The sequence below is a fragment of the Robbsia andropogonis genome, from assembly GCF_000970345.1.
GTDB classification, from domain to species: Bacteria; Pseudomonadota; Gammaproteobacteria; order Burkholderiales; family Burkholderiaceae; genus Robbsia; species Robbsia andropogonis.
This window is the reverse complement of the sequence record NZ_LAQU01000023.1, coordinates 1-85,099: the sequence shown is the minus strand read 5'-3', so window position 1 is coordinate 85,099 and position 85,099 is coordinate 1. Positions and strand designations below refer to the sequence as shown.

Here is an 85,099-nt window from a genome sequence, read left to right as displayed (position 1 = left end):
AGGAGCGTGAAATCGCGCAGGCGCGGCCGGACATTCTGCGCCAGGATATCGCGCGTTTCGCGCGCAGTGCGGAGCAACACGCTCTGCAACACGATGCGCGAGGCAAGGCGCTGCTGAAATTGGAAGTATCGCTGGAGGCTGCGGGTGCACAGGGGCTTGATGAGTTGGCCGCCGATGTTGCACGGGCCTTGGCCGAGGCGGAACGTCGCCGCGACGAGATGCGGCGGCGGGCATCGGCGCTCGATTATTTGCTGATGTTGCTCCGCGACAAACAGAGGGCATTGGTACAGCGGTTGCAGGCGCCATTGCAACGTTATCTTCAGCATTACCTGTCATTGCTGTTCCCAGGCGCGGCATTAATGCTGGATGCGCAAATGCAACCCGTGACATTGGTGCGGGAACGATATCGTCATATCGGTGACGCAGTCGGCGACGCCAGCGGGGTACCACCGGGTGCGGGTGACGAGCAGGCCGATGTCGACGCATTGAGTTTCGGCGCGCGCGAGCAATTAGGTGTTCTCACGCGCCTTGCCTACGCCGACTTGTTGCGGGAGGCCGGGCATCCGACCTTGCTGATGCTGGACGATGCATTGGTACACAGCGACGAGATACGCCTCGCGCAGATGAAGCGAGCGTTGTTCGATGCCGGAACGCGGCACCAGATTCTTCTATTCACCTGCCATCCGGAGCACTGGCGAGACCTGGGTGTTACGGCCCGAACGCTGGGTTGAGGGTGGCCAACACGCGCAGCGTCGCGCAATCGGGCACATGACGAGGTTCAACCTGCCGTCTCGTCATGCGTGCGCGGCGCGTGGGCGAGCACACGATCTTCGTTTGCCAGGCGAACGGTGTTTTTGCCCGACGCTTTCGCCTCGTACATGGCTAGGTCGGCGCAGGTGAGTAAGCCTTTCGCCGTGATCGGGCGCGTAGGTCGCCCGGTGTAATAGGCAATGCCGATGCTTGCACCAATGCGCACTTGGTGCGTGCCGATATCGACCGGCACATTCAGCGCTTCGATCAGACCGCTTGCCACGCGTCGCGCATCGGCGGCGACGAGGTGGTGCGTGTTTAACGCATGTAGCACCAGCACGAATTCATCGCCTGCCAACCTGGAAACCACGTCACTGGCGCGTACCGTCGCGCGCAATCGGTCGGCCACTCTTGTCAACAGCACATCGCCGCTCTCGTGTCCGTAAAGATCGTTGACGCGTTTGAAGCCGTCAAGGTCGAGAAACAGGATGGCCAGTGGTGCACTGTCAGCGATAGCATCGCTGACATGTGCAAGTAAGGCACGACGGTTTGGCAACAGCGTCAATGGGTCTTGCAATGCCTGCTCCGTCAGCGACGACTCGAGGCGTTTGCGTTCGGTTACGTCATAGCTGACGACATAGAAGCCGTTGATCACGTCGTGTTTATAGTGGGGGATGTAGGTCGCGCTCCATACACGGCCGGAGGCCTCGTCATAGACGACGTTCTCGTTAACGACGCGTTCCCCGGCCAGCACGCGCTCTAACATCGGGGCGAGCCGGGCCATCAGGTCCGGCCGGACGACGTCCGCGACACGTCGTCCCGGCAACTGCGAGGCGTCGCAGTGGAAGACCTCGCCATATGTGGCGTTGGTGAATCGATAACGGAGATCCACATCGATATCACCGATCAGAACCGGCAGATTGTCCGTGATCGTCTGCAATGTTTCACGACTGGTGCGCAACGCCTCCTCGATCAGTCGTCGTGCCGCAATCGTCCGATCGCGTTCGGCTACGACATGGGCAAGGTCGGTGTTTACCGCTTTCAATTCGGCCGTACGTTGCTCCACACGCGCTTCCAGTTCCGCGCGTAGTTCCGCCAGGGCATCGTCACTTCGTTTGCGTTCCGAAATGTCTTCGACGACGGAGATATAGTGCAGCGGTTGCGTATCCGACGTGCGGGCCAACGCAACCGTCACATTGACCCAGACATATTCGCCATTGCGCCGGCGATAGCGCCGTTCACGTGAATATGAACTGATGGCGCCGCTCTGCATGCGGGCCGTATCCGCCGCCGCCAATGCAACGTCGTCGGCATCCGTGAATTCACTGAAATGCTTGCCTTGCAACTGCTCTACCGTATAGCCGAGCATCGATGCAAAGCGCTGATTTAATTGCTGCAGACGTCCATCCATTCCTAGCACGACCATCCCGACCGCTGCCTGGTGAAACGTGGCGTGCAGAACTGCGCTCGATTCTTCCAGCGCACGACCCTCGGCGCGTTGCATCGACTGTGACATCACCGTGGCCTCGCGCTGCAGCAATTCCCGCCGGACAATCGCGGCAAGGTCTCGTAACGCTTCTTCCTGTTCGGACGTCAGTTGTCGAGCCTTGGTGTCGATGACGCACAGGGTGCCCAGCGCATGCCCTTGCGATGAACGCAATGGCATGCCGGCGTAGAAGCGAATATGCGGGCTGTCGGTAACGAGCGGATTGTGCTGGAACCGCGGGTCATTTTCGGCATCGGGCACCACGAACAGGTCATCGCTGACCATCGCGTGGGGACAGAACCCGATATCGCGCGGCGTGTGCTTTGATTCTATGCCAACGCTGGACTTGAACCACTGACGTTCGTTGTCGACCAGGGTCACCATTGCCATGGGGGTGCCGGCAATGATCGACGCCAACCGCGTCACGCGATCAAACGTCTCCTCGGGCGGCGTGTCCAGCAGATTCAGGCGTTGTAGCAGCGCGACGCGTGCATCTTCATCAGGAAAGGCTGGTGCGGGTGTGGCGTGGGCAGAGACAGACATCACGGTTCAACGACGGATGGATGTATGGGCAGTTTATCTTGAATTTCAGCCGATTCCCTGGATTTCGGCCGATCAAGCGTCAGGCATCGTTACCCATATCGGCACATCCAAATCCTGTTCGTTCAGGTTCAAGCCATCGCCAACCCGGTCAACGACGATGAAGTCCGTGGTTCCCGGAAGTGCCAGCAGCGGATGGTGCCAGACTCCCTTCGCATAGTTCACTCCTTGCCAGCCACTGCTGGCAAAAGCGCGGATCCGCGACGGATCGAGGGGGCCGGCCGGTGCGACCACGACCAGGTAGCGCGCCTTGGTCAAGGGAATGAATGCCTGACTGCCGAGGGGATGACGCTCCATCATCTTTATCTCGAAGGGCAAGGTCCGGGGCTGGCCACGGAATAGGTTGATGGCGGTACGGCCACCCGCCTCTTCGACATCGACTTTCGCGAGGTCGTGAAAACGGATGGTCGTACCCAGATTAATGGGAATCTGGCGCGCCCCTTCCAATGCGATGACATCGCCGAAGGGTGCGAAGACGTCGCGGGTGAGTGGTTCGACAGCAAGCGTTTTCATGACAAAAGGGAATGTTACGGTAAGAGGACGCTTCACGCGTGCGTAAGGATCGTGCGCCACGGTACGGCGAGGCGTCAAGTTTGGTGCGGACAGCGGCGGTAAAGCGCGCTAAACGAGTCTTTCCAGTCCCCAAATTGGCCTCGTTACGTGGTTTTTACGTCTGATGCGTGCAGCATCGGAAACGGCTGTTCCAAAATAGTGGGGACGAAGCAGTGGCGGGTGACGTTAGCCAGTCGGGCGAAGTGGGCCATTGCGCGGCTCGGGAGTCTTTCAGGCCGCGGTGTATGGCCGCACTTTCCAGCCGGCCTCGATCACCCGCGCCTTGACCGCGCGGGCCATATCCAGTGCGCCCGGGGTATCGCCGTGAATGCAGATCGAATCCGCTGCCACAGGCAAGATCTTGCCGGATTCGGTGATGATGCCACCGGCTTCGAGCATTGCGACCGCGCGACGAGCACTGTCTTCCGCGTCATGGATCACCGCGCCTGCGCGGTTGCGCGGCATCAGCCTGCCATCATCCAGATAGGCTCGATCCGCGTACAACTCCCGCAAAATCGGCAAGCCCGCCGCCACGACTGCGTCTTCTAGCAATGTGCAGGACATCACCGCAATGCGTAATTCGGGATTGATGCGCCGCACCGTCAGCGCGAACGCTTCCGCCATTTCCGGATCATTGGCGATCACATGACCCACCGCGCCGTGCGTTTTCACGTGCGTCATCTGGTACCCCACGGATCGCGCTATCGCGTCGCATGCGCCGATCTGGTAGGCAAGCAATGCCATCGTCTCGTCCTTCGTGAATGGCATATTGCGCCGGCCAAAACCCCATAGGTCGGGATAGCCTGGATGCGCGCCAACTGCCACCCCCTTGATTTTCGCAGTGCGGCAAATAGCCGTCATGATCGACGGATCGCCTGCATGATAGCCGCAAGCCAGGTTGGCCGTGGTGGCAATGTCCAGCATCGCGGCGTCGTCTCCAACACGATAGATGCCAAAACCCTCTCCCATATCCGAGTTGATGTCGATCTGCTTCATTCCGCTACTCACTGGGTTGTCTATTCAAATTGCATACTGTAAGTCTTTTTTTGATCAGACAAATTTTCACGATGATCAAAAAACGCGATTTGGTTGCTGGCGACGGACAGTCACGCGACAGCCGAGATAGCGTGGATGCGGGATGATCGCCCGTGACATTTGGCCGATCAACCTAGATGCAAACCCTGCGAAGGTGGTAGATCGCTACAAAGTTCGGCGCGGTCGATGCGGATGGGCATACGTTAGGCGATGTTCGCCACACGTAAATTTGACAGACATTGTTATAAGAATATTGAAAGCATATTGTCTGATGCGGGCGGCGTGATCGGAGTCATTAACAGCCTTATCGTTTGCTGTCCGGCAGGCCTGAAGATTCAGGCATCTGCTGGACGGCGTGACATTGTTGCGTATAGACAGGCGTCCTTCGCCCTAGCCTTATCACACTTGGTCTGGAGTATTGCATGGAAGCACGGGATGAGATGGAACGGAGTCAGGCGATGAGCGTAATGGCACGCTGCACGAGCATGGGACGGCGCGCGCGTCGGACCGTGTCCGTCGCGCTGTTGGCCTGGGTAGCGGGTACTGCACTGCCGATGACGGCCCATGCGCAAAGTACCGAGACCGTGAAGATCGGATACAACGGGCCGTTGACTGGGCCGTTGGCGAACTACGGCAAGGATCAGGAGCAGGGTGCTCAATTGGCGCTGGATGAAGCAAACGCGCAGCATCTGGTTATCGGCGGCAAGACGATTACGTTCGAACTGATTGCGCAGGATGACCAGGGTGATCCGCGTGTTGCTGTGCAAGGCGCCAATCGTCTTGTCGACCAGAAGGTGGTAGCGGTGGTTGGCCATTATGGCTCCGGTCCAACGATTGCCGCGTCGTCCTACTATGATAAGGCTGGTATCCCTGAAATCGTCCCGTCGGCATCCAATCCCGGCATTTCGAAGCATGGGTATAAGCTACTGTATCGCCCGTACGGTACCGACAACACCGTTGCGACCGCGGCTTCCGATTATGCGGTGAAAGAACTGCATTTAAAGCGCATTGCGGTGGTCGATGACCGTACCGCCTATGGTCAAGGTCTTGCCGAGGAGTTTGAGAAAGCCGTGAAGGCCGATGGCGGCAACATGGTGGCGCATGAGTATATCGGTGACCAGGATGTTGACTTCCGTGCGGTCTTGACGTCGCTGAAAGGTAAACGCGCCGATTTGATCTTCTTTGCAGGCCTTGCGCCACAGGGTTCGATGTTCGTCAAGCAAGCCCGCCAATTGGGCTACAAGGGCGCATTGATGGCAGGTGCGAGCTTTGCGAATGCGAAGTTCCTGACGCTGGCTGGCGACGCGGCGGAAGGGATGTACGCCTTCGAGCAAGGCGCGCAATTGAACAAGACGCCGGAAGGACAGAAATTCCTGACGGCATTCCGTACCAAGTACCAGGGGGATTCGGTCGGCTATGCCGTGTTTGCCTACCAATCAGCATGGGTTGTGATCGAAGGGATGAAGGCTGCGAACTCCACGGATCCGAAGGTGTTTGGACCGGCCATCGCAAAATTGTCCTTCGATAGCGTGCTGGGACATATCACGTTCAACCAGTACGGTGACCTGCGCCACGCGAAGACCACTTTATACAAGGTGACAGGCGGCAAGTGGGACGCCGTCAAGACGGTGACGTCCGAGGAATGATCGCAGGATCGCACTAGCGGCGCATGCAATGTGCGTCGGGGCGGCGGCGCGCATGATAGCCGTCGCAGCTGTTTTTTCACGGCAACAGCGGCGGCGCTCGCGGCGGCCAATACAAAGGCGATTGCCCTTGTCGCCTTGCCAGCAGCCTGATTGATTAGCGACGTAACGGTTGCAGCAACGTGCGCAGATTGTTGTGATCGATTTCGTGCATCAGCGCGAGCAGTCGGCCGATCTGGCCGGGCGGGAAACCCTCACGTCCGAACCACGCCAGATAAGCACCAGGTAGATCCGCTATTACCCGATCCTTGTATTTGCCAAATGGCATGCGTGTCGTCACCAGGCGTTGCAAGTCTTCCGGGTCCATCGGTTTCGTTCCCCGCTATCAAGGCATGCATTATCAGATGCGTCGACGCCCTGCACAACGATTGTCTATGAAGCTACTGTGGAAAAGCGCGTGGCCACGTGTGTCTATAATGCACGAGGTCACGACGTCGGACAGGCGGCATCGGGGCCGGGAGTTCGATTTGTCTTGTGTCGACTAAGTCGATAGACTTGCGGCGCAGGAACCAACATCCGACGCGTCCGGCATATTCGCTCGAACGATCGTCGACTTGAGGGCGCAACGTGTCGAAGAAGACTGCAAAAGTGAGAAAGATTTCAAGGTTGCCCGCCGTAGTGGCGATGTGCGTGCTGGCGTTAGGTAGTGCCTTGCAGCCCGCGCGGTCCGCCAACGGAGGCGGGGCAGCAAACGGCCAGGCTGCTTCGGCGAGATCGGACGAGGTGCGGGTCGAACAAATGACATGGCCCGAGATCCGCGACGCGGTGAGCGCTGGCCGGACCACGGTACTGATTCCAATCGGTGGTACCGAACAGAGTGGTCCGTATATCGCCGTTGGAAAGCACGACGTACGGGTCGGGATACTGTCCGAGCGTATCGCGCGCACGTTGGGTAATGCGCTGGTCGCACCGGTGATTGCCTATGTGCCGGAAGGCGGCTATGCGCCGCCGACGTCGCATATGCGGTTTCCAGGGACTATCACGGTGCCGGATGATGTGTTCGAGAAAACGCTGGTTGCCGCGGCGAACAGCTTCAAGGTGCATGGGTTCACGCGCATTGTGTTCCTCGGCGATCACGGCGGTTACCAAGGCGATGTTCGCAAGGTCGTGGCGCAATTGAATCGCGAGTGGGCGGGCGGTAAGGCGCGTGCTTTGGTGCCGGAGACCTATTATCAAACAAGCTCCGAGGGATTTAATGCCATCCTCCGTGCCAAGGGCTTCCGCGACGACGAGATCGGCACCCATGCTGGGTTGGCCGACGCCGCGTTGCAGATGGCGGTTGCGCCGTCGATGGTGCGCTCCGAGGCAATGCGAACAGCGCCAAAGCCGGGGACGGCAGATGGTGTGTATGGCGGCGATCCGCGTCGTGCTACCGCGGCATTGGGTCAGTTGGGTGTCGATGCAATCGTTTCGAACACCGTCGCGGCCATCCGAGAGGCGCAGTGAGGGCGACGTCGACGCTGTGTTGTGCGGTATCAAAAAATGTGGGGATAGCGCGGCGCCGCACGGCGCGTACGATGCTAGGCTTGAAATGTGATTGCGCGGAGCGGCCCGCATCGCGCGATCCCTGATATTGATCCACCGGAATTCGTTTATGTCTTTGCAAAATTCACGCATCGCCCGAGCGGTCATTACGGCGCTGGCCGCGTCGTTGAGTGTGGCGGTGGTGGCGGCCCACGCCGCTGATTCGGGCAAGGGGCCCGCCGCCGCGACGAATGGCTCGCCCACGCCGATTCAAACCATTTCGGGCATGATGCCGGTCACGGACCCCAACAATCTTTACAGCGACACGACGTCGAGCGACATGAGCCCGACGGTCAAGTCGGCATTGCCGCGCGTCTATGTGCCAAACCTGCGCTCTGACGACGTTTATGTGATCGATCCAGAAACTTTTCGCGTCGTCGACAAGTTCAAGGTTGGGCGCAGCCCACAGCACGTGGTTCCAGCCTACGATTTGAAGACGCTGTGGGTGGCCAACAATGCGGAAGGACACAACGACGGCAGCTTGACGCCGATCGATCCGGTTACCGGCAAGCCGGGTGCGTCCGTGGCGGTGGACGATCCGTACAATATGTATTTCACACCGGATGGCAAGCAAGCCATCGTTGTCGCGGAGGCGCACGCACGACTGGACTTCCGCGATGCACATACCATGGCGTTGCAGTCGAGTCTGGAGGTGCCGGAGTGCAAGGGTATCAACCACGCGGACTTCTCGATCGACGGAAAGTACGCACTGTTCACCTGTGAATTTGGCGGCAAACTAGCGAAAATCGATATGGCGAATCGCAAGGTCGTCGGCTACCTCGAATTGAACAAGGGAGGCATGCCGCAGGATATTCGCGTCTCGCCAGATGGCCGTGTGTTCTATGTGGCCGATATGATGGCCGATGGCGTGTTTGTCGTCGATGGCAATGCGTTCACCAAGGTCGGCTTTATTGCCACCGGTATCGGTACGCACGGCTTGTATCCGAGTCGCGATGGCAAGTATCTCTACGTCGCGAATCGCGGCTCGCATCGCGTTCATGGCGCACGCCGCGGTCCGGGCAGCGTGTCCGTGATTGATTTTGAGACAAAGCAAGTCGTCCATACCTGGCCGATCGCCGGGGGCGGCAGCCCGGATATGGGTAATGTCAGTGCGGATGGCAAGACCCTGTGGTTGTCCGGCCGGTTCGATGATGTGGTGTATGCAATAGACACCGCTACCGGGATGACGCGTTCGATAAAGGTAGGGATGGAGCCTCACGGCCTGACCGTCTGGCCGCAGCCGGGGCGTTATTCACTCGGTCACACCGGCAACATGCGTTAACACCTTGAAGTGCCTGGCGCACAATGGCGCACGTCGTTGCCCACACAACGCGTTCCTAGCGTACGCCTTCGGGCACTGGTACACCTGCGCGGCTGAGCAATCGTGCGCAGCGCGGCGACAAGCGTCGCAATTCCATACGCTTGCCGGCTTGCGCATAGCGCCCTGACAAGCTCTCCAGTGCCGCGATTGCCGAATGATCGGCCACTCGTAGAAAGCGGCAGTCGATGACTACCCGCGCCGGGTCCTTTTTGGCATCGAAAAGAGAGAGGAACCGCGTCGTCGACGCAAAGAAAAGCGTGCCGTGCGGCTGATAGATCTTGTCGCCGGGTTGCGCTGCCATTTTCCGGCCGGGAGTGTCGTTTTCGCGCTCGTCATCGATGACATCGACGCGAATATCATGCGCATGCTGCCAGACAAAGTTCAATGCGGCGATCACGATACCGCAGACCACCGCGATCGCGAGATCCGTAAAAACGGTAATGATCGTGACGGCAATAATCACGATTGCATCGTTGCGCGGCACCTTGTGCAAGACGCGCAGCGACCCCCATGCAAAGGTTTGCTGCGCTACCACGAACATGACGCCGACCAGTGCGGCCATCGGAATACGTTCGATCAGCGGGGACAGGAACAAGATGAACAGCAGGATCATCACCCCACTCACGATGCCTGACAAGCGTGAGCGTCCGCCGGACGACAGGTTGACGACCGTCTGTCCGATCATTGCGCAGCCGCCCATGCCACCAAACAGGCCTGACACAATATTTGCCGCGCCTAATGCCACGCATTCACGATTGGGCTGACCGCTGGTTTGCGTCATCTCGTCGGTCAGGTTGAAGGTCAGCAATGTTTCCAGTAAGCCGACCATCGCCATCAGCACCGCGTACGGCAGGATGATTCGCAACGTCTCGGTATTCCATGGCGCGCTGGGAATATGAAAGACAGGCAGGCCGCCCGCGATGTGCGCCATGTCACCCAGCACGCGGGTAGGCAGATGCAATAACTGCGTCAGTAACCCTACGCCGATAATCGCCACCAGCGCGGCGGGCGCAGCCTTGGTCAAGCGGGGCAGCAGGTAGACGATTGCCATCGTCAAGGTAACCAGCCCCAGCATCATCCACAGCGGACCGCCGTGCAGCCATTGCGTGCCGCCATTGGCGGCCGGTACCTTGAAGTGTTCAAGCTGCGCCATCGCGATGATGATCGCCAGGCCGTTGACGAAACCGAGCATCACCGGGTGCGGCACCATCCGGATCAGCTTGCCGAGGCGCAGCGCGCCAAACAGTACCATGACGACGCCGGACAGGACGACCGTCGCAAGCAGGTAGTCGATGCCATGCTGCACGACCAGCGCCACGATCACGACGGCCATTGATCCGGCGGCACCTGAAATCATCGCCGGACGACCGCCGAATATCGCCGTGATCGTGCAAATGATGAAGGCGCCATATAGCCCCATCAACGGATTCAAATGCGCAACCAACGCAAACGCGATGCACTCCGGCACCAGCGCGAACGAAGAAGTCAAGCCAGCCAGAACATTCTGGCGCAAATGGGTGGCATTCATGCGATTCCTAAATCAGGACCGCCCGTCGCGACGCGGCCTAATGAAGCGCCACGGTAACCACATTACACATCCGGGAAATACAGGCTGCGTCGCCGGCAAGCGGCAACGTTGTGAGCCGACGTTCGGTTCAACCAACGGGCATCACACACCGGGACTTGATGGGCACCGACCGGGGCGAAGGAATTCGCCGCATTTATCGTTGCGCCAGCCTGAAGCGCTCGCGCCGTTGGTGGACGAACTGACTCTGGAATCTCGGTATTATGCCATTTTTGACATGACTTTGCTGACTGGGCCGTAGATTTTCGTGTTTTACCAGGTAAAGGATAAAGAAGCGTGCCGGATCGTTGTCAAAATAACGAGAACTGGCACTTCAGGATTGGCAAAACGCGCCGTTATCCGTACGAGGGTGGGGAGCGCGCAGTGCCTTTGCGCGGCTTGTGTAATTATGCAATCTACCGGGATCAGTGCCTGGCTTTTGTCGTGTTGTCTCTTATCGGAGGCGATAGGGTGCAATGGCAGTCATCGATCGTGCTGCACTTTCGTTTTCTATGCGATCTACAGAATCTCCCGAATTCGGATTGGCGGAATCGACGTCGCTGCGCGACGCGTCGGTTCGCTGCGCGATGTGGACCGAGCGCCGACTCGCCATCGAACGAGACAGGCCAGTACGCGTGCTTGTCGTGGACGACAACGAAACCGCCGCCGAAGCGCTGTCGTTGGCGTTGGCCGAGGACGGTTATGAGACACGCTATGTATTTGGCGGTGTGTCAGCCATTCAGTTGGTATCCCATTGGGTGCCGGACATCATTGCACTTGACATCAACATGCCCGAGTATGACGGGTTCGAGACGGCTCATTTGCTGCGATGCCTCGTCAATACGCGCAACGCCGGCATCATTGCCTTCACGGCGCTGTCTGCCCCCGATGTCGCGCGACAGGGTCTTCCGGCGGGCTTTGATGCTTATTGCCAGAAAGGCTGCTCGTTGGATGCGATTACCGGTCTGATCCAAGCGCTTATCGTGCGGCGTGCTGTGTGACGCGAGGGGGCGGGGACGTACATCCCGCCGCGCCAATATGTAGGTGCGATTCCCTTAGCGGGCGTTGCCGTTCGTCGATACCAATCCCGTGCTTTCGATGCCCAACGCCTGCGCCAGCGCGGTCAGCATGCCGGGGCGCTCGGGGTGTGATGACTGCAACAGCACGATCCGTCGTGCGTAGCGGCCCTCGCCCTCGTCAGTGCCACTGACCGTCAAGGGCTGGCGGGCCTTGCTTTTCGAGGTGGCGTTGCCGAGCCGATTCTCTGTGGCTTGACGGTGTGCCACGGCAAGGCGCGTCCACCGGCATCCTTGCGCCAGCCGCGCGATGCCTTGCCATTGTGGAAGCAGGCTGACCCCCACGCCGTCCGATACCAGCATGACAATGGTTTCCAACGCGTCCAGGTCACAAACCACCGATGGTGCCAGACCGTGATCGTCGAGCCACTGCGCGGCGTGCCTGCCGCCCCAGGCTTGCGGGTCGTACCGGATGTATGGCAGGTCTTGCAGCCGGGCGTGCGCGATCTCACCGTCTCCATCAATGTGATTCGGGCCATGCAATGGGGTGACCAATACCAGCGGTTCTTCGCACAGCGTGATTGCCTGCAATGTTTTCGGCACCGCGAAGGGCGGCGCGACCAATAGGGCCGCATCGAGTGATCCGGTGGCCACCGCTTCATACAACTCGCGCGATGTCCCGGGTGTGATCATTGGTCTGATGCCGGGTGCGTCCGCGGTGAGTGTGCGCAGCATCGACGGCATCCAGCCCGTGAGGGCGGTCGAGATGGCACCCACCCGCAAGGTCCCTCGCACGCCGCCCGGATCGATATCCGCGGCCAGACGGGCGGCTTCGCAGACAATATGCCGCGCACGCGGCACGAGATTCAAACATGCCTCGGTAGGGCGCGCCGTATGGCGGGCTCGCGACATCAGCAGCACGCCAAGCTGTCGTTCCAATGCCTGAATGCGCTGGCCGACAGCGGCCGGCGTCAAGCCTTCCGTCCGCGCTGCTTCCGCGATCGAGCCGGTATCGATGACGGACAAGAGGCTACGAAGATAGCGCGTATCCAAAAGAATACCTTTAGATTGAATAAAAAATTACATGCTATCTCTTTTGAATAGGCGATGCTACGCTGCGATTTTGCGCACAGACCGGCCAGCCGCTTGCCGTCAATTCCATGAAAACTGCCTTTCATCTTGCCTATCACGTCCGCGATCTCGACGCGTCGCGCGCTTTCTACGGCACCTTGCTGGGCTGCACTGAAGGCCGCAGCACGAATACCTGGGTCGATTTTGATTTTTTTGGACACCAGATTTCGCTGCATCTCGGGGAACCGTTCCCGGTGACGAATACCGGCCGTGTCGGCGATCATATGGTGCCCATGCCGCATCTTGGGTTGGTATTGGAGATGGCCGACTGGAAGGCACTGGCCACGCGACTGACCGAGGCGAAGCTGGATTTCGTGTTGGCGCCGCAGATTCGCTTTCCGGGAGAGCCAGGCGAACAGGCAACCATGTTCTTCCTGGATCCGTGCGGCAATCCGATCGAGGTCAAGGGATTCAATAGCATGGACGGCATGTTCGAGCGGTAAGTGCGTCTAGCGAGTTGGGCAGACGTGATGCATGCGGTAAGATGCTGCATTATCGTTTGATGTCTGACGCCTACGCCTCATTTCCATGAAGCTGCCTGCCGTAGACCCGCTTGTCGAGCCGCTCAAGGGTACCGACTCGAATCCCCTCGCCATTCGTGGTAATCACGAAGATAGCGTGCGGGGCGCGAACTCGGGCGACAGTACTGCCACTTCCCCGATCGCGATCAATGAGCCGACCTCGGAAGCAGTGTCCGAGTTGGACATTCCGCCAAGTACGCGCCGCACGGCGGCCAAACCTCGAACGCGATCAGGTGGCAAGTCGCGCGGGCCGACCACCGAGCCGGTGGTGGATGCGGTGACCCGCCCATTGTTTGCCGGGGCCGACCGCAGCATTACCGCGCGTACCCCGGGTATGGGCACTGACACTGCCGGCGAGTCTCCCCAGGCGGCAGTCGTGCCCGACCGGACGTCTTCCGGCGCGGTGGGGTTCCGCTCGATCCTCTGCCTGGATGATTTCGAAGTGGCCGCGCGGCGTCATTTGCCACGCCCGCTTTTTGGTTATATCGATGGTGCCGTTGAGGACAATGTGTCCGTGCGCGCTAATCGCGAATCGTTTCAGCGATATCGCTTCATTCCGAGAGTGTTGGTTGATGTGTCGCGCCGTTCGATGCAGACTACCTTGCTCGGTGCGACATATGAGGCGCCGTTCGGTATTGCGCCGATGGGGATCGCCGCGCTTTCTGCGTATCGTGGTGATGAAGTGCTGGCGTTGGCCGCCGCGGATACCGGCATTCCAATGATCATGAGCGGTTCGTCACTGATTCGTATGGAAGAGGTGGCGGCGGTCAATCCGGATGCGTGGTTTCAGGCATACCTGCCGGGCGAACAGGCAAAGATCGATGCACTGCTCGATCGAATCGCCATGGCGGGTTTTAAACGATTGGTGGTCACAGTGGATACGCCTGTAGCGGCCAATCGCGAAAATAACGTGCGCGCCGGTTTTTCCACGCCGTTGCGGCCGTCGCTCCAACTGGCGTGGGATGGGCTTACGCACCCGCGCTGGTTATTTGGTACGTTCCTGAAAACGGTGGCGCGACATGGGATGCCGCATTTCGAGAATAATTACGCCACGCGGGGTGTACCGATCATGTCGAAGTCTGTCTTGCGTGACTTTGCGGATCGCGGTCATTTGAACTGGACGCACCTCGAACGCATTCGTCAGCGATGGCACGGCCTGCTCGTCGTCAAGGGCATACTCGATGTCGATGATGCGCGTACCGCGCGTGCGATTGGCGCCGATGGCATTATCGTGTCCAATCATGGTGGCCGACAGTTGGATGGGGCCGTTGCGCCGCTGACGGTGCTGCCCGGTATCGTCGAGGCGCTGCCGGATTTTCCGGTGATGCTCGACGGCGGTATTCGGCGCGGCACCGATGTCTTGAAGGCGCTCGCCCTGGGCGCCAGCTTTGTTTTCGTTGGCAGGCCTTTCACGTACGCCGCGGCCGTGGGTGGCCGCGGTGGTGTTCTGCATGCCGTCGACCTGTTGCGTCAAGAAGTGTCCCGTGACATGGGAATGCTTGGTGTAACGTCGATTGCTACGATCTCCCGCGATCGACTGGTCGCTATCTAAGCCGCACCGCGGACTCATCTTCCTAAAAGGCGGCAGTCAGCCAAGCCGAGATTATTGCTACTACATACGTTTCATCTGAACGGCACGCAATGCGTGTCGTAATCGCATTCGTGCAAGATGGCGAAGGCTGTTGCCATGTTTGTAAATGGAACGGCATACCTTGATTTCCTTGTAAATCGCTCACTTCGTTTTCCTCAATAAAGTTCCAATACGGAACCTTAAACCGATCTCCGACACAAGGTAGCTGCGCTTTCGTGAGACGTTACGCATCTGATAAATCTATTTTTGGAACAATATCGTTAATGAGTGGAAAACTGATTTTTGAGCAATGCATATCAAAAAAGATTGGCTTGCTGGCAGGTCTATTTGTGGTACTGGCACTTAATGCTTGCAATAGTGGAAACGCAGATCCTGTCGCCGTTGATGGACACGCTGATAGCAACATCAACCATGACTTGCCATATTCCCAACTGGAGAATTTAACGACACCAGATCCGCTTACAGATAAATCGACACCAGATCCGATCACGAATAAGTCGAAAGCACCCACTTCTTCCCAGGCACCGCCCAAGGTGATCTATATGGGATTTATGGATGCTGGTGATACCATTAGAATTGATATGGACAGCCCCATGAAAGGGCGTCTTGAAATGACATTTGTCAGGTCAACACTTGGTTTGAGCGGGACAGTCTCGGGCTCCTATAAGCAATCCGCGGATGGCGCCTATATCGTCGATAGCCTGTCGCTCGACAATGCTGTACCTGCAATGATGCGGAGCAAGCTTCGCGTTGCGGCTATTACATTCAGCGTCGTGAAAGGGGCGACCGGCTCCATGGTATTCGGCCGGCTCGACTTTCCAAAGATAGGGGAGGTCGACAACTTCGGTTATTCATTCCAGGCGACGATACCTGTCACAACCGACGTATTGAAATTAGCAGGCGAATATGATTATGTGGCCTCTTTTGTAACGGACGCTGGCAATGGTTTTGCGCCGACTTCTCATCCGGTGATGAGTCAGATCATATTAGGGGCAGACGGTTCGCTTCGCGGATGCCTGCACCCGCTTCGTTGCTCCGTTATGAAAACGGATCTCATCCCGTTGCTAGGTGTGCTTGCTCCATCGAGTAATCAGGTGGAGACACCGGGTGAAATGGAATGGCGGGATCCCGACACCGCGGCCAGTGGTCGTCTCTATATGACCTATCTGGATGGTCAATATCGTGCAATGGTCCAATGGACAGACATCGGCTATTCATCGAATATGTATTGGGTGCCAGCAAAGCCACTGAATGCAAAAACGATGCACGGAAATTATCAGTGTGTTGTCAACGTGCTGCACGATGGAAGACGAACGAATATCGCTGGCGGACTTCATCTGGCACCTGAATTAACGGCAGCGAAGTTCGGTTCAAGCGCGCGACGGTATGGACACAAAATCGACTACGGCTTTAGTTTGATTCCAACGATGGAAATTTACGGTCTGCCTGCTATCTATATGGGCATATCTTCGCCTTCCAATACGTTTGCAATGATAGATATCGGCGCTGATATCCGTTTTATATCAATGACCAGCGCAGATTTGGCGCAAGAGGTCGTAGGTGGTTTCGGCTTTTGCGCGCCGTTGAAATAACGTCAATCGCAGTAGGCACCATTTAGGCGGTACTACGTTTTCTGAAACGCATCACATTGCACCTTCATCCTGCAACAAGCCTTTTCGCTCGATGAAGCGGATCACTTCGTCAAGCCCCGCGCCGGCCTTCGTATTACACATGAAGAACGGGCGGGCACCGCGCATCTTCTGTGCATCGCTTGCCATGATATCCAGCGATGCACCGACCATCGGCGCAAGGTCCGTTTTGTTGATCACCAGAAGGTCCGACTTCGTGATACCAGGACCGCCCTTGCGCGGGATCTTTTCACCGCCGGCGACGTCGATGACATAGATTGTCAGGTCAGACAATTCGGGGCTGAATGTGGCTGCAAGATTGTCACCGCCGGATTCTATAAAAACAATGTCAGCATCCGGAAAACGTATCAGCATCCTATCCACCGCTTCCAGGTTGATCGAGGCGTCTTCCCTGATTGCCGTATGCGGACAGCCACCGGTTTCCACACCCATGATGCGTTCTGCTGGCAGGGCGCCAGCAACGGTCAACAGACGTTGGTCTTCCTTCGTGTAAATGTCGTTTGTGATCACCACCAGGTCATAGCGTTCACGCATTGCTTTGCATAGCATCTCGACCAGCGTCGTTTTGCCCGAACCCACCGGGCCGCCAATGCCCACGCGTAGCGGAGGTAGTTTCTTGGTACGAACGCCGGAGACGGCGGAAGTGATGGAAGAGGAAGTAGTCATGGTCAAGAACGAAACAATCGTGAATATTGGGATTCGTGGCGTGCTGACAAAATGGCGAGCAGCGGCGAGAACGTCGACATCGCGTCGGGTGGCGTTTGCACTGCCGCCGCGGCGACTTGCGCGATATCGGCACGCAAGCCCCAAAGCACCCGTTGTCCGGCAAGCTGGCCCAGCGGCACCGCCTTCAACGCGGCCGAGACCTGGTTTTCCACCCAGTTGAACGCGTAAGCGGCACAGGTCGACCGTGCGCTAGCGTCATGCGCGCGTGCGGCAAACGCAAATGCAGTCGGCAGCGAGAGCGGCTTCATGGATCCCAGCACCTCGCGCATCACCGTGTCGCCCCATTCGAGTGACACGCAGAGTTGCGACAGCGACCAACCCATCTGCTCGGTTTCCTGGCGCAATTCGGCCGACTCGCGACTGGCGAGAAACCAGGCATCGGCCTCGCGCAATGCGTGGGTGTCTGCCGCGCCCTGCTGGCGTAACGTATCCCACCGGTGCCATTGTTGTGCAAGAAATGGCAACTCGCAGCGTGCCAACACCGTGGTCAGGCCACTGCGGACCCATTTGCCCGCAGAGTCCCCGTCATGGATCCAACCCGCGTCCACCGCGGCTTCCAGTCCCTGTGAGTAACTGAAACCGCCGATCGGCAGTGCGGGCGACGCGAGATGCAACAAGGCGATCAGTTCGCGATTCGATGCATCGTCGCCGGTAGGCGTAACGTGGTCCGATACGCGCGCGTCGTTTTGCATCGAGGGGGCGGTTCGCGCTGACGTCCCGGTCAATGCGTTGTCAGTGCTTGTGATCATCGTGCTTGCGGCTGTGCGCGTGCCCATTCCCATGCCCATGATCGTGATCGTGCCTGGGTCCGTCGCCTTTTGTACGGTTGGGCGTTTTTCGATGAAACTGCACAGGTGCATTTCCATGGTCGTGACCACAGGACGCATCATGCACATGATCATGCCCGTGCTGGCTGTGATCATGGCCGTGCTGATGGTCAGGTACGTGCCGGTGATCGTGCGCGTGTCCATGGTCGTGTGGATGCCCATGATCACGGGCGTGATCATGTTCGGCATACACGCTTTGCGCAAGCGCATAGTCTTCGGCGAACGTGGCATCATGGCCGTGTTTGTGCCCCCCGCCATAAGCGCCCGGTTCCGGTTGGAACGGCGCATCCACGGCAGTGACGGTCATGCCGATACCTTGCAACATCGCCCGTAGCACGCTGTCTGTTTCCAACTGCAGATAGCCGTCTCCAAATTCGACAGGGGTGTGGCGATTGCCCAGATGATAGGCGGCGCGAATCAGGCGTGCCTCGCTGGTCGCCGTCACGCGCATCAAGGTTTCCGCAGCGGCGACCACACGGATGAACCCACCGTCGTCGGCCACCAGCACATCGCCCTCGGACAGCACCGTGCCACGCGGCAGCACGAGCCCGACTTCCTCACCGTTGTCCAACGTCGCCGCTTGCCGACTCTTACAACGCGCTTCATATGGCAACGTCAGCACACCGGCTCGCGCCACGAGCGGCCTGGCCAGTCGCACGCTGCGGTCGAGACGTCTTTCGATCTTACGCATGATGTTTCTCCTGCATTCCGTCATGTCATTGACTTTCGCTGTTCCGGGCAGGGGCCTAATCAGAACAGGAAGTAGCGTTGGGCCATCGGTAGCACCTTGGCGGGCTCGCACGTCAGTAGTTGCCCATCCGCCACGACCTGGTATGTTTCCGGGTCCACCGTGATCTTCGGTTGCCAGGCGTTATGGATCATCTGCGCTTTAGTAATGTTCCGGCAGGCCTTTACGGCAACAAGCTCTTTGTTCAATCCGTAGCGCCCGCGAATATCGGCATCCAGCGCCATTTGCGAGACAAAGGTCAGGGAACTGCGCGCAAGCGCACCGCCGCGGGTACCGAACATCTCGCGGTAATGCACCGGTTGCGGTGTTGGAATAGAGGCATTCGGATCGCCCATCAGCGAGACGGCGATCATGCCCCCTTTCAAGATCAACGCGGGCTTCACGCCGAAGAATGCCGGGTTCCAGATCACGATGTCGGCCCATTTCCCCACTTCGAGCGATCCCACTTCGTGCGAGATGCCATGGGTGATCGCTGGATTGATCGTGTACTTGGCGATGTAGCGTCTGACGCGGAAGTTGTCATGACGGGTGTTGTCCTGTGGCAGCGTACCCCGCTGTACTTTCATTTTGTGCGCGGTCTGCCAGGTCCGCATGATGACCTCCCCCACGCGCCCCATCGCCTGTGAGTCTGACGACAACATCGACAACGCCCCCAGGTCATGCAGGATATCTTCCGCGGCAATCGTCTCGCGCCGGATACGGGATTCGGCAAAGGCGATATCTTCAGCAATCGACGGGTCCAGATGGTGGCAGACCATCAGCATGTCGAGGTGCTCGTCCAACGTGTTGACGGTGTAGGGTCGCGTGGGGTTCGTCGACGACGGTAGTACGTTCGGCTCACCTGCCACGGCGATGATGTCCGGTGCATGGCCGCCGCCTGCACCTTCCGTGTGATAAGTGTGGATGGTCCGCCCCTTGAAAGCGGCGACCGTGGCTTCCAGATAACCGCCCTCGTTCAAGGTATCGGTGTGAATCGCCACTTGAGTATCGGTGTCCTCGGCCACGCCGAGGCAGGTATCGATCGCGGCTGGCGTGGTGCCCCAGTCCTCGTGCAGTTTCAGGCCAATCGCGCCTGCGGCGATCTGCTCCATCAGTGGTGCGGACTGGCTGGCGTTGCCCTTGCCGAGGAAGCCCAGATTGATGGGCCAGCCGTCGCCGGCTTGCAGCATCCGTTCCATGTGCCACGGGCCGGGTGTACAGGTGGTCGCGAACGTGCCGGTCGCTGGACCGGTGCCGCCGCCCAGCATCGTCGTGACGCCCGAGCACAAGGCTTCGTCAATCTGCTGCGGACTGATGAAATGGATATGTGTATCGATGCCACCGGCCGTGACAATCTTGCCTTCGCCGGCGATCACCTCGGTCGCTGCACCTATCGCGATGGTTACTCCTGGCTGGATATCCGGATTGCCGGCCTTGCCGATGGCGGCAATGCGTCCGGCCTTGATGCCGATGTCTGCCTTGACGATGCCCCAGTGGTCGATGATCACCGCATTCGTGATGACGGTATCGACGACATCGGCGTGGCAGCGTTGCGACTGACCCATGCCGTCGCGGATGACTTTGCCGCCGCCAAATTTCACTTCTTCACCATAGATCGTCGCATCACGCTCGATCTCGATGAACAGTTCCGTATCGGCCAGCCTGATACGATCGCCGGTGGTGGGGCCGAACATTTCCGCATAAGCGCGGCGGTCGATGCGAAGCGTCATGTGCTCGTCCTGGTTGGCGGGTACCTCATTGGAGGTACTGCCGCACGTCTATCTTGAAAAGGGGCTGATCGATGGGCCTGCGGCATTTACAGCGGTCCCATGATCCTGGCGTTGAAACCGTAGACAATCCGGTCACCGTCCAACGCCACCAGTTCGACGGTCCGTTCCTGACCCGGTTCGAAGCGCACGGCAGTGCCGGCGGCGATATTCAGCCGGAAACCACGCGCTTGTTCGCGCGCGAAAGACAGGGCGCTGTTCACTTCATAAAAATGGAAGTGCGAGCCCACCTGGATTGGCCGATCACCCGTATTGGACACCGTAACGTTGACCGTTACACGGCCGGCATTCAATTCGAGTTCGCCTGGTTGGGTCAACAGTTCACCGGGAATCATTGCAAGCCTCGTCGAGATCTGAGAACGTCAAATTGGAATCGCAACCACGCGCCAACGGCGGTGATGCAGAGATTTCCCATGGCGGGATGCGTAAACGTCTGCAAACTTCGTCGTTTCGGCGTTCCGCCGACGGGGCTGGCGGTGCTGCTCACGCGTTTCGTCATGTACGGGATCAAGGAATCGGTTGGTGCACGGTCACCAGTTTCGTGCCGTCCGGGAACGTGGCCTCCACCTGGATGTCAGGAATCATCTCGGGCACGCCATCCATCACGTCGTCACGCGACAGCAACGTGGTGCCGTAATGCATCAAATCGGCAACGGTCTGGCCGTCACGGGCGCCTTCTATCAATGCGGCCGAGATAAACGCCACCGCTTCCGGATAATTCAGCTTCAGCCCACGTGCGCGTCGGCGTTCGGCCAGCAGCGCGGCGGTGAAGATCAGCAGTTTGTCTTTCTCTCGCGGTGTGAGGTTCATTGGATGACGGGTTTTTTGGGGAGTGAGGCAAAAAAGAATGGTAACGATGTGGCCGGGACCAATAACAGCCGCAAGCGGATTAAGTGCGCCAGATCCGCAGTGGCCGTGCTGGCACATTGTGGATCATCGGCCGTAGCGCCGTCCAGCATGTGGTCAGCAACTGCTGCAATGCCTCCATGCGCCGTGCGGTGACGCGGATCAATACTACGCCATTGGGCAGGCACGTGACCCCCGCGCGCAGGTTGTCATCGAATGGCAGCGTTGCGCGCAAATCCTCCAGTGCTGGATGCGTGTGCAATGTCGCGCCGCGTGCGGAAGGCGCCACCGCCCACAAGGTGCCAAAGCTGGACCAGCCGTCGAGGCCTTGTGCGGCCAGTCGTATTGGATCGTCGGAGGACAGCACCGCCTGTTCCGCCCAGAGCAGGGTGCCGTCCGGACGGCGTAGCCGCACGCCTGCACGGATATCCGCATCGCACCACGTTTCCCCTGAGGCTTGACGTCCGAGCAATGTCGCATCCCAGCCGATGACCGAGGCGTCCGCATCCACCTCTACCTCTACCGACATGTCTGCTCGGGCGTTATCGAAAACGATGTTGTTCTGCGGCAGCCAATCGAGGCGTGCGCCGGTTTCCACGCGCAAGGTCACATGCTGGGATGCTCGCCGGCCATTCGCCTTGTACCATTTGGTCGCACCGGGCGTGGACAGGACGGCGTGTGAGTTTGGTGACAATTCGGCGCCGATCCGCAAGGTGTCACCGCCGGCGATGCCTGCCGGTGGATGGACAATCAGCGCGTGGCAAATCCTCGGCCCTTCTGGAAACAAGGTTTTCTGGATGCGCAGCGGACCGGTGTGACGGCAGTACGCCATATAGCTGGCCGGTGCCGAAGGTGCTACGTTCTCTGGTGTTGCGCGCGTTGCACGGGTGGCAAAGCGCATGGTAAGCCGGGCCTGCCAACCGGTGGCGGGTGTCGGTGCGCCATCGGTGCCGGTTGCCAACGGCCTGGCGTGGCATAGGTCGGTCCCGGGGATGCGGGCGTCGGTGTGGTCGCTGAACAAGGCGGTGGATACGGCGTCGAGCATAAATCGAATGGAGGTTGGCAGGCGTGCGGCAGCAAGCCCACCTATCGGGCACACGCGGCAACAGCATGTTCCCGCGGATGGCCCCGTCGCCTGCGTGATCACAGGAGCGTGTCACGATGCAGCAGGCCGTGCCAGGGCGTGGAGCAACCTGGCACGGCGGAAAGATGCGGAGACACGCTAAATGGCTTGGCGTACCGCGAAGCATGACCGAAAATCATTGAGCCGGCAATTTGACAATTTTCGGAGGGCAGAAGTTGGCGACGAAACTCGGCGCGCAACAGGTAGGCGCACATGCGCAATGGGTGTCAACACCAGGCGACCCATTAGCGGTGGACGCACTGCCCGTGGACAGCCCGCTGACGCTGCGCGTTCTGGACGCGGATGGCACGCTGTTGCTCGATATCGGCGCGATACTCGATGAAACGCGGCGGCAGCAATTGTTTCGCTACTTCAAGCCGCACGGTCAGCGTAATCAGGCGGACCCGCCAGGCGATGGCAACGTTTTGTCTGAACCGCCCGGCGCTGGAGCGCCCGCCGGCATGGGATCGGCGGCCGCTCCTCCATCACCGGCCGGCCGTGTGTCGATCGACGACGACCCGGATCGCGCAGGTCTGGCAGCCAGCGAGATGGTCCTGTCCGTTGGCACGCGCCTCGGTATCCGGTTGCCGATGGGAAATGGCCGTGTGGCTTATGCCAGCCGACTTATCGGCGTGGCGCCACACGGTCCATTGCTGGTAATGCCACCAACGCTCGATCAGGCGCGCCTTGAGCTGAAGGCAGGGGAAACGGTGGAAGTGGTGGCCGTCTGCCCGCGATCGGTTTATCTGTTTGTCTGCACCGTCGAATGGGTTGTTGGCAAGCCGTTTCAATATGTGGTGCTGTCACCACCTGTCCGGGTGCGAAAACTGCCGGAACGCCGCGCGATTCGTGCCGCTGCACGGCTAGCGGTAATGTATGATGCAACCGACATGAGCAAAGCGGATCAGGTGGATGCTGTCGCCCCGCCGTCTGCTACGCAGCCTTCGGCAACCGATACCGCTCCAGAAATTCCCGACGCCGTGAAAGACGCTCATGTCACGCCTCGGACGCTTTCCGGTCTCGGTGTCGCGATGGACATCAGTACCGTTGGTATGTCATTGGCAACGGATTGTCCATTAGGCGTAGTGGGCGAACGCGTGAACGTTCTGTTCTACGTGGAAGCGGAAGGCGTGACGGTCGCTGTCGAAGCCGAGTGCGGCATCCGCACAATCAAGCTGCGCAAGGCTCCCGAAGACGAGCGTGGACAGTGGATTCATGGCCTTGCATTCGGGCCATTACCACCCACGGAGCGCCTCGTGCTGAAAAGTTACGTCCTCAATTTGCGCCTGGAAAGCGATCCGAACTGAGCGGAAAGAACAAGACTATCGCGCATGCCCGATGTCACGGCCCTGCGTTGGCGCGCCGGTGTCAGCATCATCGTCATGCATTTGCACCCGAACCGCCAATACGACGGCTTTCTCTGGCAACGATATGGACAGGTTCAGCCGTGCAATACCATTGAGCTTCACGCTGTCACATGCCTCTAGCGGAATCGGCTCGGGATCGTTCAGGTCCACGCCCGTAAGTGCGACACGGCCATGCACGACAAACAATAAAACCAGATCGTCAGGCAAGACGAACTGACCTGGGCCGCGCCAGACGGCGACTTGTCCGGTGGCGAACTCCCGCCGCACCATCAAGTTGAAATCGTGTGTGGGGCCATCAACGAGCTTGGCCTCCGGTGGCGTTTCGCCCTCAAAGCCGAATGTGCTGAGCGGTTCGCGCAGGGCATGCGAGGAACCGGCATTGACATGCCGGGTGAGATCAAGTTCCATTCCCGCGCCCCCCAGCAAAACGAGCGTGCGGTCAATGCCGGGAAATGTCGAAAATGCGCCGTCGACCGATACCTGCGCCATGCTTGCGCGCCAGATGAAATTGTCCATGGAGGCGCTCTCAGGACAGATCGCGACCTCACAACTCGCGCCCCGGCCATTTGACCAAAGCGTTGTCTCCAAGGTGGCCGCGCGCCGGATAGCGAGCGGAAGTTGCGCATCCACAGTCTTCATCATATTGGAAGAAATCCCGAATTACAGACAGTATTGCCAAACACGGAGTCGTTGCGGCAACAGCGATAAATCATACCGCCAACTTCGAGTTTTATATCTTTTCCATATGTCGACGGTTTGCAACACAGGCTTATCGGAAAATCTCTGATAAAACACGGCTCGATTATTGTGAAAACCAATAACAAACAATGCTTTTTATTGACGATCTTAAAAATTGTTGAAAATACCGAACACCCGTTTTGATAGAGTGGATTCCGACGGGTGGTCCGCCTGCATAGCCGGTGGCATGGTGTGCCAGCATCCCGTTTGCTGCGTGCGTAGCGTCACTAACCTGACGTGCACGGTCCCGTACGCGATTCACACATCAATCGGCTTGAAACAGGAGTGCGTGCATGTTTTCTCCCGTGTATTTTCCTCTCGTCGCGGCGCTGGCAGCAAACGAACCCTCTATTATCAGCCGTGTGTCTGACGGCCGATTGGTGGATGCGTTGTCGGCCGCAGCGCGGGTGCTTGACTCTCCCTCGGGAAAATCAAATGCCGATATCGTCCGGCTAGCGGCGGATCTGCGTTTGGTTGCCGATCAAACGGAGGACGCGGAGGACGGATATCGGCGCACGCTGCGGATCATGCGGGCATCGCATGAACTACGGGCCATGTCGTGTCGGGACACCGGTTGGCAGGCGATGTTCCGGCACCGCAGCGGCACGGCCTTGAGCTGTTGGGTCCGCGTTTTGGGTGAACCGAATCTGGAACCTGACCGCCGTCGCGAGGCACGCTTCGCCATTGTTGCTGTGCTCGGCGAGCTGGGGCGTTTGACGGAAATGGATCGGGCAATGGATGCGTTCGAGGAGGACGTGGTCGATGGGCACCCGATGTGGACCGAATTGGCGTCGCTGATGCGATTCGATATGGCTGTGCAAAACGAGATTCGGCAATCCGAAGCGTTACAAGATCATGTTTATTGGCAATCGATCCGGCGTGATACCGCCGGCCCGGAAGCCAAGGCGCCGAAAGCGCCACCGACGTCCGCATTACTGCGTTTGCGCTACCAGGCGTTGTATGACCTTCGAATGTTGGCAAATGGGGCACGTGATGCGTTTGCCAGCCTGGATGCCCACCTGCGCTGGGCGAATCAAGAAAACCAGGTCGAATATCAGCGCGCTTTGCGGGTGGATATCGCAGTAGCGAGCTTGAGTAGCAGCAGCTTCGGAATCGCCGAGCAGGTATTGCAACCGCTGACCGATCACGCGCGGGATACAGGTGGTCGCCTTCAGCTCGAGCATCTCTACTGCACCGCGAAGGTACGGCGCGAGCAAGGTCGCACCGCGGACTGGCACCAGAAATATAGTCGCTATGCGTTATTGTCCCTGCGGGCCAGCCGAGACGATGCTCGGGTCCCTACGCCTTACTCGGTGCGCGAAGCGGCGCGACCGGATGCGCCGCTCGATGATGTTGGTGCGCGTCTGCCCGCAAAATACCGACGGGCGTATCGGTATCTCCTGGCCAACCTGGATCGACGGGACTTGTCGGTCCGTGAAGTTGCTGCGGAGATTAATGTGACAGAACGGGCATTGCAGACAGCGTTTAAGAATTTTGTCGGCTTGACCCCTACCGAGGTGATTCGCCGCCGCCGGATGGAGTCGATCCATGCCGAGTTGTCACATGAGGGCAATGATAAGACGGTGCTCGATGTAGCAAACAGCTGGGGGGTGATGCACCGCTCGACCCTGGTAAACGGCTATCGTAAGTATTTCGATGAGGTGCCATCGGAAACGCTGTCGCGGTAATCGCAGGGAAAGGGGATGGGGTCGTGGCGACGGTCTCTTTCTCGACCGTGTTCTCTCAGAAATGACAACGACGTCGCTCACTGTGCATGGCGCTCAACAGTGTCGGCACTTTTTTTGTCCTATTTATTGTTAATACAACAATTTGGTGTTGGGAAGATGTGATGTGACTATGTCACTTTTCAAAAGATCGACATCGGGTGAGATGGTTCTGGTGGATGTTCTTATATCGCGCCGAGCGGGCTATGCTCGCACGTGTCCAGGGCCAGGGGGCCTTTATCGTCTGTGTCTTCTTGCGCCGAGTAGCAACGCGCTTTATTGCTGGTGGCATCGCTGTTCGGGTCGATGGCGTTACCCGACGTACCAGCATTGCCACTGCTACTCGTTGAGCAATCAGCCGTCGTCGGTGGCGTGGACGACTGGTCCAGTGCACCGAACGTTTCAACACGATAGCCATGAGCATACTGTGTACTAAGACGGACTCCGTGCGCACCGGTCAGCAGCAGCTTCTTGCGCAGTTTGTAGATGTGTTGTTCAAGCGTACGGCCCGCGACCTCTTCTCCGCAGCCCCAAATGGCAATGGAAATCTGTTTGCGGCTGAGATATTGCCCAGGACGCGAAAACAGCATCCATGCGATGGCAAATTCGCGCGGCGTCAGTTGCACCGTTTGCCCATTGAAAACGACAACCCCAATACGCTTTTCCAGTCGATACTCGGAAAGGCGCAGCGTCTCGCCCGTTACCGGATCTTGCTGTGCACGTTGTATGGCGCGAGAGGTCCGAACGAACAGCTCGTCCTGATCGATAGGCAGCCGTACGATATCGTCCGCACCCAGCGAGAACGCCAGATCCAGCGACGCCCGACTGGCGAAGTGACCGACAAGGATCAACGGAACTTGCAGCCGCGACTGGCAATGGCGCGAAACGAACAACGGCCGACTTTCCCGAAGCGCGGCGGTGTCACTCGCCTCCATCAAGATGGCCTCGAACATGTCCCGCGTCAACGCTCGAATCAATGCCTTGTCATCGGCAAAAGGGACAATCGTTGTGTCGTCGGTGAAGCACGTTGTTACAGCGTCTTGGAAGCGCTGGCTGGTGGTCACAATGGCAAGTTTCACGGGGACACCGGTAGTAAATCAAGGCGACGAAGACGTCGAATACAGCACCGGTCTCGCGCAAATGCAACGCGCGTTACTGGCCTGCCTGGCGAATGGGGCCATTCCTTAACTTTATGTAACAAAAAGCGAAACGGCAGTTCCGCAATTCGCGCGGATGACACGTATTTCGTTTCATTCAGGATTGAGATTGCAATCATTGCGTGCATCAGGTTGGACGCCCGAAGCGGTATGGGGCTATGCGAACGGAGTCTCCAAGGTTCAGACGGTTCCTACATGCGACCGCTGTACGGGCGGGCCAGTTGCCTACTACGATGACATCACGATGGTTTGGCCAGATGGCAAGGCGCTTGGCGCGAATGGTGACGGCGATGACGCAAGACAACAACGGTCAGGAGGATCGAGGCGTGGATGCTTCCGATGAAAACGGTGTGCAAGCAGGGAAAACGGCTCGAGCAATGGCATGGCGTTTTGGTGTATCCCAGGCCAACGCGGCGGCACCGGTCGACATGTCTTCCAACATCCGCGGAAGCAATGTTGAAGGCGCTGCCTGGGATGACGTCATCCGATGGGCAACTGATGTCAATCAAGGTGCGGATGAGCAACGGGAAGAGGCGGTACTCCGGATCGCGTCATGCAGGGTATCCGGGGCGCCCACCTTGGATCTGCGCAATTTGCGTCTGTCGACATTGCCGACGGGTTTGTGGTCAATAGATCGGCAGGCACTGGCCGGCGTTGATGCCCTGTACGAAAACGCCGCGTGCGTGGCGTTCGGCTCTGCGGGCAGCAAGCGAGGATCAGAGCACGTCAAGGGCCATCTGCGGCAATTGTTGCTGGACGGTAATCGTTTACGCGTACTTCCGGACGATATCGGTCGTCTTGTCTCGTTGCGGCACCTGAGTTTGGCGCACAATCAGCTCACAACGCTACCCGATGCCCTCGCGCGTTTATCCGCGTTGTCCCATCTCAATGTGGCGGCGAATGATTTGGAATGCCTTCCGGACGCCTTGGGCGAAGCAACTGCCCTGGAGATTCTGCGCGCCGATGGCTGTCTTTTGCGTTGGGTCGCACCGTCGCTCGGAAACTTGCCGCTTTTGCGGGAATTCGACTTGTCAGACAATATGCTGACGTCCTTGCCGGACGCCATGCGCTGGTTGCCGGCCGCGTGCGTGGTCCGCTTGTACGACAATCCCTTGCCTATGCGGGTCAGGCGCACTTTGCGAGACGGCCCGATCGCGCCCATCTGGCTGCTTGATGTATCGCCGCCGAGAATACCGTCGCGGACGCTCGAGGAGGCGGCGTTTGCCTGGCTGATCGCGAGCGCCGACCGTTGCGGCGGATCGCTCGCTTTCTGGCGCCGCTTGGCGGCCGATCATCCGGCCGCGGCACGGGCGCTGACCACGTTGCTTGACGAACTGGGCGCGCTGCCCGAGGCGTCGAACGGCGACACGCGTCTTGCCCTTCGCGCAAGCGTTCGCAACGCACTGAAGAAGATCGAAACGGATGCATCGCCGGTTATCGATTTCCTGACGCAAACCGCCTCCCGCAAAGCGTTACGGCATGGCCCGGACGATTTATCAGCGCAAGATGATAACGATGGCTTATCCGACGATTGCCGATTTGCCGTCTGGACCCGTACGCGCTGGATGGCGCTGTGCGCCACCCAGGCCGCACCGTGCGGCGTTGGCAATGCGGAGGACCGCGGGGCTGACCTTGTTGCGCCGGGCGAGGTGCCGCGTCCGGGGCCAGGAGCCGCCTGCCCGCTGGATAGTGCTGCGGAAACCACCTTACGCGCCTGGATTGACCAGTTTGTTTTGGCACATCCATTGCTGGATTGTGCCGACGTGCTGTATGCGTGCCGAATGATGATGACGAATGGCGCGTGGCGGGACAGGGTGCGTCCGCAGACCGCGTTATCACCGTCGGTAGCGCTGCAGCTCGTCGCGCCGGCGTTGTGGGTCATGACCGAAGATGATTTTGCCGATTGCGCGCGGGCCTTGGGCCAGACGGTTCCTTCTGTGGCCGCGCCTGTGGCAGCGGATCCGCCTGCCGCCGATGCGGTGTGGTAACGTCTGGCGCCATATTGCCTGGCGAATGCGGGTTGCCTGGAAGACGTCGCACTACAGCCGAGTCTGGCGGCCGGAAAATCCAATGTTGAACGATGCGCGATCGTGCCAATGGCGGAAACTGCACCAGATGATGTGATCGAGATTGCCCGAATCTACACGTGGCAGGCACAATAGGGCTGGCCGGTTGCCACACGTGGAAAAAAATGATTCGTAGAATTGGTGTTTACGTCGATGCAAGCAATATTGGGATGAATGGCGGACATGGCATGCGCTATGACGTGTTGCGTGCCCTTGCTTGCCGAGACGACGGGGAAGCGCAGCGTTTGAATGTCTATCTGGCGTTTGATGAACGCCGCGCCGAGACATTTGCCGAATATGGGGCACGGGCGCTGGCATATCAGGCGGCGTTACGTGACCAGGGTTTTCGCGTCACGGTGAAGCCTGTGAAGTACTACCGCGACGAGGAAGGCGTTGAGACGACAAAATCGAATGCTGATCTCGATATGGCCGTTGATGTATTGACGGAGTCCGAACGTCTCGATACGGTGTTGTTGGCCACGGGCGATGGGGACTTCATCCGCGTGGTACGGGCGCTGCAGAGCAAGGGCTGCCGCGTGGAGGTGCTAGGGTTCGATAATGTTTCGCGTGAATTGCGAGATGGCGCGGATCAGTTCATCAATGGCTATCTGGTGCCTAATTTGCTGCCGCTGCGAGACAATCCGACGCCTGGCGCTCGTTGGGGCCAATACGGTGCGAAAGTACGAGGTATCTGTAACCGTTTTTCAATAGAGGACGGATACGGCTTTATTGCGTATTGGTCGGCCTTGCCTGAAACGCCTATCCTTGCCGCTACCGAGACAAAGCCGGCGTATTTCAAGCTTTCCAGCCTGGTTGATGCCCAAGTGGCGGCACGGCTGCCGTCGCGGCAAGTGGTGCTGGAATTCGAACTCCATCCCCCTGCCCGTGCCGATGGTGCTCCAGAGGCGCGCCGCATTCACGTTGTCAACGCCTGATCGCGCCGTGAAAACATCGCACTTTTTCGAGATGTAAACCCTATCAAATGATCGGCGTCGGAGCGACTTTCACGATGCCGCGCTCGATCACCACGCGATTAGACTGCGTGCCGCGTAGGCCTATCGGGCCGCATCCTTTACACTATCTGGGGATACCGGACATACAAAGGATGCATTGCATGAGAGCAGCGAGCCAGACCAAGCAGGATCTGCCATCAACGCGGATTGCGTCGATCGTTCCCGTCAATCACGTGCCGCACCGCTCCCGGCGCGGCGTTGCGGCCTTGACGATGTTTGCCGCACTTGGGGTCTTGACGGCCTGCAGCAGCAAACAGGACGCTTCCTCGAGCAACTTCTCGACTGCGCTGGGACGTTATCTCGAGGTCGACGGGGATCTCTGCCTCAACGTCGGCCGCTTCCCCGTGGATATCAGTGAAGGCGATTTGAAAGCGCAGCCCACGACGCCGGACGGTCCGGCAGCGGAGATGGCCGCATTGCAGCGGACCGGACTTGTCAGTTCCGTTGACGTACTGACAGGCGAATTGGCGTACGTTGATCGACATCTGACCGGCCGGCGTGCAATGGTTCGTCGCTACACGCTGACGACTGCGGGGCGCGATGCGTTACGTAAGATCGTCGGTGACGAAGTCCAGGCAACCGGTAAGCGCGAAACGGAGCGCAGCGACCTATGTTACGGGAAAATCGAAGTAGACAAGGTGATCGACTGGGATGGCCCGACAACGGTGGATGGCCGCAAGGAAGCCGTGGTCCATTACACGTATCAAGTCAATCAGGTTGCCGAATGGGCAAAGACGCCCACATTCGGCGCGGCATTTCCGGAGGTGCAGAACACCTTGAACGGCGCAGGAGAAGCACGTCTCAGCACGACGATGGTGCTGGGCAAGGAGGGCTGGGCCGCGAAAGGCGCGGCGCGCCCTGAAAACCCATGAAGTGGGAGCATGCAGGAAGACCTTATCCAGTGCGAGACACGACATCTTATCAGTCGATAACCGGAGCACGCGGTGGCGGGGCCGGATAGCTATGATCGTCTGATCCAGGCGATCACGGCCCGGCATGACACGCTGGGTCGCCGTGCGCGGGACATCGCGCGCTTCGTCATCCAGTATCCAAACGATATTGCGTTATCGTCGTCGAAGACGTTGGCGGCAGCGATGGGTGTTCAGTCTTCCAATCTGGTGCGTTTCGCGCAAGGGTTTGGCTACGCCGGGTTCTCGGAAATGCAGCGTGTGTTCCAGGCGCGCCTGGTTGCAGAAGCGCCTGGACGGGCCGAACACATGCACGCGTCGCGTCCGGACGTAGACGCAGGACCACATGCGGATGCGGGCGGCGTTGTTGACGATATGGCCTTGGATCGGCTGCGCGATTCATTCGGAAGCCCCGGCAATACCGTGTGGGATGCAAGGGTCGACGCAGGACGGCCCGTTGCAGCGCAAGGCACTTTGCAACGTGCCGTGCAGGATTTGGTCGCGCATGAGATGGCGGCACTGCGTGAATTTGCATGGTCTGTACCCGAGTCGACGCTGGCGTTGGCCGCCGATACGCTAGCGCATGCGCGGACGATTTTTATCGCAGGGCAGTTACAAGCATTTCCCATCGCGGCGTATTTGCATTACGCCATGCTGCATCTACGGCGCCCCGTGCACTTGGTAAGCGTGGGGGCTGGATTGGCTTCCGAGATTGCACAACTGAGCGGTCCCGACGATGTACTGGTGGCTGTCAGTTTTCGATTGCATGCGAAGGAGATCGTGGACATGGTAGGGGAGCGCGCACGGCTAGGCGTGCCGGTACTCGCTATCACCGACAGCGTATTGTCACCGCTGACGATGCATGCGTTAGCCAACGTGATCGTGCCCACGGGCGATCCCGATTTTGCTTCGTCACTGGCGGCACCTATGTGTGCCGCACAGTCCCTGGTCATGGCGATGGCGGCCCGCTTGCCGCGTGATCTCGACAACGCGAACGGCAAAAACGCTCAATAGGCGCTGGCTTTATCAATCGCGGCAACTTGCTCCTGCGTTAGCGTAATTTGCATGGCATCGCCTAGCGCCTTCAATTGTGTCAACGAGGTGGCGCTGGCGATCGGCGCGGTGATGCTGGGGCGAGCGATCTGCCACGCAAGTGCAATGCTCGACAACGGCTTTTCATGCGCGGCGGCCACGTCGTCAAGCGCTTTCAGGATTTTCAAGCCGCGTTCATTCATGAACGTGCGAACCTTGTCACCACGCTTCCCGTTCTGCACATCTTCCATTGTTCGATACTTGCCGGTCAGGAAGCCGCTCGCCAGCGCATAATAGTTTACGACACCGAGTTTCAGTTCTTGCGCGGCAGGTTCGACGTCGGTTTCATAGGCCGATCGATCGTATAGGTTGTATTCCGGCTGGACGACGGTATAGGCCGGCAAGCCATCACGTTTGCTGATCGCGGCCGCTTCACGTAGACGGGCCCCGGAATAATTCGACGCCCCGATCAGACGTACCTTGCCCGCCTTGATCAAGGCGTCGTATGCGGAAAGGGTTTCTTCCAGCGGTGCGCTATCCGGGAGGTCACGATGGGAAAAATACAGATCAACGTAATCCGTTTGCAGCCGCTTTAGAGAATCATCGATTGCCTGCATGATATTCGTACGCGACAGACCCGGGCGCCTCGTCATGATGCCAACCTTGGTAGCCAGCACGAACTGGTCGCGTTTGCCACGCTGTTTGAACCACTTACCCAGGATCGTCTCGGACTCCCCGCCCTCATTTCCTGGCTTCCACTGTGAATACATGTCCGCCGTATCGATGAAGTTGATGCCTGTATCGGCGAGCGCATCGAGGATGGAGAATGATGTTGCTTCATCGATCGTCCAGCCGAACACGTTGCCACCGAATACGATAGGCGAGACTTGGATGTCGGATTGTCCTAATGAGCGAAGTGCCATGTCGTGTATTGCTCCTAGCGCATAGAAAAAGGAAGGCCGGGCAGAGGGCGCGATAGATCGCTGTCGCGCCGGGTTCAGACGCCAATGATCGAAGCGTAGCACGAGGGCGATAGGCTCTGCAGAAGCCGGGATATTTCCTGAAATAGGAATGTTTTCGGAAGCATTTGATTTTATCGTCGGCGACGCACGTCCACATGACCAAGTCGATTCGAGCCGTGATCAGTGAGCATTCCACTCGTTCGGTGCGATGTTCCGCGCGATCTGCTGGCGGTGCCGCCGTTCTCGGACGACGTCGTCTGTTACGACCCGTACACCATTGTGGGATGTGATCGAATAAGTCGACGAACCGCCGCATATTGATAATACAAATTTTATTAAATGATCGATTAATAGAAATCGTCGCATTTTGCGTAATGCGATAAGTGCAGTCATCATTCGATACATTCTATTTCAGCATGAATATTGAGCATGGTACAGATAAGTCTCACGGGGGGCCGAGTGGCGGAGACATCAGGTAGGTCGGCGGGGTGCATGGGGGTTCCGCTAGAAGGGCGCTTGCTGACGCTGGACATGCCTTTGATCACCTCCCACCTGATACCGGTACGCGCTATCGGCGAAAGCAAAATAGGTCGGGAGTACGGGTTTATCGTCGATGTGGTGTCGCCGGCCGCGGACGTGGCGCTCAAAACCTTGATAGCAAAACCAGTGACGTTGTGGATTCAGCAGCATGATCAATCCTATGTAGCCCGTCATGGCTATGTGCATACGGCTCGGCGCCTGGGGACCGATGGGGCGCTGACCACTTATCAGATCGCGTTTGCGAGCTGGCTTCATTTCCTGAAATTCCGGAAAGATGCCCGTATTTGGCAGGATAAGTCGGCGGACGACATCCTGACCGATGTGTTCAACGCGCATCCGCAAGCTCGAAGCGCATTTAAATTCATGCTGTCACGTGATTTGCCCAAGCGTTCATTCTGCGTGCAATACGAGGACGATTGGAATTTTGTCCATCGAATCCTGGAACAGGAAGGCCTGTTCGGATTCTACGAGCAGGCCGATGATGGCAGGTCGCATATGTTCGTGATAACCGACGATCTGTATGCCTTGCCCCAGAGTCCTCGGCGGACGCTTGGTTTCTACCGCGCCGATAGAGCAAGCGAAGTGGATGCGCTGACGCATTGGAGCGCCGCGCGCGTGATGCAAAGTACCGAACTGCGCACGCGAACATCCGACTACAAGCAGCCCGCCGCCATGTCGTTCGGTAAAGGCACGCATACACCGACCATGGCGAACCAAGGCGCTTTGCCGAAGCAAGCCGAAGTGTATGAGTACACGGGCGCCTATACCTACGATGCGCAAGCACGGGGTAACGCGCTTTCGGCAATACGGGTGGAGGAGTGGGAGTCGCGAGCGAAGCGTTTTCACGGAGCGGGTGGGGCGCGAGGTATCGATGCCGGTCAGTGGTTCACGCTGGAGAACCATCCGGTGCACGTCGCTTCCGGTACATCGGAGCGCCAATTTGCGGTGATCGAGGCACGTTGGGTAATTGAAAACAACGTACCGACGTCGCATGCGACAGCCGATTATCCATTCAGCTTAAAGAGACGCGTTGATGAAACCCGGGCGGCGCATCAAGCGTGCGTAGGGGCGTCGGCGGTATCGGGGCATGGGGCATCAGGTGCTTTGAAGGCATCGCGTGGGGTCGCCAATCGGCCGAGTGGCGATGACAACGAAGGTTTCTACAGGGTTGAAATCGAGGTGCAGCGCAGGAGTGTTCCTTTTCGTAGTCCGTTTGAACATGCAAAGCCGCGGGTGACGATACAGAGCGCGATCGTGGTCGGGCCCGCGGGGCAAGAGGTTTATACCGATGCATTGAATCGCATCAAGGTTCGCTTTCATTGGGACCGCTTGAACGACGGCGATGAGAATGCATCGTGCTGGATTCGTGTCATGCAGTCTGACAGCGGCAGCGGCTATGGTGGAGTGCATTGCCCGCGTATCGGTGACGAAGTCATCGTGTCGTGGTTGGACGGCGATTGCGATCGACCCGTGGTAATGGGGCGACTGCATAACGGTAGCGACACACCGGCATGGCATTCGAACGGCATCCTTTCGGGATTCAAATCAAAAGAATATGGCGGCAGGGGCTATAACCAACTCGTGATGGATGACGCTACGGGCCAAAATGGCGTGCAACTTGCCAGTAGTTCCGCAGGCACGGTCTTGCACCTCGGTTATCTGGTTCGATACAGCGGCAATGCGCGAGGTCGTTATCTCGGAAGTGGGTTTGATTTAAGTTCTGGTGCGTATGGCGCAATACGCGCAAGCCAGGGATTGTATGTCAGCACGCATCCGAGAAAGTCCGAGCCGATGGACGCGAGCGATGCGGTGTCGCAATTGGCACTTTCTGAAAGTGTAATGACTGCTCTGTCCAAAGCATCTACAAATGCACAAGCGAACGGGCTTGGCGCAAGTTGTATGTCGATGAAGCAGTTTACTGAAGCCACCATGCACCGGAAAACCGGCGTGATGCAAACTGGCGGTCATACGGCGGCGGGCGGCACGGGAGAGGCGAATCAGTTCAAGGCGCCGATGTTACTTATGGCCAGTCCGAGCGGTATCGGGCTGGCATCGCAAGCATCCATACATATGGTAGCCGACAAGAACGTCAATGTGGTGAGCGGAAAAGATACGTCGCTGGCGGTGGGGCGTTCCTTGATTGCATCGGTGAAAGAAGCGCTGAGCGTCTTCGTGCAAAACGCTGGCATTAAATTGTTCGCGGGGAAGGGCACGGTGCGCATTCAGGCACAATCGGATGCGATGGCGTTTATCGCGCAGAAGCGCTTGAAAATGGTCTCAGCGACCGACGCCATCGAGATTGCCGCCAAAGGAGGGATCACGCTGATGAGTGGCGGCGCTTATATCAAGATTGCCGATGGCAATATTCAGATTCATGCGCCTGGGGCGGTGGACGTCAAGGGTGCTGCCCACGATTTCTCGGGGCCTACGAGAATGGACCCGGTATTTCCGGAATGGCGGGTGGCGGAAGGGACGCCGGTTCCACGCAGAACGACGTTTTCGCAGTGATGCAATAGAGAAACACATGAAGTGAAAAGTCGCTGGCGTAAAGTAAAGGTAATGCCGCGTTAGGCCTGAGTCGAAAGCGGGAAATGTGGATGGGAAGGGAAAAGACTGTGGTGGATAAAACGGGTATGCAATCGATTAAAGGCTGGTGCTACCCGGTCTCGATGAAGGACGCTGGCGAGGATGTCGGTATCGATCGCTATCTTGCAGCGATTCGATCGAATGGTGGATCCTATCCTTTAGGCGTCAACGGTTTTTTACACGGGGGAGTGCATCTTGCACCTGTCGATGCGGATGGGGCCGTTTCAGGAGGGGTGAGATGCATCGCCGATGGCGAAGTGGTGGCCTATAAAATAGACCAGGATTACCAGCGACTTCTCTATCCCGAAGAAGCCGTCGCACTTTATTCAACGGGCTTTACGTTGATAAGGCATAAGCTGACGCTACCGCCGGTACCGAGTCCTGGAGGGACTACACACGGCAAAACAACGATGTCGAAAGGCGCTGTGGCGACCATGGGAGAGGTTGCATCAGATGACACCAAGGCTGTAATGAAGGATACCGCTTCAACAATGGAAGGGGATTCCATCATATTTTTCAGCTTGTACATGCATCTTGCGCCTGCCTCGGTTTACAAGGCGAATAGAAGGGAACGGCACAAGAAAGTCTGGCCGTACTACTACGGCGCGGTAGAGATCTGGACGGTTACCCCGAAAGCAGCAACGCGTAGCCAGCGGGGAACGGGAGCCGGCGAGCCGCTGATGGGTGTGTACGTTCATAAAAATAAAAGAGGCGGATTGGGAGTGCCAATCGGCTTACTGCCACTTGGAAGCCACGTTACGATTATCCAATCGCACGATCTGAAAAGGGGGCTTGGGAAAATCGAAACGATTATGTCCGGGGAGGTTGCATCGTTAGACCCCGGTGGTGTGGTTGCCTCCGAAGCACGTCACGGCCTTGTTTCTTTGCAAGCACTGGCGAGCAAGATACATGTGCGTAATATCGGTGAAGTTTGCCTGCCAACTACGCCGATGAAAGTCAGCGCCGGCGACTTGGTTGGCTATCCTGGTGAATATCAAGATGTCGAACACACATCCGCGCTGCCACCGACTCCGAAGAACGCTTTGGTGCATGTGGAGGTGTTTGCCGGTGACGAACTCAGAGCGTTTATCGATCGAAGCCGACAGCGCGCCGCCATACTGACGAACGAGCCGCGGACGAAGCTATGGGTTGAGAACGGCGCAAGTCTGTACAAGCCAATGGCGGCAACACTACGGTTGCCCGCCAGAACGGTGGTAACGGTGACATCGGATGCGCCAAGAAAGGGGATATGGACCAAAGTGACGGTGGCTGCGGGTGGCACTGAATTTCGAGGCAGAACGTTTTGGATTTTGCGCAGTGTCGTGGGGAACGATACCCTGCCTAGGGACGCATGGTCCGAATTTCCGCTTTCCTTGTCAGGAGAAATCGCGGGGACTGTTGGTCATTCTCGCATTATGGATGTGTCGCGAGGTGCCGCGGCATACGACGATGGCCGGAACGCTTGGTATCCGGTTGATGTCGGTAATGCGGCGATGGAGACCGTGCACGGTTACGTCTGCGCATCGGGGCAGCCGCATGTCTCGCTGCATAACCGATGGGCGTGGCCTGGATTTGAAATGCTTACATGTCGGTTGTCGAACAAAGACCTTTTCATGCGCCACTTGTATTTGCAAGGCGGCCCGGCTTCCGATCGAGAGCAATCCGCATTGGTGGCGGGTTTTAATGACACGAGAGCCGATGCCCTTATTGCAAAACTGGATGAGATCCTTGTGCCGGAAGGCCAGCCGAGAGGAGAGGTGCAAGGGGCCGATCTCCTCACTGCTGTGAATGAACCTTGGAAAGCCGATCGCATCAATCACCTGATAACGAGGTACGAGACCGAGTGGGGTGGAGGAATGGAAAAGTGGGATGCGATTGACTCGTTGATGAATGGCGGATTGCCATATTGGCAGACCGAAAAAGCGCGCATCGAGAAGTTGCGTATATGGGAGGCATGTGAATCTGTACTTGGTGATCGGCTATCTCTCACGGTGTATCACGTGCATCCCATACGCTTGTGCATGAATTTTGCCTCCTATGGATTCCGTTTTACGGCCCTGATGTTGCAGCAGATTTTTCCGCTGGCGAAAGTACCTGATCTGCAAGCGGTGTGCGACGAATTAAATGCGCATATCCATTTCTACCAGCTTGATACGCCGCTCAGACGATCGCATTTCTTTGCGCAAATTCGCCAGGAGGTTGGGACCTATTTTGAAGTTGAAGAACGGTTTGTTTACAAGTCATCGGTACTTGTCGACTTGTTCCGGAATTTCACTCGTCATCCTGAAGAGGCGCGAAAGCATGGATATGACACTGTGCGGCCTTACAAAGCCGACGGGAAGCCGATGACCAAGGAAGACTTTGTTGCCATCGCGAATCGTGCTTACGGGGACCGAGGCGAGTTAGGAAATGGTTCGATGGAATCCGGGGATGGATGGAAATTCCGAGGGAGGGGGTTGAAGCATGTGACTGGGCGAGGTGGGTATCAAAAATTTTCGGACTGGCATATCGTCAATCAGCATCGCTGGCCGGGTGATGTCGTGGATTTCATAGAGAATCCCGAAGCTCTGATCGACATGAAATACGCCGCGCGCTCGGCGGCGTTTTTTTGGATCAGCAACAGTTTGGCTTCGATAGCAGACCTAGGTGCAGATTGGATGACTGCGGCGTTAATTACTGATGTTATTAATAAAAAGACTGACAGTAGAGATAAACGATACCAGCATTTTGAGAGAATTTTTAATAATAAACTGTTGTTTTGAAGAGTAGCATTACTTGCGCTTGACGGATTTATTTGAAGATAAATTGTTGCTACGAAGTATGGTTATACATCCAAGATGTATTCGAAATAATGGACGGATGTTGTGCAACAAAGAGAATTGAATTGTTCAGCTGCAAAGTTAAAGAAGGGATCATTTCTATTTCCTTAAATATTGCCTGATGACATGCTCTTGTTGAGTTTAGGTGCCAGAATCTCGATTGCAATAAATTTAATTTTGATATTTGTGATTTTTGTAGTGTGATTCGCATCGAAAAGAGAATTTTTTATGGGCGCTATTATTCTCAGAGGTAAGTGTGTATGACTCAAAAGTAGGTTGCAAGATGTTATTTTGTAATATCAAAAAAATAATAAATGCTGATTTTATATATTTCAAAGTACAGTACGCGAAGATCATTTTATGTTAACCCTATGGGAATTATTTAAGATGTATTGTCAAATGTTTGCAGGATGTTTCTTTGATTTTTTTATAAACGAGTAAAGCGCATGGTACAAAAAATTTTCTCGATACAATGCCTGCGATTTATAATAATAGCTTGTCCCCTGATCATAGCAGAGATGCCTGTTTATGCTTGCGATTCGGTAGTGGATTCACCAAACTTCACTCCTACGCATTGCAACGATAATGAGGAAATATATTTTAATTGTATTATTAAGGGCAAGATCATGTCGGTGTGTGCTATGGGGAATAGTTCGCCTAAAGAAGGTTTTGTGCAATATAGGTACGGTCAACCTGGGAATATCGAGATGCGTTTTCCCAGGCGGCAGTCTAGCCCGCTAGGCAAGTTTTCCATTAGCGAAATACCTGTTGGGCATATGCGTTTTGTTCATTTGAAATTTAGGGCCGGTGCTTACGATTACATTTTATTTGAAGGGGACGTCGCAGGAATTTATGTAAGGCGAGGCAGGAGGCATGTGACGACACTGTGGTGCGACACGACAGGTGGGGATGCGGTTCTCTCCGCAAACGCGTATGTCGGAATTCCTATGGTAGCGCCGACACATGTAGATTGAGTTTGTAATCAAGCCGAATTGGATATCAATATTATGTTAGGTGGCTAATGCTTATTATTTAGTATGCATCTTACAAACACTGCTGCGCTCCTGCAACTCCGTATTGGGCTAGTAGCCACCCGTTAGCGCACTGGCGAGCGTGGTGCTGCCCTTTTGGTTACGTGGCGCGTCGCTTCACCGCCTCGGACCGCCTGGAAACGCTTTGCACGCACCGGCTACCGCGCCATTGGGTGCATTTTATAAAACGTTGGATGTGCTGCGCGCGCTATCGCCTTATCTTGCTCTCCTCCGTAAAACATCATGAAATCAAAGTGATAACGCATTGGCATCGCGCTAACCCACTTCTAGGCCAAAGCATCGATGCAATCGTTATAAGTTGTCGCCGCAGGAATGCTGCATATCGCCATAATTCATGCTACTTTGCGGTTCGCACTTCTTGAAGTGCTCTCGGGGCGGGGTGAGATTCCCCACCGGCGGTGATGATGTGGTTAAGGTGACCGGTGTCGATTCGGACCTAGTGTCTGGCTGATGATATCGATAGCCGCCGCATCCAGCCCGCGAGCGCCTGGCGATGACATCTCCAGGGTCAGCAGATCCGGTGTGATTCCGGGGCCGACGGTATAGTCCGGATGAAAGAGAGAAGCGGTTCGCGGCGTGATTCGCGGGCTGGCTTGGTGTGTGCGGTTCGAGCGGTTGTACGAACGCGTTGAGACGTCCCACCGATGCTGGTCGACCTTATCGATGCCGCGTCCGGCCGATCGCCCTGTTTCTTTATTGAACAGGAACCGACCATGTCCAACATTGCAGTGTTGTCTTCTGCCGCCGGCGCAAATGATGCGTCGTCTTCGGCTACGCCTCCTCGCTTTGCGTTTGTTCAAGCCAGTTGGCACGCGAATATCGTCGACCAGGCCCGTGTCGGCTTTGCCGCCGAAATGGCGAAACTCGGCTATTCCGACGACGCGATCGATTATTACGCGGTGCCGGGCGCGTTCGAATTACCGTTGCACGCAAAGCGCCTCGCCGAGACGGGGCGTTACGCTGGCGTGGTATGCGCCGCATTGGTCGTCGATGGCGGCATCTATCGCCACGATTTTGTCGCTGCCGCAGTGGTGGATGGCCTGATGCGCGTGCAGTTGGATACCGGCGTGCCGGTATTTTCGGTGTCGCTGACGCCCCATCATTTCCACGAAGAAGCGCACACCGACTATTTCCATGCGCACTTTGTGAAGAAGGGAGCGGAAGCAGCGCATGCCTGCACCGCCACGGTGAACGCATTGGACCGGTTACCTCAGCCGATCGCGGCGTCTTTAGCATCGGCAGGCACCGGTAATGCGCAAGCGGATACCGCGTCGGCGGCTGCTTAAGCGCCCAGGCGGGTGGGCACACTAGCCTGACGGTCGTCAGGGCGATGGGTTTTCTTCAAACGGTTTAAACGGCACTTGCCTTGCCGACAAAGGTTTGGCCGCGTGTATCCCGCCCGAAGTAGATGAACATCGCGATCAGTACGGCCACGGTCCCTGCGACCATGGCCATCGCCATTCCGTAGTTGTTGTTGTGCCGCTCGGCAAATCCCGCTTGAAGCGGTCCGTTGACGGACGCGATGAAATTTCCCAACTGGTAGACGAAACCCGGCAATACCGCTCGGGTGCCTTCGGGCGCCAGTTCGTTCAGATAGGCCGGGATCACGCCCCAGGCACCTTGGACCATGAATTGCATCATGAAGGCGCCTATGCCTATGGCAATACTGCCGCTCGAAAACGCCCACAACGGCAGGACTGGCAACGACAGCAAGGCGGCAATGATGATGGCGCGACGTCGTCCGATTCTTTCGGATAGCGAGCCAAACACAAGGCCGCCACAGATGGCGGCAATGTTGTACACCACGGCGATGATGGCGACGGTATGCGGATCAAAGCCATGCTGTACCTTCAAGAACGTTGGATACATGTCTTGCGTACCATGACTGAAAAATTAAAACAACCCATCAGCAGCACCGCATACAGACATAGCTTCCATTCCCTCTTGATGACAGGCAACAAGGCGGTATGCACTTTTTGTTCGCGTGCGGCCAACCAGACCGGTGACTCCGGCACCTTGAACCAGATAAAGATCACCATCAGGACCGGCAATGTTCCGATGAAGAACAAGTTGCGCCATCCAAGCCAGGCAAATAAGCCATAGACAATGGAAGCAACCAAATAGCCTCCTGGATAGCCGGCCTGGAACATGCCGGACACCAGACCGCGCGAGCGCGTGGGAATGGTTTCCATGGCCAAAGATGAGGCGACGCCCCAGATGCCGCCCATTGCGACACCGTATATCAAACGCAGTATCAGAAACACCTCAAGCGATGGCGCAAGCCCCGATGCCAATTCCATGATCGAGAAAATAACGATATTCACCATCAAGACCGGCCGTCTGCCGTATTTTTCGGCGGCACGCCCAAAAATAAACGCACCAATCGGCCGAACCGCCAAGGTCAGCAAAATCGAAAACGTGACTTTACTGATGTCGACGCTAAATGCTTTTGCCAGATCGCTCAAAAGAAATGTCAGTAAGAAGAAATCGAACGCATCGAGCGTCCAACTGCCCACGGCGGCGATAACAGTATTGCGCTGGACCGATGTCCATTTTTCGTTCATGAGGCGGCTTCTCCTTGTTTGCATTTATTGACGCCGCGTCGTGACAGGTAGCTCGACGCTGTCTAAATTTCTGCAGGGATATATTAGCTACGGCAACTTTCAATCGACTTTCGTTCGGTGCGCGTCTCAAGAAGCAGATGAAATACGGCATCAACCGTTGCACGAATGTGCGGCGCAGTGCGCTCCCGGGAAAAAGGGGTAATCCGCCGCGCGGCGTTGGCCGATGCAGACCGTGTAGAATCGGGGTATGTCAAATCATCTTCATGCGGTCGTGAGCGATTCCCCCGTTGATCCGGCCACGCCTGCCAGCAGGCCGCAAGCTATTGCCGACCCGCTGGCAGTCAAGACGAGCCGAACCGGCAAAAGGCCGCGCCGCGTCGCGTCGGACCTGTCGGGGCCTCAGGCAGATGCCGGTGCGGTAAACGGCCGGTCCGCCGACACCAGTGACTCTGAGCGTCGGCAGGTGCATGCGCACGACCGGCGGACTGACGGGCGCGCCTTTCACGGCCATTCGCACGACCATGCGCATGAACACGCCACGCAAAGCCGCGAGTCCGACGGCCATGGCCACGCGGCGGTTGGTCTCTCTGATGACGACGTAGAAGCGGAATTGGCGCTGGCTGATACATTCTGTCAACGACGAGGTGAACGCCTGACGCCGATTCGCCGCAAGGTGCTTGGCCTGTTGCTGTCGTCCGGGCGTGCGACCAAGGCGTATACGTTATTGGACGAGATGCGTAAGGTGCACTCTGGCTCGGCGCCGCCGACTGTCTACCGCGCGCTGGATTTTCTCCTGTCGGTCGGGCTTGTACATCGCGTTGAATCGATCAACGCTTTTGCAGCGTGCCATGATCTGACGCATTGTCATCACGGCATGTTGTTGGTGTGTCAGCAGTGTGGCGCCGTGCTGGAAATGCATGAACCCGAGATTGAGCGGGTTTTATTCGAGCGCATTAAGCTTTCCGGTTATAAATTGGCAAGTGATGCAGCGGAATTAAAAGGGATTTGCCCGGACTGCCAGCAGCGTGACGCGCAGGCCCCGGCCGTAGCGTGAGGTGACATCGCGCCGTGCGATCAGAGGTCGCGGGCGAGTCGACTCTTTCGGCGGTCAGCGGTTCGCCCTAGTCGGTATGCATCTGGCGCACCGTCGTACCGCCCTCGTAACAATATGGCCAACATGAGCCTGGTTCGTATTCTCGAAGCAGGGTAAAACCAAGCTGGATGTCGTTCGCGGCACGTGATGCGTGCGAATAGTCTCAAGAAGGCAATCATCCAGATCGCCTGATCTGACGTTGCGTAATATCGGAGTTGAATGAGCGCTGATACTGTTTTGGTTACCGGTGCTTCCGGTTTTGTCGGTGCCGCTGTTGCGCAACACGCTCAGCAAGCCGGTTTCGCCGTCCGCGTGACGGTGCGCCGTACGAGTCCACGTGGCAACATCGACGGCAATGGCTACGAGGTCGTGGAAGCCGACATGCGCGATGCCGATGCAATGCGGCGTGCGATGGCGGGGGTGCGTTACGTTTTCCATGTCGCGGCGGATTATCGCTTATGGGCGCCCGATCCTCGCGAGATCATCCGTACCAACGTCGACGGCACGCGCACCGTAATGGACGCGGCGCTCGCCGCTGGCGTTGAGAAGATCGTCTACACCAGCAGTGTCGCGACGTTGCGCGTCAAGGGCGCGATCGGGCCGGTCGACGAGACGGCGAAGGTGGATGAACACGAGGCCATTGGTGCGTACAAGCGCAGCAAGGTAGCGGCTGAGCGGGTCGTGGAAGACATGATCGCTACCCGGCAATTGCCGGCAGTGATCGTGCACCCGTCTACGCCAATCGGGCCGCGTGATATCAAACCGACTCCCACAGGCCGATTGATTGTCCAGGCCGCCGCCGGGAAAATGCCAGGTTATGTCGATACAGGCCTCAATTTCGTGCATGTCGATGATGTTGCCGCCGGGCACTTGCTAGCGCTCTTCAAAGGGCCGGTCGGCGAGCATTACATACTTGGTGGCGACGACGTGAAGCTAGGTACGTTATTGCAGACCATAGCTGGCATTACCGGCGGCAAGCCCCCGATACTGCAGTTGCCGCGTTGGCCGCTGTACCCACTCGCCGCTGCTGCCGAGGGATTGGCCAAGATCACGAAGCGTGAGCCTTTCGTCACGGTAGACGGTCTAAATATGTCGCGCTACATAATGTTTTTCAGCAGTGCCAAAGCGCAAGCCAAACTGGGCTACACCGCACGGCCTCACCGTGATGCCCTGGTCGATGCGATCGACTGGTTCCGCGAAGCAGGTTATTTGCGCTGATCCGTCGGCGCCGGATGGATGCCATGCACACATCGGCGCCAATGCGTTGCTCCCTAACGCCAGACTATTCAATTTGCCCTCCCAGGGTTTCCCCGTGCCCCGTGCTCTCGGGTCGCGAGGCGCGTCGTGATACGCCTTTTGTGAGATGGCAGTTGCGTCATTACGACAGCTAATCGCGCAACGGGGATCTTCCCCGGCCAAATGGCCTCATCTATCCCTTCTTCTTTGATCTGTTAAAAAAAACCGATACACTCGGCCCCACAAGGATCTTCGGTCAACGTGGGGAAATATGGTCAAAGGATCGATTCGTCAACGAATCATAGCCAGCCTGGGAGTGATCTTCATCCTGATGATCGTGATGGCGGGCGTGTCTTACAATCGTTTGCTTGTGATCGATCTGGAAGCGGATCGGGTGCAGAACGACGGCGTGCCAGGATTATTCGATGCGACCTCATTACGAGCAACCTGGAATGAAATCTACTCGTCGACCTTGCGGATGGTCTATGTGGATACGACCGAGGAGCAGGTAGCGGCCGACCGAAAGCGCTTCGAGGAAGCTCGCCAGAATATGGGGAAGCTCATAGAGCACTACGGCCATACCGTTGATTCGGACGTCGAGCAGCGGGAGGCCGCGATTTTTCGAGATGCTGCAAGCCGATTCACAAAGGCGGCGGATGCTGTGTTGGCCGCTCGGGAGATATCACACGAAGCCGCGGACGCAGCCTTCGTGACACAGTTGACACCTCCGTGGAATGATGGTCGGACATCACTGCGCAATATCGTCAATATCAATAAGAAGAGCACGGACGAGGCAACGCAAGCGATTCGCCAATCGGTACTCGATGCACAAAAGGCGATGGCCATTACGTTGGGTGTCGCCCTGGCGTGCTCGATCCTTTTCGGCTATTTGCTGTTCCGCGCAATCACTCGGCCAATGCGTGAAATCGTTGATGCGCTGGATGTCATGCGTACTGGTGATCTCACGGGCCGTTTGGATCTGCGGCGCCGTGACGAGTTCGCGATGCTCGAGGTGGGCTTCAATCGTCTCATCGAAGAACTGACGGCGCTGGTCGGTCAGGCCCAGCATTCGTCCATGCAGGTCACCACATCGGTGGCGGAGATAGCGGCCACGTCGAAGGAACAGCAGGCGACGGCTACCGAGACCGCCGCGACCACCGCTGAGATCGGCGCGACAACCCGTACGATGCTCGCCACCTCTACAGATCTTGTTCGCACGATGAGCGAAGTGTCGACGGTTGCCGAACAAACCGCGATGCTGGCGGATACCGGCCATGAAGGGCTGACGCGCATGAGCGAGACCATGCAGCATGTGATGGAGGCCGCGGGCTCCGTCAATGCGAAGCTGGCGATCCTGAACGAGAAGGCCGGCAAGATCAACCAGGTGGTGTCGACGATCACAAAAGTGGCGGATCAGACAAACCTGTTATCGTTGAACGCGGCCATCGAAGCGGAGAAGGCTGGCGAGTATGGCCGAGGCTTTGGTGTGGTGGCGACGGAAATCCGCCGCCTCGCGGACCAGACCGCCGTGGCGACCTTCGACATCGAGCAGATGGTCAAGGAGATCCAGTCGGCTGTTTCGGCCGGCGTGATGGGTATGGACAAGTTCGCGGAGGAAGTGCGGCGCGGCATTATCGAGGTGCAGCAAGCCAGCGGCCAATTGTCACAAATCATTGTGCAAGTGCAAGCGCTGGCGCCGCGCTTCCAGGTAGTGAACGAAGGGATGCAGCATCAGGCAAGTGGTGCGGAGCAGATCACGCAAGCGCTGTCCCAATTGACGGAGGCCGCGCAGCAGACGGTGGAATCGTTGCATCAGTCGACGCAAGCGATCGACGGCTTGACGTTGGTCGCGAATCAACTGCGCACGGGTGTCACGCGCTTCCGGTTGCAAGCCTGATGTTGTATCTGATCTTCTCGCTGGGTACGGACCGCTATGCTCTGAGCACGGCGGACGTACTCGCGGTGCGACCGGTCCCTGCCGTGAAGGCCTTGCCGTCCACGCCACCGTGGGTGGCGGGATTGGCGAGCGATGGGCACGGATCTTTTCCGGTGATTGATCTCTGCGCATTGGCCGTCAATCGTCCGGCGCGGGCAGTGATGTCCACGCGCATGGCTGTGCTGCGCTACACGGAAGGGGCGTCGGCAACGGTGCAGGAGCCACGCCTCGGCGTGATCGTCGAGCAAGCGACATCGACGCTTGCGGCCGATGACAAAGATTTCGTCGATCCCGGTCTGGCGACGCCGGAGGCGCCTTATCTGGGTCCGGTACTGCAGCACGAAGATGGTCGTGTGATACAGCGGGTCGTGGTACGTGACCTGCTACCCGGATCGGTGCGCGAGCGCCTGTTCGCGCGGTAATGGTACAGGAGCGTCCCTGAGTGGAACGCGGCCTGGGTCGCTTGCTCTATTGAAGGAGAATGCAATGATCGCGAGCGCGCCTCGGTCGGCAGCGGCCATTGCCGCATCTGGCGCACGCGTCTTCGGTCCCGAAAATGGTGCTGGCACCGATGCGGGCGGCGCAACCGGCGGCGCTAACGTCGATGATGCGGGATCGCGTCGTCCGCGCGATGCTTTGCCCGATGCGTTGGCGGTCCATATTGCAACGGCCCTTCGCCAGTTGTCCGGCCTGGAAATCGATCTGGTGGGAGCCCGCAGCGTTGAGCGTGCGGTGGGCGAACGTATTCAGGCGCTCATCGCAAGCAAGGTGATCGCTGATCCGTGGTCATACCCTGCGCGTATCGAGCAGGACGCCGATGAGCGGCAATGGCTGATCGAAGCTGCGGTGGTACCGGAGACATGGTTTTTCCGGCATCGCGAATCGTTCGATTTCCTCGCGCTGCAGGCACGCCAACGGCATTTTCTTGGTGGGGGTATCGGCGTCGCGCCGGGGCCGTTACGGATTGCTTCCGTACCGTGTTCGACTGGCGAGGAACCCTACTCGATTGCGATGACGCTGTTGCTTGACGGCCTGCCGCCAAGTGCCTTCTTGATTGACGCGATGGATATCAGCGAAGTAGCGCTGGCGCAGGCCGCTGCGGGTCGCTATCGTCCCAACGCTTTCCGTGGCTGCCCGGAGGCCTTGCGAGACCGCTTTTTCACTTTGCAAGGCCAACTGGTCCCTGGTTCCCCAATCCGTGAATCTATATGGGAAATCAATCGCGAAGCACGCGCATGTGTGTCTTTCCAGCGGGTGAATCTCGTATCGGATGCCCGGGTAGGCGGGGATACCGGGCAGGGAGGGACATATGATTTCATCTTCTGCCGGAACGTTCTGATTTATTTCGACCGCCCGACGCAGGCCGCCGTCATCGAGAAGTTGCGCCGTGCCTTGCGTCCGGGTGGTTTTCTGCTGGTGGGACCCGCGGAAGCGGCATTGGTGAGTCGCGTCGGACTTGCCGCCGCGGCGGCGCCGCTGGCATTCGCCTTTCATCGTGACGTGCCGGCGGTGGTCACCACGTCTCGTCCGATAGGCATTGGATCTGCGATGTCGGGGCGCGGTGCAATGTCGCCCGATGTGCCGTCGGTTGCGAAGCAGACCGTTGCCGTCGCGCAGGGCGTGAGCGGCGCAGGTGTGATTGGCGTGATGTCCCCACCGAAACCGGGTTGGACAACGAGCACTCCTCCGTCACGGGGCGGACAGACAGGCGCGTCGTTGTCGACCGGTAATGCGGCACCGTTGCCTTTCGAAGGCGCTGCAGGGCGGCCCGCGAATACCGTCGCGCGTGCCACTGGTGCGGCGAATCCATCGTTTGGGGCCCCTCGGCCAGTCGCCATCGACAGTGTGCCACGAGCGTCGGGGAACCCATCAGGCGGTGTCGGAAGAAGAGTCCAAGCCGGCAACGCGGTGCGGGCGAGTGGTACGCCCGCACCGTCGGCCCAAGCCGTGACCATAAAAATGGAACCGCTTGCTGCCACCTATGCCGAGGCAGAGCGCCTCGCGAATCTTGGTTATATCGCCCAGGCAACGCAGCTTTGCCAGACTTTGGTCGATGCCGGGATGGCGAATGCGGATGTGTATTGCCTGATGGGCGTGTTGGCGGATGCCGGCAACCGTAGTGCGGATGCGCGCGAGCATTTTCGGCGCGCTTTATATTTGGAAGCCAATCACGCTGGTGCCTTGGTGCATTTTGCCGAGCATTTGGCGCTGGAAGGCGACGACGCGGGGGCGCAACGGTTAATGGCCCGAGCCCGCCGTGCTCACCCTGACCTTTTCTGATCGAAGCTGATCGATGATCGAAACCTTGTCTGTTCCCGTGCCGCCGATCGACGATTGCTGGAATCGCATCGGCATTCATGGTGACCAATCCTGCGCAAAACTGGCGACGTACATCCATTGCCGTAACTGCGAGGTATATGCGCGTGGCGCCGCCGATTTGCTCGACCGGCTTCCCCGTGCCGCCGAGGATGACGCCGATGTGGCTGTGGGATCGATGGGGGGCGACATCGATGTTGGCGGCTTGGATCTCGCATCGATTCAACGCGACAAGCAAGCCTTCTCTTCTTCCACGGGGGAGCCGCTGCTCGTGGTTCGCATCGGCAGCGAATGGCTGGGTTTGCCTGCACGGCATGTCGCACAGATTGCCGAGACGGGAGCGGTGCATTCGTTGCCGCGTTTGCGTAGCAAAGCAGTGTTGGGATTAGTGAATATCCGAGGCCAGCTAACGGTATGCGTGTCACTGGCGCGCCTGCTCGATCTTCAGGAACGTCCAGAAAGCCCGGAATCGGCGGTGCCATCCACGTTGACAAGTGCACGCTCGGTGCATGCACCTTTGGCACGCTTCCTCGTGGGCCAGGATCGCAGTGATGAGCCGTGCACGGTCTTCCCAGTCGATGAGGTCTATGGCATTGCCCGTTTCAAGCGTGAGCATTATCGACCGGTACCGGCAACGCTTTCGCATGCGAGCGCTTCGCATACGCGAGCGATCGCGGATTGGCGAGATGGCACGCTGGGTGTGCTGGACGGCGATAAATTATTCGAAACCCTGAGAAGGAGCCTCGGATGAGCGACGATTACGGCGATGTGTCGCTATTCGGGCTGTTTGCCCAGGAGACCGAGGCCCAAGCTTCGTTGCTAGGTAATGGCTTGATTACGCTTGAGCGCACCCCCGAGGACGCCGCAACACTGGAATCGTGCATGCGCGCCGCGCATTCGTTGAAGGGCGCAGCGCGAATTGTGGGGGTTGCGCCCGGTGTGGCCATCGCCCATGTAATGGAGGAGTGTTTCGTCCAGGCGCAGCGGCATGACATTCGGCTTGACGCGGGCGACATCGATTTGCTGCTGCGAGGGGTCGACCTACTGCGTGATATTGCGCTGGCAGGTGAAGGGGCCGCGGCGCCGGCGACAATGGCAGAAGTGATCGCGGCATTGGAACAAGTCTGCGCCGGAGAGCATCCGGGGACGCAAGCCGCGGCGCCGCCGACCACGTCGCTGAATGCAGGGCCGATCCGGCTGGACGATGATCGAGACACGCACCACGACGGCTTTCCGGACGCCGCACCGCCATTTCCGGCTTTTGACTTTCCGAGAACGCCCGGCACGGATGAAATGGCTGCATCTGGCGAACTGACAGAGGCGCGCGTAGAGGATGCGAATCGTTCGACGGACGATGCGACCGAAGCGGGTGGGCATGCTCCGGTCGACGAAGCCGATGCTGAAGCCGATGCCGATGCCGATGCCGATGCCGATGCCGATGCCGATGCCGATGCCGATGCCGATGCCGATGCCGATGCCGATGCCGATGCCGATGCCGATGCCGATGCCGATGCCGATGCCGATGCCGATGCCGATGTCGATGCCGATGTCGATGTCGATGTCGATGCTGACGCGGTTTCCACCGCGTCAGGTGTTGTGCCTTCCGGTAATCCCTCCGTGGACGTAGCGCGAGCGTCAGTCGTCAGCGTACCGATGCCACCTGCGCCGACGCTACCTGCGCCATCGATTACGCTGTCGCCCGGTTCAGTCGCGGTAGCCGGGCAAGCGCCAACAACCGCGACGCCAGCCGCGCCAGCATCGGCGGAGCGCACGCTGCGTGTGGCGGCGCGCAATCTGGACCGCTTGTTGGCGTTATCCGGGCAGGCCGTGGTCGAGGCGCGGACTTTCCGACCTTTGATCGCAAGCATGTTGAACCTGATGCAGCGACAGCGCGAGACGATCTTATCGATGCAATCGCTACGCAATCGTTTGATCGATGCGCGGATCGATGAAGTGGCCATTGCATCGTTCGACGCGACCGCCCGGCTGGTTGACGGCCTGGTCGATGAAACCATGGGGGGGGTCAACCTGATCGAACAGGTCGAGCAGCGTCATCATGGCTTGTCGAACCAGTTATACGAAGCGGCCTTGGCCTCTCGGATGCGCCCTTTTGCCGACATTACCGGCGGTTATGCGCGGATGGTTCGGGGGGTGTCCCGCAGCCTTGGCAAGCAAGTGAAATTGACGATCGTCGGGGAAACGGTACCGGTCGATCGGGATATTCTGGCGTTGCTGGATGCCCCGCTCGGTCATTTACTGCGCAACGCGGTGGATCATGGCATTGAATCCACGGCTATCCGGCAGCGGGCGGGCAAGCCTGAGGAAGGTGAGATCCGCATTGATGCACGGCATGTCGCCGGGACGCTCGTCATCGACATCGTCGACGACGGAGGTGGGGTGGATATTGAAGCCGTCCGTGCTCGCGTCGTCAAGCGGGGGCTGGTCAATCCCTCGGTCGCGCCGCGGTTGTCCGAGGCCGAGTTGCTGGAGTTCCTGATGCTGCCTGGTTTCAGCATGCGCGAAACGGTCAGCGATGTTTCTGGCCGCGGGGTCGGTTTGGACGTCGTCCAAACCACGGTGCGGCAGGTGCGCGGCAATATGCGCATCACACAGACGGCTGGCGTTGGTACGCGCTTCCAGTTGCAACTACCACTGACATTATCAGTCATGCGTTGCCTCGTAGCTGATATTGGCGGCGAGCCTTATGCATTTCCGTTGGCCCATATCGTGCGCGCACTACGCGTGGAAGCCGACGCGGTGGAGACGGTGGAGGGCAGGCCTCACTTCACCTTGGAAGGTCGTTCCGTTGCGCCTGTGCTGGCATCTCAGGTGTTGCGATGCGCGCCGCCGCCTCCGGGGGATGGCAGCATGCAAGTGGTTGTGTTGGGTGGCGACGACGAACGCTACGGGCTGGTGGTGGATAAATTCCGCGAGGAGCGGATGTTGGTAATCCAGCCGATCGATTCCCGTTTGGGAAAGATTACCAATATCGCCGCCGCAAGTCTGCTGGAAGATGGCACGCCGGTATTGATCATCGATGTTGATGATGTGATTCGCTCGATGGCGCGTTTGTCGTCCTCTACCCGGGTCGACATGGTCTCGCGTGTTAGTGCCGATGCGTCACGCGCGGCACGGAAGCGGGTACTGGTCGTTGACGATTCATTGACTGTACGCGAACTGCAGCGCAAGCTATTGACCAATGGCGGTTACGACGTTAGCGTCGCCGTTGACGGGATGGAGGGTTGGAATGCGTTAATGTCCAGCCGCTTCGATATGGTGGTGACGGACGTTGACATGCCGCGTGTCGACGGTATCGAATTGGTAACGATGATTCGACGCGATCCGGAGTTCCGGACGCTGCCGGTGATGATCGTATCCTACAAGGATCGGGCAGCGGACCGCCAACGCGGGCTGGATGCCGGCGCGGATCATTATCTTGCCAAGAGCAGCTTTCACGATGCGGCGCTGTTAGACGCCGTGCGCGATTTGATAGGAGACCCCACTGGATGAAGATAGGCATCGTCAACGATCTGGACCTCGCCATTCAGGTACTGCGGCGCGCCTTGGCGTTACGTCCAGGCTACGAAGTGGCGTGGGTTGCGCACAACGGTGCCGAGGCCGTCGAACTTTGCGCGGCCGAGCGGCCAGACGCAGTGTTGATGGATTTGTTGATGCCGGTGATGGATGGTGTGGAGGCGACACGCCGGATCATGCAGGCGTCTCCGTGTCCAATTCTGATTGTTACCAGCGACATTGGTGCGCACGTGCCCCTTGTCTACCAGGCCATGGGGCACGGGGCGTTGGATGCCGTGGATACTCCCTCTTTCGCCGGTAACGAGCTTGCAAAGACTGCGGCGGTGTTGCATAACCGGCTGGAGCGGATTGCACAGCAGTCGCAGATGAAACAGGACAGCGAGCCCGCTCTCTCCCCGACAGTATTGCGTAGTGGTACGCACAGCCCGCTGCTGATCGTCGGTGCGTCGGCGGGTGGGCCGGCGGCAATGGCGGATCTCCTCTCGCGACTCCCTGTCGGCTTCTCGATCCCAGTGGTGTTGGTGCAACACGTGGACGTCGCCTTTGCGCCCGGAATGGCGGAATGGCTTGCGCAAAGTGCTGTAATGCCAGTGCGGATTGCGCGCAATGGCGAGATGCCACAGCCCGGCACGGCATTGCTGGCGGGCACCAACGACCATCTCCGACTCGACGCGGCCGGGACGTTGCGCTACAGTGCGGAACCGGCGCAAAGCTTTTACCGTCCCTCGGTCGACGCCTTGATGGGCGACGTCGCGGCAGTGTGGAAGGGCAAGGCTGTAGGGGTCGTCCTCAGCGGCATGGGGCGGGACGGTGCGATCGGCTTGAAGGCAATGCGTGAGCGGGGGTTTTATACTGTCACGCAAGATAAGCAGTCCAGTGCCGTTTATGGGATGCCAAAGGCAGCGGCCGAAGCCCATGCGGCGGTGGACATTCTGCCGTTAAGTCATATTGCGAACGCGGTCGCGTCGCATTTTTAAGATGAAAGATGCGATGATGCCGCCGAGCGACAATCAACCGGCCCTTCCGCATCGCAATGCTCGCACTAGCGAAGACGCTTTCTCCAAGAGTTATATGGACGATCGTATTAAATCGACCCCAACTGGAACCTCCGCTCAGGCCGCTAGCCCAGCAGGCGAAGGCAATGCCGACGCGCGACTGGACCAGCAAATGGCGATAACGTCATCCGAAGCGCCGGTCGCGGATGGTGATGAGTCTGCCGGGCCAGGAGCGCGAGACCCCGCTCAGGGCAAGCTTGACGATAAGGCAGGCCATGCAATGGTGATGCTGATCGATGATCAGCCGATCGTGGCGGAAGCCGTCAAGCGGGCATTGGCTGCGGCGCCGGATATCGACTTTCATTACTGCACGGACCCGGAGCAGGCATTGCGCGCGGTCATCGATACGCGCGCGACGGTGATCCTGCAGGACCTCGTCATGCCGGGCATCGACGGACTGACGCTGGTACAGCGCTATCGCTCACGCCGCGAAACCCGCGAAATTCCGATTATCGTCTTGTCGACGAAGGAAGAGCCACAGATCAAGAGTGCGGCCTTTGCGGCGGGCGCTAACGACTATCTGGTAAAACTACCGGACGCAATCGAATTGATCGCCCGGATACGCTATCACTCGCGTTCCTATATGAACCTCCAGCAGCGCGACGAAGCCTATCGGGCGCTGCGGCAAAGTCAGCAGCAGCTGCTGGAAACCAATCTGGAATTGCAGCGCCTTACGCACTCGGATGGGTTGACCGGGCTGTCGAACCGCCGGTATTTCGATGAATATCTGGCGGCGGAGTGGCGACGGGCCGTGCGCGAGCGCCGCTCGATTGGCATGCTGATGATCGACGTCGATCATTTCAAGTCGTACAACGATACGTACGGCCATGTGGCCGGTGACGAAGTTTTGAAGCGTGTAGCACACGTTCTGACACAAGTGGGTGCGGGCGCCGCCGATTTGCCGGCCCGCTTTGGTGGGGAGGAGTTCGCCGTGATTCTCCCCGGCACGACACCCGTGGGCATGCGGATGATGGCCGAGAAGGCACGGTTGTTAATCGAGAAACTGGGCGTGGAGCACAGCGGTTCGTCAACCGCGCAATGTGTAACCGTCAGCGTGGGTGTCTCCATTCTCGACCCGATGGAGGGACAGCCGCCGACGATGTTGATAGAAGCAGCCGATGCCGCGCTCTACCGCGCGAAACGGGATGGCCGAAATCGCGTGCGTACCTGATCGACCGAGTCGTGTTCAAAAGCTGTGGTTGACGCCGATGTACCCTCCGGTTTGCCGGCCGCCCGGGACCGGATTATTGGCGGATGTGATCGGGTCCGGGATCAGGCCAAAGCGGGCACCTGCACTGTTGCGCACGTGCGCTACAGTGGCATATAGCATGGTCCGTTTCGACAGGTTATACGTGGTGCCGGCCTCGATAATCGTTGCCCGTCCGCCTCCTTTGTCGGCGTCGCCATTCGCGCGAAGGTGAAAAGCGCCAATCGTCGAAGCCAGGCTTGGGTTGATTTGGTATGTGACGCCAAGCCATTGATGATCGGCGCGATCCGGTGCGCCGTTGCCGCCCGTATCGCCGGCCCACATATGCGTCCACGCCGCCTGGATCTTGATGCGGCCCACAACGACGTTGACCGCGCCGATCCATTCCCGTGAATGTCGATAGAGGTCGGAAAACCGGCCATTCGGATCGCGTAGGTCGTCATATATGGCACGTAGCTGAAACGATGGATGCGTATAGGTCAATTGCGCGCCGCTCGCGCGGCCGAAGTCGCCAGACGCGCCTAGGTTAAAGCCGGTCTGATTTCCCAATGCCATCTGCAACCTCACATCGAAGCCCGCGAAGACGGGTGATTGATAGCGCACGTTATTACTTGTCTGGTGCCAGGTGCGACCTCTCACGAGTGACGCGCTTGACCAGATCTGCTGCACGAAGGGATCGAATTCCCAGACACCATTCGAAAGCCATAACATCCGTCCGCCCGACAAGGTGCCCCATGACGGGTGGGACATTCCCAGGTATGCCCACCGGTTGAACATGCGACCTCCGTCCACAGCGCCGTTCATCGTGTTGAGCCCTTGCTCCAGATTGAACAATACCTTTAAGCCAGCCCCCAGCGTTTCCTCACCCTGCAGGCCCAACATGCCGGTGCCCCAGTCCCCGCTTTGGCCACGCCAGCGATGGGTACGTTTGCCGTTTGCATCGGTCAGGCCATTCAGATATTCAACACCGTTGTCCAGTCGACCATAAAGCGTAAGGTTGGTTTCCGCGTGTGCCGGGTTGCAGTCGAGAAAGGGGAATAAACCGCATAGGGTCGTGAGGGCGACCTTGCTGATATCGTACTGTTTGCGATGTCGTACGCACCGCCGATCAGCGGTTGGTGGTTCGTATGGAAGATAATGCGCGTGAAATGCGGGGGCGCCTGGGTTGGTGACGTCGCTCATGGATTTGTCTCCTCTGGAATGCGTCGTCGGTGCAAACTGGATCTCTCGTGAATATCTTCTTCAACGGGCGGCACCGGCGCGGCGATAGTCTCGCGTCGCAAACTATAGGGTTCGTTATCGTCTATGGGTCACGGCCAAGCGAGAATTTGATTGGTAATGCGAACAAACGGGAATAAAGCGAACTATCGGAGGACATGTCGTGAACCACGGCAACGGCACGATGGCGAGCAGCCTTTTGACATTCGCGCGTCGCGAGATGGCGTGCGCGCTCCCGTGCGTTGCGTAAGGCGGCCGCATGCAGGGCCAGGCGATTCCACCTGGCCTGGATGTTTCAAGACGCGATGACGATCGGGTTGGGTGGGGCGCTATCCGCGTCCAAGACATCCGGAAGGGAATGCGGTGCGCGAGCAGGGCCACCGTCGATTGTGCGAGGCCGTGTCACGTCATCACAAGGTGGCTTTGGGGGCCGCATTAATTGCTGGATGGCGTCCAGTACCTCATTTACATCCGGAACGCGTCCCTCGTCACCGATCGAGCAAGCCCGGCCCGGCACGTCGAAGCCGAAGTGGTTACGCGACGTCGCGGAGAAGATTGCAACCGTGGGACGCGCCAGCGCATAAGCGAGGTGGGTCAACCCTGTATCCACGCCGATGACCAATGCGGCTGACTCGATGGCATGTGCGCATTCGGCTAGCGACATCTTTGGCAGTACCCGGGCGCCAGGGAGTGCGGCGGCAAGGGCTTGCGCGCGTTCGTGCTCTTCATGCGAATGCCACGGCAGCACACAGGAAATGCCCATCGAATACAAGGCACGTCCAATGGCTGTCCAAGATGACACGGGCCAGCATTTCTCAGGTTTGGATGCGCCATGCAATAGCAGCGCCGTGCGTGGCGGCAGGCGGCAGGCCCGTTGTTGCTCAGCAGGTAGCGGCGGCGGTTGCAGGCCAAAGTGCGGCGCACCGCTGATCGTGATGCCGAGCGCGCTCCCGGCGGCTTCTCGCATCATCTGTACGGCACTGCAACCGGGCGAGAATCTCATCCTGCGGCTATAGGCAAAGGCGGCGCCGCGTTCCCCGAGCGACGTGTTGGGGTAGCCGTAGCGTTGCTTGGCGCGTGCCAGGAAAGCGACGATCGCGCTTTTGTAGGCGCCGTGAATGTCTATGACAGCATCGTAGCGATGCGCGCGCATGCCGGCCACGGCGCGTATTACTTGTCGCACCCCGGTCAGGTTTCGCTGCTTCTTGATCAGCCTTAGCGGCGCGCAATGCACGGTCGCAACATCAGGGTTCCAGGAAGGGATCTCGGAATAGTCTTCGTCGCTCGCCCAGTCGATGATCGCCTCGGGGTAGGCGCGCCGAATGTCACTGACAACCGGCTGAGCCATGACGACATCACCCAGCGATGTGATTTTGACGATGAGAAAGCGCTTCATCAGGCTAAGCAAAGTCCGCGTTGGCAGGGATGCATCACGCATTTATCCTTGCGATATCAAAAATAGGACTTTACAGGTAAAAGCGAATCTTTTGATTACTCAAATAACATCGTGGCGCATTTCATCCGTTTTGAATGATGTGGCCGAGGAGTGTTCTGGATAGACTGGATCGAGGTGTCGTGTGGTGTCTGACTACCGCCATCCCACCTCGACGGTGGCGAGGAGAATGCCTTAGTATAGATGGCGGTTGTCCTATAGACGGCCGCAGCGTCGGAAGATATTGCAAGAATTCGGTAAACGTGGCCGCTAATTGCCTCCAACATCGGCGAATTTGCTATAAAAATTCATTATGGCGTTATCGTTGTTATGGGGCTGGCGGCGGGGTGCTGCGCGAGATAGGCTTGCATCGCGTTGCGCAGGGCGCGGACTGGGAAAGCGCCTGTTCTGACCGGTAGTCGATATCGCTGTATGACAAGTGGTTTTTTGTGCTGATCGTAGACGAAGGACGCGTTCTTGCCGGCGTTGTCCGTAATAATTCTTGGCGCCTGTCGTCAGTTTGAAAGAGGAATGCAGCCCGCTCATGAGGACGTGCCGCCTGTTGTTTGAGTCCGCCCGCTTGATTGGTTGGCCACTGTGGCGGGCGTTGCCGGCCGCGGTAATGGCCTGGTGGCGGTCTCTGACCTGTGTCGCTGTACTCGCGCTGTTGACGGCTTGCAGCGCGATGACCGATCGCGTGCCCGCACCGGTCGAGGACGCGCATATTCTGCCGGCTGATCCAAACGACGAACCCAAGCCAGCGGTGTGGTTGCCTGTCCCTGCGGCGCTGGCGCCCGGTCCGGTCTTCTTTACGATGCCGCGCCCTGTGCATCGACCGCCCCCGCGACCGGTTCGCAAGCCCCCGCCTCCGCGCAAGGAAGCGGTCGCACCGGTGGCGCCTCCGCCTCCACCCAAGGCGCCGCTTATCGTGCGCATTCAAGACATTCCTGGAGGCAAGATGCGGGGCATGCTCGACGCCGAGGTGCAACGGCCGAATGGCAAAGTCATCGGTCGCGCGGTGGACGCGGTTGCCGCGATGAATGGCACCCCGCAGGCTGTCGTCGTGAACCTGGTCGGATTTATGGGCGTGGGCGATCGGAAGGTCCGACTACCCTGGCAGAGCATGCGCTTCAATCCCGCCCCGCATGGTCAACCACCCTTCACGTTGACGTCGGACACGGTCGAACCAACGGCGTCCAGTCCCGGGTCGGGCGGCAGTCCCGCGCCGCCGCCGGGCATGATGAACTTGATCGACGCCACCGTTCGTACCGCGAAGGGCCAGGAAGTCGGGCATGTGGTCGATGTACTGGTGGATGCAACGGGTCAGTTGCAAGGGGTGGTGCTGAACATCAGTGACTCCCTGATTCACGACAAGCAACTGATTGCGGCTGCCTGGAGCACCGTGCATCTGCGCGGGGACCCGAAATCGCCGCGGTTGGAGACTGACCTCGACGAAAAGCAGATCGAGGCCTCGCCGGAATACGTTGGCGGCAAGCCGATCCGGCTTGTGTCACCGCCCACGGCGGACACCGGCAGCGACGACAAGTCGACGCCCGATAGCGCCAAGGCTTCGGCCGGGGGCAGTGCCCCCGCTCCTAGCTCGGCGAAGCAGTGATCGCCCATGGTCACGATTCGTAGTCTTCGCGCACTGGACTGGCTGAATTTTTTTATTGCCAATGTCCAGACCGGTTTTGGGCCGTTCATTGCCTCCTACCTGGCATCCGAAAAATGGACGCAAGGTGAGATCGGGGTGGCGCTGAGTGTCGGCACGATCACTGCCATGGTCAGTCAGTTGCCGGCCGGCGCGGTGGTCGACGCGATTCGCAGCAAGCATTTTGCGGCGATTTCAGCCATCGTCGCTGTTACCATCAGCGCGTTGATGTTCGCGCTGAGTACCGCGTGGATCTCGGTGGTGGGCGCCGAAGTCTTGCACGGTTTTGCGAGCTGCATGCTGGTGCCCGCATTGGCGGCCATCTCATTGAAACTGGTCGGTCGGGCGAACCTGGGCGATCGGCTTGGACGAAATGCCCGCTGGGCGTCCATCGGGAGTGCCTTCGCCGCGCTTTTGATGGGGCTGTTCGGTCAATATGTATCGGTCCGGGCGATTTTCTGGCTGACTGCCGCGCTGACGATCCCCTCGATCTTCGCCCTTGTGATGATCGAGGGCGGCGGTGATTCTTTCCGTTGGGTGGACCGGTTGCTCGCCCGCTTCAAGGGGCGCGGCACGAATAACGCCGCCTATGGACCCGGTGGTGCCGCAGCGTCCGCCGCGCGCGCCGCTGCGGCCCGTGCGGCACAGGCCGCCGTTACAACATCGACGCTCGAAGACGAACCAAAGGAGTCGATCTGGATCTTGGTCCGAGATCGGCGGCTGCTGACCTTCGCGGTCTGCATCGTGCTGTTCCACCTGTCGAATGCGGCTATGTTGAATCTCGCTGCCGGCGAAGTGACGCTCAAAATGGGCGATCACGTGCAGTTGGTGATTGCCGCCTGTATCGTGGTGCCACAGATCATCGTCGCGGCAATGTCGCCGTGGGTGGGCCGCGCCTCCCAGCGGTGGGGCAGACGGCCCATCCTGGTGCTCGGTTTTTCGGCCCTCCCGATTCGGGCCTTGCTGTTTGCGGTGACTAGCAACAGTCCGTATCTGCTGGTTCCGGTTCAAGCGTTCGACGGCCTGAGCGCGGCGGTGTTCGGCGTGATGCTGCCCTTGATCGCCGCCGACGTTGCCGGTGGCAAAGGTCGATATAACCTCTGTATCGGTTTTTTCGGATTGGCCGCCGGCGTGGGGGCAACGCTGAGTACGTCGCTGGCGGGTTTTGCGGCTGATCGCTTTGGTAGCACGATGGCCTTTTTCGGACTGGCCGCGGTAGGTGCGCTGGCCGTTCTGACTGTCTGGCTGGCGATGCCTGAGACCCGGGAACGGACACTCGACAATGCCGCGGAATCGCTCGGGGGAGGCATTGATGCGTCGGCCACGATGGTGGAGCCCGCGTCGGCGGACGAGCACGCGCGCTGAGGGCGACGGCACGCATCAGGAACATGCCGCCGGTCATGGCGCGGACGCGGGCGTTGGCCGGGATGGGCCCGTTCTGCGTTTCGCCGCCTCGAATTGGCAATTTTTGCCTATAATTCGACAATACGTTTTTTGTCAGGCAACCTATACCCATGTGATCGCGGTCGGGTTTGTGTCCCCTTTTTGTTTATTCGAGCTTTGCGATGAGTCTTTCGGAGCGGTGCAAGAGCACGTTGTTTCGGCTGATTTGCGAAGCGCCGCTGCCTGAAACAGTGATTTTTATCCAGGCCGGTGCGCGCGGCGCGGCCGTACGTAAGGCGGCGCAGGTCTTGGCGACGTTGCGGCAGGTACCCACTACGGAGGTAGCCGTGCGCAGCGTGGCCTCTCATGCCGAACTGGTCACCCAGGGCAACAGTGACGACGAAGATTTGCGGATTTTTGAGACGAGCTGGCGGCGGGCGGATGACACCGCGTCTGTTGCGCAGACCGAAATCGTCTGGATCAGGGACCCGCTGTTCCTGTCCAACGACGAGTCGCTGCTGGCGACCTGGGCGGAGTTGATGGCTGAGATCGCCTACCGGGAAGCTGAACGTGCATTGAAGAAAGCACGTTGAATGGTTGGTGGTTGACGCCTATCGTGCCGGTGGCGTGGCGGGTGTCGCGCCGGTAACACGTGCCTGCACGGTGGCGAAATGCGCACCGGCTGGTAGCCAGCGGTTAGCCCAGCCGAAGCGCCAGCCAACGATCGCCACGACGGCCAGGACCAACAAGGTCGCGGTGATATAACCGCCCGTGTGCCGATCCGCGTAGGGGTCCTTGACAGGCCGCGAAGAAAGCGGGATACGCGCGGTCTGCGACAACATCGTTCCAAGCCGGACATTGACCTTCATGCGGCCATTGATGGCCCAGCCACTGGCATCCAGAATAGGTCCGAGGCTGCGTTCCCGCAGCTTCAGCCAGGCAATTGCCATGCTTGGCCCGGAAATCGCAATGATGATGCCGATTAGGGCGACCGGTATCCACCATCCCAATTCAACGAATTTGCCGAAGACCCCGACGATCACGGCGCTGATGCTGCCGAGAGCCACGCCCAGTGCGGCAACGGTGCCTACATCGATCTTGCTGTTGATTGCCGCGGCTTTCGGATCGGCCGCCGTTGCAGCGGTTGTGGCGTTTGTCGATGCGATGTTGGTCGCCAGCGAACCGAGATTGCCTTGGACTTTCGCATCGCTGGCGGCGGCGCGCTTGGCGACCTGCTCCTCGATCGCGCGGATGAATTTCTTATACGGTGACAGGAAGGCCTGCCAGACATTGGTCGGGTTATCTATCAGCTTGACGATGGTTGCGTCCCAGTCGTTGCCTTGGCGGTCATAAAACACGCCGTTGCGGCCGACGAAAAGGAAATCCGTCGATCCCGCAGTGAACGCCGATACGATATTCATTTTCTGGTTCAGCCGACGGCATTCGCAATATGCAAGGCAAGCCTTCGCCATTCCGGCAAGCTGCGCATGCCGGTTCATATCGGCAACTTCAACGGTCAGGTCGCAACTGCGACTGTCCAGGTAAAGCTTGCCGGCTTCGAAGATCGCCCCATCGCGGCGATAGAAATCCTTGAACGAAACGAAGTTATGCACGAGGCGGAGCAGATCGCGCTTGTAGCGCAGCAGCCGTTCGAGATCGACGATCCGAGCGTTATGCGGCTCAATCGCCTTGTCTTCTTCAATCAATGCATTAATGGCTGCCTGCGTGTCGCTATTGGCGATCTGCGTGATTTCGTCGATTGTCAGGCTGTCCAGACTCGACGCCGGCCGTGTACTGCTCCACTGGCGGTATGGTGCCAGGCGATTCTGCAATGTTTGCCATTGCAACTGCGTCATGGTGGGCTGGGTTGTCTGGGACTGGCCGAATTGCGGTGCAAACGCCGCGCGGTAGAACGTGCCAAGCGCATTGCTCCACGCTGGATTCACAGTATCGCCTAATAGCGGTAAGGGCCGACCCGGTTGGACCGGCGCGAGCGGCAGACTGGCGATCTCAGGCGCGCTGCTGGAAAGCGATAGCGTACTGATCGCCTTGTAGTTGTCTTGCGAAGGATTAAGCTCGTCGGTCGCGCGTGCGTCATAGGCGGCCAAGCTGCAACGTGCGAAAAAGTCGTCGATCTTGGTGCGTACTGCGTCGAAGGCTTCAGCGGCCGCGGCCGTGCCTTCGCCGAACGGCATGATGGCCTCATCCCCGGCGTTCTTGGCGTGCCAATCGCGTAAGGCCACCGCATTCGCGAAAAATGCATCGGATTTTTCCAGATTTACGCCATCGGCACTGCTTAGATCCTTTACCGCGCCTTGCGTTGCGATAATTTTTTCCAAGGTGGTTCTGACGGTCTCATCATCCGCGGCAGTATCGGGCGTAATGACACCGTCGCCATTGAATCGCATCGCCGAGATCAGCTTGCTGCGATCGCTGACGTCCTGAAGGGTCAACGGCGCATCAGGCGACTTGCCCAGCAGTTCGAGGATGCGCTTTGCTTCTATGATCAAGCCTGCCGAATCTTCTTCCTTCTCGGCGATCTGTTCGACTGTGATGGCGTCTCCGCCTTGGATCAGATCATCCGGATCGCGTAATTGCGCGGACGCCCACTCGCACGCGGCGATTAGCTCGGGGGGACGAATACGGCCGTCGTTATCGGTATCGAGCAGGTCGAGCGTGCGGGCATCGAACTCCAGGCCGCGGGTGGGGCAAGCGAGCGCAACCCATTGTTTTTGATCCAGTTCACGAAGATGCGCCAGGTCCGCACCGGAGCGAATTGCAACCTGATCCACGCCGCCGGCGCGGAAATATTGCCAGGGATAGGCCATCGAACATCCGTAGAAAGAAAATTGTAAAGCGCAACGCATACCATGAGAACAATCAAATCCATGGCGCGTCAGTCAGATTACTAAAGCATTCTATTTTAAAAGTAGGGTGGATGCGACCGCGCCCGTCGTTACGCGTTGGCTTACCTGCCTGCGGTTTCTCATATCAAGGCGGCATCGGGCGAGCGTTGGCCATGGCTTGGCCATTTCGCTCGACCCCCACCAGAAGTCGCAGCATGCTGACCCGAGACTGTGTGCCATGTCTGTGAGTGGGTATTTGACCCGGTTAAATAATGGCGGAAACGGTCCACTACACCAAGTCGTCGGTTTCCATTTGGGGCTCTGTTTTGGTCAACGTCTTCTGGCCGACATTGCCAATTCGAGCGGATAACTACGTGAAGCGAAGTGTGCCATGCTTTCCGAGGGTTTCAAGTACGGCCATGGCGCATTGGTCCGCGATCCGTTCCACGATTTCGCGGACGTGCGTGCCGGCGAGCTTACAAAGCAACATCCCTCTTTCGAAGGAGCAACACATCATGCAAATGACCGGAAACACGATCTTGATCACCGGCGGCGGATCAGGTATTGGCCGTGCCTTGGCGGAAGCCTTTCACAAGCGCGGCAATCAGGTAATCATTTCGGGGCGGCGTCGCGATGCATTGGAGGAGACATTGGTGGCAAATCCTGGCATGGCGGCGTTGACACTGGATATTACTCGCACTGAAGCCATCAAGACATTCGCCACGCAACTGACGTCGGCATTCCCGGCGCTGAACGTCGTCATTCAAAATGCCGGGATCATGAGGAACGAGGCGCTGCTGAAGGGCGAGACCGAAACAGCGGAGGAGACCATCGCCACGAACCTGTTGGGGCCGATTCGCTTGACGGCCGCGTTGCTGTCGCATTTGACCGCGCAGCAAAACGGGGCATTGATGACGGTGTCGTCAGGGCTGGCGTATCTGCCGCTTTCCATGACGCCAACCTACGCCGCGACGAAGGCCGCGATCCACTCTTACACGCAGTCACTGCGTTATCAGGTCAAGGACACCCCCTTGCAGGTATTGGAACTGGTGCCGCCGTATGTGCAAACGGGCTTGATGGGAGAGCGCCAAGCCAATGATCCGAACGCGATGCCGTTGAAGGATTTCATTGATGAAGTGCTTACCATCCTGGAAACGCAGCCGGATGCGACGGAAATCCTCGTGGAGCGTGTAAAGCCGCTGCGCTTTGCCGAGGGTGGGGCGGACAAAGCGGAAGCGTATGCGGCGTTCTACAAGAAATTCAATGACGGCATGGTTGCCGCGCGTCAAGGGGAGCTATGAGGCGCATCTCGCAATACACGCTCAACAATTCGCTCCGGCGTTACGGATGAATGAATATCGCGTGATGTCATCGCGGCGTTGCCAACCCTGTCTAGCCCAAAAGGCAGCGCCCTCGACGTTGGTGCATAGCACTTCGAGATGGCTCTTATGGATACCGAGTGCTTCGAGTGCCGCGAGCGTTTGCTCGACGAGGGCATTGGCGATACCGCGTCGACGATAGGCTGGCAGCACGACCAGATGTTGCAAATAGCCACGTCGGCCATCATGCCCGGCCATGATCGTGGCAACCATCTGGTCATCGGCCAGGGCGACGAAACTCAGGGCGGGGTTTCGCAATAGATATCGTGTGACGGCCGCTTTCGAGTCGGCGTCGCGCACGGAGACGCCCGGTGTGGCTTCCCACATCGCTCGAACCCCGTCGTAATCGTCGATCGTCATCTCGCGAATCTGAAACATGCTCCACTCCCTGTGTCATGCGGGATAGGTCTTTTCACCCCTTCCCGGATCACTCGGCATCCTTCGCCTCAGCTTTCTTCTGCGCCTTGATGGCCTTTTTCCGGGCCTTGCTGGCTTTCTTGTCGGCATGCGTAGCGGATTGGGCGATATCGCCTTTGTCGGCGGGTGACAAGGGCGCGGATGCCGCGTTTTGCGCGTTGGCCGTCAGTGCGCCTAAAGCGAGGCCTGCTCCGGCCAGGGTAATCGTGATCATTCGATGAATCTGCATGGTGTTTCTCCTGTATCGTTATCGACGTTCAGGGCGCATGATAGCGCGGCAGGCCGTTGCGCCATCGTCCGACCCCGACAACCAGTATAGCAATGCGACGATGCATCTTGTGTCGGTGTACGATGCGGGATTCGCTTTCAAGGAGCCCCCATCTTGCCTGCTCGCCCCATTGTCCGTTATCCGCATCCGGCACTGCATGCCGCGGCGCAGCCGGTGACCGTGTTCGATGAAGCGCTTCGTACCTTGGCGCACGACCTGCATGCAACAATGCTGACTGTCGACGGCGTGGGCATTACGGGTCCGCATATCGGCATGGCGCAACGCGTGGTCGTGCTGGCGTTGCCTGACGATCCGTCCCCACGCTGCTATGTCAATCCTGAAATTGTTTGGCGTGCCGACGAGATGATCGTCCATGACGAGGGGAGCGTGTCGATGCCGGGTGTGGTGGAGAAGGTGAGTCGCAACGCCAAGATACGGTTGCGATATCAAGACCTGGACGGAGCGGAGCAGGTAGAGGAGGCGGATGGATTTCGCGCCGTATGCCACCAGCACGAAATCGATCAACTCGACGGGGTGTTCTGGATCGAACGCTTGTCCCAATTGAAGCGCGATCGCGCGATTGCCCGCTACAACAAGCTGTTGCGGACGGGTGCCACTCCCGCCTAGCCGTTTGCTCGCGATGTTATTTTTCGCTCAAATGCCGGCCGGCCTGTGGTGCCAGGCGCCAATAACCGTACAGTGAGAGGAAGGTGACGACGCCCGTTGCCACGAACGCGAGCCGAAAATCGGACAGCACCAAATGGTGCGTGGCATGGGCGTCATCACCGGCCCGTAGCGAAGCAGCAATTCTAAGGCCCAATGCGCCAAAGGCGATGCCGAGTCCGATGGCCATCTGCAGCGCTGCATTCCATAGCGTATTTGCACTGTTGACCTGGTCCTTCGGAATATCGGCATACGCCAGTGTCGCCAGCAACGAAAACTGCATCGACCGCGTACAGCCGTAGATAAAGATCACGATCAGCGTGACGGCCATTGGCGTATCGGGCGTCAAGAAGCCACACGCGATCATGACGATGCCGGCGATCGTCACATCGACCAGCGAAGTGCCGCGGAATCCAAAGCGCATCAGCACCTTGGTTGTCACCGCCTTCATCCCGAAATTTCCGAGCGCGCTGACGAACAGCAGGATACCGGAATGGAACGCCGACATGCCGAAGCCGACTTGAAAGAGCAGTGGCAATAGGAATGGAATGGCGTTGATGCCGATCCGCGTCATTGTGCCGCTGAGGACCGTCACCGAAAACGTCGGCACACGCATGGCCGACAGATCCATCAGGGGATTCGCATGTCCGCGCAGGTGCCGGACCGCGATGGTCCCCATCAAAATGCCGCCGAAGAAACAGCCTGCCGCCATCCAAAGATTGGCGTCTTGCTGGCTGGCGAGTTCCGTGCCGTACATGATCCCGGTCAGCGCCAGCGCGCAATAGAGGAACCCGACGATGTCCAACGGACGCCGTGTGGTGCCACGCGTATTGCGGATCATGATGCCAGCGGCAATCAGCGCCGCGATGCCGAACGGGACATTCAGCAAGAAAATCCAGCGCCAGGAAGCATAGGTTGTGATCACGCCACCGATTGGAGGGCCGATCACGGGCGCGGCAATTGCCGGCCAGGTGATGGTCGCAATCGCCCGCATCAGGTCCGCCTTGTCCACCGCGCGCACGACGATCAACCGCCCGACCGGAACCATCATTGCACCGCCGATGCCTTGCAGTATCCGCGCACTGGTAAAGGATAAAAGACCAACCGACAGACCGCAGAGGATCGATGACAAGGTGAAGATCACGATGGCCAGGCTGAAAATTGTTTTCGCGCCGAATCGGTCGGCCATCCAGCCGCTTACCGGAATGAACACGGCTAGCGCGAGCATGTAGGCGCTCATCCCGATACTCAGCGCGCTGGGAACGACGTTGAACGAGTGCGCCATCTGTGGTAACGCGGTCGCCAGGACCGTGGTGTCCAGGTACTCCATGAAGAAGGTGGCGGCTACCAGGAACGGCAAATAGGGAAGCCATCTGTCCTGGGTGTATGGATTCTGAGACGGTGCCTCGGGTGGCGTGGGCGCTGAGTCGCCGCGCGTAGGAGAGGAGGGATCAGGCTGAGGCATCAAGGTTTCCGAGATAAGCGTCGCGAACGTATAAGTCGAACAAAAGATCGCGCGACGCATCCTGGGAAGCCCACAAAGATGGTCGTTCGCCGATCAGAACGCGCAGGCTCGTATGATATGCGAGTCTGTCTCTCCGCGCTCCGCCGACGCCGTCAGAACCGTTTTCCGATGCCGACCGCTGCGCCGTACTGGTGACGGCTTCCCGGAAAATTTGCACGGGCGGCCGCAGTGACCACACCATAGTCGGCTTCCGCGTAGGTGTAGACGGTTTTTGAGAATGCATATTGCACATGCAGCGCCCAACTGTGTCGATAGCCAATGCCTTTGATCGGACTGCCGGCGGCGGTGAACGCATGCGTCGCGTTACGCATCCGATCGAAATACCAGGCGCCCATCAACCGCCAATGTGCATTCGGCTGCCAGGTTGCGCCCAGGTAGAAGCCATCGTCGAGGCGGTTTGTCCCTTTGTAGGCTGCCGGCGAGCGTCCGGGTAGTCCGCGGTTCAGGCGCGCGTCCAAACCACCGGTATTGTCACGTGAATGCATGTAGCCGCCGGCAATTTGTGTATGGCCGAGCTGGTAGGTCATCGCGGCATTGAACGAATCACGACGCCGATTGCTGTGGTCCCGCCCTTGCTGCCAGATGCCGGCAAAGCCCCACCGGCCGGTTTGGTAGATCGCGCCCAGGCCCCGCATGCTTCCCGCGCCAATTCGCCCGGGGACATTGCCGGAAAAGCCGTTGGCGTCGGTGCCGAATGTGTCATACCCCATCGAGTAGGCGGCAAGCAAGGTCAGTCCGTCATGCGTGAAGCGGTACTTGATTGTATTATCCAGAAAAATGCCGCCGGATAATGCACCCGTGAGCCAACTGTTGCCGTTGTAGTTTGCCAATGTCATTGGGTCGAACGTCGTGGTCAGCGAGTCGAACATCACGGACCCTTGTCGACCGAACGCGATCTGGCCGAACCGCTTGCTTTCCAGTCCTACGAACGCCCAACGATGAAAGAGCCGCCGTCCGCCAGCGACCATGGCGCCGGTCTCCAGATCGAAGCCGGCCTCGATCTGGAAATATGCGCGCAGATCGGTGCTCAATGTTTCGCTGCCACGCATGCCGAACCGGCTTGGTGAGATCGCGCCTTCGGTCATGCGTACAACGCTACGGTTGCGAGCGTCCTGGTTCGATTCAAAGCGAATTGCCACATCTGCCAGACCGTACAGTGTAACGGTGCCCGCGCCGGCTGTTTCACTGACAGCCCAGATACAGGCACTGATTCCAGCGAGATGCCATCGATCGCTACATCCGCGGGTGCGTCGAGAAACGGTTCGCCTACGTGGGTCCGATGCGGACGGGGTTGCGTCGAGCGCGTGGGTGCCATACGATCTTTCGCCGCGATATGTGTCTGTTCCTTGAACCGCCATCGTCGTCCTGTCTCCTAATTCACCTTCCTCTTGGCCGATTCTCGCGACAGCAACCTGACCAGGCGATGTTGGGGACGACATGCCTGAAGGAGCAGACGCGTCGCCGCCTGAGAGAGCCAATAATAAGTGCGTCGATCGCTTACACAACAGGTCACGACGAAGAATCAGACCGACGGACAACCTTTGCGTCGGCACCATGCTCGCGTTGTCGGCGGCGTCTTCTCAAAGCGATGCATCAGCTTCGTTAAGAAAGAGGACGGGAAAGGCGGGGGAAAGGGAAAGGCGATGGATACTGGCTGTCCGAACAATGAGCGCAGGCCAGAGAAAATATCAGGCCCGCGCCGGTGTTCAGGATACGGCGGGCACGGGCCGACCCTGCGCATGCGGATCTGACTTGGCGGCGTTCAGTTCGCTTGCCTGGCGCAAACGTTCACGGCTATTCGACAAGTGCAGCCGCATCGCTGCACGGGCACCGTCGGCATCGCCACGACGGATCGCGTCGAGGATGCTCTTGTGCTCGACATTGACGAGGGCGATATAGGCTTTGGGGTCCGCATGCGCGATACCAGCGGAATCAATCCGGGTGCGCGGAATCAAGGCGGTTCCCATTTGCGTCAGGATGTCGACGAAATAGCGATTTCCAGTGGCTTGCGCGATGGAGAGGTGGAACTGGAGGTCGGCTGACACGCTACGATCGCGCCGCCGGGCACCGCCGGCATCCACGTCTTCGGACGATGGGGTGTCGAGCGAGGCTTTGGTGGTTTCGGTCCGCTGCTTGGGGCCGGTGCCGCCATTGTCGACCATACCGTGGGAGGCCTCGATCCCTTCCAGCGCGGCCTGCATCCGCGCTACATCATCGGCAGTGGCGCGCTGCGCCGCCAGACCCGCGCATTCGGTTTCAAGGCTGATGCGCAGCTCCAGCACACTGAGCACGTCGCGCAGCGTGGTCGCGGGGACCATGTCGATATCAAAGGCTTCTTGCCGCGGCGACAGCACGAAACTACCGATGCCATGACGCGTTTCGATCACCCCACCCGCTTGCAGGCGGGAGATGGCCTCACGGACGACCGTCCGACTGACGCCTAGGGCGAGCATCAGTTGAGACTCGGTGGGCAGTTTGTCGCCAGGTTTCAGGATGTTCGCCTCTACGCGTTCTTTCACGTAGTCGACGACGAGCCCGGCCAGATTGCGGGCACGCCGCGGGGCGGCGAGCGACGTCAAGGACGCGGACATGACATTTTCCTTTCAGGATTCAAGCGGGAAGAAACGCGGGCTTTCCGGCACGGTGTCTGAGACACAATATTGTGTCACGTTCTTTTCAATCATTATACCGGCGCGGACCCGCACCACCTGCCGACGTCTCGGCGCGAGCCGCGGCGCGCTTTTCGGTCAGGACGGTTGCTTCAGTTCGAATCGTTTGATGTCACCAACAATGAACAGGTAGGAAAACACGGTAATCAGTGCGTTAATGCCGACGAAGACCAGCGCGCCGTTGAACGAGCCGCGGGTGGCGACAATATAGCCGATCACGATCGGCGTCACGATGCCGGAGATATTGCCGAACATATTAAAGATCGACCCGGATAGGCCCACTGCTTCTCTAGGCGACGTATCCGACACCACGGCCCAGCCCAATGCGCCAATGCCCTTGCCAAAGAAGGCCAATGACATGAACAGCACGACCAGCCAGGTGGCGGACACATAGTTGCAGGCGATAATGCTGGAGGAGAGCAACATGCCAGTGACGATCGGCACCTTCCGGGCAACGGTCAGCGAGTGGCCGCGTTTGATCAGCCAGTCTGAAATGAAACCGCCCAAGACGCCACCGATAAAACCACAAATCGCAGGCAACGATGCAATCAGTCCCGCTTTCAGGATCGTCATGTGGCGTGCCTGGACGAGATAGATCGGAAACCAGGTCAGGAAAAAGTAAGTGAGCACGCTAATGCAGAACTGCGCCAGATAGATGCCCAACAACATTTTGCTTTTGAGCAGCTGTTTCGCATAGAACCAGCTCTGGTCGCGACGTTTTCCGTCGGTTGATGCGGTACTGCCGATCACGTCGACGATACCGCCGCCGTCACGAATGTAATCGACTTCCGCCTTGTTCGCCATTGGATGTTGCGAAGGCGATTTCATCGTCCGCAGCCAGATGAAGGACAGCACGATACCCGCTAGTCCCATTACCGTATAGACGTGATGCCAACCAAACGTGTGCGTGATCCAAGCCATCAGCGGCGTGAACACGACTGCCGCGAAATATTGCGCGGAATTGAAAATGGCGGAGGCCGTGCCGCGTTCTTTCGTTGGAAACCAGCTCGACACGACCTTGGCATTGGCCGGAAACGCCGGTGCTTCCGCCGCACCCATCAGAAAACGCAACGCGAACAACGCGCCAACGGCGAAGGCCGCGGAGCCGGTGATGCCAACCGCACCTTGCATCATCGTGAACAGCGACCAGACGAAGATACTGGTGGCGTAGACACGGCGCGCGCCGTAACGATCCAGTAACCAGCCGGCCGGCACCTGGGCGATCACGTAGGACCAGGCGAAGGCCGAAAAGATATAGCCCATCTGCACAGTGCTGAAGCCCAATTCCTTGGACATCTCGCTACCCGTGATGGATAACGTCGCGCGATCGGCGTAGTTGAACGTCGTGATGATAAAAAGCATTGCCAGGATCAGAAAACGCGTGTTCGTGCGCTTCATGACTCCAGCGGCGCTGCCGACCCGGCTCGCATCCATGGCGATTGTCCCTGGTATTGTTGTTTTACCTTGCCCGGTTGTATTGCCCGTGCCATTGCGCGAATGCGTCAATGGCAAGGAACCGGGAGCCGCGAGCACAATAGGACCACGGGGGTCGCATTGCCGCAAGAAGTGACAACGTGTTACTTCCGCCGCTATTGCTCGGCGGACCGCGTTTATTGCGGACCAAGTGACTTGATCAGTGCGTCCAGTTCTTCCGATTCGGCGGCAGTCAAGTCCGTCAGTGGTGCCCGCACCGGGCCGGCATCATGGCCCACCAGCGTGCAACCGGCTTTGACGATGCTGACGGCATAACCCGCGCAGCGATTACGAATCTTCAGATAGGGCAGGAAGAACGAATCGATCAGCTTGCCGACCGTTTCGTGGTCGTCCGCTGCAATGGCATGATAGAACGCCATTGCGGTCTTCGGAATGAAGTTGAATACCGCCGACGAATAGACCGGCACGCCCAGCGCCTTGTAAGCTGCCGCGTAGACTTCCGCCGTCGGTAAGCCGCCGAGGTAGGAGAAACGATCTCCGAGGCGTCGACGGATCGTCACCATGTTTTCGATTTCACCCACACCGTCCTTGAAGCCAATCAGGTTTGGGCACTTGTCGGCCAGCGGCTCCAGGATGTCGGCATTCAGCTTGGAATTCGCTCGGTTGTACACGATCACACCGATGTTCTTGACGGCCTTGCACACCTCTTCCACGTGATTCGCGATACCCTGCGGGCTCGCTTCGGTCAGATAGTGCGGCATCAACAGGATGCCGTTCGCGCCTTGGCGTTCCGCTTCCTGCGCATATTCAATCGCCACGCGCGTCGGGCCACCCGCGCCGGCCAGAATCGGCACCTTGCCCTTGCAGGTTTCCGTGGCTGTGCGGATCACATTCGAGTACTCGCTTTTCGTCAACGAAAAAACTCGCCCGTGCCGCCAGCTGCAAACAGCGCGCTCGCGCCATACGGTGCCAGCCATTCGAGCCGCTCGGTATAGGTAGCCGGGCGAAAATCGCCGTTTTCGTCGAAGTCCGTGACTGGAAAGGAGAGCAGGCCTTCGGAAACGATGGTTTTGAGCTCTTGAGGTGTCGTCATGATCCGTGTGTCGTCCGTGGATGGTAGGTGCGTACGTCGCCAACGATGCATCTCATAGGTTGTCGTACAACATAAAGCGAATGGTAGGGAGGTTCGTTTTAAGTTGCTAGATAGGGTAAATACTGGTTCGAGAAACATCGATAAAGGCGATGTCTAGTTGTAGGATGACCGATAAATTCAGATCACTGTCTGCAAAGGGCAAAAAAATGATGGACACCCGTTCCGTGATGAGTCCCCTCTATATCAAGGTGCACCCGAATGACAATGTCGCCATTGTGGTCAATGACGGTGGCCTGGGCGAGGGCGCGACGTTTTCCGACGGGTTGACGCTGCGGGAGCGAGTGCCGCAAGGCCACAAGGTGGCGTTGGCCGATTTGGCCGAAGGCGATCCGGTCATTCGCTATGACGTGGTAATCGGCTATGCGTTGAAGGCGTTGCCGCGCGGCAGCTGGATTAACGAGCACGTCACACGGATGCCTGAGCCACCTACGCTGGTAGGGCTACCGATTGCCACGGCCGGTGACAAGACGATGCCTCCGCTCGAAGGTTTTACCTTTGAAGGTTTCCGTAATGCCGACGGATCGGTGGGCACACGCAATATCCTGTCGATTACGACAACGGTGCAATGCGTATCGGGGGTGGTCGAACATGCCGTGGCGCGGATCAAGGCTGAGTTGCTGCCGCGCTATCCGAACGTCGATGACGTCGTGGGGTTGGAGCACACATATGGCTGCGGCGTCGCGATCGATGCGCCCGATGCCATCGTGCCTATTCGTACCGTGCGCAATATCAGTCTGAATCCGAACTTCGGCGGCGAAGTGATGATGGTGAGCCTCGGCTGCGAGAAATTGCAACCGGAACGGTTGATGCCCGCGGGCACGATTCCGCTGGTGCACATGTCGGCGCTGGATAAGGCGGGTACGCCGGTTGCCGCCGACGCCTGCGCGTCCCCCGACAATGGTGACGTGGTTGTGCTGCAAGACCCCGAGAACGTTGGATTTGGCGCCATGATCGCGTCGATCATGCGGACTGCGGAGAAACATCTCGAACGCTTGAATCGGCGGCGGCGTGAAACCTGTTCCGCGGCGGACCTGGTGGTGGGTGTGCAATGTGGCGGCAGCGATGCATTTTCCGGCCTGACGGCCAATCCGGCGGTGGGGTTTGCAACAGACCTGCTGGTACGAGCCGGTGCCACGGTGATGTTCTCGGAAGTGACCGAAGTGCGGGATGGCGTGGATCAGTTGACGCGTCGCGCCGCCACGCCGGCGGTGGCGCAGGACATCATCCGCGAAATGCAGTGGTACGATGACTACCTGAAGCGCGGCGGTGCGGACCGCAGTGCGAACACCACGCCGGGCAACAAGAAGGGCGGTCTTTCGAACATCGTCGAAAAAGCGATGGGATCGATCATCAAGTCCGGTAACGCACCGATCAGCGGTGTCATAGCGCCAGGCGAAAAAGTAAAGCAGAAGGGCCTGATCTATGCTGCCACGCCTGCCTCGGACTTTATTTGCGGGACGCTGCAACTGGCAGCGGGGATCAACCTGCATGTGTTCACGACCGGACGCGGTACCCCCTACAGTCTCGCCGAAGTGCCAGTCATCAAAATGGCCACCCGCAGTGATCTCGCGCGCCGGTGGCACGATCTGATGGATATCGACGCGGGGCGGATCGCTACCGGTGACGCCAGCATCGAGGATGTGGGATGGGAGTTGTTCCATTACATGCTCGATGTTGCCAGCGGTAGGAAAAAGACCTGCGCCGAAACGTTGAAGCTGCATAACGCGCTGGTGTTGTTTAACCCGGCTCCGGTGACCTGATGAATTGTCCGGGGCTGGCGCATGTCGAAAACGATCAGGGGCAGGCAGCCTGATGGCGCCAGATGGTGCCATTTCGAAGAGTCGATCCGGGCGTTTTGTCCTTGGGCCGGGATAGTCCTGACCCGTGGGCTCAACGTCCGTTGCGCCCACGGGTCCAGCGGGTCGCACTGATCACGCCTGCGATCGCCACCCCTACCAGTAGCAACGCGACCAAAGAGAGGCCGAAGCGCAGGCTGCTGGTATGCGCGACGAATCCGACGGCCGCGGGACCCGCGAGAATGCCCGCGTATCCCAATGTCGTGATTGCCGGCACGGCAACGCTCTGTGGCATCCGTGTCTGGCGCCCGACCGCTGTAAAAAGCACGGGCACGATATTCGCGCACCCGGCCCCAACCAAGGCGTAGCCGAGTAAGGTACCTGGCCACCATGGCAGCCACGTCGCGGCCAACATTCCTGCCGCGGCACCGAGTCCGCCACCGACGATGATCTTTCGTTCGCCGAGCCGTGCGACGATCGTGTCCCCGAGCAGACGGCCCATGGTCATTGTGGTCGCAAAGGCGGCATAGCCAAGCCCGGCGCCCGAGGCAGGCATGTCATGTGTCTGGATCAGGAACACCGCGCCCCAGTCCAACACGGCACCTTCGGTGAGAAACACAACAAAGGTCATGGCCCCGATCAGCAGCACGATGCCACGAGGCAATGCGAACCACGGCCCCTCTTTCGGATTGGCATAAGGCAGCAGGCCGGGCGCCATCTGGAAAAATAACGCGACGACCAGCGTGATGCCTGCCAGCGTTGCCCACAACGGCGACAGGCCGCACGCCAGCAAGACGCTCATGCCACCGGCACCGGCGATGCCACCGACGCTGAACAGTCCATGGAAACCGGACATCATCACCCGTTGGCTTTCGCGCTCGACGATGATCGCTTGCATATTCATCGCCACGTCGAGGGTCCCGATGCCGGCGCCGAACAGCAGTAATGCGATGACAAAGAGCGGAAGGCTTGCCGTGGTCGCGAGTAGCGGCAGCGTGCAGCAGACAAGCGCGCCGGCAATCAGGATCAACGTACGGCAACCGAGCCGCGCTGCGGCGACGCCGGCGAGGGGCATGGCTGCAACGGAGCCGCCACCCAGGCAAAGCAATAGCAGGCCCAGTGTGCCGTCATTGACATCGAGGCGTGCTTTTGCGAACGGCACGAGGGCCGCCCACATCGCGGTGGCTAGGCCGGAGACAAGGAAGACCCATCGGGTCGCCCATTGCTCGGCGCGACCGATCGTGACGAGAGGAGAAGAGGTGGCAGGCGCGGATTTGTGCGAAGTCAATGGCGTATCGGGCGACAGTGGGTAGACGCCCAGCTTACATGATCCGCGATGTCGTGGTTACAGCGGTGGACCAGGTGGTCCATTCCTGTATTACAAGAACCGTGATGGTGCAAACGGCGTTGCATTGATAGGCGGCGTTTCACCATGCATCAACGCGCCGAGCAATATCGCGGTGCCGGTGCCGGTACTAAAGCCGATGTGCTGATGGCCGAACGCGCACCATAGTCCGTCGCGCCCGGGTACCGCACCGATCATCGGTCGGCTGTCCGGCAGCGTGGGCCGACGGCCCATCCACGGCGCTGACTGCAGTGCTTCGCCCAGCGGAAACGCTTCGCGGGCCGATGTTTCGATGAGGGCCATCTGCACCGGGCGAGCGGGTGCATCGCACTCATTTAACTCGACTCCGGACGACAAGCGCAGTCCCATTTCCATCGGTGCCATGACATAGCCCGCGGCGGTGTCGTAGATCGGCCGATGCAGCGTAGCGCCCGGTTGCGCCCCGAAATGCCGATGGTAGCCGCGTTCGAAAGCCATCGGCACCGTCAGACCGATGCGTGCGAATAACGCTTTTGCCCACGGGCCAAGCGCTACCACGACATGCGCCGCCTGCCAGTGACGCGCGTCCGCCGTCACGCACCATTGCCGACCCTGCCGCTGGACAGCGGTCACATCGGCTTGTTCGATACGGCCGCCTCGTGCCTGGAAAAGCGCCGCATAGGCGGCGACCACCGCGCCCGGATTATCCACTGAGCGACTGTCCTTGATCCACAGTCCGCGCGGGAACAACGGCGCGAGGCTTGGTTCCAAGGCCTGAACACCGGCTGCGTCCACCGACTCGATATCGATGCCGAATTCGCGATACACTTTTTGCGAAAACGCGCTGCTCGCATACCCGGCTTCGGAACGGTACAGGAACAGCCAGCCATTTTCTCGCAAGCGTCCCGTGATGCCAGCATCTGCCATCATGCGCAGATGTTCCCGCGTGGATAACTGAATCAATTGGTCGAGCGCCGTAGCGGTTTCGGTGAATATGCGCGTGCGCGAATGCGCAAGAAAGGACAGCGCCCACCGGGCTTCCCGCAGCAGGTACGCCGGACGATAGCGGAACTGTGGCGTATTGTTGCGCAGCAGCTTGGGGAGTGCGTGGCGCAGCATCGGATTATTGAAGGGAACGATGGAACTGCGGGCGAAACAGCCCGCGTTGCCGAAGGACGTTTCCAGACCAGGAGCGCGGCGGTCGATCAACGTCACCCGCGCGCCACGGCGCTGTAGTTCCAGTGCGCAGCAGACGCCGACCATGCCGGCGCCCACAATCACGATATCGTGTTCCATGGCGTTCTGTCTTAAGGACGAAGGTAATCTGGAATCAAGCACAACCCGTCAGGAATTGCGCGGTCGGCGCGCAGTGTACCGTGCGGCTGGGTACTTGTGCATCGAATCGCCTTTTCATGCCGTCGCGGCGGGCGATCGCGTAACGCTCCGGCACGCGCACACGTCGGTGCGATGGCGTAAGGCAAGGAGGCCCGTATGAGACGCCTGATGCGATGCGTCGATCGAAAGGTTGACAAGACATGATGCGGGTCCGGGTTATGCTGTAGGGAATGGTATCGAACCGCACGAGAGGAAAATGCAATGGGCATTCTGGTAGATGGACAATGGCGCACCGATTGGTATGACACAAAGGCGCATGGCGGTGAATTCGTCCGGGAAAAGGCCCAGTTGCGAGGCACCCTGATCGATCCGGAAGCCGGCAGGCGTGAAACGGAACAAGCGGTATTCGCCACACCGCACCGCTTTCATCTATATGCCTCCCTGGCGTGTCCGTGGGCGCACCGGGTGTTGATCGTGCGAAAGATAAAGGACTTGGCGCCGTTGATGGACGTGTCAATCACCAGTTATTTGATGGGTGACGACGGCTGGACGTATGACACTGCCACGGGTTCCACCGGCGACACGTTGAATGGCAAGGCTTTGCATCGCGAGCTTTACACGGTAAGCAATCCGCACTACACCGGCCGCGTGACGGTCCCGGTACTGTGGGACAAGCAGCGCGGCACGATCGTCAACAATGAATCGGCGGAGCTCATGCGGATGCTCAATACCGCATTCAATAGCCAGACCGGCAATACGATCGACCTGTATCCCGAGCCATGGTCGATCGAAATCGACGTAATGAACGACTATATTTACGATCGTATCAACAACGGCGTCTACAAGGCGGGGTTCGCGACAGAACAGGCTGTCTATGAGCGGCACGTTGGTCGCTTGTTCGAGGCACTCGACGAAATGGAAGAGCGGCTGTCCGATCAACGCTATCTGATGGGGGCCTATATTACCGAAACGGATATCCGCCTTTTTACGACATTGATCCGTTTTGATGCCGTCTACTTCGGTCATTTCAAGTGCAATGTCCGACGCATTGCCGACTACCCCCACTTATCGGGCTACGTTCGCGAGTTGTACCAGATACCGGCAATTCGGGAGACCGTCGCGTTTGACCATATCAAGGGGCACTATTACGGTAGTCACCCGACGATCAATCCGAACCGCATCGTGCCGGTTGGCCCAGCCGATACGCTGGACCAACCACACGGACGTGACGCACTGGATGGGAAAGGCTTCTATCGCGCCTGATGTGTCTTTTCCGAAGCGCGGGCGCTTTTTTTCGTGGCTGATGGCGCCGCTGCGGCCCGGCTTTGCAACGTGGCGCGGGATCTGCGCGCCAGCGTCTTCTGCAACGACCGCGCCGTCCAACGCGCGATGGAAGGACCGATGATCAATATGGTCAAAAAGCGCGCCATCTGAAGCGACATGACAAACGACATATCCACGTTCGGCGAGCCCGCCGCGATGATGGCGACAGAATCAACGCCGCCCGGGCTCATCGCCAGATAGGCCGTCAGTGGGTCCACGCCGACCACTTTCACCAGAATGACAGCAAATCCGCCGCAACATGCGACCAATGCGACAATCGACAACAATACACGCGGGAACGCACTTGCCGCGTAACTGACGACGTCTCGTGTAAAACGCAGGCCAATTGTCCATCCGACCAATGCATAGCTGGCGGCGAGTAGCCAGTGTGGCAATTCGATTTGCACCAGGCCCGTATGTGACAGGACGATGCCCAGGGCCATTGGGATCAATAACGGGCCGGCTGGGATGCGCATTTTTAAACCAAGCGTCATGCCAATCGCGACAAGCGCCAGGGTGACGCCTAACCATTCCCATTGCACCGGCGGAAACCACACCGGATTGGGCAAAGCATGCGTGATGCCATGTGCCGCGCTGGTATGCAGGCTAAATCGCGCCACTGCCGAGGCAATCACTGCCACGATGACGACGCGCAGATACTGCATGAACGCCACCAAGCGCGTGTCCGCGCCAAACGACCCCGCCATCAATGTCATGGCGGTGGCTGCACCGGGATAGCTGCCCCAGACGGCCGTGGTATCGGGCAGTACCTGCAGGCGCGCCAGTAAATAGCCGAGAAGACAGCTTGCCAGCAACACCGACAATACCGCTGAAGCAAACATGATCCAGTGTTTTCCGACCTCGGCAAATATCGTTGGCGGGACCTTTGTTGCAATCATGCAGCCGACAATGCCCTGCGCGATATAAAACGGGATTTTCGGGACCTTGATGGTGCCGCGCTGCGTGGCCAGCACGATACCTGCCACCAAGGGGCCGAGCAACAACGAGGCGGACAGGCCCGCCTTGAGCATCAGCCAGGACGCCAGCACCGAAAACGCTAGCAGGGTGCTCCATTGCGCCGGGATCGTACGTAGCGCGCCGTCTGTCAGAGAGCGGGAAAGAAAAGTCATAAAAGACACGTTGTCCATCAGTTGGGATGCTTGCAAAGCAGCGATTCATCGCATCGTATTTAGGCCGACTGGGGCGATGCTTATGTCATAATGCGACGATTACTTATGCGAGGGAGTCCTCGCATAAACAGGCGGAATTGTTGAGGATGGACTCACAAAAGTCAAATCGTTTGGATGTCACCGATTCCATGGAAATGTCGACGGTCGACGGTGCGTTGACATCGCGGCGAAAATCCACGGCGGGCGCGAAGATGTCGCCGACCGATCGAGGGGCGATCGCACCGAAGCGCGCACGAGGCCGTTTGCGTGTGGAAGCGATTCTTTCGGCAAGCACCGAAATCTTCGCGGAACAGGGGTACGACGCCGCGACGATGACCGAAATAGCGTCGCGATCTGGCACCGCGATCGGCTCGCTGTATCGGTTCTTCCCAAGTAAGTCAGCGCTTGCTGAAATGTTGGTGGAGCACTACGCCGCTCATGTAATGACGCATCTGGACGGTGTGGCGCGGCGGTGTGCAGGTGCGCGAGATCCCGAGGCGGGGGCCGCCCAGTTGGCCGACGCATTGGTCACGATGATGCAGACGTTGTTGGCGGAGCGTGCGTCGGTGCTTGCCTTGGTCGATTCGCAGAATGCGACGGCGGCCTCGTTGCGCGTGCGTCTTCATAGCGCGATGCTGGCGCGATTGCAGGCGTTGCTGGTAACGATCACCGACGTCTCCCCCGCGCGGGCGTTGGCGTCCGCGAAAGTCATTCTGTTGTTGCTCAAAGGCGTGTCGGCTTGCGCCGACGCGCCTCTGAACGAACGCTTGCAACTCGCCGATGACCTGCGTGCGTTGATCGCGCATCAGGTAACACGCCGCTGACCAACGGGGTATCGCCGCCGATCGCGGCATGATCGCGATTCGTTCAGCTCCGGATGCAAGTCCTGGCTGGCGCATTTTGCCGCGCGTATGTGCCGTTGTAAGCCGCGCGCGACTGCGGGATTATTCCGCGACGTTGGGTGTATTATTCCCTATTTGAAGGCAAGGACGTGCATCATTGACGTTCTGATGTCCCGTTCCTGTCTCCTGAGGAGATGTACGATGAATAAGTTATCCTTGGCAGGCACGCCGATGGATGCTTTTCACGTCTGCGCTTTTTTTGACAGTCGCGATAAAGAGTACGATGTGCTTACGCCGTTTTTCAAGCAGGGATTCGATAACGGCGAGAAGAACATTCATATTATCGATGTCGCCCTGGTTGACGATCATCGTGCCCGTCTCGTGGCGGCGGGAATCAACGCGCACCAATGCGAGGCCTGTGGTCAGTTGCAGATTGCGACCTGGCAGCAGACGTACTTCGATGAGGAAGGAAAGTTCGATAAGAATCGAATGCTGGAGATGATCGACCGTCTCACGCACGATACTCGCGCCGCCGGGTTTTCGCGACTCCGCATCATGGGAAATATGGACTGGGCTTTTCAAGACGGCCCTAGTGCGATGGACCTTATCGTCTATGAAGCGGAAGTCAACGAAGTGCTCGAGCGAAACTGTCAGCCTGCCGTTTGTGTTTACGACTTGGCGAAGCTGTCGGGTGCAACGTTAATGGACGTTTTGCGGACGCACCCGTTGACGCTGATCAATGGCGTTGTACAAGAAAATCCGTTTTTCACCCCCCCTTCCGAGATGGTCAAGGAAATCGAAGCCCGCAAGGCGCTTGCGAACGCGCGTTGAGCAAGATCGGTGGCAGATCCTTTCAAAAGAGCAAAAAATGTCGGGCGACCGTGTTTTCAATCCTTTCGGGGAGGCACCGGAACAGAGTCTGCGGGACTTGATGGGGCTACTCGCGCTGCCGGCCCTGTGGCCAGGTCGCGATGGTCAAACCATCGTAAAATTGATGGCGCAGGCGATTGAAAGCGTTGTTGCGCTGCAGATCTGCTATGTGGACCTTCCGCTGCTACGGGATCAGCCATCGTTCGTTCGACTACGTCTTTATGGTCGCGACGTATCAGACGGCGATATCAAGGACTGGCGGGAAGCGATCGACGAATGGCATGGCTTGCCGATCGGGACCAGGGTGGCATGGTGCGGCACGCCTATCGGTCCCGTCCGAATGATTCGGTTGAGCATGGGATTCAGCTCCGGACAAGGCAGTGTCTGGTTCGGTGCGACGGAGTCGACATTTCCAACGGTGAGTCAGATCGCCTTGCTGCGCGCAGCAACATCGCTTGCCGCTACCGGCATCGTGGCCGCACGCGCCGCGCATGAGCGAGAGGAAGCGAATCGCGCGAAGGACGAGTTTCTCGCCATGCTGGGGCATGAATTACGGAATCCGCTTGCACCAATCACCACATCGCTGGCGTTGATACGACGCGAACGCGGCAATGTCCCCGAAAAATACCATGACATCATCGAACGTCAGGTCGAGCATCTTTCGCGTCTTGTTGAAGATCTTCTGGATGTGAGTCGCATCACGCGAGGAAAGATTTTATTGCAGCGTGAGCCATTACGCATTGCGTCGATTATTACGCGCGCGGTGGAGGCCGTCAGCCCCCTGATCGCGCAACGCAAACAAACACTGGTGGTGGATATCTCCGATGACGGGCTGCTGATCTTTGCCGATTTGACGCGCATGACCCAGGCTTTCAGCAATTTGTTGAACAACGCAGCGAAGTATACGCAGCCGGGAGGCCAGATTCGCATTGAGGCACACGTCGCGGAGAGCCGACTGACGATTGCGGTCATCGATAACGGGGCAGGCATCAGTGCAGAACTGATGCCTAAGTTATTTCGGATATTCGAGCAAGGCCGCGTGACGATCGATCGTTCTGATGGCGGCCTTGGTATTGGCTTGGCGCTGGTCAAGAACCTGGTTGAGCTGCATGGTGGCCAGGTCCATGCGAAAAGTGATGGCATGGGGTGTGGGGCGACCTTTACCATCGCCCTGCCAGTGGCGACGTCGATCGAGCTTTCCGACGCCCTGTCAGCCGATGTCACCCACTCTCCGAGTGCTGGCGTCACAGGCGGGGTGCGCGTGCTGCTCGTTGACGATAATGTCGATGGCCTGTTGGCGATGGAAGCGTTTCTTTCAGAGATGGGTTTTGTCGTTGCCACGGCGACCGACGGAGCACGGGCATTGGATCTGGCGGAGCAATTCCGGCCCGACGTGGCAGTACTCGATATCGGTCTGCCCGGCATGAATGGATATGAGCTGGCGGTGGCATTGCACACCCAACCTTTGCATGCCGATCTGCCGCTTTTTGCGCTGACCGGCTATGGTCAGGCGGACGACTTGGCTCGTGCGGCCAAAGCCGGCTTTACGCGTCATTTTGTGAAACCGGTGTCGTTGTTCGAGCTCGTGGAGGCGGTAAATGCGTCAGTGGCGCATCGCGTTGTGTAACTGATGCGCGTCGATACTGGGTCTGTCGCCTAGAATCCTGCATCGATGACGATTTTCGTGCCGTCACTGAAGCGATTCAGCCGGAATGCTCGAGGGTCGACAAGAGGCCGATCATTCGCGACGAGGTCCGCCATCAGCTTGCCCGCCGCAGGTCCGATGCCAAATCCATGCCCTGAGAAACCCGTGCCGATGAACAAGCCGGGAAGGGTGTCCGTACCTGAAATCACGGGGATCGCATCCGGGGTCACGTCCATGTAGCCCGCCCAACGTTGCGCGACGCGCACATCGCGCAAGTGCGGGAAGACCTTAATGAATTCGGCTAGCCCGATATCGGTGTAAGGCACAATCGGCTCCGGGTCCAATGTTCGCACCCGCTCGAACACGGTCGGCTTGTCCAAAGGCCAGCGCCCGGGACGGCACAGCTCGTCCAGGAATCGCCGACCGATTCCAAGGCGCATTGCACCTATCTGACTCTTCAGTGCGGGTAGGTACTTGAAGAAAAGACGGAAGCAATCGGGAGTGAGATCGCTACAGGTGCGGAATCCCGGCGCAATCGTATAGCCGCCATCGGCGCGTTTGCGAAATGCAAATTCCCGGTTGCTGGCACTCACCGCCGGACCACCGTCGATCGGTTCCGTACGTAGGACCGAGGCCCGCACCAGCAACTGTGGTACATCAATGCCCAGACTGCGGCACAGGTGGCGGGTCCACGCCCCGCCTGCCACCACCACGCTGTTGCAGCGGATCACGCCATGCTCGGTGACCACTGCACTGACTTTGCCGGCCTGAGTCTCCACGCCGCGTACCGCACAGGGCGTCAGCACCTTGACGCCCCGTTTGCGTAACGCATTGGCGATGGCAGGCGCCGCGCGCTGTGGTTCGGCGCGGCCATCGCTTGGCGTATAAAGCCCACCAACGAAGGAACGCGATGCACCGGGGAGCAGGTCTGCGACTGTCGCGGCGTCGACTTCCCGAGTGTCGAAAGCGTTACCCGCGAGCGCCCGCGCTTTTTCCAGCCAAAGACGATGCTCTGCCATCTTCGCCTCATTGGCGCTCATGTAGAGAATGCCGCACTGCGTGAAGCCAGTCTCGATGCCCAGGGTCCGATCCAGTGTGCGCCAGAGCTTGAGGCTTTCGATCGCGAGTTCGAATTCACGCATATCCCGATGCGTGACGCGTACCCAGCCCCAATTGCGACTGGACTGTTCCCCGGCGATATGGCCTTTCTCGCATACGGCAACGCGCAACCCCTTTTCACTGAGATACAGTGCCGTGCTGACGCCGATGATGCCACCGCCGACGACAACGACGTCCACCTCGGCGGGCAGCGTCGTGTCCCGTTCGACGGTTTCGACTTGCGGTCCCATCTTCCCCCCAATTTCCAACGCGTT

At 58.7% G+C, this 85,099-nt stretch carries 66 protein-coding genes, 2 pseudogenes and 1 riboswitch; of the genes and pseudogenes, 37 read left to right on the top strand and 31 right to left on the bottom strand.

The features are described from left to right. Nucleotides 1-731, top strand: a 731-nt coding sequence (locus tag WM40_RS18920) for an ATP-binding protein (protein ID WP_046153638.1), incomplete at its 5' end; no start/stop codon positions are given. Between the two features lie 47 nt (nucleotides 732-778). Here the strand turns inward: WM40_RS18920 and WM40_RS18915 are convergent. The 3 genes from WM40_RS18915 to WM40_RS18905 form a co-directional block, all read right to left on the bottom strand. Beyond that, nucleotides 779-2,779, bottom strand: coding sequence for a sensor domain-containing diguanylate cyclase (locus tag WM40_RS18915; protein WP_024903652.1), 2,001 nt, complete (start codon nucleotides 2,777-2,779; stop codon nucleotides 779-781). 72 nt (nucleotides 2,780-2,851) lie between these two features. Then, nucleotides 2,852-3,349: an ureidoglycolate lyase gene (locus WM40_RS18910; RefSeq protein WP_036010049.1), complete on the bottom strand. Its 498-nt coding sequence runs from the start codon at nucleotides 3,347-3,349 to the stop codon at nucleotides 2,852-2,854. A gap of 270 nt (nucleotides 3,350-3,619) precedes the next feature. Further along, nucleotides 3,620-4,384 (bottom strand): LamB/YcsF family protein, encoded by a 765-nt coding sequence (locus tag WM40_RS18905; protein WP_046153637.1) that lies wholly within the window; start codon nucleotides 4,382-4,384, stop codon nucleotides 3,620-3,622. A 461-nt stretch (nucleotides 4,385-4,845) separates the two neighbouring features. Between WM40_RS18905 and WM40_RS18900 the strand changes: the two genes are divergently transcribed. Beyond that, nucleotides 4,846-6,069 carry a branched-chain amino acid ABC transporter substrate-binding protein gene (locus WM40_RS18900; protein WP_236693589.1) on the top strand — a complete coding sequence of 408 codons (1,224 nt, stop codon included), beginning with the start codon at nucleotides 4,846-4,848 and terminating at the stop codon, nucleotides 6,067-6,069. Between the two features lie 154 nt (nucleotides 6,070-6,223). Here the strand turns inward: WM40_RS18900 and WM40_RS18895 are convergent, their stop codons facing one another. Continuing rightward, a complete protein-coding gene (locus tag WM40_RS18895; RefSeq protein WP_024903655.1) occupies nucleotides 6,224-6,433 on the bottom strand; it encodes a DUF3820 family protein in 210 nt (69 codons plus the stop codon). Between the two features lie 260 nt (nucleotides 6,434-6,693). Here WM40_RS18895 and WM40_RS18890 point away from each other — a divergent pair, with 260 nt between their 5' ends. Both WM40_RS18890 and WM40_RS18885 read left to right on the top strand, forming a co-directional pair. Continuing rightward, a complete protein-coding gene (locus WM40_RS18890) occupies nucleotides 6,694-7,572 on the top strand; it encodes a creatininase family protein (protein ID WP_236693588.1) in 879 nt (292 codons plus the stop codon). A gap of 148 nt (nucleotides 7,573-7,720) precedes the next feature. Next, nucleotides 7,721-8,932: a YVTN family beta-propeller repeat protein gene (locus WM40_RS18885; protein ID WP_046153636.1), complete on the top strand. Its 1,212-nt coding sequence runs from the start codon at nucleotides 7,721-7,723 to the stop codon at nucleotides 8,930-8,932. 55 nt (nucleotides 8,933-8,987) lie between these two features. Here the strand turns inward: WM40_RS18885 and WM40_RS18880 are convergent, their stop codons facing one another. Further along, nucleotides 8,988-10,499, bottom strand: a complete 1,512-nt coding sequence (locus tag WM40_RS18880) for a SulP family inorganic anion transporter (RefSeq protein WP_036010052.1) — start codon at nucleotides 10,497-10,499, stop codon at nucleotides 8,988-8,990. Between the two features lie 548 nt (nucleotides 10,500-11,047). Between WM40_RS18880 and WM40_RS18875 the strand changes: the two genes are divergently transcribed. Further along, a complete protein-coding gene (locus WM40_RS18875; RefSeq protein ID WP_081764944.1) occupies nucleotides 11,048-11,536 on the top strand; it encodes a response regulator in 489 nt (162 codons plus the stop codon). A 54-nt stretch (nucleotides 11,537-11,590) separates the two neighbouring features. Here the strand turns inward: WM40_RS18875 and WM40_RS18870 are convergent, their stop codons facing one another. Beyond that, entirely contained in the window at nucleotides 11,591-12,604 is a 1,014-nt protein-coding gene (locus WM40_RS18870; protein WP_024903658.1) for a LysR family transcriptional regulator, read from the bottom strand. Between the two features lie 107 nt (nucleotides 12,605-12,711). Between WM40_RS18870 and WM40_RS18865 the strand changes: the two genes are divergently transcribed. The 3 genes from WM40_RS18865 to WM40_RS18855 all read left to right on the top strand — a co-directional run bounded on the left by WM40_RS18865 (nucleotide 12,712) and on the right by WM40_RS18855 (nucleotide 16,386). Next, complete coding sequence (locus WM40_RS18865; protein WP_024903659.1) at nucleotides 12,712-13,125, top strand: VOC family protein; 414 nt, start codon at nucleotides 12,712-12,714, stop codon at nucleotides 13,123-13,125. 412 nt (nucleotides 13,126-13,537) lie between these two features. Further along, nucleotides 13,538-14,755, top strand: a complete 1,218-nt coding sequence (locus tag WM40_RS18860) for an alpha-hydroxy acid oxidase (RefSeq protein WP_082102962.1) — start codon at nucleotides 13,538-13,540, stop codon at nucleotides 14,753-14,755. A gap of 302 nt (nucleotides 14,756-15,057) precedes the next feature. After that, nucleotides 15,058-16,386 (top strand): hypothetical protein, encoded by a 1,329-nt coding sequence (locus tag WM40_RS18855; RefSeq protein ID WP_046153635.1) that lies wholly within the window; start codon nucleotides 15,058-15,060, stop codon nucleotides 16,384-16,386. Nucleotides 16,387-16,437: 51 nt separating this feature from the next. On the opposite strand, the gene ureG is transcribed toward WM40_RS18855, so the two are convergent. From ureG to WM40_RS18820, 7 genes are all read right to left on the bottom strand, one after another. Further along, nucleotides 16,438-17,109: an urease accessory protein UreG gene (gene ureG, locus WM40_RS18850; RefSeq protein ID WP_036010054.1), complete on the bottom strand. Its 672-nt coding sequence runs from the start codon at nucleotides 17,107-17,109 to the stop codon at nucleotides 16,438-16,440. 2 nt (nucleotides 17,110-17,111) lie between these two features. Further along, a complete protein-coding gene (locus WM40_RS18845; RefSeq protein WP_236693587.1) occupies nucleotides 17,112-17,918 on the bottom strand; it encodes an urease accessory protein UreF in 807 nt (268 codons plus the stop codon). Next, nucleotides 17,902-18,687, bottom strand: coding sequence for an urease accessory protein UreE (ureE, locus tag WM40_RS18840; protein WP_082102956.1), 786 nt, complete (start codon nucleotides 18,685-18,687; stop codon nucleotides 17,902-17,904). The genes WM40_RS18845 and ureE overlap by 17 nt, the downstream gene beginning before the upstream one ends. Before the next feature lie 59 nt (nucleotides 18,688-18,746). Further along, the gene (gene ureC / locus WM40_RS18835) at nucleotides 18,747-20,453 is read right to left on the bottom strand and encodes an urease subunit alpha (RefSeq protein ID WP_046153634.1); all 1,707 of its coding nucleotides are present in this window, start codon (nucleotides 20,451-20,453) and stop codon (nucleotides 18,747-18,749) included. Between the two features lie 86 nt (nucleotides 20,454-20,539). Continuing rightward, nucleotides 20,540-20,845, bottom strand: a complete 306-nt coding sequence (locus WM40_RS18830) for an urease subunit beta (protein WP_024903666.1) — start codon at nucleotides 20,843-20,845, stop codon at nucleotides 20,540-20,542. Between the two features lie 172 nt (nucleotides 20,846-21,017). Continuing rightward, the gene (locus tag WM40_RS18825) at nucleotides 21,018-21,320 is read right to left on the bottom strand and encodes an urease subunit gamma (protein WP_046153633.1); all 303 of its coding nucleotides are present in this window, start codon (nucleotides 21,318-21,320) and stop codon (nucleotides 21,018-21,020) included. A 79-nt stretch (nucleotides 21,321-21,399) separates the two neighbouring features. After that, the gene (locus WM40_RS18820) at nucleotides 21,400-22,257 is read right to left on the bottom strand and encodes an urease accessory protein UreD (protein ID WP_046153650.1); all 858 of its coding nucleotides are present in this window, start codon (nucleotides 22,255-22,257) and stop codon (nucleotides 21,400-21,402) included. 398 nt (nucleotides 22,258-22,655) lie between these two features. On the opposite strand from WM40_RS18820, the gene WM40_RS18815 reads away from it, so the two are divergent. Then, nucleotides 22,656-23,786: a flagellar brake domain-containing protein gene (locus tag WM40_RS18815; protein ID WP_046153632.1), complete on the top strand. Its 1,131-nt coding sequence runs from the start codon at nucleotides 22,656-22,658 to the stop codon at nucleotides 23,784-23,786. 15 nt (nucleotides 23,787-23,801) lie between these two features. On the opposite strand, the gene WM40_RS18810 is transcribed toward WM40_RS18815, so the two are convergent. Continuing rightward, nucleotides 23,802-24,485, bottom strand: a complete 684-nt coding sequence (locus WM40_RS18810; RefSeq protein ID WP_046153649.1) for a HutD/Ves family protein — start codon at nucleotides 24,483-24,485, stop codon at nucleotides 23,802-23,804. A 392-nt stretch (nucleotides 24,486-24,877) separates the two neighbouring features. On the opposite strand from WM40_RS18810, the gene WM40_RS18805 reads away from it, so the two are divergent. After that, nucleotides 24,878-26,272, top strand: coding sequence for a helix-turn-helix transcriptional regulator (locus tag WM40_RS18805; protein ID WP_024903671.1), 1,395 nt, complete (start codon nucleotides 24,878-24,880; stop codon nucleotides 26,270-26,272). 221 nt (nucleotides 26,273-26,493) lie between these two features. Here WM40_RS18805 and WM40_RS18800 read toward each other — a convergent pair whose 3' ends face one another. After that, the gene (locus WM40_RS18800; protein ID WP_157685850.1) at nucleotides 26,494-27,387 is read right to left on the bottom strand and encodes a response regulator transcription factor; all 894 of its coding nucleotides are present in this window, start codon (nucleotides 27,385-27,387) and stop codon (nucleotides 26,494-26,496) included. Between WM40_RS18800 and WM40_RS32120 the strand changes: the two genes are divergently transcribed. The 5 genes from WM40_RS32120 (at nucleotide 27,374) to WM40_RS18780 (ending at nucleotide 32,466) form a co-directional block, all read left to right on the top strand. Continuing rightward, the gene (locus WM40_RS32120; protein ID WP_269083098.1) at nucleotides 27,374-27,496 is read left to right on the top strand and encodes a hypothetical protein; all 123 of its coding nucleotides are present in this window, start codon (nucleotides 27,374-27,376) and stop codon (nucleotides 27,494-27,496) included. The two genes, WM40_RS18800 and WM40_RS32120, sit on opposite strands and share 14 nt — an antisense overlap. Before the next feature lie 259 nt (nucleotides 27,497-27,755). Beyond that, on the top strand, nucleotides 27,756-29,453 hold the full coding sequence (locus WM40_RS28080) for a leucine-rich repeat domain-containing protein (protein WP_157685043.1): 1,698 nt from the start codon (nucleotides 27,756-27,758) through the stop codon (nucleotides 29,451-29,453). Between the two features lie 203 nt (nucleotides 29,454-29,656). Beyond that, nucleotides 29,657-30,466 (top strand): LabA-like NYN domain-containing protein, encoded by an 810-nt coding sequence (locus WM40_RS18790; RefSeq protein WP_024903673.1) that lies wholly within the window; start codon nucleotides 29,657-29,659, stop codon nucleotides 30,464-30,466. 179 nt (nucleotides 30,467-30,645) lie between these two features. After that, nucleotides 30,646-31,416: a hypothetical protein gene (locus WM40_RS28075; RefSeq protein WP_024903674.1), complete on the top strand. Its 771-nt coding sequence runs from the start codon at nucleotides 30,646-30,648 to the stop codon at nucleotides 31,414-31,416. A 72-nt stretch (nucleotides 31,417-31,488) separates the two neighbouring features. Further along, entirely contained in the window at nucleotides 31,489-32,466 is a 978-nt protein-coding gene (locus WM40_RS18780; RefSeq protein WP_046153631.1) for a MurR/RpiR family transcriptional regulator, read from the top strand. Here the strand turns inward: WM40_RS18780 and WM40_RS18775 are convergent. Further along, the gene (locus WM40_RS18775; RefSeq protein ID WP_024903676.1) at nucleotides 32,460-33,407 is read right to left on the bottom strand and encodes an aldo/keto reductase; all 948 of its coding nucleotides are present in this window, start codon (nucleotides 33,405-33,407) and stop codon (nucleotides 32,460-32,462) included. The two genes, WM40_RS18780 and WM40_RS18775, sit on opposite strands and share 7 nt — an antisense overlap. A 531-nt stretch (nucleotides 33,408-33,938) precedes the next feature. Between WM40_RS18775 and WM40_RS18770 the strand changes: the two genes are divergently transcribed. From WM40_RS18770 to WM40_RS18760, 3 genes are all read left to right on the top strand, one after another. Further along, nucleotides 33,939-36,494 carry a type VI secretion system Vgr family protein gene (locus WM40_RS18770; protein ID WP_052738407.1) on the top strand — a complete coding sequence of 852 codons (2,556 nt, stop codon included), beginning with the start codon at nucleotides 33,939-33,941 and terminating at the stop codon, nucleotides 36,492-36,494. Between the two features lie 89 nt (nucleotides 36,495-36,583). After that, nucleotides 36,584-39,334: a glycoside hydrolase family 19 protein gene (locus WM40_RS28070; protein ID WP_157685849.1), complete on the top strand. Its 2,751-nt coding sequence runs from the start codon at nucleotides 36,584-36,586 to the stop codon at nucleotides 39,332-39,334. A gap of 1,470 nt (nucleotides 39,335-40,804) precedes the next feature. Beyond that, nucleotides 40,805-41,010, top strand: a riboswitch (FMN riboswitch). 146 nt (nucleotides 41,011-41,156) lie between these two features. Beyond that, complete coding sequence (locus WM40_RS18760; protein WP_081764953.1) at nucleotides 41,157-41,729, top strand: 6,7-dimethyl-8-ribityllumazine synthase; 573 nt, start codon at nucleotides 41,157-41,159, stop codon at nucleotides 41,727-41,729. A gap of 64 nt (nucleotides 41,730-41,793) precedes the next feature. On the opposite strand, the pseudogene WM40_RS18755 reads toward WM40_RS18760, so the two are convergent. After that, nucleotides 41,794-43,007: pseudogene (locus WM40_RS18755) on the bottom strand (MFS transporter). 463 nt (nucleotides 43,008-43,470) lie between these two features. Between WM40_RS18755 and WM40_RS28885 the strand changes: the two are divergent. The 9 genes from WM40_RS28885 to WM40_RS18710 all read left to right on the top strand — a co-directional run bounded on the left by WM40_RS28885 (nucleotide 43,471) and on the right by WM40_RS18710 (nucleotide 55,348). Further along, nucleotides 43,471-44,061, top strand: a complete 591-nt coding sequence (locus tag WM40_RS28885) for a Fur family transcriptional regulator (protein ID WP_236693591.1) — start codon at nucleotides 43,471-43,473, stop codon at nucleotides 44,059-44,061. Nucleotides 44,062-44,319: 258 nt separating this feature from the next. Beyond that, the gene (gene hpnA / locus WM40_RS18745) at nucleotides 44,320-45,318 is read left to right on the top strand and encodes a hopanoid-associated sugar epimerase (RefSeq protein ID WP_046153630.1); all 999 of its coding nucleotides are present in this window, start codon (nucleotides 44,320-44,322) and stop codon (nucleotides 45,316-45,318) included. 289 nt (nucleotides 45,319-45,607) lie between these two features. Further along, nucleotides 45,608-47,233: a methyl-accepting chemotaxis protein gene (locus tag WM40_RS18740; RefSeq protein WP_024903683.1), complete on the top strand. Its 1,626-nt coding sequence runs from the start codon at nucleotides 45,608-45,610 to the stop codon at nucleotides 47,231-47,233. Then, nucleotides 47,233-47,694 (top strand): chemotaxis protein CheW, encoded by a 462-nt coding sequence (locus tag WM40_RS18735; protein WP_024903684.1) that lies wholly within the window; start codon nucleotides 47,233-47,235, stop codon nucleotides 47,692-47,694. The genes WM40_RS18740 and WM40_RS18735 overlap by 1 nt, the downstream gene beginning before the upstream one ends. 64 nt (nucleotides 47,695-47,758) lie before the next feature. Beyond that, on the top strand, nucleotides 47,759-49,552 hold the full coding sequence (locus WM40_RS28065) for a CheR family methyltransferase (RefSeq protein ID WP_052738405.1): 1,794 nt from the start codon (nucleotides 47,759-47,761) through the stop codon (nucleotides 49,550-49,552). Between the two features lie 13 nt (nucleotides 49,553-49,565). Continuing rightward, complete coding sequence (locus tag WM40_RS18725; protein WP_024903686.1) at nucleotides 49,566-50,339, top strand: chemotaxis protein CheW; 774 nt, start codon at nucleotides 49,566-49,568, stop codon at nucleotides 50,337-50,339. Beyond that, nucleotides 50,336-53,098 carry a hybrid sensor histidine kinase/response regulator gene (locus WM40_RS30240; RefSeq protein WP_046153629.1) on the top strand — a complete coding sequence of 921 codons (2,763 nt, stop codon included), beginning with the start codon at nucleotides 50,336-50,338 and terminating at the stop codon, nucleotides 53,096-53,098. Before WM40_RS18725 ends, WM40_RS30240 begins: the two co-directional genes overlap by 4 nt. After that, on the top strand, nucleotides 53,095-54,099 hold the full coding sequence (gene cheB / locus WM40_RS18715) for a chemotaxis-specific protein-glutamate methyltransferase CheB (RefSeq protein ID WP_024903688.1): 1,005 nt from the start codon (nucleotides 53,095-53,097) through the stop codon (nucleotides 54,097-54,099). Before WM40_RS30240 ends, cheB begins: the two co-directional genes overlap by 4 nt. Nucleotides 54,100-54,289: 190 nt before the next feature. After that, nucleotides 54,290-55,348, top strand: a complete 1,059-nt coding sequence (locus WM40_RS18710) for a diguanylate cyclase (RefSeq protein ID WP_036010137.1) — start codon at nucleotides 54,290-54,292, stop codon at nucleotides 55,346-55,348. A 15-nt stretch (nucleotides 55,349-55,363) separates the two neighbouring features. Here WM40_RS18710 and WM40_RS18705 read toward each other — a convergent pair whose 3' ends face one another. Beyond that, nucleotides 55,364-56,566 carry a porin gene (locus WM40_RS18705; RefSeq protein WP_024903690.1) on the bottom strand — a complete coding sequence of 401 codons (1,203 nt, stop codon included), beginning with the start codon at nucleotides 56,564-56,566 and terminating at the stop codon, nucleotides 55,364-55,366. 331 nt (nucleotides 56,567-56,897) lie between these two features. Continuing rightward, nucleotides 56,898-57,998, bottom strand: coding sequence for a lipopolysaccharide heptosyltransferase I (gene waaC / locus WM40_RS18700; RefSeq protein WP_082102960.1), 1,101 nt, complete (start codon nucleotides 57,996-57,998; stop codon nucleotides 56,898-56,900). Between the two features lie 580 nt (nucleotides 57,999-58,578). On the opposite strand from waaC, the gene WM40_RS18695 reads away from it, so the two are divergent. The 3 genes from WM40_RS18695 (at nucleotide 58,579) to WM40_RS18685 (ending at nucleotide 61,661) form a co-directional block, all read left to right on the top strand. Next, nucleotides 58,579-59,649, top strand: a complete 1,071-nt coding sequence (locus WM40_RS18695) for a PRC-barrel domain-containing protein (protein ID WP_051504447.1) — start codon at nucleotides 58,579-58,581, stop codon at nucleotides 59,647-59,649. A gap of 6 nt (nucleotides 59,650-59,655) precedes the next feature. Beyond that, on the top strand, nucleotides 59,656-61,050 hold the full coding sequence (locus WM40_RS18690) for an MFS transporter (RefSeq protein WP_046153628.1): 1,395 nt from the start codon (nucleotides 59,656-59,658) through the stop codon (nucleotides 61,048-61,050). Nucleotides 61,051-61,250: 200 nt separating this feature from the next. Further along, entirely contained in the window at nucleotides 61,251-61,661 is a 411-nt protein-coding gene (locus WM40_RS18685; protein WP_024903694.1) for a hypothetical protein, read from the top strand. 18 nt (nucleotides 61,662-61,679) lie between these two features. Here WM40_RS18685 and WM40_RS18680 read toward each other — a convergent pair whose 3' ends face one another. Next, nucleotides 61,680-63,896: a hypothetical protein gene (locus WM40_RS18680; RefSeq protein ID WP_024903695.1), complete on the bottom strand. Its 2,217-nt coding sequence runs from the start codon at nucleotides 63,894-63,896 to the stop codon at nucleotides 61,680-61,682. A 533-nt stretch (nucleotides 63,897-64,429) separates the two neighbouring features. Between WM40_RS18680 and WM40_RS18675 the strand changes: the two genes are divergently transcribed. Beyond that, a complete protein-coding gene (locus WM40_RS18675) occupies nucleotides 64,430-65,215 on the top strand; it encodes an SDR family oxidoreductase (protein WP_024903696.1) in 786 nt (261 codons plus the stop codon). 21 nt (nucleotides 65,216-65,236) lie between these two features. Here WM40_RS18675 and WM40_RS18670 read toward each other — a convergent pair whose 3' ends face one another. Continuing rightward, nucleotides 65,237-65,671: a GNAT family N-acetyltransferase gene (locus WM40_RS18670; RefSeq protein ID WP_024903697.1), complete on the bottom strand. Its 435-nt coding sequence runs from the start codon at nucleotides 65,669-65,671 to the stop codon at nucleotides 65,237-65,239. Between the two features lie 49 nt (nucleotides 65,672-65,720). Further along, entirely contained in the window at nucleotides 65,721-65,939 is a 219-nt protein-coding gene (locus WM40_RS18665; RefSeq protein WP_024903698.1) for a hypothetical protein, read from the bottom strand. 153 nt (nucleotides 65,940-66,092) lie between these two features. Between WM40_RS18665 and WM40_RS18660 the strand changes: the two genes are divergently transcribed. Next, complete coding sequence (locus WM40_RS18660; RefSeq protein ID WP_024903699.1) at nucleotides 66,093-66,605, top strand: peptide deformylase; 513 nt, start codon at nucleotides 66,093-66,095, stop codon at nucleotides 66,603-66,605. Nucleotides 66,606-66,621: 16 nt separating this feature from the next. Here the strand turns inward: WM40_RS18660 and WM40_RS18655 are convergent, their stop codons facing one another. From WM40_RS18655 to kdgD, 5 genes and pseudogenes are all read right to left on the bottom strand, one after another. Continuing rightward, on the bottom strand, nucleotides 66,622-68,106 hold the full coding sequence (locus WM40_RS18655) for an MFS transporter (RefSeq protein ID WP_046153642.1): 1,485 nt from the start codon (nucleotides 68,104-68,106) through the stop codon (nucleotides 66,622-66,624). 152 nt (nucleotides 68,107-68,258) lie between these two features. Then, a complete protein-coding gene (locus WM40_RS18650; RefSeq protein ID WP_157685847.1) occupies nucleotides 68,259-69,524 on the bottom strand; it encodes a porin in 1,266 nt (421 codons plus the stop codon). A gap of 348 nt (nucleotides 69,525-69,872) precedes the next feature. After that, complete coding sequence (locus tag WM40_RS18645; RefSeq protein WP_024903702.1) at nucleotides 69,873-70,757, bottom strand: FadR/GntR family transcriptional regulator; 885 nt, start codon at nucleotides 70,755-70,757, stop codon at nucleotides 69,873-69,875. Between the two features lie 156 nt (nucleotides 70,758-70,913). After that, nucleotides 70,914-72,269 (bottom strand): MFS transporter, encoded by a 1,356-nt coding sequence (locus WM40_RS18640; RefSeq protein WP_024903703.1) that lies wholly within the window; start codon nucleotides 72,267-72,269, stop codon nucleotides 70,914-70,916. Nucleotides 72,270-72,445: 176 nt separating this feature from the next. Next, a pseudogene (gene kdgD, locus WM40_RS18635) lies at nucleotides 72,446-73,362 on the bottom strand (5-dehydro-4-deoxyglucarate dehydratase). 209 nt (nucleotides 73,363-73,571) lie between these two features. On the opposite strand from kdgD, the gene garD reads away from it, so the two are divergent. Continuing rightward, nucleotides 73,572-75,182: a galactarate dehydratase gene (garD, locus tag WM40_RS18630; protein WP_236693590.1), complete on the top strand. Its 1,611-nt coding sequence runs from the start codon at nucleotides 73,572-73,574 to the stop codon at nucleotides 75,180-75,182. Nucleotides 75,183-75,312: 130 nt separating this feature from the next. On the opposite strand, the gene WM40_RS18625 is transcribed toward garD, so the two are convergent. Continuing rightward, on the bottom strand, nucleotides 75,313-76,506 hold the full coding sequence (locus tag WM40_RS18625; RefSeq protein ID WP_046153627.1) for an MFS transporter: 1,194 nt from the start codon (nucleotides 76,504-76,506) through the stop codon (nucleotides 75,313-75,315). A 90-nt stretch (nucleotides 76,507-76,596) separates the two neighbouring features. Next, nucleotides 76,597-77,838, bottom strand: coding sequence for an NAD(P)/FAD-dependent oxidoreductase (locus WM40_RS18620; protein ID WP_046153626.1), 1,242 nt, complete (start codon nucleotides 77,836-77,838; stop codon nucleotides 76,597-76,599). A 300-nt stretch (nucleotides 77,839-78,138) separates the two neighbouring features. On the opposite strand from WM40_RS18620, the gene WM40_RS18615 reads away from it, so the two are divergent. After that, nucleotides 78,139-79,140 (top strand): glutathione S-transferase family protein, encoded by a 1,002-nt coding sequence (locus tag WM40_RS18615; RefSeq protein ID WP_046153625.1) that lies wholly within the window; start codon nucleotides 78,139-78,141, stop codon nucleotides 79,138-79,140. Here WM40_RS18615 and WM40_RS18610 read toward each other — a convergent pair. Further along, the gene (locus WM40_RS18610) at nucleotides 79,128-80,330 is read right to left on the bottom strand and encodes an AbrB family transcriptional regulator (protein ID WP_096335572.1); all 1,203 of its coding nucleotides are present in this window, start codon (nucleotides 80,328-80,330) and stop codon (nucleotides 79,128-79,130) included. The two genes, WM40_RS18615 and WM40_RS18610, sit on opposite strands and share 13 nt — an antisense overlap. A gap of 188 nt (nucleotides 80,331-80,518) precedes the next feature. On the opposite strand from WM40_RS18610, the gene WM40_RS18605 reads away from it, so the two are divergent. The 3 genes from WM40_RS18605 (at nucleotide 80,519) to WM40_RS18595 (ending at nucleotide 83,708) form a co-directional block, all read left to right on the top strand. Then, the gene (locus tag WM40_RS18605) at nucleotides 80,519-81,193 is read left to right on the top strand and encodes a TetR/AcrR family transcriptional regulator (RefSeq protein WP_157685846.1); all 675 of its coding nucleotides are present in this window, start codon (nucleotides 80,519-80,521) and stop codon (nucleotides 81,191-81,193) included. 219 nt (nucleotides 81,194-81,412) lie between these two features. Then, entirely contained in the window at nucleotides 81,413-82,042 is a 630-nt protein-coding gene (locus WM40_RS18600) for an MEDS domain-containing protein (RefSeq protein WP_024903711.1), read from the top strand. A gap of 37 nt (nucleotides 82,043-82,079) precedes the next feature. Then, entirely contained in the window at nucleotides 82,080-83,708 is a 1,629-nt protein-coding gene (locus WM40_RS18595) for a hybrid sensor histidine kinase/response regulator (RefSeq protein WP_024903712.1), read from the top strand. Nucleotides 83,709-83,737: 29 nt separating this feature from the next. Here the strand turns inward: WM40_RS18595 and WM40_RS18590 are convergent, their stop codons facing one another. Beyond that, the gene (locus WM40_RS18590) at nucleotides 83,738-85,075 is read right to left on the bottom strand and encodes an NAD(P)/FAD-dependent oxidoreductase (RefSeq protein ID WP_024903713.1); all 1,338 of its coding nucleotides are present in this window, start codon (nucleotides 85,073-85,075) and stop codon (nucleotides 83,738-83,740) included. Between the last annotated feature and the right edge of the window lie 24 nt (nucleotides 85,076-85,099).

Excerpts from the sequence above, each read along its gene's own strand:
- WM40_RS18915 (WP_024903652.1), bottom strand. The coding sequence starts at position 2,779 with ATGTCTGTCTCTGCCCACGCCACACCCGCACCAGCCTTTCCTGATGAA.
- WM40_RS18910 (WP_036010049.1), bottom strand. The coding sequence starts at position 3,349 with ATGAAAACGCTTGCTGTCGAACCACTCACCCGCGACGTCTTCGCACCC.
- WM40_RS18905 (WP_046153637.1), bottom strand. The coding sequence starts at position 4,384 with ATGAAGCAGATCGACATCAACTCGGATATGGGAGAGGGTTTTGGCATC.
- WM40_RS18900 (WP_236693589.1), top strand. The coding sequence starts at position 4,846 with ATGGAAGCACGGGATGAGATGGAACGGAGTCAGGCGATGAGCGTAATG.
- WM40_RS18895 (WP_024903655.1), bottom strand. The coding sequence starts at position 6,433 with ATGGACCCGGAAGACTTGCAACGCCTGGTGACGACACGCATGCCATTT.
- WM40_RS18885 (WP_046153636.1), top strand. The coding sequence starts at position 7,721 with ATGTCTTTGCAAAATTCACGCATCGCCCGAGCGGTCATTACGGCGCTG.
- WM40_RS18880 (WP_036010052.1), bottom strand. The coding sequence starts at position 10,499 with ATGAATGCCACCCATTTGCGCCAGAATGTTCTGGCTGGCTTGACTTCT.
- WM40_RS18875 (WP_081764944.1), top strand. The coding sequence starts at position 11,048 with ATGCGATCTACAGAATCTCCCGAATTCGGATTGGCGGAATCGACGTCG.
- WM40_RS18865 (WP_024903659.1), top strand. The coding sequence starts at position 12,712 with ATGAAAACTGCCTTTCATCTTGCCTATCACGTCCGCGATCTCGACGCG.
- WM40_RS18860 (WP_082102962.1), top strand. The coding sequence starts at position 13,538 with ATGGGCACTGACACTGCCGGCGAGTCTCCCCAGGCGGCAGTCGTGCCC.
- WM40_RS18855 (WP_046153635.1), top strand. The coding sequence starts at position 15,058 with ATGAGTGGAAAACTGATTTTTGAGCAATGCATATCAAAAAAGATTGGC.
- ureG (WP_036010054.1), bottom strand. The coding sequence starts at position 17,109 with ATGACTACTTCCTCTTCCATCACTTCCGCCGTCTCCGGCGTTCGTACC.
- WM40_RS18845 (WP_236693587.1), bottom strand. The coding sequence starts at position 17,918 with ATGATCACAAGCACTGACAACGCATTGACCGGGACGTCAGCGCGAACC.
- ureE (WP_082102956.1), bottom strand. The coding sequence starts at position 18,687 with ATGCGTAAGATCGAAAGACGTCTCGACCGCAGCGTGCGACTGGCCAGG.
- ureC (WP_046153634.1), bottom strand. The coding sequence starts at position 20,453 with ATGACGCTTCGCATCGACCGCCGCGCTTATGCGGAAATGTTCGGCCCC.
- WM40_RS18830 (WP_024903666.1), bottom strand. The coding sequence starts at position 20,845 with ATGATTCCCGGTGAACTGTTGACCCAACCAGGCGAACTCGAATTGAAT.
- WM40_RS18825 (WP_046153633.1), bottom strand. The coding sequence starts at position 21,320 with ATGAACCTCACACCGCGAGAGAAAGACAAACTGCTGATCTTCACCGCC.
- WM40_RS18820 (WP_046153650.1), bottom strand. The coding sequence starts at position 22,257 with ATGCGCTTTGCCACCCGTGCAACGCGCGCAACACCAGAGAACGTAGCA.
- WM40_RS18810 (WP_046153649.1), bottom strand. The coding sequence starts at position 24,485 with ATGAAGACTGTGGATGCGCAACTTCCGCTCGCTATCCGGCGCGCGGCC.
- WM40_RS18805 (WP_024903671.1), top strand. The coding sequence starts at position 24,878 with ATGTTTTCTCCCGTGTATTTTCCTCTCGTCGCGGCGCTGGCAGCAAAC.
- WM40_RS32120 (WP_269083098.1), top strand. The coding sequence starts at position 27,374 with ATGGCAAGTTTCACGGGGACACCGGTAGTAAATCAAGGCGACGAAGAC.
- WM40_RS28080 (WP_157685043.1), top strand. The coding sequence starts at position 27,756 with ATGACGCAAGACAACAACGGTCAGGAGGATCGAGGCGTGGATGCTTCC.
- WM40_RS18790 (WP_024903673.1), top strand. The coding sequence starts at position 29,657 with ATGATTCGTAGAATTGGTGTTTACGTCGATGCAAGCAATATTGGGATG.
- WM40_RS28075 (WP_024903674.1), top strand. The coding sequence starts at position 30,646 with ATGAGAGCAGCGAGCCAGACCAAGCAGGATCTGCCATCAACGCGGATT.
- WM40_RS18775 (WP_024903676.1), bottom strand. The coding sequence starts at position 33,407 with ATGGCACTTCGCTCATTAGGACAATCCGACATCCAAGTCTCGCCTATC.
- WM40_RS18770 (WP_052738407.1), top strand. The coding sequence starts at position 33,939 with ATGGGGGTTCCGCTAGAAGGGCGCTTGCTGACGCTGGACATGCCTTTG.
- WM40_RS28070 (WP_157685849.1), top strand. The coding sequence starts at position 36,584 with ATGGGAAGGGAAAAGACTGTGGTGGATAAAACGGGTATGCAATCGATT.
- WM40_RS18760 (WP_081764953.1), top strand. The coding sequence starts at position 41,157 with ATGTCCAACATTGCAGTGTTGTCTTCTGCCGCCGGCGCAAATGATGCG.
- hpnA (WP_046153630.1), top strand. The coding sequence starts at position 44,320 with ATGAGCGCTGATACTGTTTTGGTTACCGGTGCTTCCGGTTTTGTCGGT.
- WM40_RS18740 (WP_024903683.1), top strand. The coding sequence starts at position 45,608 with ATGGTCAAAGGATCGATTCGTCAACGAATCATAGCCAGCCTGGGAGTG.
- WM40_RS18735 (WP_024903684.1), top strand. The coding sequence starts at position 47,233 with ATGTTGTATCTGATCTTCTCGCTGGGTACGGACCGCTATGCTCTGAGC.
- WM40_RS28065 (WP_052738405.1), top strand. The coding sequence starts at position 47,759 with ATGATCGCGAGCGCGCCTCGGTCGGCAGCGGCCATTGCCGCATCTGGC.
- WM40_RS18725 (WP_024903686.1), top strand. The coding sequence starts at position 49,566 with ATGATCGAAACCTTGTCTGTTCCCGTGCCGCCGATCGACGATTGCTGG.
- WM40_RS30240 (WP_046153629.1), top strand. The coding sequence starts at position 50,336 with ATGAGCGACGATTACGGCGATGTGTCGCTATTCGGGCTGTTTGCCCAG.
- cheB (WP_024903688.1), top strand. The coding sequence starts at position 53,095 with ATGAAGATAGGCATCGTCAACGATCTGGACCTCGCCATTCAGGTACTG.
- WM40_RS18710 (WP_036010137.1), top strand. The coding sequence starts at position 54,290 with ATGGCGATAACGTCATCCGAAGCGCCGGTCGCGGATGGTGATGAGTCT.
- WM40_RS18705 (WP_024903690.1), bottom strand. The coding sequence starts at position 56,566 with ATGAGCGACGTCACCAACCCAGGCGCCCCCGCATTTCACGCGCATTAT.
- waaC (WP_082102960.1), bottom strand. The coding sequence starts at position 57,998 with ATGAAGCGCTTTCTCATCGTCAAAATCACATCGCTGGGTGATGTCGTC.
- WM40_RS18695 (WP_051504447.1), top strand. The coding sequence starts at position 58,579 with ATGAGGACGTGCCGCCTGTTGTTTGAGTCCGCCCGCTTGATTGGTTGG.
- WM40_RS18690 (WP_046153628.1), top strand. The coding sequence starts at position 59,656 with ATGGTCACGATTCGTAGTCTTCGCGCACTGGACTGGCTGAATTTTTTT.
- WM40_RS18685 (WP_024903694.1), top strand. The coding sequence starts at position 61,251 with ATGAGTCTTTCGGAGCGGTGCAAGAGCACGTTGTTTCGGCTGATTTGC.
- WM40_RS18680 (WP_024903695.1), bottom strand. The coding sequence starts at position 63,896 with ATGGCCTATCCCTGGCAATATTTCCGCGCCGGCGGCGTGGATCAGGTT.
- WM40_RS18675 (WP_024903696.1), top strand. The coding sequence starts at position 64,430 with ATGCAAATGACCGGAAACACGATCTTGATCACCGGCGGCGGATCAGGT.
- WM40_RS18670 (WP_024903697.1), bottom strand. The coding sequence starts at position 65,671 with ATGTTTCAGATTCGCGAGATGACGATCGACGATTACGACGGGGTTCGA.
- WM40_RS18665 (WP_024903698.1), bottom strand. The coding sequence starts at position 65,939 with ATGCAGATTCATCGAATGATCACGATTACCCTGGCCGGAGCAGGCCTC.
- WM40_RS18655 (WP_046153642.1), bottom strand. The coding sequence starts at position 68,106 with ATGCCTCAGCCTGATCCCTCCTCTCCTACGCGCGGCGACTCAGCGCCC.
- WM40_RS18650 (WP_157685847.1), bottom strand. The coding sequence starts at position 69,524 with ATGGCGGTTCAAGGAACAGACACATATCGCGGCGAAAGATCGTATGGC.
- WM40_RS18645 (WP_024903702.1), bottom strand. The coding sequence starts at position 70,757 with ATGTCCGCGTCCTTGACGTCGCTCGCCGCCCCGCGGCGTGCCCGCAAT.
- WM40_RS18640 (WP_024903703.1), bottom strand. The coding sequence starts at position 72,269 with ATGGATGCGAGCCGGGTCGGCAGCGCCGCTGGAGTCATGAAGCGCACG.
- garD (WP_236693590.1), top strand. The coding sequence starts at position 73,572 with ATGGACACCCGTTCCGTGATGAGTCCCCTCTATATCAAGGTGCACCCG.
- WM40_RS18620 (WP_046153626.1), bottom strand. The coding sequence starts at position 77,838 with ATGGAACACGATATCGTGATTGTGGGCGCCGGCATGGTCGGCGTCTGC.
- WM40_RS18615 (WP_046153625.1), top strand. The coding sequence starts at position 78,139 with ATGGGCATTCTGGTAGATGGACAATGGCGCACCGATTGGTATGACACA.
- WM40_RS18610 (WP_096335572.1), bottom strand. The coding sequence starts at position 80,330 with ATGACTTTTCTTTCCCGCTCTCTGACAGACGGCGCGCTACGTACGATC.
- WM40_RS18605 (WP_157685846.1), top strand. The coding sequence starts at position 80,519 with ATGGAAATGTCGACGGTCGACGGTGCGTTGACATCGCGGCGAAAATCC.
- WM40_RS18600 (WP_024903711.1), top strand. The coding sequence starts at position 81,413 with ATGAATAAGTTATCCTTGGCAGGCACGCCGATGGATGCTTTTCACGTC.
- WM40_RS18595 (WP_024903712.1), top strand. The coding sequence starts at position 82,080 with ATGTCGGGCGACCGTGTTTTCAATCCTTTCGGGGAGGCACCGGAACAG.
- WM40_RS18590 (WP_024903713.1), bottom strand. The coding sequence starts at position 85,075 with ATGGGACCGCAAGTCGAAACCGTCGAACGGGACACGACGCTGCCCGCC.